Raw genomic sequence first — 115,343 nt, 5'->3', positions numbered from 1 at the left:
GAGTGTCTTTGCCCTCATCGTCGCGCTCATGCTCGTGGTGGGTGGCAGGTTCATCCCCAACGAGCCTCTGCACGTAATGGAGCAGTTCTGGCTGCCCGCCTATGCCATCGCCGCGTTACTCTGCGGATTGATCCTTAGGCGCGCAGCCGCACGTTAACTTCTAACGGTTCTCGCTGCCCACTGCTTCGGAGATGTTTCGGAAGCCGTTCTCGCGCAGCTTTTCCGCGATTCCGAGGTGGATATCCCGGATCCAATCCGGACCTCCGTAGATGAACGGAGTGTAGCCCTGCAGCAGGGTTGCGCCAGCGCAGATGCGTTCCCATGCGTCCTCCGGCGTCACAATGCCGCCAACGGAAATCAGGACGATCTTGTCTCCGACGCGGGTGTAGAGGCGACGCAGGACCTCCAGCGAACGCTCATTGAGAGGTGCGCCCGAAATTCCGCCCGCACCAAGCTTCTCGACGTCGGAGAGTGGCGTCGTGAGGCCCTCGCGAGAAATCGTGGTGTTAGTGGCTACGATGCCCGCCAAACCCAATTCGACGGCAAGATCTGCGACTGCGTCGATATCCTCATCCAACAAGTCCGGAGCAATCTTGACCAGTACTGGGGAGGAGGTCGACTCGAGCACAGCGCTCAAGATTGGACGCAGTGATTCCACAGCCTGTAGATCGCGCAGGCCAGGAGTATTTGGCGAAGACACATTCACAACAAGAAAGTCGGCCAAGTCCCCAAGGAGGGAGGCAGAGGCTCGATAATCGGACACTGCGTCCTCGGCTGGCACGACCTTGGTCTTGCCGATATTGATGCCAACGATATCCGTGGACTTGCGACGTCGCAGCTGCTCAGCAGCGAAAGCAGCGCCCTTGTTGTTAAAGCCCATTCGGTTCAAGATGGCCTTATCCGCAGGCAAGCGGAACAGACGCGGAGTTGGGTTTCCTGGCTGCGCCTGTGCAGTGACCGTGCCGAGCTCGGCATAGCCAAAACCTAGTGGTGCCCAGGCATCGGCACAGGTGGCATTCTTGTCAAAGCCAGCGGCCAGGCCTAGTGGACGCGGGAACTTAACCCCGAACACAGTCTGTTCGAGAATTGGATCGTGAACCGCTAGCACTTTTTCCATGCCACGGTTGATTGGAGTGGCGCCATGCAGAACTTGCAGCGCCTGCACCATCAGGATGTGGATACGCTCTGGCTTGAGCCGAAACATGGTGTGCAGGGCAAGCTCGTAGGCTTTTGTGCGCAGCGGGTGTGGTTTCACGATAGTTCCTTAATCGAGTTTGAGATCCTGCGACTTGATTACCTGCAGGCCATCTCCGGAATCGGAAAGAGCATAGATGGTGCCATCAGCGTCAATGGTCATGCTTCGCACATTGGCAACGGAAGACACTGAGCCTTGCAGCTCAGGAACGCCCGAGCTAAGGCGGAAAGCTTGAATGCGGTTGGTTTCGTTGGATGCAATCCACGCTAGCTTGCGGTGCGGATCCCACGCCACTGCCCACGGTGACTTCTCGGTGGCGATTGTTTGGTGAAGCATCAAGATATCGTCATCGGTGTATACCCCGAGCTGATGGCCTAGCGCATCGGCGGCGAGGAACAGCCCATTCTCACCTGCCGCAATCGACCCAACTCCAACACCCATGCGTAGCGCGCCACCTGGGCGGTTCTCTTTAAAGTCCACGCCCTGGATAACGGTCTTTTCCCGGTCGATGAAGACCACTCCGTCCCGAGTGCCGTCCACAGCACTCGCCACGATTTGGTGTGCCTTGCGGGAGGTTGCGATCTTCTTCACATTCGAGGAGTCCGTTCCACGGAACACATGAACGTCCGGCTGCTCTGAACTGCCACCGATTACTTCTCCAGTGGAGGTAAGTGCCGCCGAGGTAAACGGAACATCGGCGCGACGAGTGTTGTCGAGCTTCGGGTTCTTCGCGTCAATGAGATAAATGACGCCACCACCAGCGCCACCCAAAATCGGAACAGGACATGGCAGCACAAAGGTGTCGCCGGTGACAGTCAGATCGCCGCAGCGGGAATTGATCTCGATGTGTTCGGCGGAATTGGTACGGAACTTGTCGACGGTGCCAATGGCCAGCGTATCCCCACTGCGCACAGCAAGCACGTCGCCGGCCAATTCCACATCTTTGGCCTTGGAGAGAGGGCCCTCGAGCTTCAAAACTTCGCCCGCCGGGTTATCAGCTGCTGGGGAAGCTGCTGGAGTGGCATTGCCAAGTGCCCCAGAGACCGTCTGGCCCGATCCAGCTTGCTGTTCCGCCTGCTTCTGCGGATCTTGCACGTTTGGGGGAGTACAGGATGCCAGCGCACAGGTGCTGGCCGCCAGCAGGGCTACGACGGAACGACGGAGGGAATTCTTCACGGCTCCTAAGGTTACCAGAGGGTTACAGCGCTGAGATGTCGTCGAGGGCTGCGACAATGGCCGCTGGCAGGCTGCTCGTTGCGGCTGGCAAAATGTCTGCAAGTTGGCCGGGTTCGGTAATGCTCACCAGAGCTGAGCTGACCCCCGGACGCGCCTGCGTCCACGCGAGGGCTGCTGTGGCTGGAGATATTCCCAGACCCGCGGCCGCGGTGCCCAAGGCGTCGACAATGCGCGCGCTTCTCTCGTCCAACCTGGTGTGGATGGCAGCGTCCACGGGTGCCGATCCATCACGGTATTTGCCAGTGAGGATCCCTTGTGCCAACGAAGAACTGGCGATAAAACCAACTCCGAGGTGCTGCGATGCCGGAAGCAATTCCTGCTCGGCTGTGCGATCAAGCAAGTTGTACTCGGACTGCGCAACGCTCACCCACGGGCTGTAAGAGACGGCCAGTTGCCAACCCGAATAGTCCCGGACTCCCGCATAGTGGGCCTTTCCAGAACGCACGATCAGGTCAAGCGTGTCCTTCACCTCTTCAGGAGGGGTGTGTTCATCCCAATATTCGACACTGAAAATATCCAGGCAGTCAGTGCTGAGTTCCTGCAAGGTTCGGTCGATCGCTGCGATGAGCGACTTGCGAGAGCAATCAACTCGGGCACCTAGTGGCGCCTCAGGGCGAACTCCAGCTGAAGCAGACAGCACAATCTCATCGCGAGGGAAGTCGGAAAGCACGGCGCCAAGTAAGCGCACGGCGGCTCCTGAATTGGTGGACAGGGAAGCGTCGATAAGCGTGCCACCCGCCCCGAGGAAGCCCGCGACGATGTCACGCACCGTTTCCACTGACATGTGCTGATCCCACGCCCGCGTGCCGAGGCCGATGTTGGATACTTTTAGACCGCTGCGTCCAAGTTGTCGCCTGATCATAGCCATCAACGATACGTATCCGCGGTGTCAAAGGAGAAAAGGCGCTGCTTGGGGACTACAGTTGTCCGGGTGAATACAGAAGCTATGTCGTGGTCACAGACTATCGTTTTGTCCATTGTGCAAGGCCTGACCGAATTTTTGCCGGTCAGTTCCTCCGGCCATTTGCGCATCATTTCAACATTGTTCTGGGGTCAAGACGCCGGAGCGTCCTTCACTGCGGTAATTCAGCTCGGCACCGAAGCGGCAGTGCTCGTGTACTTCGCGCGCGATATTTTCAACATCGCCAAGGGATGGCTGCAAGGCCTGTTTGATAAGTCCAAGCGCGGCTTCGACTACCGCATGGGCTGGATGGTCATTGTTGGTACGCTGCCGGTCGCGATCCTCGGATACCTGGGCAAGGACTTGATCCGCGACAATCTGCGCAACATGTGGATCACCGCAACCGTGCTGGTGCTGTTCTCATTTGTCTTCATCGCAGCTGAAAGACTGGGCTCCAAGAAGCGTTCCTTCGAGGAACTGACCATGAAAGACGCCATCATCATGGGCTTGGCACAATGTCTCGCACTGATCCCAGGCGTTTCTCGCTCGGGTGGCACCGTCGCCGCCGGTTTGTTCACCGGCCTGAACCGTGAAGTTGCAGCGCGATTTTCCTTCCTGCTCGCCATCCCGGCAGTGCTCGCCTCAGGTCTCTTCTCGCTTCCCGACGCCTTCGCCCCAGAAGCCGGCCAGGCAGCCTCCGGCGCACAACTGCTGGTGGGCACACTTATTGCATTTGGCCTCGGCTATGCCTCGATTGCGTGGTTGCTGAAGTTCGTGTCCCATCACTCCTTCTCTTGGTTCGCGGCTTACCGTATTCCAGCTGGTCTCGCAGTGATGGCGTTGCTTGCTCTTGGGGTATTGCAGCCCTAATTTTCGCGGTGCCTGAGCCTAAGCAGCTAAGGTTGAATCATGCATTCGTGGTCATGTCCAGAAGTTCCTCGCCTTGATTCATCCTTGGGAAAGCCCGTACCGCTCGTGCTTTTCGATACCGCTGACCAGGACTACGTTCCGGTCAACGCCCGCGATGGCAAGGTCGGGATGTATGTCTGTGGCATCACCCCTTACGACGCAACGCATCTTGGCCACGCAGCAACCTATCTCGCGTTTGACCTCGCGTACCGTCAGTTGCTTGATAACGGTCACGAGGTCACCTACGTACAGAACATCACGGATGTAGATGACCCGTTGTTCGAGCGTGCTGAGCGCGATGGGGTTGATTGGAAAGAGCTCGGAACCAGTCAGATTGATCTGTTCCGCTCCGACATGGCCGAGCTCGAGGTCCTACCACCGCAGCACTATGTGGGCGTTATGGATGCCGTGGACGAGGTAATCCAGATGGTGCAGGGGCTGCTGGACAACGGCAGCGCTTACCAAATCGAAGGCGACGAATACCCAGACATCTACGCGTCCATCGAAGCCACCGAGAGCTTCGGCTACGAGTCGAACTATGACCGACAGACCATGGACAAGTTCTTTGCTGAGCGCGGCGGCGATCCACAGCGCCCAGGGAAGAAAGATCCCCTTGACGCCTTGATTTGGCGGGCAGCTAGGGAAGGGGAGCCGTCGTGGGAAGCCCCGTTCGGCCGGGGACGCCCGGGCTGGCATATTGAGTGTTCCGCCATCGCAACCAACAGACTCGGACCCCATTTCGCGATCCAGGGTGGCGGTAGTGACCTGATCTTCCCGCATCACGAGTTCTCTGCTGCCCACGCGGAGGCCTTGCATGGGGAACCACGCATGGCCGACATTTACGCTCACACCGGCATGATTTCCCTTGATGGCGTGAAGATGTCCAAGTCTCTGGGCAACTTGGTCTTCGTTTCCAAGCTCACCGCGGCAGGCCATGATCCGAGCGCCATTCGTCTCGGTGTTTTCGCAGGCCATTACCGCAGTGATCGTGACTGGTCAGATGCCGTTCTCACCACTGCTGAAATGCGATTGGAGCATTGGCGCACCGCGATTCGTAGTGCACGAAACGTCGAGACGGCTAAGGCGCTCGTTGCCGAGCTGCGCAGCGCTTTGGCGGATGATCTTGACACGCCACGCGCCCTCGCAGCTGTTGATTCTTGGGCTGTCAGCGTCTCCGATGAGGACAGCGGAGAGGTATCCGAAGCTGGCGACATCGTGCGAACTGCGGTTCATGCTCTGCTTGGAATTCGGCTGTAATCCAGCACACGCGCCCGTTTTAGGGAACAATGAAAGTCATGAGCATTCGCGCAGATTTTCAGCCAGAAGTTGACGAGTTCCTTTCCAATCTCGAAGAGTTTGCTACCGGTTCCTACCTGCGTGAGGACGAACGCGAATTCTGGGATCAGCCTTTTGATCCTGCAGTACTGCCAGAGCTTCGCACCATCTTGGAAGCGTTCCTGGACGAACTGGATGCCCTGCCAGCTGAACCAGATGCAGACGCTGTGACCGCACTGGTAGGCGCCACTGTCTCTGCCATTGACGCTTTCAACGCAAAACATGAAGACGCAGTGGTTGAGCCGGAGGAACGCGAGGAACTGAACGCCATGTTCCGCAAGGCCGTCGCGGCATCTCCTGCAGATGCTGACGCGATTTCTTCACTTCCAGAACTGGAATAGTCTAAGCTGTCTAGTTTATGAAGACTAGTACAGCTTTCCTCGACGCCCTGTCCACACGAATTCTCGTTGGCGACGGTGCCATGGGCACCCAGCTACAGGCCTTCGATATGTCTGTCCACCAGGACTTTCTCGACTTGGAAGGCTGTAACGAGATCCTCAACGTCACGCGACCAGACGTTGTGGCCTCAATCCACCGCGCCTATTTCCAGGCTGGCGCCGATTTCGTAGAAACCAACACCTTCGGGTGTAACCTGCCAAACCTCGCTGACTATGGCATCGCCGACCGCTGCGAGGAGCTTGCTCGCGAAGGCGCACGCATCGCCCGCGAGGTCGCTGACGAGTTTGACGAAAAATTCGTCGTGGGTGCACTCGGCCCGGGCACCAAGCTCCCATCGCTGGGACACGCGCTTTTCGACGAGCTGTCGCACCACTACTTTTTGGCTGCAAAAGGTCTCATCCACGGGGGTGCTGACGCAATTCTCATCGAGACCGCCCAGGACTTGCTGCAGGTAAAGTGCGCTGTTTTGGCTTGTCAGCGAGCCTTTTCAGAATTGGACACCCAGCTTCCGATCATGGTGCACGTGACAGTGGAAACCACCGGCACCATGCTTTTGGGTTCCGAGATCGGAGCCGCTCTCACCGCACTTGAACGACTCGGCATCGCCTCCATTGGCCTCAACTGCGCCACCGGCCCCGCCGAAATGAGCGAACACCTGCGCTACTTGTCCCAGCATGCTTCTATCCCGGTGACTGTCATGCCTAACGCTGGTCTTCCAGTTCTGGGCAAAGACGGGGCTGTGTACCCGCTCACTGCGCCGGAGCTTGCTGAAGCCCTCAGCGGGTTCATTGATGAATTCGGCATCCGCGCTGTAGGCGGATGTTGTGGCACGACTCCGGAGCACATCCGGATGCTAGCTGAGGCCGTCGATAAGCAGGCCACGAAATCCCCGGCAGTGGCTGCGCCCGAGGATCAGGTGTCGTCGCTGTACCATTCGGTGCCGCTTACACAGGACACCGGCATCACGATCATCGGCGAGCGCACCAATGCAAACGGTTCCAAGGCATTCCGAGAGGCCATGCTGGCGGGGGATTGGGAGAAGTGCATCGACATCGCGAAAGGGCAGACCCGAGACGGTGCACACCTGCTAGATGTCTGTGTGGACTATGTGGGACGGGACGGCAGACAAGATATGCACGAGCTTGCTTCTAGGCTGGCGACTTCCACCACGTTGCCAATCATGCTCGATTCCACGGAGCCAGCAGTGCTCGAGGCAGGCCTCAAGGCCCTGGGTGGTCGCTGTGCTCTTAATTCGGTGAATTTTGAGGACGGCGACGGGCCTAACTCCCGCTACCAGCGCATTATGAGGCTCGCTAAGGAGCATGGCGCCGCCGTAGTCGCGCTGACCATCGACGAGGAAGGCCAGGCGCGCACTGCCGACCGTAAGGTGGCCGTTGCGGAACGGCTCATCACCGACATCACGAATACCTGGGGACTGCGCGAGGAAGACATCATCGTCGACTGCCTGACCTTCCCGATCTCGACCGGACAGGAAGAGACGCGACGGGATGGCATCGAAACCATTGAAGCGATCCGCAGGCTGAAACAAAAGTACCCGAAAGTCCACACCACGCTCGGCCTGTCAAACATCTCCTTCGGCCTCAATCCCGCCGCCCGCCAGGTGCTTAACTCCGTTTTCCTCAACGAGTGCATCGAGGCCGGCCTAGACACTGCGATTGCGCACAGCTCCAAGCTCATTCCAATGAACCGCATCGACGAACGCCAACGCGAGGTTGCCCTCGATATGGTCTACGATCGTCGCACGCCGGACTATGACCCACTGCAGGTCTTCATGGAGCTTTTCGACGGCGTCGACGCCACCTCCGCGAAGGATGCCCGCGCCGAGGCCCTAGCAGCAATGCCACTGTTCGAGCGCCTCGCGCAACGCATTATTGACGGCGAAAAGCAAGGCATCGAACTTGACCTTGACCTTGCTTTGAAGGAGAAGGGCCCCATCGAGATCATTAATCAGGATCTCTTGGCCGGCATGAAGACAGTGGGCGAGTTGTTTGGCTCTGGACAGATGCAGCTCCCGTTCGTGCTGCAGTCCGCGGAGACGATGAAGACCGCCGTGGCGTATCTGGAGCAGTTCATGGAGGCATCCGATTCCTCCGGGTCCAAGGGCAAACTGGTGATCGCAACCGTGAAGGGCGATGTGCATGACATCGGCAAGAACTTGGTGGACATCATTTTGTCCAACAACGGTTATGAGGTGGTCAATCTCGGCATTAAGCAGCCAATTCGTGACATCGCTGCCGCCGCTGAGGAGCATGGCGCCGATGTCATCGGCATGTCCGGTCTGCTGGTGAAATCCACCGTGGTGATGAAGGAAAACCTGGAGGAGCTCAACTCCTTGGGCCTTGCTGGTTACCCGGTGCTCCTGGGTGGCGCAGCCCTGACCCGCACCTACGTTGAAAACGACTTGGACGAGGTGTACGACGGTGACGTGTACTATGCCCGCGATGCTTTCGAAGGCCTAACGCTCATGGACAACGTCATGGCTCTCAAGCGTGGCAACGTGAGCCCTGAGCAGCACGAAGCTGCCCGCGTTGCTGAGGCGAAGAAGGCCGAACGCAAAGCCCGACGCGAGCGATCCCTGCGTATCGCTGCGGAGAGAAAGGCCAACGCCCCTGAGGTGCACCTGCCGGAACGCTCCGACGTGGCACTGGATGTCCCACGGGCCACGCCACCGTTTTGGGGAACCCGCATTTTGAAGGGCATCACCCTGGCGGACTTCTTGCCGATGCTGGACGAGCGCGCCCTGTTCCTCGGCCAGTGGGGTCTCAAACCGGCCAAGGGTTCAGACGAAACCTACGAGGAGCTGGTGGAACGGGAGGGGCGCCCGCGCCTGCGGATGTGGCTGGACCGCCTCAAGTCCGAAGGCATCCTGGATCATGCCGCCGCCGTGTACGGCTTCTTCCCAGCGCATGCAGATGGGCAGGAGATCTTGGTTCACGCCGAACCGTCACTGGATTCTCCGGTGATCGAGCGGTTTGCGTTCCCGCGCCAGAAGCGAGGCAGGTTCCTGTCCATCCCTGACTACGTGGCACCGGACCGCATCGACGTCCTTCCGTTCCAACTAGTGACCATGGGACAGCCGATCGCAGACTTCGCCAACGAACTCTTCGCTGCCAACAACTACCGTGATTACCTGGAAGTTCATGGCCTCGGCGTGCAACTGACCGAAGCGATGGCTGAATGGCTGCACAGTAGGATTCGCGCAGAGCTCACTTTGCCGGACGGTACGAGCGTGGGTGACAGTGATGCGAATGATCCACGACGTTTCTTTGATTTGGATTATTCCGGCGCTCGTTATTCCTTCGGATACGGGTCTTGCCCAGACTTGGAATCACGCCGTGGCCTGGTAGAACTGCTAGAGCCGGAACGCATTGGCGTGACGCTTTCAGAAGAGCTGCAGTTGCATCCTGAGCAGTCCACTGACGCTTTCGTGCTGTACCACCCTGAAGCGAAGTACTTCAACGTTTAAGCTTGGGAGCTGTGTATAAAGCAATCCTGTGGGACATGGACGGTACTCTTGTCGATTCCGAGCCACTGTGGGGCATCGCCACATATGAAATGAGCGAAGCCGTCGGGCGCCGGCTCACACCAGAGCTGCGCGCCCGCACCGTCGGCGGTACGTTCACCAACACCCTCAACATCTGTGCGCAGCATGCAGGTGTCTCGCTCACCGAAGAACAGGCAGCCGGACATAAGAAACAGCTGTTCAGCCGGATGCATGAACTCTTCGCCACGAAGTTGGAGCTTCGGCCTGGTGTCAAGGAACTTTTAACCACCTTGAAGGCAGCTGGCACGCCGATGATGCTTGTCACGAATACGAATAGGGAACTGGCGGACCCCGCCATCGACACCATTGGCCGTGATTTCTTCGTCGGCACGCTGTGCGGCAACGAAGTAGGAAAAGGCAAGCCGGATCCGGAGATTTATGTGACTGCTGCTTCGCGCCTTGAAGTCGAGCCACAAGAATGCCTCGTGTTTGAGGACTCCAATGCAGGCATGGCCTCCGCTACCGCTGCCGGCTGCCGAGTTATTGGTCTGCCCGAACACGGAGGGGTACCGGAAGCTGCCAAAGACATGCGCCAGCTTCATGGAAGTACCTCCTTTCTAGGGGTAACTCCTGAGCTTCTTGCCTCGTGGTACGCAACTTTTAACAGCTAGCTCTGCCCCTCTGTGAAACAATGGGCGGGTGAAGAATTTTGACTCGCTCTTTGAAGAACTTCTGTCCCGCGCCGAAACTCGCCCTGAGGGCTCCGGCACTGTTGCTGCGTTAGATAAGGGCGTGCATCATCTGGGCAAGAAGATCATTGAAGAAGCGGGCGAGGTATGGATTGCAGCCGAATACCAGTCCGATGAGGAACTAGCCGAAGAAATGTCACAGTTGCTGTACTGGACCCAGGTCATGATGGTGGCCAGGGGACTGAAGCCAGAAGACATCTACAAGTACCTTTAAGGACTCACCATGCTCAAAGTTGCCGTACCTAATAAGGGCTCACTCTCGGAACGCGCAGTAGAGATTCTGCGGGAGGCTGGCTACGAGGGGCGCCATGATCCGAAGGCGCTGACCGTTCTCGACCAAACCAACAACGTCGAGTTCTTCTTCCTTCGCCCCAAGGATATCGCCATTTACGTGGCCAAAGGCCACCTTGACCTGGGTATCACCGGTCGCGACCTGGCTGCCGACTCCATGGCAAAGGTACGAGAGGTGATGCCACTGGGCTTCGGAGCATCGACCTTCCGCTATGCCGGTCCACGAAATGCTGAACTGACCGTTAAGTCGCTCGCTGGTTTGCGTATCGCCACCTCTTATCCAAACCTCGTGCGCGAGGATTTGAAGCAACGCGGCATTGAAGCGGAAGTCATCCGACTCGACGGCGCAGTAGAAATTTCGATCAAGCTCGGAGTCGCCGACGCCATCGCCGACGTCGTTTCAACCGGTCGGACGCTCCGGAAGCAGGGACTGGTCCCGTTCGGTCCGGTCATTTGTGACTCTGAAGCTGTGGTCGTCGCGCGTGAGGGCATCGAGCTACTCGACGCGCATAAGGTGTTCCTTCGACGCGTGGAGGGCATCCTCCACGCCCAGAATTTCCTCATGCTTGACTACAACATCAATAAGGACTTGCTGGCAGAAGCTACCAAGATCACCCCTGGCCTTTCTGGTCCGACGGTGTCGCCACTGGCCCATGAGAATTGGGTTGCGGTTCGTGCAATGGTGCCAACGAAGGATGCCAACAACATCATGGACCAGCTTTCTGTCCTTGGAGCTAAGGCTATCTTGGCCTCCGAGATTCGAATTGCGCGTATGTAGTTGCCTGAGCCCGATTTACCTCAAGACCCAGTCCGATTGATGGCTGGGTCTTTTTGCTTTTGGAATAGATTTTTTGAATATGTGGGTTTTGTTGGAAATAGGTACCCCCACAAAAGTTGATCAAGGCACAATCAACCAACCCCATATTTGCGCCGGTGACACACCCCCAAGTTAGGGCGAACGAAAAGAAGTACAGGATTGTCATGATTTCCATTAGGTAAATGTTGCCTGGTTAACAAACCCTTCAAAGCGCTCCGACCTGCAGTGTTGAACATTTTCACTTATGGTTCCTTAAGGATTGGGTAGGGGGTGGAAGTTCCCACCGAAATACGTGTGGAATCCCACATCTTGATCCGTCAAAAATGTCTGTTTCACCTTGGTTTCCTCACATAAGCTCGCTACTATTAGTTATCGAGGCCATTGGCCAGAACAATTGTGTTATAGCTCTCATTTTTATCCAGTCACTCGACAAGGAGATCATCACCGTGACCGAAGTAAACTTCTCGGAAGGCACTCGCATTGAGGAAGACCTGCTGGGAACCAAAGAGGTATCCAACGAGTTCTACTACGGCGTTCACACCCTGCGCGCAGTAGAGAACTTTGTCATCTCTGGCAAAACCCACAATGAGGTACCTGACTTCATCCGAGGCATGGTCCAGGTGAAGAAGGCAACCGCAATGGCAAACCGCGCCTGCAAGACGCTGCCTAAGGACAAGTACGAAGCAATCGTTTGGGCTTGCGACCAGATCCTCGAAGAGGGTCGTTGCATGGATCAGTTCCCAACCGATGCCTTCCAGGGCGGCGCCGGCACTTCGATGAACATGAACACCAACGAGGTCGTTGCAAACCTGGCCCTTGAGCATATGGGCAAGCCAAAGGGCTCCTACCATGACCTGAATCCAAACGACGACGTCAACATGGCACAGTCCACCAATGACGCCTACCCAACCGGCCTGAAGCTCGGCATCTTCCACGCAGCCACCACCTACGTCGCAGAGCTGCGCAACCTCGCTGAAGCATTCAAGGCAAAGGGCGAGGAATTCAAGAACGTCCTCAAGATGGGCCGCACCCAGCTGCAGGACGCAGTCCCAATGACCCTTGGTGGCGAGTTCTACGCATTCGGCCACGGCCTGTCCGAAGAAGCAGACTTCATTGAGAACGCCATCAAGATTCTGCTGACCACCAACCTCGGCGCAACCGCTATCGGCACCGGCCTGAACACCCCAGACGGCTTCCAGGACGCAATCGTCAAGGCACTTGCAGAGGTCACCGGCCTCGAGATCAAGGGCGCACCAGATCTCCTCGTCGCAACCTACGACAACTCCTGCTACATGCATGCACACTCTGCAATCAAGCAGTCTGCAATGAACCTGTCCAAGATCTGCAACGACCTCCGCCTCCTGGCTTCCGGTCCGCGCGCAGGCCTCAAGGAAATCAACCTCCCTGAGATGCAGGCAGGCTCCTCGATCATGCCAGCAAAGGTCAACCCAGTTATCCCTGAGGTCGTCAACCAGGTTTGCTTCAAGGTCTTCGGTAACGACACCTGCGTCCTGATGTCCGCAGAGGCTGGCCAGCTCCAGCTCAACGTCATGGAGCCAGCACTGGCTCAGGCAATCTTCGAGTCCATCGAGCTGCTGACCAACGCCGTAATCACCCTGCGCGAAAAGTGCGTCGTTGGCATCACCGCCAACGAAGACATCTGCCGCGCATTCGTGGACAACTCCATCGGCATCATCACCTACCTGAACCCATTCATCGGTCACCTCAATGGCGACAAGATTGGTAAGGAAGCTGCTGAAACCGGTCGTTCCGTCCGCGATCTGGTCCTCGAGAAGGGCCTGATGGACGAGGAAAAGCTCAACGAAGTTCTTTCTGTTGAGAACCTCATGAACCCGGTTTACCGCGGAAAGCTGTACGAAGACTAGATCTTCGTACTCGGGGCATGCTCGCTACTTGCCCCGCCTTGGGTAGTCCCTCCCAGTGAGAGCGATTGCTGGGAGGGGCAGCCCAAAAACTTGAACGTGACAACTCAATATCTGTGAAGCCTATCTACCACAAGGAGCTTCACACGCGTGATGCCTACTGCATTGTGACATCGCCCCACGTGCGAAGCTTCTTCCTCACCCAAGGGAAAGAACAGTGTTACTCGCACTACAAATCATCATCGTCCTGGGCGCCATTTTCCTCGGCGCGCGCCTCGGATCTATTGCCATCGGTATGGCCGGTGGCGCTGGCGTCCTGTTGCTGGGCCTGACTGGTGTTCCAGTCACCATCAAGGACATTCCATTCGACGTCATCGGCATCATCATGTGTGTTATCGCAGCTATCGCTGCGATGCAGAAGGCCGGCGGCCTCGATTACCTCGTCTACCTCGCAGAGAAGGCTCTGCGTAAGAACCCTAAGCAGATCACCATCTGGGCCCCAATCGTGACCTGGCTGATGACGGTCTTCTGCGGTACCGGCCACACGGCGTTCTCCACGCTGCCAGTTATCGCCGAGGTTGCTAAGGAGGGTGGCGTTCGCCCATCCCGTCCGCTGTCCATCGCAGTTGTTGCATCCCAGATGGCTATTACGGCATCCCCAATTTCTGCAGCCGTGGTCTTCATGGCCTCGATTATGGAGCCTCTCGGCGTTGGCTACGTTTCCATGCTGGGTGTCTTCTTGCTTTCGACCTTCATCGCCTGTGTCGCAGCTGCATTCATCACGAACTTCCTCGGCAAGGATCTCGCCGATGATCCTGTATACAAGGAGCGCCTGGCAAACGGCACCTGTAAGCCACCTAGTGGCACCCACGACTACACCCCAGTTAAGGGTGCTAAGGCTTCTGTGATGATCTTCCTGATCGCCATCATCCTGGTCATGCTCTACGCCACCGCCATCTCGGATCAGGTCGGCTTGATCAAGGAACCTTCCATCCCACGTAACGAAGCCATCATGGCCATCATGCTCGGCGCCGCAACCGTGATCACGATGGTCTGCAAGATCCCTGCCGACACGATTCTGCAGTCCTCCGTATTCCGTTCCGGTATGTCTGCCTGCATCTGTGTGCTCGGTGTTGCATGGCTCGGTACCACGCTGATCAACCACTACATCGAGGACATTAAGCGCCTGTCCGGCACCATCCTGCAGGACAAGCCATGGATGCTCGCAGTGGTTCTCTTCTTCGCCGCAGCTCTGCTGTACTCCCAGGCAGCTACCGCGAAGGCTCTGCTCCCAGCAGCTCTCGCCGTCGGCGTCAGCCCACTGGTTGCAGTTGCTTCCTTCGCTGCAGTTTCCGCACTGTTTATCCTGCCTACCTACCCAACGCTGCTGGCAGCAGTGGAGATGGACGACACTGGTTCCACGAAGATCGGCAAGTTCGTCTTCAACCACTCCTTCATCATCCCAGGCACCTTGGCGATTATCTTCGCAGTCGCCCTCGGCTTCCTGTTCGGTAGCTTCATGCTGTAACTCCTCCTGAAGGAAAATGGGCCCCACAGCGGGCCCATTTTTCATTAGATTTAAGGTTATGACCACTCTTACTGACGCAGATATCGCACGTGCTCACACGTTGCTTCCCATTGAAGAAATCGCAGGTCGCGCCGGTCTCGATACCGCGCACGTTGTCGGATACGGACGTGGCAAGGCCAAGATCGACGTAGCCTCCCTGCCACAGAAGCCGCGCAGAGGAAAGCTAATCCTTGTCACCGCGATGTCCCCAACACCAGCCGGCGAGGGCAAGTCCACGGTGCTCATCGGCCTCTCCGACGCCGTGCGTGCCACAGGTGCTAACACGATCGTCGCCATCCGCGAACCATCCCTCGGCCCGGTATTCGGTATCAAGGGCGGCGCAGCTGGTGGCGGTTACGCTCAAATCGTGCCGATGGAGGATATCAACCTCCATTTCACGGGCGACCTCCACGCCATCGCAGCCGCAAACAACACCCTCGCTGCCATGATCGACAGCCACATCCACCATGGCAACGAGCTCGGCATCGATCCTCGCCGAGTTACCTGGCGACGCTGCCTTGATGTCAACGACCGTTCACTGCGCAACATCATCACCGGCCTCGGCGGACCAGCTCAAGGCACGCCGGCTGAATCCGGTTTCGACATCACCGCTGCCTCCGAAATCATGGCTGTACTGTGCTTGTCGCGCGATCTCAAGGACCTCAAGGAACGGCTCGGCCGCATCGTCATCGGCCAAACCTACGACCGCACCCCGGTCACCGTCGCAGATATTGGCGCTCAGGGTGCACTCACCGCCTTGCTTCGCGACGCCATCAACCCGAACCTCGTACAGACCCTTGGAGGCACGCCAGCCTTTGTTCACGGCGGACCTTTTGGCAATATCGCGCACGGTTGCAACTCAGTCATTGCCACCGACACCGCACTTCGCCACGCCGACATTGTCCTGACCGAAGCGGGATTCGGCTCGGATCTTGGTGCCGAAAAGTTCTTTGACATCAAGTCTCGCACCGGTGAGCTCGATATTGCCGCAGTCGTCGTCGTCGCCACGATTCGCTCCCTAAAGTTCAACGGTGGGGTAGCAAAGGACGAACTGGGTACCGAGAACCTTGAGGCTCTGGAAGCTGGTTTGGTCAACCTTGAGCGCCACTGCGCCAACGTGCAGAAGTTTGGCCTCACCCCAACCATTGCCTTAAACCACTTCGTACAAGACTCCGATGCGGAGGTCGAGCTTGTCCAGAAGTGGGCCGAGAAACGAGGCCTTAAGGCAGTAGTAACCAAGGTCTGGGCAGAAGGTGGCGCAGGAGCGAAGGAACTGGCTGACGTGGTGCTGGCTTCGCTCGTCGAAAAGCGCAGCGCACCGTTGTACGATCCTGCCGCGGGCACGATGGAGTCGCTGCGTACTGTGGCTCGGGAAATTTATGGCGCTGCGGACGTGGAGCTGAGCGCTGCGGCCCAAAAGGATCTTGAGTACATCAAGACCAACGGCTGGGACAAGCTTCCGGTCTGTATTTCGAAGACACAGTACTCGTTCTCTGATGATCCTCGTCAGCTGGGCGCACCGAGTGGGCACACCCTGCGAGTGAGGTCACTGGTACCACGCATCGGCGCCGGCTTCATCGTCGCTATGACTGGCGATGTGATGACTCTACCGGGCCTGGGGAAGAAGCCTGCTGCGCTCGGTATCGACGTGACAGAAAACGGCGAAATTACTGGCCTGTTTTAGCATCGGCCGTACTGCCCGGCCAGCCAGGGTACTCAGGGGGAGTACCTCCAAAGGCCGGGCACAGGTGCTGGTGGTTGCACCAGCCACACAGCTTGGAGGTCTTGGGGCGGAACGTTCCTTCTTTACCGTCCCCCTCAATCTTGGCCCACAGCTCACCCAAATCCCGCTCGAAGAACTCCAGCTCTTCTCGTGAAGGGGTGAGGATCAGCGAGTCCATGACCTTCAGGTACATGAGCCTTAGCTGCGTTGGAATTTGGTCAAATAGTCGCCAATAGACCAGGGCGTAGAAGCGCATCTGGAACTGCGCATCCTGCGAATACTGGGGGAGCGGCTTCTTGCCGGTCTTGTAGTCGACCACACGCACCTCACCAGTAGGGGCAATGTCGACACGGTCAATGAAACCGCGGACCGGGACTCCATTAGGAAGTACCTCGTCGACGTACATTTCGCAGTCGTGCGCGTCGAAGCCCTGTGGGTTTTCCATCTCAAAGTAGCCACGCAGCAACGTGCGACATTCAACGAGGAAATCGTAGAGCTCGTGCTCCGGAACAAGCTCCTCGAGTTGATCATCACTCGCGCACATCTGCGCCCAATTCGGCTTCAGTCGCTTCACCGCCGCCGGATAAGTGCGCTGCTCCCGAGGCAATTTGTGCATCTCCTCGAGCACAGCGTGGACGAGGGTGCCCTTCACCTGAGCAACCGTGCTCGGCTCCGGGAGCTTATCGATGGCCCGGAACCGGTAAAGCAGCGGGCACTGCTTGTAATCGGAGGCGCGGGAAGGGGAAAGGGCGAGAAGCTTCTTAGACGGCATAGTTCCTCCAGTGTAGCTTTTCACCCCTGGTTTCTATCCGCCGGCAGCACGGACCGCAGCGATAATCTCGCTTGCGACCACACGAGGGAGCTCAGACCACTTCACGAACTCCCAATCCCTCGAAATTGTGCCAGGATGCTTGCCAGGTACATGACCATAATCGAGTTCAACAGCGTCCTTTTTCCCAGCCACCAGATAGACACCTTCAATACTGACCTGATCATCCATGTAGTCGAAGTCGATTGAAAGATAATCGAATTGGAAAACTGCGGTCACGTTCGCGTTGTCGAAATAGCGGTAGTAGAGGGAGTAACCGCCAGCGTCCAGCACGGCACCTCTATCCCAGCCACTTCGCTTGAGGGAACCAACCATCCTGCGAGAATCGACAAGTCCCTGCTCCACGCCTTGCAGGACAAGATGATCCCCTTGATCCGCTGGTAGCTCATGAATCTGGCGCGAGAGCTGCGGGAACGCCTCCTGCAGCTCAAAGTCAGCCTGCACCTCGCCCCACTCGGCCTTCTCCATGTCGCTGAGATCGCCCGGGTGAATGATTCCTACGGTTGAATCTGATACGTCTATTGGCTCGTCACCGGCGTCAATAAGCTCGCCAGATTCATCGAGGCGACCGAGGCCGACGCGAGCGTCGTCGCGATAAATTCCCCACACGATGCCCGCCAACAACGAGCGCACCAGGGGATTCGAAGCAAAGAAGTTTGCAAACTCTTCGCCGGTCCAGCGACGACCCGAAATCATTGCTTGCTCAAATCTGATGGCTTGGAGCTTCGCCGCAGACGTCAGCCCCTTCTTGAGCAGGGAGTATTCCTTCTTGGAAGCCGCGGCAAGCTCTTGGTCATCTGACTTGTTTGGCGCGGGGAGCGAGGCCTTCGGCTTTCCAGTCGGACGCCCATCCTCATCCAGCAGGCGGGCGACCACCTTGCACTCCGGAGTCAGCGTGGCAACGAAAGAACGCGGGCCATAGGAAAACACGCGCCTTCCAGTGGAATCGAGGCCGCCATCAGGGATAATGCGGTCCTCAAGCTCATCTCGGGTGAGCCCCTTGGTCTCAGCAATCTCGTCCATCGCCTCGGCTGCGCGTTTCTTGATTCCGGCAAACTTGACCTTGGAGGCGATGCCAGAGATCTGCTGCAGCGCGAGATCACTGCCCACGTTACGCAGCGCATCAAGGCCATGTGTCGCGCGCTTGTGCTGCGACTGTCCCGGCCATTCCCGAATCATCGGGGTCAGCTGAAGCACAAAGCCATCGCCACCGATGCAGCCCGAACCTGTCATGAGCCACTTGTCCTTCGCCGGAGCACCATTGTCTAGCCAGCATTCGAGAAGCTCGGTGGCAAACGCATCCAAGGTGGTTGGTTGCACGTTGTCCCGCAGCGCCCGGAGAATCGGCAGATCCCGGTCTTCCGTCTGCAACGCAGCCAGCAGCATTTTCACCTCGGGTTCCATTAAGCGGGCACCTCCGACAACCAGCGGAGGCAACGCTGAAGGCTGCGCATAGACAGGCAGCTTCTTGCCCTTGCCCTTATATACGGCATCCGCCCACCATGAGGTCGACGGATCAAAGGCCGGGAGCTCAGCTTCCGCCACGATGTCGTCGATGAGGGCAGCCAGCGTGGAACATACAGTGTCGCGGTATTCCCGCAGCTTTTCGACGTCCATCGACCGCAAGATCGGCTGAACAGTCTTGGCTTCCTCATGATTGAGATCGGCATTCAGAATCAGCTCCGTATTCTTACGGAGCCAGTCCATCGCGCCCAGTGCGTGTTTCGTGGTCGCGATCTTGGCGAAGAGTGGGACGGCGCCCGGACCTTTCAGTCGTGCGCCGATGGTCTCGATGATTGGCTTGGCTTCGTCCTTGCTTCGCTCGCTCAGCTGCTGGACGAACGCGTCGAAGCCGACGGAACCTGTGTTGGCGAGCCACAGCATGGCGTATTCAGGCCTTGTCACGATGTCGATGATGTTCGCTAGCTTGGCGCGATCTTCCGGGGTGGGAGCAAAGTAAGCTGTCCAAGGTGCGTGCAGGGATGATGGCTCACCAGCATCCGCTTCTTTTAATGCTTGGTTAATGTGCGGAACTGTTTCTGAGGCATCTCCGGTGAAAATGGCTCGCAGATAAGCAGCCTGAATAATGTTTCCATTACCCAGGTGTTCAGTCCTGTCGGCCGCTCGGGTTAAGTCGTAGAGCTTGTAGCGTTGATCAGCAGTAAGCCGATCCCACACCAATCGCCAGCCGAGCGAGATCACGACGTCCGTCCTGTTGTAACGCTTCACTCGGAACTGGCCGTTGCAATAGTCCTCAACAAACCCCTCCGGGTCCGCCGCGTAGCGGAGCAGCACCATCAACGGTTTAGGTGGATCGGTCACATGCCACCAATCAGACGCCGATGGATCCCTGTGCGAGCGATCTGCAAGATAATCCAACCAAAATTGCGCTTCCTCTTGCGAAGGGAAACCGTTGACAGGAGGCTCACTGAAATTCCAGCCGAGCAGCTGACGAGAGTTGGAAAGGTGCTTTGCGATCTTGTCGGCCCTTGCTCGGGCAGTGGCCGGATCAAAACCAGTGGACTCCGGAACCTCTACCTTTCGGCTTAGATCCCACACCTTTTCGTACCAGCGCAGTTCAAGCCCCAGTTGATCAACAATATTGGTTTGATTCATGCGCCCTATAGTAACCAAGGTCACTGACGTTGGCAGCCGATGTTAACTACGGTTTTCAAGATAGGGCAACAGCCCACAGCAGCTTCCTGATCGAGGCTGGGCTGTGCTCGTCGACAAGCTCGCCCAGCCATGTTGCACCAGAATTCCGCAGCTTGGCTGCCCGGGTGGGGAAGAAGTGAGGGTCGCGTTCGAGACGTTCAGTTCCTGCGACCAGAATGTGCTGGAGTGTTTCCTCGGTGATTTGCCGGACCCGGAATAAGGCATCTGCATCCTTATCGAACCCGTCAGCGGACAGTGCAACGCCAGCCGACGCCCCTCGCGCAAGGTGGGGCTGAATGATGGCATGTTCGCCAACGAGCAGCATCGGATTGAGCACTTGTCGTCCATGCTCACTGTGCCACCTGCCGGAGAGTTGCACCTGCTTTCCACTATGTTGCGCACAGAATTCCTCCAGTTGCTTGTGCCCCGCAAACGTGCGCGAATTCGGAACGAAGGCCAATGTTGCGCTATCTCCGGCTTCATCCGTCAGCTCAGCAACAAAGGCCCGCGTGATGGGATCGATCCGCCAGTTAGATATGGTCACCCCAGTTACAGCGCACATTCCGTGTCCTGCTCCTCGAATCCCCAACGCCGCAGGCACGTCATCGTCGAAGAGCTCGGCAAATCCACTGGCCACCCACGGCGCGAACAGTTCGGTTAAGGCTGGGGAGGGGAACGCCTGGCTTTTGTACCTCGTTGTGTCGAGCCGACCACGAGCGTCGCGACGGCCGCCGCTGACCATCACTTGGCCGCTGCCCCACTGTGACAGCATCATTCCGCCGAAGGTTCTGTTCCCGATATCGGCGACATCACCGTCAATGACAGTGTGCACTGTAACTGGGGAGCCACTTCTGGCGTCTACAAGGTGTGCCACAACCTCGCAGCCGTCGGGTAGGTCGAGCACCTCTGTCCCTAGCCCGATGAATGTGGACCTGGACAGTTTGACCGGTTCCGCTTCCACGCCCGCCACGAGTCTGTGGGGAGTCGCAGGCTCAACGCGCTGCAAGCTGGCCAGACGTGTCGCGAGTTCCGCGACCAACGAAAGCAATCGTTGCGGGTCAAAAGAGCAATCGCGTGCAGCTCGTCGCTCCTGCAGCGCGATGATGGTGTCTGCGATGTCAGCTAAGTGAGGAATACCGTTGTCTAGGCACCGCTGTCGCACTCGGATCCAACCGGATTTCAATTGCTCATGGCTTGATTCGATACCCACTGCGCACAAGAGGTCAAGGTGCTTTTCGACGTCACTAAGCACGTCCGGATCAGGGTGCCATTCATCATCTCCCACTGCACGGATGGGATGTTCAGGTGCGCGCAACAAAGCTAAGGCTGGCGCTACGTGCCGACAAGGGTCCGGGTTCGCACAAGTGCACCGCGCATAATCCAGGTTTGTGCCTTGCAGAAAGCGCACAGTCACCGGTTCTGGGTACACCATGCGCACGATGTGGATGCCGTTCCGCTCGAACACCGTTCCCAGTGCTGGATCAGTAGTTTCTGGCTCATTTGAAGCAGCTGACTCGGCGATCGGCTCCGAATCCAGATGAGCATTTTGATAGGCGAGCACTGCTGCGACGATATGGTGGCAGCTCGTCGCTTTGGTGCATGTGCACGTCCAATCTGGGAAAGGCCGACCCACAGTGAGATCACAGGTGTGCTCGCCGACGTGTACCTGGACATGGCCACTTTCGTCTTCGAGCCAGGTCACTTCAGTAGCCGATAGCTGTTTGTGTGCGCGCCTGAGTGTGCCTCGGTTGGTGAGGTCTTCCAGCACCAGCTCGCTGAGTCCAATGATGTCTACCCGTGTCATGCCATTACCTCCGCTACCCAGTCAGCAAGCTGAAGCGGAGTCATCACTCCGACATGTGCGCCCAGACGCGCCAGTGTTTTGCCGCTAAAGACGTCGTAGCTGCCCGCACCCTGCTGATCCAAGGCACCAAGGATGAGGACCTTTACTCCGGAGTTCACCAGCCTGCGTACTGCCGACTCCATCCGGCCAAACCGGCTGCCTTCGTAGAGGTCCGAAATAAGAACCACCATGGTGCGACTCGGTGTGTCCACGAGCTGTTCAGCGTACTCGAGAGCCCGATAGATGGCGGTACCGCCGCCCAGCTGCACTTTCATCAGAGCTTCCACGGGATCGATGACATCTTGGCTGAGGTCAACGACTTCTGTATCGAAGGCAATGAGCCTGGTGTCCAATGACGGCAACTCAGCAAAGATCGCCGCGCTGACCGCAGCATGGATCACCGAATCAACCATCGAACCGGATTGGTCAACAGCAACGATGATGCGCCATTTCTCCCAGTGCCTGCGAGATCGAGAAGAGAACAGCGGATCGCTAATGACTAGCTGGTTTCGCTCAGGCGAGTAGTTCTTCAGGTTTGCCCTGATCGTTGCCTTTGCGTCGAAGTTGACGGCAATCTGGCGTCGGCTCCTACGATGCGGGTCTTTGCGCCCGCTGAGCGATTCGCGGATTTCGCTGCGGATCTTCTCCATCATCTCCTTGACCACAACGTGCACTATCTCACGGGCAAGATCCAGCACCTCGTCCTGCATGAGATGTTTGGTCTGCAAGATGGCCCGCAACAGCGCTGCCGACGGCTCAATTGAGCGAAGCACCTCTGCATCCGTGACGAGTTCTGCCAACCCATATCGCTCAAAAGCGTCGCTTTCGATCCGTTCACACACCTCTTTGGGGAAAAGATCGCGAATCGCATTGATCCACGTAGGTACATTGAGCGTCGAGGGCCCAACGCCGCCAGACATGCCGACTGTTTCTCTGGAGTAGAGAAAATCTAGGGCTTCAACACGCTGCTCATCGGCGCCGTCTAGTTCACCGAGAACCTCGGCGCCTTCACCGAGAATTAGACGCCAACGGGCCATCCTTTGATCAGTCATTTTCAGCTCCTAGGAAGGTACGTATCCGCGCGCGCAGGTTCTCCTCCCACGCCATCACCTGAGCTGCTTCCTCGACGGTTGCATCGAATGCTTGCATCGCTGTTGAGGCTTGTTCACCAAGAACTTGAACAGCGATTCCGGCTCGTTCTCGAGGTGGATACGCTGAAAAAGCGAGTCTTAGACCCGGTAGAGCTGCCAGGAAGTCTTCTTGGCCCATGTCAGTGATCGCAGCATCCAATGCAGCAACAAACTCGGGTTTTCGCACCACAAGTTCCCGAGCCACTCGTAGGAGCCCATAGACAAAATCGCCTACGTTTGCGGGATCGGAAATTTCCTTCAGTGCTGTTGTGATGGATTCGCATGACTCATCGTTGCTCATCACCCACAGCGCGCCCGTCGCGGCGCCACGCACCGCGGTCGGTTGAGATGGATTCTTTGTGGTGGCTTCCATGGCGCTGCGCCACAGTGCAATGGATAGCGATACATCGGCGCAGCGCTCGAGAACTGCCACGGAACTCAAGATTGCATCTATCACTGGTTTCGAGGCGTCGGGAGCTGCGGGTGGCAGAGCTAGCAGCAATTCGCTAAAACGTCGATGCCCAACTCCAATCAGATCGCCGACCGCCGGCGACTCGACAAAGGCGAAGTTACGGAAACGATGGACGTCAACCAATGTTTCTAGTGCCTTCGCCAACGCAGGCAATTCTGTTGAAGTAGCAATCAACTCTTCACAGCGTGATCGGACCTTCTGGATGAGGGATACGACGCCACAACGCACCGCTGCAAGCAGCAGTTCAGCCACACGTTCCGGATCGTCCTCCACCTTCGCCAAGGACTCGAGCACTCTTGTGGTCACGGCTTCTTCCCGGCTTCCGCCATAACGCGACGCCTCGACCAGAGTTGACTCGAATTGCGGGCTCCACTCGATTCGCCACAGCTCAGCACCGGTGAGATCTGGGTCAGTGTCCAGCACAAACCCGACAACTCCCAGTGTTCCCAAACTATGGAGTAACTGCGACTGGGCGGGAGAATCACGGACGTTTAGCTGCAAAACTCGCGCTTCAACCTGTGGCATGAGTCCAAAACGCTGCAGTTCTTCCAACACACCAATGACGAACGGGGGCCTGGTGCTGCCGGCTGCCAAGGCACCGACTTCGTTGCCCCGCAACAACTCTTCAATGTGTGCAACGAGAGGGTGCTGCTGGCCACGATCGTCTTTCACTAAGCACATGGTCATCGCATCTAATAGGTCCGTGCGCCACACCTCCGGATGCCCACGCAGTGCCGCGAGGCCCTTAGCAGATGTGAGCACCGCGATGGCGTCAGCTACGGAAACGCGCTGGTTGCGGTTCCGCAAATCCGAGATGAGTGTCCTGAGTAGTCGCTCAGCGGTGTGGTGGATGCCGTGGCTGCGGTCGTCGAAAAGCGCGGCGTAGAAGCCTGGGTTCGGTTGGCCGGCGCGGTAGCCACGGAGCGCGTCGAGAGCAGCGTAGGAGGTTGGCGTGAGAGCGCATCCATAACGGGGATCCGTGGGCGGATGCCAGGGGGAGGGCTCGGTGTGCCGCGCTAGTTCGGTGCGTAGTCCCTCGATATGGGCGGCGCCACAGATGACGAGGATGGTGCCGTTGGTTTCCGCCATGGTCTCCCTGATGCGATCGGCCATGAAGCGCTCGCGGGAAAGGGTTGCCTCGTCGGTTGAGCGGAGCATCGCCCCGAAGGTTTCCATTCGGGTGCAGTATTCCGCGTAGCTGAGGTCGGCTTGGATATCGATGAGTTCATCGATCGCCGCGTCAATATCGTCCACGCCGAGACGTCGCAGCAGGTCATCGGGGATCTTTGCGCTGCTTTCAGCATTGCGTGACTTCAGATAAAAAGGCGCGTCAATGAAGCGGACGGGAATGTTTCGCTCCGCGGCCGTGCGAATCGCTTGCCACTCGGGTGAGTAGGAGCTCAGCGGATAGTAAACTCCTCGGCGTCCCTCGCCATCCGGCGCCCACGAATAGATCATGATGGGCAACGTGTGATCGAGTGCGAGCTCGGGCATGTGCTCATTGAACTCGGTTGGTCCCTCGATGAGCACCGCAGCCGGCGGACGGGTCCTGATCCGCTCCGCGACCAGAAGCGCGCCGGTGGGCGAGTGGTGCCTCACCCCGAAAAAGTCAATGTTGCGCATGGCTAACGAGCAGCGGGCTTATCGACGCCGCCAAGCTGCAAATACTGGTAGGCCTCCTGCCGCAGTGGTTCCTGCGATAACTTGAGGTGCCTTTCGGCGTATGCCCGTAACTTGGCTTTGTCCTCCTGATCGTCTTTGAGTGCTGTTCCGATCAGGGAGGCTGCCAGCTCTTTTCCACCTGGATTTCCGGTGCCGAACCAAGCGGATTCTAGCCCTGCGGCGACGCCCGTGGCCACTGCTTCCGCAGTCGACATGGCTGACCCAAGACGTTCGACGCCCTTATTTCCAGCACCGCCGTGGCGAAGCTCACGGAAGATCTCCACCAGAATCTTGGTGAATTCCGGTGGCAGACCATGAGGAATACCAGCCCGCTGCAGCGCATAGTCAGTTTCACGCTGTACAAGGAGGGTTTCTGTCCTCGCGTCCGAGATTGCGCCGATGGTCTCGAAGTTGAATCGTCGCTTGAGAGCAGCAGACATTTCATTGACGCCACGGTCCCGTGTGTTGGCAGTAGCGATGACACCGAAACCTTCAATCGCGTGCACACTGCGGTGTGCGCTGTCGAATTCGGGGACAGTAAGGACGCGGTCGGACAGAATTGAGAGCATTGCGTCTTGCACCTCTGGAGCGCATCGGGTGATCTCCTCAAAGCGCACCACTGAGCCCGTGGTCATCCCTTGGTACATCGGCGCAGGAACCAATGCCTTCTCGCTTGGCCCTTCCGCAAGGAGAAGTGCGTAGTTCCAGGAGTATTTGATTGCGTCTTCGGTTGTGGCGGCCGACCCCTGAATGGTGAGCGAACTGTCACCTGAAATCGCGGCTGCCAGCAGCTCTGAGAGTAGCGACTTTGCAGTGCCAGGCTCACCGATCAGCATCAAACCACGGTTCGTCGCCAAGGTGACCACACAGCGTTGAATCTGGGAAAGCGGTCCGATGAACTTTTGTTCAATGTAGTCCGCTTGCCCAGGCCTGCCAGTTCCCACAATGAACTCGACCACGGCGGGCGCAGACAATGCCCATCCCTTTGGCCTCATCCGACCGAGCTGGCGGTCACGCTCCTTGAGGATGCGAAGGTCCGCTGCGTATCGAACCTCTGCCGGTGGGCGCTGGAGTTGCTGGGCCATCGCTGCTTGTCTTCTCCGTATTAGGTAGCTTTGGGATATTGCCGTCCATTATTGCCATGGAAAGTAGCAATCGTGGCAAGCTAGATGGTATGTCGCTTGTATCCTTTATCGAATCTTCACCTAGCTCGTATCACGCCGCATCAGTAGTAGCAGCTATGTTGCGTGACGCTGGTTTTACTGAGCAATCAGAGTCGGCGTTATGGTCAGGTGCCCCTGGTGGTCATTTCATGGTTCGCGACGGAGCTGTCATGGCGTGGAAGATTCCTTCTGGTGAGCCTCGAGGATTCCGCATCGTAGGCTCCCACACCGATTCCCCAGGCTTTAAGTTGAAGCCACGCGCAGACCTTTCGGCTGCGGGGTTCCAGCAAGCTGGCGTTGAGGTCTACGGTGGACCAATCATCGCATCATGGCTGGATCGTGAGCTGCGTTTTGCCGGTCGCATTGTGCTTGCCGACGGAACGTCGCGGTTGGTTGCGACCGATGCCGACTTCCGCATTCCGCACCTTGCTATCCATCTGGACCGGAGTGTCAATGATTCGTTGACTTTGGACCGCCAGGCCCACACCCAGCCGATTTATGCGGTGGGTGCTACAGAGACTTCGGTGCTTGATCTGGTCGCAGCGGCAGCGGGCGTTTCCGTTAGCGACATCGTGGCGCACGATCTGATCACCGTAGATGGTCAGCCGGGTGCCTTGTTCGGCTTGGACGACAAGTTCATTGCGGCCGGTCGCATGGACAACCTTTCTTCTGTGTGGGCATCCCTGCAGGCTTTTCTGCGTGCATCGGCGAGTGACGATGTTCTCGTTTTTGCCGCCTTCGACCATGAGGAGATTGGCTCCGCGACAACGACGGGCGCAGCCGGTCCGATCCTGGAGACCGTGCTGACCCGCACCGCTGCAGCATTGGGCTGTGGCTACGAGGAAACTCAGCAGATGTTTGCCCGTTCTACCTGCGTTTCTGCTGACGCTGCGCACTCAATTCACCCGAACTACGCTTCCCGCCATGATCCGGTGAATTACCCGGTTCTTGGCGCCGGCCCGGTGGTGAAGGTGAACGCAAACCAGCGCTACGCTTCCAACGCAGTGACGGTGGGGATGTGGGAGCGTGCCTGCAGGGTCGCTGGCGTGCCGTCTCAGGTCTTTGCCGGAAACAACAACAGCCCGTGCGGCTCGACGATCGGCCCGATCACGGCAACTCGACTCGGCATCGAAACGGTCGACGTGGGAATTCCGCTGCTCTCCATGCACTCCGCACGTGAGTTGGCTCATGTGGACGACATGGCGTGGTTCGAGGAAGCGCTGTTTTCCTACTTGACCCTGGCCGATTAGACTACAGCGCATGGCAAATACGGGACCTTTCCAGGTGGGCGACCGCGTCCAACTCACGGACGCGAAGCGTCGTCACTTCACGATCATTTTGGAGCCTGGGGGAGAGCTACACACCCACAAGGGCATCATCGAACACGACAAGATCATCGGCGCCTCGGAAGGTACTGTCGTGGAGTCTGCGATGGGTGGCCAGTGGTTGTGCTTCCGCCACCTCCTCGTCGACCACATCCTCTCCATGCCACGTGGCGCCGCGGTCATCTACCCAAAGGACACCGCGCAGATCCTGGTGGAGGGCGACATCTTCCCAGGTGCCCGCGTGCTGGAAGCAGGCGCAGGTTCTGGCGCTCTTTCCATGGCGCTGCTCCGTGCGATCGGACCGACCGGCGAGTTGATTTCCTACGAGATCCGCGACGACCACTTGGAGTACGCGGAGTCTAACGTCGATGGCTGGTTCGGTGGTAGGCCTGATACGTGGTCACCACGCCTTGGCGACCTGCGTGACGTCACCCTCGACGACCTCGGGGGCAAGCCCGTCGACCGCATCATCCTCGACATGCTCGAGCCATGGGAATGCCTCGACGTCTGCTCCAAGATTCTCGTCCCCGGCGGCGTCTTCATGACCTACGTCGCCACCGTCCCACAGCTCATGAAGGTGATGGAAGGCCTCCGCGAGCTCAAATGCTTCACCGAACCAAAGGCCTGGGAATCCCTCGTCCGCGAATGGAAGGTCGAGGGCCTAGCCACCCGCCCTGAGCACCGCATGAACGCCCACACCGCGTTCCTGATCTGGGCACGCAGGCTTGCCGACGGCACCGTCGCCCCACGCCCACAGCGCCGCGGGCGCCGCTAGGTACTTTTTGAATTGGCCCCTTTGGGGGTCATTTCTTTTGACGTCCGTGAGTTCGCCGACCTGTTCTATTGTTTCGTTTGTTGCCATTGTTGTTACAGGTGTGTTAGTGGCCTAAGTTATTTTGATTAGATCTTGTATTCTAATTTCTTTTCGGTAAAATGGAGGTCATAAAAAGGGGGTGTCATGATGAAGCAGGCCATCGCATTACTGGAGCGCGCGCTTCAGTCTCCGCCGGACCTCGAACTTTTCGGGGACGTGATGAAATTGAAGGAAGTCGTCGCAAAGCTAGAAACACGCCTTGCTGCCGGACACTCCCGCCGCGACCTGGAACGCGCCGGTGCCAGCACCTCGGAGTCGTATCGCATTGAACGTCGCGCCAACAACTGGTGGAACCCAGGAGTTCACGTCGAACATCAAGATCTCATCCTGGGCGCCATGGAAAAGCTGTCTCCATCATCAGAGCGACACACCGAGATCTACCAGTTGGCTGCCGACGCTGCCTTGAAGTCCACCCCACGCCAGACTCATGAATACACAAAGAAGCTGGTCCGGGAAGAAAACGAGCGCCTGGCGAAAGACCCTTTCGAGGCCTACCGTCAACGTCGATTCTCCTTGGGAACTCAGGACGAACATGGTGGCTGCAAATTCAGCGGATATGCGCCAGCCGCGACCGCCGCATTATTTAAGTCCCTGCTGGACCAGGCGTTTCGCGCCGATCAAGCAAAGCAGTCAGAGGACGATGTTCGCACCATCACCCAACGCGAGGCCGATGCATTCGAGCAGGTCCTACGCTGGGCGTCCAGCGACCGTCGCTCCCACACCGGACACTGCTCCCTGGTGGTCAGCGTCACCGAAAACGACGAGTTCGATTGGCGCGCCAAGTTCGGCACCAACGCAGGCATCGACCTGAACCTTTTCGACATTGACTACCTCGGTGGCGACAACATCATCGACTACATCCTGGTCCACGACCACAACGGTGCCGTAAAAAGCCTGGTCACTGGCAACAGATCGGCGAGCTTCTACCAACGAATATCCCTGTTCGGTCGGGACGGAGTCTGTCAGCATCCGGGCTGCGACGAATCGGCAAGCAGATGCGATGCACACCACGCCGTTCCATGGGTGAGGGGCGGGCCAACCTCAATAGACAACTTGATACTCCTGTGCCCGAAGCACCACCGGCTTGTCGACGACAGCTGGCTCGAAGACCACTTCGAGCTAGAGCTCGGCCGTGCCATCATGGTCAAAGCAGACGGAACAAGAACTCGCAATGAGTCACCAGCCGCCCAACAAGCCGGGAGCTGGCAAGTCGTGGACGGCAAAACACGCCGAATAGCCTTCACGCTATCGTAGATACATGACCATCCCAACGCCCGAAGAAGCGCAGCACGCAGCCGAAGTGCGTCGCCTCAAAGGCCAACTCCGCGAGCTCGCAGACCGCAATACCAAACTCGCCGAGCTGCTGAAGGCATCCCGCGACAAACTCGCCCTTCTCTACGAAGAAATCGAAGGCCTCAAGACCCCACCTTCCACCTACGGAGTATTCCTCGACTACGCAGAACGCGGGCGCGCAGCAGAAGTCTTCACCGGAAACAGGCAGATGCGCCTGATGATCGACCCAGCGTTGGAACCCGAATCCCTCCAACCCGGCATGAAAATCCGCCTCGGCGAAGGATCCATCGTGGTCGAGGCCTGCGGATACACCGAAGAAGGCACCCTCGCCACACTCACCGAGCGCCTCGGGACCGACCGCGCCCTCATCGCCAACCAGGCAGGGGAGGAACAGGTCATCCGCCTCGCCAGCGCACTACTCAAGCAGGACCGCAAGCCCCGCCCCGGAGACACCCTCCTCGTCGATCTCAAGGCCGGTTACGCCTTCGAGGTCATCCCGAAGACCGAAGTCAGCCGCCTCGCACTGGAAGACGTTCCCGACGTCACCTACGCCGACGTCGGTGGCCTCGACGAACAAATCGAGCAGATCAAAGACGCCGTCGAGCTCCCGTTCGCGCACCCGGAGCTCTTCAAAAACTACGATCTACACCCGCCTAAAGGTGTCCTGCTGTACGGCCCGCCGGGCTGCGGCAAAACAATGATCGCGAAGGCAGTAGCACACTCACTGGCCGAAAGACTCGGCGTCACGGGCGGATCCTACTTCCTCAACGTCAAAGGCCCAGAGCTGCTCAACAAGTACGTCGGCGAAACCGAACGACAGATCCGCCTCATCTTCGAGCGGGCCCGCGAGCTAGCTGCCGAAGGTCGCCCAGTCATCGTCTTCTTCGACGAGATGGAATCAATCTTCCGCACCCGCGGGTCCGGCGTCAGCTCAGACGTCGAAACCACCGTGGTGCCGCAGCTGCTCGCAGAATTGGACGGCGTCGAGTCGCTCTCCAACGTGATCGTCATCGGCGCCACCAACCGTGAAGAGCTCATCGACCCCGCCATCCTGCGCCCCGGTCGCCTAGACGTGAAAATCCGCGTCCAACGCCCCGGAAAAGCGCAGGCCCAGGACATCTTCACCAGGTACCTCACCGGCAACATTCCGCTCTCCACCCGCCCCGAGGTACTCATCCAGGAAGCCACGGACTACCTCTACGAGGACAAACCCTTCGTCGAGCTCACCCTGCAAGATGGCACCACGGAAACGCTCCACTACCGCGACTTCGTTTCGGGAGCGATGATCGCCAACATCGTCGGCCGCGCCAAAAAGTTCGCCATCAAGGACGAGCTCGACGGTAAGGCTTCAGGCATCAGCCAAGAGCACCTGATCAGGGCGATCGACACCGAAAACAAAGAGAACGAGGATCTGCCGAACACTTCCAATCCAGACGAGTGGGCGCGCATCACCGGTCGCCACGGCGGCAAAGTCATCCAAGCGAAGATTGTGGGGTAGCACATGCCAAGATTCATGGGAACCGAAACTGAATACGGCATCGCCACCCCAAGCGATCCGCTGCTCAGCCCGATCATCACCTCGACTCACACGGTCGTGGGCTACGCGGCGTCGATAAGCGCGCGACGAGCCCGCTGGGACTTCGAGGGCGAACACCCGCTGCGTGACCTGCGAGGATTCGACCTCAAGCGCTACCACACGGTCCCGGTCATCGACCCGAACGCAGTGGGTGTGGCGAACGTCGTGCTCGGCAATGGTGCGCGCTTTTACGTTGACCACGCGCACCCGGAATATTCCGCGCCTGAGACCACGAACGCGTGGGACGCCATGCTTTACGACGCCGCCGGCGACGTCATCCTGCGCGAGGCCGTAGCGGCCGTTGCGGCACTTTCCAGACAGGGTTTGTCGGCGCTGGATGGGCATGAGCCGTGCCCGGAGCTGAAGATCTACAAGCACAACGTGGACGGCAAGGGCGCGTCCTACGGCAGTCACGAGAACTACCTGTACTCAAGGAATACGGACTTTGATGAGCTGGCAGCAGCGCTGATTCCCTTCTTTGTCACGCGGCAGGTGATTATCGGTGCTGGTCGCGTCGGGATTGGTGCCAGGGGAGAGCAGCCAGGCTTTCAGATTTCGCAGCGCGCTGACTACATCGAAACGGAAATCTCGCTGGAAACCACGCTGAACCGCGGCATCATCAACACGCGCGACGAACCGCACGCCGACGAAGAACGCTTCGGTCGCCTGCACGTCATCATCGGCGATGCGAATATGTCGCAGACCTCGAACTTCCTCAAGATGGGCATGACGGCGTTGGTGCTCGATGCAATCGAACAGGGTGTCTCGTTCGCTGATTTGGCGTTGAAGGAGCCGGTCGCGGAGGTTTCCAAGGTGTCCCGAGATCTGACGCTGACGCACAAGCTGGAACTGAAGGACGGCCGTTTCCTCACCGCGTTGGAGATTCTGGGCGTATACCACGCACGGGTTGCTGCAGGCTCTCGCGAGCATCAACTCTGGGGTTCCGTCATGGAACTTCTGGCAGACGATCCGCTGGGGACCAGCCACCTCCTGGACTGGACCGCGAAGCTGGCGCTGATGCAAGGGTTCATCGACCGCGGCCTGACTTGGGACAACCCCAAGATGCAGCTCATTGACCTGCAATACTGCGACATCGACCCAGCGAAATCCCTGTATCACGCGCTGGTACGCAAGGGGCGCATGCGTACTTTGGTGAGCGAGGAAGAGATCGCCTACGCCGCGAAGAATCCGCCACTGGATACTCGCGCCTACCTGCGAGGCACCCTCATGCGTGACCACAGCGAACGCGTCAGCGCCGCTAGTTGGGACAGCATGGTCGTCGATGAGCAGCGCATCAGCATGCCCGAGGTCGATTCCTACACCGCCAACGACCCCCGCGCCCTAGACTTGATCCAAGGAAAGGACTAACAATGACGCAAAGCTACGCATCCGGCCCCAGCAAGAAAGACGAAGACATCCTCGGCGAAGCCGGTCAAGTTCAGCTGAACACCCAAGGCACCGACGACCTGCTCGATGAAATCGACGGTCTGCTGGAGAACAACGCAGAGGAATTCGTCCGCTCCTACGTGCAAAAGGGCGGCCAGTGACCGCTTTGACCCGCAGGATCAAGGGAGTCGAGACCGAGTACGGAATCATGGTCCGCCTACCTGGCGACGTCGCGCCGATGACACCTGATGACATCGCCAGGTACATGTTCCGCCCCATAGTGGAAAAATACTCGAGCTCGAACATCTTCATCCCCAACGCATCGCGGCTGTACCTGGATGTTGGCTCTCACCCCGAGTACGCCACCGCCGAATGTGACTCGATCACCCAGCTTTTGACCTATGAAAAAGCCGGTGACCGCATCGTTTCCCAACTCGCAGAACAAGCCGAATCAGCCCTCGCAGCAGAGGGGAAGAATGCCCAGGTTTACCTGTTCAAGAACAACGTTGACAGCCAAGGCAATTCCTATGGCTGCCACGAGAACTACTTGGTCGGACGCAGCGCGGTACTCAAAGTGCTGGGCAAGAAGCTCATCCCGTTCCTGGTGACCCGCCAGCTCATCGCCGGCGCCGGCCTCATTTATCGACCTTTCCTCGGAAGCGCAAGCTCCCACTTTGGCCCAGGATGGTGCGTGTCCCAACGCGCAGATCACGTGTGGGAAGGCGTCTCTTCTGCAACCACCCGCAGCCGACCAATGATCAACACCCGCGACGAACCTCACGCCGACTCCTCCCAATACCGACGCCTGCACGTCATCGTCGGCGACTCAAACCTCGCAGAGCCCACGATCGCACTCAAGATCGGCGCCACGGAGCTCGTGCTCGAAATGATCGAGGCTGGCAAAGAACTCCCGGACTTCGAACTTGCCGACGACATCGCTACCATCCGCGAGATCGCACGCGACACCACAGGCGGCACAGTGATCGAGCTCAAGAATGGCACCACCGTCACTGCATTGGACATCCAGCGCGCCTACTTCGAAGCAGCGCGCACGTGGTATGAGCAGCGGGAGCATTCCGCCGAACTCGACCAAGTCTTGGACTTGTGGGGACGCATGCTGCGCGCGCTCGAGACGCAAGATTTCTCGCAGGTAGACACAGAGATCGATTGGGTAATCAAGAAGAAACTCATCGACCGCTATCAAGACAAGCTTGATGTGCCGATCGAGCATCCAAAGCTCGCGCAGATCGATCTGATGTACCACGACATCCGGCCAAGACGCGGCATTTTCCCAGTTCTGGAAGCTAAGGGGCTCATCAAGCGCTGGGTCACCAACGAAGCAATAACCCACGCCATGGATCATGCACCAGAGACAACCCGCGCCCATCTACGCGGAAAGTTTCTCTCCACTGCGCTCGAACGAGAAGCGTCGGTGACCGTAGACTGGATGCGATTGAAGGTCAATCAACCGGAGCCACACATGGTGGAACTTGGTGACCCTTTTGCCAATGCTGATGCTCGAGTGGAAGAACTCATCCAAAAGCTATGACAGACAAAGACCCCGGTCTGGAACGCCTGACCAACCTCACCTTCGCGTTTCTTAACGCTAAGGAGCTGGGTAGGCAGTTTCTCACCTCCGCATGGGTACGGAAGAACGTAGCCGGCTACACGGGCAGCGAAAAGCTCTTTCTCCGCGACCGCGCCGTCCTACAAAAGGTCGGCGTTCCCATCGAGGAAGTCGCCGACGCTGTAGTTGAAAACGGGGTCCGAGTCACCGGTTATCGCTTGCAAGAGGATGACTACTCGCTGCCAGAAATCAGCTTCACTCCCGAGGAAGCAACAGTCCTGGGCTTGGCAGGGGAGCGAGGCATGACCGGCGAGCTTTCCGCTTTCGCCCGCTCCGGCTGGACCAAAATCGCAGCAGCTGGGGCAACCCGCACCCTGGGCACTGCAGGAAGCTTGGGCACTAGCAGCGACCTCAATTCCATCAAGGCCAAGACCTTGGACCAGGTCATCGGCGCGTGCACCAAAGGTCAAGCTCTCAGCTTCAATTATCAAGTCCACAGCCAGGCTTCTGTTCAGCAGCGACACCTGGACCCCTGGGGTCTTGTTCCCTTGCGAGGGCGCATGTACCTCGTCGGTTTCGACACCGACCGGGGCGCCGTCCGCTCTTTCCGCATCACCCGCGTAGACAACATCACCGTGGGCGGAAAACTGCAGCATCCTCGCCCGGAAGGCGTCGACCTGCAGGACATCGTTGAAGAAGCTTTGCGACGCGGCCAGGAACTCATCTCCGCCACCGTGCGCATTCCACTTGGCGCCCATCCTGAATTGGAGGCCCAAGGAATTCGTGAGGGAGACGTTGTGCGCTTCAGTGACGTCGACAAGCACTGGCTCTTGCGTGAATGCATAGCGGGCGCCCCAGAGATTGTGGTGCTTGAGCCAGCCGAGCTGCGCGGCAATGTTGTTGCTGGTCTTCGACGAGCACAGGAGGTGCACTGATGGCCCGCGGAACCGAACGCTTGGCAGACTTGGTGCGGATGCTGAACCTCCTGCCATATTTCGAGGCGCACCCGGAACGCAGCGTCATGGAAGCAGCCCAGGATCTTGGCCGAGAGCCAGAGCAGATCATGGACGATCTCAATCGCCTGTGGTGCTGTGGCCTGCCCGGGCTCATGCCTGGTGATCTCGTCGATATGCAGCACGATTATAGACGCGTGCGCGTCACCAACGCCCAAGGGATGAACAAGCCACTGCGCCTAACGACGACTGAGGCAACGGCACTACTGTTGGCCCTCGAGAATCTGGAGGCGATGCCTGGGCTCGTCGACAAGTCGGCAGTCAACAGCGCAGCAGCTAAGCTTCGTGATCTTATGGGCCCGCAGGTGTCGTTTATTGTCGACCCAGATCAGGAGGCCGTGGACTCACCGGACGTGGAGCTAATTCGACGCGCGATGGAAGAAAAACGGCAGATCACGTTCACCTACTTTTCCCAAACCACGTTTACTTCAGCCACCCGCACCGTCTCGGCAGCCCACATCTTCAGCAACGACGGACACACCTACCTAAGGGCCTGGGACCACGACGTACGTAAACACCGCACATTCCGGGTGGATCGGATGAGCGACGTCACCGTCCTCGAGCAGCCGTCAGAGTCGCACTCCGCGCAGCTTAAGTTTTCAGAGAAGGACCCCTTTGCTTTTGGACGAGACAACGCCGAAATCGAGGTCCGGGAAGACTACGCCTGGGTGAGTGACTACGTACCTATCACCCTCACAAGTCAGCCAGAAAACGGCTGGATAACAGGCACAATGCCCATTGGCTCGCAGGAGTGGCTCGTCCGTTTCGTTCTCGCGGCTGAAGGCAAGATGCGGATCACTGCTCCGACACACTTAGCTAAAGCCGTAGCGGAACGAGCAACCCGTGCGCTGCAGGCGTATGATGAACCCTCGAACTAGTTTTCACTCACTATAAGGACTACACATGCCGAATCTTGGCCCAACCGAACTCATCATCCTCGTAGTTGTACTCGTCTTGCTGTTCGGTGCAAAGAAGCTCCCGGATGCTGCACGCTCCCTCGGCCGTTCCATGCGCATCTTCAAGTCTGAAGTGAAGGAAATGCAGAACGACGGCCAGCCACAGGCCATCGAGCAGCAGCCAATCCAGGCTCAGCCAATTCAGCCACAGCCTATCCAGCAGCCTCAGCCTGTGCAGCAGCCAACTCAGAACCAGACGCAGTACCCTCAGCAGGGTCAGCAGTAATCTGCGCGTAGTGTAGTGGCACCTAAGAAAGCACAGACGAAGCGACGCAATGACGACGGCTCAATGTCGCTCGTTGAGCACATTCAGGAACTTCGCCGTCGCATCCTCATTTCCATCGCGGCCCTGGCCGTTGGTACCGTCGTCGGTTTCATCTGGTACCAGCATTCCTTCTTTGGGATCATCTCACTAGGTGAAATCCTCCGCGGCCCGTATTGCAAGCTTGACCCGACGATACGCGCCGACTTCACGGCCGATGGCACCTGTCGTTTGCTCGCAACAGCACCGTTCGAAATGTTCATGCTGCGCCTGAAAGTGGGCGCCCTGGCGGGTTCGGTGCTGGCTTCGCCGGTATGGCTTGCCCAGATTTGGGGCTTTGTCACCCCAGGCCTGATGAAGAACGAGCGCAAGTGGACCTTCACGTTCGTTTCCATCGCGGTCCTGCTGTTCGTGGCAGGCGCCGGACTGGCGTATTTCGTCATGGCCTATGGCCTGGAGGTGCTGCTGCAAATTGGTGACAACACCCAGATCACGGCCCTTAGTGGTGAGCGTTACTACAGCTTCTTCCTTGCGCTGTTGCTCGTGTTCGGTGTCAGTTTCGAGGTTCCACTGCTCATCATCATGCTCAACATCATTGGGCTGTTGGAATACGAAACACTCAAGGACAAGCGCCGACTCATCATTCTTGCGCTGTTCATCTTTGCGGCGTTCATGACCCCGGGCCAGGATCCAATGTCCATGCTGGCGCTGTCCATCGCGCTGTGCATCCTCGTCGAATTCGCATTGCAGTTCTGTCGCCTCAACGACAAGCGTCGCGACCGCGCACGCCCTGATTGGCTTGATGGGGACGACGACTCTGCTTCCTCATTGGATCTCACACCGGGTGGCGTCGATGGGCCAAGCCCCGTCGCCCCAGCTTCTCCCGTGCAGGCCACACCGCAGTCCATGATTCGCTCCAACGAGCAGCTTGGCGATTTGTCGCAGCGTCCAGGGTCAGCATTCGACGACGTGCTCTAATCTGGAATACATGACACACCTTGCTGAATTCTCTGCTCGCCTGAAATTCCCCCTCGATGATTTCCAAATCGAGGGCTGCCAGGCAGTAGAGGATGGGCATGGTGTGTTGGTGTGTGCGCCTACCGGCGCAGGCAAGACGATCGTCGGCGAATTCGCAGTTTCCCTAGCTTTGAGCAGGGGAGTCAAGTGTTTTTACACCACACCGATCAAGGCCCTCAGCAATCAAAAATTCCATGACCTGCAAAAGGTGCACGGCGAGGACGCCGTAGGCCTCCTAACAGGTGATGTTTCCATCAACGGTGACGCCGATATTGTCGTGATGACCACCGAGGTCTTGCGCAACATGATCTACGCGGAGAACCGTCAGCTTGATCGCCTCGCCTACGTGGTCATGGACGAAATTCACTTCCTCGCCGACCAGTCCCGTGGCGCTGTGTGGGAAGAAGTGATCCTGAACCTCGATGAATCAGTGCAGATCATTGGACTGTCTGCAACGGTGTCGAACTACGAAGAGTTCGGTAACTGGCTCTCAACGGTCCGTGGCGACACCAAGGTTGTGGTGACCGAAAAGCGTCCAGTGCCACTGGATCAATACATGCTCGTCGGCCGGAAAATCTTTCCCCTGTTTGAAAACAGCGAAGGAAAAGTAAACCGCGAGCTCGAACACTACATTGAGCGACTCGAACGCGGAGAAGCGCAAAAAAGCTACAACTCTTCGGCAGGGTTTAGGTCCCGCAGCAAGCGCGGTGAAGTGCGAGAACGCATTACGAAGCCTTCCCGGCCACAGCAATATCGCCCACTTGGCAGGCCAGAGGTACTGCAGATTCTGCGGAACCAGAAGATGCTCCCGGCCATCACTTTCATCTTCTCCCGCGCGGGCTGCGACGGCGCCCTCTACCAATGCATGCGTTCGCAGCTAACCCTCACCACCCAGGAAGAGGCGGATCTGATCGCTGAGATCGTGGATAAGGGCGTTGAAGGCATCCCCGAGGAGGATCTTAAGGTCCTCGATTTCCGGCGGTGGAAGCAAGCCCTCATGCGCGGTTTCGCAGCCCACCACGCAGGCATGCTTCCAGCTTTCCGACACATCGTGGAGGAACTCTTTGTTAAGGGCCTCGTGCGGGCAGTCTTCGCGACGGAGACTCTCGCGATGGGCATCAACATGCCTGCGAGGTCGGTCGTGCTGGAGAAGCTGGTGAAATTTAACGGCGAGGCCCACGTCGATCTCACTCCGGGCCAGTACACCCAGCTCACTGGACGCGCCGGCAGGCGAGGCATCGATGTCCTCGGTAACGCCGTTGTCCAGTGGGCCCCAGCCATGGACGCTCGAGCCGTCGCCGGACTTGCTTCAACCCGCACGTACCCGCTCATTTCCACCTTTGCGCCCGGCTACAACATGAGCGTGAACCTGCTCAAGACCATCGGCTACGAGCCAGCGCACCGACTGCTGGAGAAGTCCTTCGCCCAGTACCAGGCCGACGGCTCAGTGGTGGATGAGGTCCGCGAGCTGGAGCGCGCTGAGGTCAAGGTTGCGGACTTGAAGCGCGAACTGCGCACGCTTATCGACGCCTCAAACCCGCCAGCCACCAGCGATGACCCAATCGCTGAGTTCATGGACTACATGAACATCAGGCGCGATCTAAAGGAGGCTGAGCGGAAGGCAAAGCGTCACGGTATCGAAGAACGCGTGCAGGAAGTAACCCGCGTGCTGGCCAAGCTCCAGAACGGCCAAGTCATCGCCATGCCTGGCAAGCGTCAGCCACTCTTGGCTGTGGTGGTGTCCGCCGCGAACAATTCCCGCGACCCTAAGCCGTGGATCATCATGGAATCTGGCTGGTCCGGCAGGGTAGACGTGGAGAGCTTTGCTATCCCGCCGATCGTCATTGGTCAGATGCGCCTATCCAAGGATGTCACGCACCATCCGAAGCGCCACTCGCGCTATGTGGTCGAGCAATTTAAACGTAATCACTACCCGCGCCCGAAGAAGATGCGGATGGAGCCCCGTCATCGTGGCAGCGCAGAGGTCTTGGAGCTTCGCGATAAGCTCCGGCAGCACCCTGTTCACGGTTGGGCCGATTTGGAGCCAATGGCCCGGATCGGAGAGCGGCTGACCCGCAGGCAGCGGGACCTGAATCGTCTCCAGTCACAAGTATCAGAAGCAACCGATACCCTCGGACGCACCTTTGACCGCATCCTCAGCTTGCTTGAGGAAATGACTTACGTCGAATTCGACTACACCGACGACGGCGCCAAGATTCCGATCATCACCGATGAGGGCGAACGTCTCGCGATGATCCACGGCGAGGCAGACCTCCTCGTGGCTCAGTGCCTGCGTCGCGGGGTGTGGAATGAGCTCGATCCCGCTGAGCTCGCCGGTGTAGTGTCCATGTGCATCTTTGAAAACCGCAAGGAAACCCAAGGCGAGGCCGAGGCTGCCACCGACGCCATGGCCACCGCCATGAACGCGACCTACAGCATCTGGACCGAGTTGGAGGCAGATGAGCGTCGCCACCGGCTCCCCGTCACCAAGATGCCGGAACCAGGATTCGCCCTGGCCATCCACCAGTGGGCAGCCGGCGCGCCTTTGGACTACTGCATGCAGGCAGCTGCTGCTTCCGGCGCGGAGCTAACCCCTGGTGACTTCGTACGCTGGTGCCGTCAGGTGATCGACGCCCTGGAGCAGGTGAAGAAGACCGGCTACACCGATGAGATTCAACGCAACGCCAGGAAGGCTGTTGACGCGATTAGGCGCGGCGTCGTCGCTATTGGTTCATAGCTGATCGGATTGCTGGTAGGTGTGGCCCGAGGAGGTTGATGGCGGCAAAACCGAGGGGCAGGCCCATGGGGACAGACACCATCGATTGGATGCCTGCCAGTTGGCCGTCGCGAAGCACAGGACCGCCCGAGTCACCGCGCCTTGACCATTGCAAACCTGTGGGGAGCAGGAGCGCTCCGTGGCGGGCGCGCGTCTTGAAGTCGTAGGTGACAATCCAGGGGAGGCCGGTGACCACGAGGCTGGAGACGTAGCGAGGGACGAGCCCGGATGGGGCAACTCGGTATTGGTCGCTGAAACCCAGCGACACCAGCTTTTGCCCAGGCTTTACCGTGCTTCCGGCAATCGGAAGCAGCTGGCAAGCCGGTGCTGGTGTGCGCAGTCGGCCAACCGCGATGTCGGTGCCCGGGATACATTCAAAGCTATCGGCGACACCGTCGAAGGTGGCATTAGCTACCCGCGCCTGCTGGATGTCCTTGGCGAAGTGCGCCGCGGTAATGACGTGGGTGGCGCGATCTCGAACCGGATCACACCTTTGCTGCTGGAAGTGGGCGGAGAGGGAGGCGTCGATAAGCTGCGCGTTGGTGAGCACACCACTGGCCAGTAAGTTGCGCGCGGTGAGCCTAACTGCGCTGTGCATGGCCGAACTCCTAGACTTGACGATATGCAAGGTTTTTCTCGTTCAGTCTATGCCAACCGCATCGAGCAGGCGCAGGAAAAGATGGGCTCATTGGGTGGCCTTGTCTTTGGTCCAAGCGCTGAGCTTGCTTATCTCACCGGTGCGTGGAATGCGACGCACGAGCGTTTTTCAGGCCTGGTCATTCCACGTGACGGGGAGGCCAAGTACATTGCTCCGGCAGTCGACGCTGGCAATGTGGATGTCCCCGTGGACGTCATTGGCTGGGAAGATGGGGAAGCACCCTACGAGATCGTTCGTGGTGTCCTTGGCGATGTCGACACTTTTGGTGTTGGGTCTCAGCTGGAAGCGTCTCACCTGATCGGACTGCAGGATTGCCTCGGGGCACGGGCAGAGCTCGCAACCCCGGTGCTCAGCGAATTGTTCATGCGCAAATCCGAAGAGGAAGTCGAGCAATTGCGGCAGGCTGGGCAGGCCATCGACCGGGTGCACGAACGGGTGCCTGAGTTGCTCCGACCAGGCCGAACGGAAGCAGAAGTTGCCGCAGAACTGCATGAGCTCATTCTGGAAATGGGTCACAGTAGCGTTGACTTCGTGATTGTTGGCTCCGGGCCGAACGGCGCGAACCCACATCATTCCTATTCGTCTCGCGTGATTGAGCCGGATGACATCGTGGTTGTCGACATCGGAGGCACCTGGGGCGCCGGTTATCACTCCGATTGCACCCGCACGTATCTGCTTGGCAGCATCCCAGAGTGGTATGAAGTGCTCCGCGAGGCGCAGTCGAAGGCCGTAGCGGAGGTTCGCCCCGGTGTCACCGCAGCGCATATCGACGCCATCGCCCGCGACCACATTTCCGCTGCCGGATACGGGGAGTATTTCATCCACCGCACTGGCCACGGCATTGGGCTTTCCCTGCACGAGGAGCCGTTCATTGTCGCAGGTAACGAACTGGTGTTAGAGCCGGGAATGGCGTTTTCGATTGAGCCCGGGATCTACTTGCCGGGGGAGTATGGGGCACGCATCGAGGACATCGTTGTGGTGACTGCGGATGGGTGTGAGAGGTTGAATCGCGCGCCTATTGCGTAAAGGTAGTTGACATGACATACTTGCTGACATGTCAACAATTAACGCACTTTTCGTAGGCCACGGCTCACCAATGAACGCCGTGGAAACCAACAACTTTACCCACGGCTGGAGCGATCTCGGAGCCGAGATCTTAAGGCAGCGCAAGCCCCGAGCCATCGTGGCAGTATCAGCACACTGGTACACCCGGGGCACCGCAGTTACTGCAATGCAGACTCCGCAGACCATTCACGATTTTTACGGTTTCCCGCAAGAGCTTTTTGACGTTCAATACCCAGCCCCAGGCGACCCCGAAATTGCTTCACTGGTGCAAGACATTGCCAAGCCAACCTTGGTGGCCAAGGATTACGAGTGGGGCATCGACCACGGCACCTGGTCCGTGCTCACCCATATGTTTCCCAAGGCCGACATCCCGGTGCTTCAGGTGAGCATCGACGCTACCCAGCCGCTTGCGCACCACATGGAGATGGGCCGCAAGCTCGCAAGTCTTAGCCAATCACACAACGTCCTCCTCGTCGGCTCCGGCAACGTCGTGCACAACCTCCGTGTGATCGACTGGCAGGCGGGGGACAAGGGCTTCGACTGGGCCGACCGATTCGACAACGCGACAATGGAGCTTATGCTCGACGATCCTTCCCGCATCGCATCACTCACCGATCACCAGGACTTTGCCAAAGCCGTCCCGACCCCGGATCACTTCTTGCCGTTGGCATACCTAGCCGGTGCAGCCATGGCCGGCGGTAAGGTCGGCACCTTTAACGAAATGCGCAGCCTTGGCTCACTGTCCATAACGGGATATACCCTGTCTGCATGACAGTTTTAATTCTGGGAGCAACCAGCGACATCGGCGGCGAGATCGCACGACGACTCTGCAAGAACCAAACAGTGGTGCTGTGCGCACGTCGCCCCGAGGCCATCCCAGAACTCCCCGAAGCAAAAGAGGTCCACGTCCTCCCATTCGAGGCCACCGACCTGCGTTCACACCGTTTCGTCGTACAGGAAGCACTGAATTTCGGGCCGATCACCCATGCCGTCGTCTGCTTCGGCATCCTCGGCGACCAGGAACGCGCGCTTCACGACGAATCCCACGCCACCGACATCGCCACGATCGACTACACCGCGCAGGTCAGCATGCTTACGGTGCTTGCCGACGTCATGCGCACGCAATCCGAACCAAGCTTCATTTACGCGTTCTCGTCCATCGCCGGCTGGCGAGCCCGCAAGGCGAATTACGTGTACGGTTCCACCAAAGCTGGCCTGGACGCATTCTGCCAGGGCCTCATGGATGAACTTCACGGCACGGGCGTATCGCTCGTATTGGCCCGGCCAGGATTCGTCATTGGTTCCATGACCGAGGGAATGAAGCCAGCGCCAATGTCTGTTCGACCGGAAGACGTGGCGGAAGCCGTCGTTAAGCAGCGGCGATCGACAACGGTGTGGATCCCAGGTCGACTGCGGGTGCTGGCGTGGGTGATGAAGCTCGTGCCGCGCCCCATCTGGCGGCATATGCCACGCTAAAGTACTAGTTATGACCAGCCCGGTGCCCGTTCCTAGTGAAGAGCCGACTCGGCCGACGCTGTCCGCCGTCGACCCAGACTTTTCGGTGAGAATTCCCTATTCGGGAGTGACCGTTGTGGGCATCAACCCTGGTGGCTTTGATGACCTGTCGGGGTCCGCCCAGCGCGCGATTTTGGAAGCCGGGTTGATTATTGGTTCGGCGAGGCAACTAGATCTGCTGCCCGTGGGACTTACCGCAGTGCTCAAGGCTTGGCCATCGCCACTTGTTCCGGCAATTCCGACGCTGCTAGCCAGCTGGCGCTACCAGAACATTGTTGTGCTGGGTAGCGGTGACCCGATGTTCTTTGGCATTGGTTCTACATTGCAGCGGGAGTTTGAGGGGGAGTTCCGGGTTATTCCGGCACCGTCATCGATTTCGCTCGCGTGTGCCGAGCTCAAGTGGCCAATGCAAAGCACCGAGGTGGTGTCGCTGGTGACAGCGGACGTCACCAGCATTATTCCCACTTTGGACAAGGGGCTGCCGTTCTTAGTGTTGGGGCGCGACCGGTCCACGCCGGGACAAGTTGGACAATTGCTCATTGAGCTCGGCCACGCAGATGCTGTGGTGTCGATTCTGAGTGACCTCGGGTCGGCGGACTGCACAATCGTGCACAGCTTTGCCTCTGAGGTGTCCGCGCCGGAAAGCTCACTGAACATCATCGCGATTACCCCCGCAAAGTCTCGTTCTTTGGTGCCCGGACTGCCGGACGAAGCCTATGAGACGGACGGGCAGCTGACGAAGAAGGATATCCGCGCACTGACCGTCGCAGCCCTGGAGCCGCGCCCTGGCCAGCTGCTGTGGGATGTCGGAGGCGGTTCAGGCTCAATTTCCATCGAATTTCTCCGTTCCACCCCCGGCACGCATGCCATCTGCTTTGAACAGTCGGAGCTGCGCCAAGCACGCATCAAGAACAACGCTTTCCGACTCGGCGTGCCTCACCTGGTCGTTGCAGGAGCGTTCCCTACAAAGGCCCCGGAGCCCAATGTCGTGTTCATCGGTGGCGGTCTCACGGCACCGGGGGTGTTCGAAGGGTGCTGGAACGCGCTGAAGGCCGGTGGCGTCCTCGTTGCGAACGCGGTGACCTTAGAATCATGTTCACTGCTTTATGATCTCCACGCGCAATACGGTGGCACTTTGACACAGTTGTCAGTCGCGCATTCTTCCATGGTCGGTTCCTTCAGGACCATGAAATCTGCGTTACCCGTCCTGCAGTGGAAGGTTGTCAAGGGGCTATAGTTGCTTCCATGACGGTTTACTTCATTGGCGCAGGCCCAGGTGCAGCTGACCTGCTCACATTGCGGGCTGATCGACTCATCCGATCCTGTCCGGTGTGCTTGTACGCTGGCTCGATCGTGCCACCAGAGGTGCTCGCGAATGTCCCTGATGATGCGGTTGTAGTTAACACTGCGCGCATGCCACTGGATGAGATCACCGCAGTGATTGCCGATGCGGACAGCCGCGGGCTCGACGTGGCCCGCCTGCAATCCGGTGACCCGTCCGTGTACTCGGCACTTGCGGAGCAGGCCCGTCGCCTCGTTGAATTGGGAATTGATTACGAAATCGTCCCTGGTGTGCCGTCTTTCGCAGCATCAGCGGCAGCTCTTGGACACGAGCTAACTGTTCCAACCGTGGGCCAGACGGTCATCTTGACCCGTGTTTCCGGGCGCGCGTCCGCTATGCCGGAAGGGGAGGACCTGGCAACACTGGGTGCTTCCAAGGCCACACTCTGTATTCACCTCGCAGCTCACGACATCGACCGAGTCGTTGATGAGCTAATTCCGAACTACGGTTCCGATTGCCCGGTGGCAGTTGTCGCTTTCGCTTCCCGGCCTGAGGAGCAGATCTTGCGGGGCACGCTTTCTGATATCGCCGCCCAAGTGCATGAATCTGGCATCACGCGTACCGCAATGATCATCGTCGGCCAGGTGCTTGGCGCGTCTGGCTTCCCAGATTCTTACCTGTACTCAGATGATCGCCCTCGCGACGCACACGGCAGGACCATCCCATGCGCGCCTTAATCCTTGGCGGTACCGGCGAAGCCCGCGAACTCGCCCGCCTCATGATGGGCCAGGGCTGGTGGGTCACCTCGTCCCTCGCCGGTCGCGTCTCGAATCCACACCTGCCGGTCGGTGAAGTGCGCATCGGTGGCTTCGGCGGTCCTGCAGGTATGGCTCGGTGGATCTTTGAGAACGGCATTGAGGTCATCATCGACGCCACCCACCCTTTTGCCGAACGCATATCGACGTCCGCCGCTGAGGCAGCTCGGGCGACAGGCCTGCCGCTCATCTGCCTGCATCGCCCAGCCTGGCAAGCAACTTCAGGAGATCGATGGATTCCGGTTCAGTCGATGGAGGAAGCTGCCACCGTAGTCGCCCGCGACTACCATCACATCTTCCTGACCATTGGCCGGCAACAGTTGGAGCCTTTCGCCGCTGACCCGCACAATTTGTACGTGATCAGGTGCGTCGAGAAGCCTTCAGTGCCACTTCCAGCGCGCCACCGACTTATCCTTTCGCGTGGCCCATTTGATGTGGCAGGCGAGAAGGAACTGATGGTCGGCAACCAGATTGACGTGCTGGTAACCAAGAACTCCGGAGGATCACTCACCGAGGCAAAGCTCGAAGCTGCGCGATCACTCGGAGTGCCGGTAGTGATGGTTCAGCGACCGCCACTGCCAGCGGGATCTCGCGCAATCGTGACACACACTCCAGTTGAAGTGCTCAGGGTCTTGCGGGAGATCTAATCTGGGCGGATTTGGTTTCGGTTTGTAGCGGCCAGTTACGCTGAATGGTCCAGCTCAGTTAAAGTAAGGGCAATCGTTCAGCCTGCCCCGTTTCTTTGAAATGGGAGCGGGCTGGATCTCTTTCGCCATTAGTTAGGGGGGTATTGATGGCAACCTCGAGATCTTTCAAGCTCGGAACACCAATTACCGAGCAAATTGAGTTGTTGAAAACCCGAGGTATGACGGTCGACGACGAATTGGCCATACAGTGGCAGCAAAATGTTTCATATTATCGTGGCCTGTGACATGTCATTGCTCCTTCGGAAGCACAGATGCGCGAGTGAGAATGCGGGACATCTTGTCAAAAACGTGCATGGTGGTGGCGACTTCAGCGTCGTTAAGCCCTGTCGTGCCCGGATGAGCTTTGCGGTGTGTTGGTGGCTCGTGCCGATCGTGGCGGCGATGTCTGCGGCCGTGGGATCGCTTGAGTTTGTGATGACGGCTAGGCAGAGCCAATAGTTGCTTTTCCCTTGAAGCGCTGTGACGTGGGTTGTCTACCGAAACTTAGTGCGCTTCGGGAAAGCTTGTGCTTAGCAAGCCAAAACCAATAAGTTGTGAGAAGCTTCTTATTACTTAATTCGATTATCCATAGGTAATAAGAATTGCAGGTGACCGTATGTTCGCACCCAAGCCACCACACCCAGGCGAAGTATTTCTCGCTGAATTCCTCAACAAAGTCGGGATCAACGTCACTGAAGCAGCACGACGACTCGGCATCTCACGCGTCGCACTCCACAGAGTTATCCAAGGCCAAGCATCCATGACACCGCGCCTCGCCATCAAGCTCGAAACTGCCGGCGCTGGCACCGCACAACAATGGCTCGAAATGCAGAACAGCCACGACCTAGCGATCCTTCGGCAAGGAGAGAAACCGAAAGTAGAGCGGATCATCTAGTCACAGCAGTCACAACTTTTGACTGCGACCAGCACTTAAGAAAAATCTTCAAAACCAATGGAACCTTTTGGGCCACTTCTTCCGTCTAAACCTAATGAGGGCATCTGCATTTATGATGCGAAATGATGACGCCCGTCACACCAAGACTTCAATCGGGGGGACCATGCGCCAGCACACAGCACCACAAACGCCGACGCTCTCACAAGCCATCGCCATCACACTCTTCACACTCAGCCTCACCGCCTGCACCACAACAGGTGCGGACACTGCGCCACACAGGGGGGACGAGCCCACAACGGGCAGCGCAGACACCGCACCCATCGACGTCCACGCACCAGCAACCTTCGACCCCAAAGACCCCAACTTCAAACTCTTCGACCCATGCACCGAGCTCAGCGAAGAAACCTTCCGACAGGCAGGGTTGGGGAAGAGGTCGCGGATTGGAAGCAATGCGAACGATCCGTACTTCCTGTGTGGATTTCAAACTGCACCAGAGGCACCGTTCTTTGGGTCAGTTTCAGTCGTTATGAACAAGGTCAATTTGGAGACTGTGGAAAGGAATCGGTATGTCATCAGCAAGGATGTAGACAGCAAGATTCCCGGGGTGTACCAGTATCGGTTTGATGAAACGAAGATCCATGATTGCTCGTCTGTCGCGCAAACTACGAATGGACAGTTGGAAGTCATGATCGGAGACCTCGACAAGATTGCTACGCCGAACGAAGTGTGCGATGCGTCGTTGGAGATTCTCGAAAAGCTCTATCCAGAAGTGGAGAAGAAGATCAATGACGGAATACGTAGACATTGACAGCGCTATATTGTCACGACAAATTAGCGACTTTGATTCGTTGGCCTCTGATGCCACTGGTCTTTCCCAGTTGCATGAACAAGGTACCCTCTCCGCCGCCTATTCTTCGGTGTCCGGCTTGGACCAGATGGGCGCGTCTCACGGTTTGGTGTTGACTGGCGGGGTTGGGTCTGCGGTGGTGACGCTGCAGAAGTACGCGGAGCAGGTGTCGTGGCTTCGCGATGGATTGCGTGCGACGGAGCGTTCGCTGACCAGCCAGGAGGAATTTGCTTCACATGCGCTTGGGATCGCCGATGAGGGCGGTCAGGTTGGGGCCGAGGCGATTGCGTTTCCTGCGCGTCCTGACCAGGTGTTTGAGGACTTCGATTTTCCTTCGCCTGTGGTGACGATTCCTGGGAGCGTCGCCGAGCTGAGCGCTGCTTTTGCAGCGACGGACGGTGGCGCTGTGGCATCGTCCGCGCAGGCCTGGGAATCGATGGGCAAGAATGCGGCGCAGCTGGCGGAGAGCATCCGGATGACTGCCTGGGATATTGCGGAGATCAATAAGGCGGACAGCATTAATGTGGCCGTCGATAAGGCGCTGGAGGTTGCGGATGCGGCGGATGTGTTCGCGAAGAATGCGGGGCTGATGTCGACCACGGTGACGTACATGGGGCAGGTCGCGGAGGCGGGTGCGCTCCAGGTGCAGATGGCCGAGCTGGCGCTTGCGTTCATCACCGACCCCGTCGAACGCGAGGCGGCTGAGCAGGCGTTTTTGCAGTCGTTTATGGGTGCGGAGTTTCCGGCGGCGGTGGAAAGCGCGATGCCGGTAATCCGCAACCTGATGTCGCTGGAGATGGGGGACTCTGCGGGTGGCACACTGCAGGCATCGATGGGGCTTGTCGACGGCCACGGCAAACCAGGCCCGGTCGCACGCCTAAATTCTGGGGCGCAGGCTTTCGAATCAATGATTGCCGAACCAGGTTCAATCGGCGCTGGCTCTTTCGCAGAGGTAGCTCGCAACGCGGACGGCCTCGCAGGAATTGGTGGTGGCGCTGGCGCACCGATTGGGCAGCTAGCCACGGGAGCCCAAAGCCTGTCTGCGCCTGACTTCGGCGGTGTCAGCCCGGTCGGGGGAATGTCACCGAGCACACCTGGCTCAGGCTATTCACCAGCAGTAGGCGTTGGCACGCTGCCAACTGGAGGCAAGCATTCTGCGCAGGCTACTCCATTGGGCATCGGTGGCCCTAGCAGCCAATTTGCCGGCCTACGAGACTTTGGCAGCCGGACCACGTCCGCAGCGAGCATTGGAGCTCCAGCACTGAGTATGGCTGCTGGTGGCGGGATCGCACCGGTCGGAGCACCAGTCGGAGCCACACCGAAGGGACAAAAGTCACCTGGCGTATTGGCACCGGGTTTCCAATCTGGCACTGCCACTACCGGAGCGTCAACGCCAGGCGGCACATCCGCTCAGCACTTTGGGCGGGGCATGATGCCGATGGGCGGCATGCCAATGGGCGGCGCAGCCAGCGAAAACAAGAAGGGCAAAATCAAGTCCGTCACCACGGCGGTTGAAGAAGAAAACAACCTGCATGGGCTACTGGGTGATCTGCCACCCGTAGTCCCAGGCCCCATCGGGGCGTGGGCTAGGGGGTAGGTAGGCCTGTGGCCGTCGAGAAGCGCGTTCTTGACGGCCTTAAGCCTCGTACCTGCGTGAGGTGAAGACGCGGGTGCCGTCCACGCCCTCATAAACAGAGGTGGTGGACGCCCCGATGATGACCATGGTGCGCATGTCGACGATCTCAGGATCGAAGTTCTTGATGGTTGTGACCACTACGTTTTCCACGTCAGACCCCACGGCGCGAGCCACGATGACCGGGGTCTCGGGCGCCTGGTACTCGGCGACGATGTCGCGGAGCAAGGCGACCTGTTCGCGTCGAGTTTTCGATGCCGGGTTGTACACAGCGAAAGCCATATCGGCGCTGGCCAGGGCACGAATGCGTGTTTCGATGATCGGCCATGGCTTGAGTCGATCCGAAAGCGAAATCATGCCGAAATCGTGTCCAAGTGGCGCTCCGACGCGGGAAGCCACAGCCTGAGCTGCCGTCATGCCGGGAACGATGCGGACAGGGACGTCTCGCCAGAGATCATCATCTGCGGTCTCGAGCACCGCAGCCGCCATGGCAAACACGCCCGGATCGCCGGAAGAAACGACTGCGACGCGAGCACCACGCTTAGCCATATCCAGAGCCATCGCAGCGCGCTCCGCCTCGACCTTGTTATCGGACAGGTGCCGGTTCTGGCCCTCGCGAACCGGGACGCGATTGACGTAGGTGGAGTAGCCAACAATGTCCGTGGCTTGCGCCAACTCGGCGGCCACCTCCGGAGTGGTCCAACGGTCTGCGCCTGGGCCAAGGCCGACCACGACGACTTCGCCCTGTGGTTTAGTCAAAGGTGCCACCACCTTGGACGGAACAACCACGCAAGCGAAGTACGGCACCTCAGTCGCCTCAAGAACAGGCACTACCTGTTGCCCGGACATCGTGGCGCGGATGACCACATAAGCGCGATCAGCGAGACCAGCGGTGACCAGAGCCCGCTTGACCTTCTCAAACGTTCGGCCGAGTTTCATGATCACCGCGGTATCAGTCAACGCAAGGCGTCGCACCAAGTCCTGCTCCGGGAGGGTACCGGGAAGAATGGTAATCACTTCTTCATCCTCGGCCAGCGGCATCTCCAGGGTGTCTGCGACCGCAGTAATCGACGGGATGCCAGGGATGACCTGGGTTTGCGTGGCAAACTCGGAGAGCGTCCGGTGCAGGTGCTGATACGAGGAATAGAGCATCGGGTCGCCGAGTGAGAGGATCGCGACGGACTTGCCTTCTTGCAAGTGGCATGCGAGCCGCTCAGTAGCGTCAGCGTAGAAGTCTGCGAGCGCGCCCGCGTAGCCACCAGGGTGATTAGTGGAACCGGTGGTCACCGGGTATTCCAACAGCTCATGGATGTGGTTGTCTTTGAGATATGGGGCAGCGATCTGCGCCGCCGTAGAAGGCTTCCCAGGGGCTGCGTGATAGGCGACCACGTCGGCACTTTCGATGGCGCGGACAGCTTTCAGCGTCAGTAGCTCCGGGTCGCCGGGGCCGACTCCCACTCCATACAGCGTGCTCATGGCAGGATCTCCTGGTGCGTTGCGAGGGCATTGATAGCAGCGCAGGTGATCGCGGAACCGCCACGGCGACCGTGGACGGTGAGGAACTCTACGCCCAGATCAGCGGCAGCATTAGCAAGGTCAGCCTTCGACTCCGCAGCGCCAACGAAGCCGACCGGAATTCCGAGGATGGCGGCCGGGCGTGGCCTCGATGGATCCTCCGCCAGCCACTTCATTAGATGCACTAGAGCGGTCGGCGCGTTGCCGATGGCAACAACAGCGCCCTCGAGCACCGGCTCCCACAGCTCAACCGCAGCGGCAGAGCGAGTGGTTCCGAACTTTTCCGCCAGCTCAGGTACTCGCGGGTCACGCAGGAAGCACAGCACCTCATTATCGGCCGGCAAGCGCTTGCGAGTCACACCAGAGGCAACCATGTTCACGTCAGTGATAATCGGCTTACCTGCCTCCAACGCCTTGCGGGCAGCCGGGACAACACCCGCGGAAAACTCAATGTCATCCGCCAAATCAGTCTGACCAGCAGCGTGGATCATGCGCACCGCGACCTGCGCCTGCAGCTCGTCGAACGCTGACAAGTCCGATTCTTCGCGGATCATGGCAAACGACTGGCGGTAGATCTCGTTACCGTCGGTGATGTACTCGTGCATGCTGTCTAGATTAGCGAGTCGACACCTCATATTTGCCGTCACCCAACGCCAGATAGTCGGTGTATTCCACCCGGGGGTGACCACATCGACGCTCACAACCGGAGAAGTGCGTGCGCTCGGTCGCGCCGGAGGCCATCAATTGGAGGGCGTCCCGGCGGACGTCGTCACGCGACTTCGCACAACCCGGCAGCCCCGTGCACGCAGTGACCAGCAGCTTAGGGGAGTGGGCGTCGAAAATGAGCCCCATCGGTGCGAGCACCTTCGCGACTGCCTCCGCTTCACCTTCATCGAGGTCGTGGACGAGGACGCTGTGCCAAGGGGTGACCTGCACAGGTTTTTCGACGGCGCACAGCAACTCAGCCACCTTGGCTGTGATGATGCCAAATGGCAGGCCTGCACCCAGGGACACGGTGCCGTCCTCGCGGTCGAACCAACCGATGTGGGTAGGTTCTTGGGCCTCGAATTCCGCAGTGTCGTAGGTATTGAACGACGGATCTTCTGCGACGCGCCACTTTTCACCGCGGGCGCGCTGCCATTTGAGCGCATGTTCTGCGAGCTCAGCTGCGGGGTTATTCAAGACATGTGTGGTGAGCTGGCCACCAAGGATGAGCTGTTTCGAAGGTCCATAGACGCCAAAGTCGGGCTGCTGCGCCAAGATCGCGCCGTCGCCCTTGTCGATGCCAAACAGGGTGCGGCCGGAGAGTCCAGCAAGTTCATCGTTGGCGAGGAGGGCCTGGTCGAGCTCAGCTACAAGTTCCTCCAAGTCAGACAGTGGAGAGACGATGATGTTTCGGATCTTGTCATGCGGGATGCTGGGGACGAAGCCGGCATCAAGGACGGCCCGAGTGAAGGCCGCTTCGTCGGAAATGCCACGGATCTGCACGTTGCCTCGGGTCGTGAGGTGGATGTCGCCATCGCCCAACTCCGCGGATACTTTCGCAAACTGAGTAAACTGAGTCACGCTCATGGAGCCGCCAGGGAAGCGAACGCGTCCGACGGCGCCGTCCTCAGCATGGTGGAACGTTAACGCTCCAGGGCAGCCATCCGCTCGGCTGCGATCACCAAGCCCCAGGTCGCAGGCTACTTTTTCGGCGGAGGCATGGTTTGGCAAAGTCATGGCCACCATTCTAGGACTCGGCAAACCGCTACTGTGGGAAACATGAGGGAGACAACACGTGGCTACAAATGGTCTGACGCCACGTTGCTCGCGCAGATCTCCGCACCGCTGCGCAAAGACTTCCTCCGGCGACTCTTGCATCGAGAGCACGTCGAGCGCGACATCATCACCAACATCACAGTTCCCAATTTCGGCGGTTCGGAGCGCGTGTTCGGCATGGAGCCCGGCGCGATTACCGACGTCGGCCCACTTCATTTCCTGGGTGCAGGCAAGAATCCGCACAGCGCAAAGCGTTTTGAATATGTCACCACTGATTCCCACGGCCACCAGCTCACTGCCACCGGCGCTGTCATCCGCTCATCTTTCCCGTGGGAGCACGGAGAACGCCCGGTCATCGGTTTTGCGCCGTCTACCCAGGGCGTCGCACAGCATTGCGATCCTTCCCACAGCTCCGCCATCGGTTTCAAACTCTTCCTGGATCAGCCACGTGACGCGATCATGGCATATGAGCTGCCTGTCATGCTCGCCTTCCTCCGTCAAGGCTGCGATGTCGTCTTCATCGACTACCCGCGCGACCCGGACGCGGGCGTGCAGTACTACGTTGATCACATCGCAGCAGGCCAGTCCCTGTACGACGCACTCCGTGCTGCGCGTCAACTCGGAATTTCCCAGGAACAGCCAATAGGCTTGTGGGGCTTCTCCCAAGGTGGCGGGGCAGTGGGTTGGTGCGTCGAAAACCCGGACCTTCCTGCACAAGCGGCCGTCGTTGGTGCGCCACCGAGCACGCTTCTCGACGTCATGGGCCACGTCGACGGTTCCCTCGTGACTGGCACCCTGGCTTATTCCTTTATGGGACTCATGGCCGAAACTCCCGACCTATGGGAAGTGTTGTGGCCACTATTGAACGAACATGGCCGCAAGCAGGTACTCGCCAACATTGGCACCTGTGCCGGCGGGACGGTATTGGTTAGCGGGTGGGAACACACTCGTGATTGGACCGTGGATGGCAGATCCTTTTCCGAGGTGGTTAGTGAAATTCCGCTGGTACGGGCGGCGTTGGAGCGGCAGGAGCTGGGACATTCAGCTCCGGCTACGCCAGTTCGATTGTGGGGTTCGCGAAATGACGACGTGATTCCAGTTGGGCAGGTGCGCACCCTTCGGGATCGGTGGCTTGCCCTAGGCGGCACTGTTTCATATACAGAATCGCGATTGGTTCGCCTGCCTGGCAGGACCTCTCTCAACCATTTCTTACCGTACTACCTGTCGGTACCGCAGCAGATGGAGTGGCTTCTGGATCACTTGCGATAGATTCGGAAGGATTCTGCCGAGAATGTCCGAACGACACGACACTGAGGCCGAAGCAATCGGCAACGAAATTCGCGACATGCGCAAGCACTACATGCTCACTCAGCAGCAGCTTGCGGAAATGGCTGGAATTTCGGACCGCACCCTGCGAGACATCGAAAAGGGTACCGGTACACCAAGTCTCGGCACTGTGCTCACGGTCCTAGAGACTCTCGGACTCCGAGCCGAGGTACATCGGTGATCAATCTTGAAAAACTCCGGTTCGTCACCGATGCAGACGTGTACAAAACGGAGTCTTAGCAGGCAACCTCCACCGATCGAATACAGGGGAGGTCACGTTTAGATATCTGCCCGAATACACTGGCCCCGACATCTCAATGGGTCATTCACGAGACAATGCTCCGTTCAAAAACGCTGGTGGCGGGCTACCACCATTCTTTGCGGGGCTGCTTCCCGAAGGCCATTGGTGGAGATGTTCCCGGAGATGTTCAGATCACACCGCACGGCGAAGCGATTACATCACCGAATCCATTAATCAGCGAACCCCTAGAGACCCTTGACTTCCGAGAACTGACGAATCATGTGGATAGCTTCGGGCTGCCCGGAGTTCAAGCAAAAGCCTCTGCATCGATGATCAACATGCCGATCTCCGATACAAACGAGCAAGCCATCTTAAAAATTGATCCGCCAGAGCACCCCAACCTCGTTCTTAACGAACACTTGCATTTGGATCATGCACGACAGCTCAAAATCCCAGTAGCTCAGCATAAGGTTGCCTGGTTTGTGGGTAACTAGGTTTGATCGCGCCAACGGACAACGTTTTGCTTTAGAAGACGCAACCCAAGTGATCGGCATTCTGCCATCCCAAAAGTATTCCGTCCCCGCCGAAGAGGTAGTAACTGCTTTGGCAACTAAATGCGCTGCTGTTCCGCTCGCCCAAAGGAACCTCTACCTTCAGTTCCTAATTGCCTGGCTGACGGGAAACGGAGATCTTCATGCCAAGAACGTTTCTATCCTCAAGCAAGAAGGCCGTTGGGACGTCGCACCGATTCATGACCTGCTTTGTACTGCGCTCTACAGGGTTTTCACGTTGGCGCTACCACTAAACGCAAAGACGAAGAACTTAAAGCGCCAAGATTGGCTTGACTTCGCTGCTTCAATCGGCCTCCCGAAAACTGTGGCGGAGTCGTCGAAAAGGCAAGTGCTCACGGTTGTAGCGCGCATCAATCTCTCCCAGCTACCGGTTTCGGGCTCCACCTTAACTGGGGCAGAACGTGAGCTTCGCCACCGCCGATACCAAATCGAGGCCTAGCCATCACGTACGATGAGGGGAACGCCACACGCATTGGCCGTGGGGATTTCTTGAATCCGGTGTAAGTCCGGGCGGTCGCGCCACTGTCACAGTCAGACCTTGAATCCCAGTTTTCGCGGCGCAGCGACCAGGGCGCGTAACCCCGTCAACTGCACAGAAAGGTACGCAGACGTGATCGCACTGCTGTCCACCTCAGATACTGACCTGCTTTCGGCAAAGGCTGCCAATTCCGCACCCGATGTCGAATTCAAGTTCGCTAACCCCATGTCTCTCAAGGCCGAGCAGGTCGGAGAGTGGCTGGAAGGCTGCGACATTGCCGTCGTTAGGCTCCTTGGTGGCAAACGGGCCTGGGAGGACGGATTAAAATCCGTCCTGGGCAAAGGAATCCCGACCGTCGTCGTCTCAGGCGAGCTGGCCGTCGACGCCGAGCTCACCGAACTGTCCACCGTCCCAGCGGGCGTAACGACGACCGCACACACCTACCTGGCTGAAGGCTCAGCCAAGAACCTCGAGCACCTGTACCGCTTCCTCTCGGACACGGTTCTCCTTACCGGCTACGGCTTCGACCAACCGGAACACATGCCGATGTGGGGCCATTTGTCTCGCGACGAGTGGGCTGCAGGTGAGGCCCCACGAGGTCCCCGCATCGCTGTGCTGTACTACCGCGCCCAGCACCTGGCAGGTAACACCGAATACATCAGTGCCCTTAGTCGGGCACTGGAAAGGCAAGGTGCAACCGCTGTCCCGATGTTCACCGCTTCGCTACGCCAGGCAGCTCCTGAGCTGCTCCAGGAGCTCGCCACCATGGACGCCGCGATCACCACGGTTCTCGCAGCTGGTGGCACCAAACCAGCAACCGCGCAGGCCGGTGGCGATGACGAGGCTTGGGACGTCGCAGAGCTCGCTGCTCTTAATATCCCGATCATTCAGGGCCTGGCGCTCACCACACCGCGCAGTGCCTGGGACGAGAACGACGATGGCCTCACACCTCTGGACGTCGCAACGCAGGTCGCCGTGCCGGAGTTCGACGGACGCATTATCACCGTCCCGTTCTCCTTCAAGGAGTACGACTCCGACGGCCTCATCGCCTACGTCCCGGACCAGGAGCGTTGCGAGCGCCTGGCGGGCATTGCAGTCAAGCACGCGCGGCTGCGGTCTTTGGAGAACAAGGACAAGAAAATCGCCGTCATGCTCTCGGCGTACCCAACCAAGCACGCCCGCATCGGCAATGCGGTGGGCCTGGATACCCCAGCTTCTACGCTGCGCGTCCTGCGAGCTATGTCCGAAGCGGGCTACGACCTCGGCTCAGTGGCGGACATCCCTGGCTACGCGGACATGGACGGCGACGCCTTCATGCACGCCATCATCGAGGCAGGTGGCCACGACCCAGAATGGCTCACCGAAGACGTGCTGGCCAATAATCCTTTGAAGCTGTCTCGTGAGGAGTACCTGGAGTACTTCCTGACCTTGCCTTCGGCGGTACAAGAGGAGATGACTGAGCACTGGGGCGCGGCCCCTGGCACGCACTACGTGAATCCGACTACGGGCGAGATTTACATCGCCGGCCTGCAATTCGGCAATGTCGTGGTGATGGTCCAGCCACCACGTGGCTTCGGCGAAAACCCAGTCGGCATCTACCACGACCCGGACCTGCCAGCGAACCACCACTACCTGGGCACTTACCACTGGCTGCGCAGCGTATTCGGAGCTGACGCGATCGTCCACATGGGCAAGCACGGCAACATGGAATGGCTGCCGGGCAAGACCGTTGGCATGTCCGCCGAGTGCTACACCGACCAGGCCATCGCGGACATCCCGCTTATCTACCCGTTCCTGGTCAACGATCCTGGTGAGGGCACCCAAGCCAAGCGTCGCGCGCACGCAGTCTTGGTCGACCACATGATCCCGCCGATGTCCCGCGCCGAATCCTACGGCGATATCACCCGCCTTGAGCAACTCCTGGACGAGCACCAGAACATCTCCGCCATGGACCCATCCAAGCTCCCGGCAATCCGCCAGGAGATCTGGACGCTGCTCACCGCAGCGAAAATGGACCAGGACCTCGGCTGGGGGGAGCGTCCGGACGAAGAAGTCTTCGACGACATGCTCATGCATATCGACGGCTGGCTCTGCGAAATCAAGGACGTCGCCATCCGCGGCGGCCTGCACATCCTGGGCGAACCGATCGAAGAAGAGATGCTCATCGACCTCGTCCTCGCCATGCTCCGCGCCCGTCAGCTCTGGGGTGGCGAACGCTCCGTCGCCGGCCTGCGCGAAGCCTTTGGACTGTCAGAAGCGGGGGATGAGTCCCGCGCACGTGTCGACGAGGTGGAAGCGCAGGCAAAGGAGTTGCTGACGCAACTCAGCCAGAAGGGTTGGGATGTAGGGGCCGTCGATAAGCTCGATGCCCCTGAGGCCGCGCGGGAGATCCTGCGTTTCGCCTGCGCCGAGATGGTGCCGCGCCTGCGCCAGACCCCGCGCGAGATCACTCAGATCCTGCGCGCACTGAACGGCGAATTCATCGAGGCCGGCCCGTCCGGCTCGCCGATGCGTGGCCTGCTCAACGTGCTGCCGACCGGCCGCAACTTCTACTCCGTGGACCCGAAGTCCATCCCTTCGCGCTTGGCCTGGGAGACGGGCACGCTGCTTGCCGACTCGCTCATCGAGCGCTACCTGGCAGAACACGGGAAGTACCCAGCTTCGGTGGGCCTGTCCGTCTGGGGTACCTCCGCGATGCGCACCTCAGGCGACGATATCGCCGAAGTATTCGCGCTGCTCGGCATGCGCCCGATCTGGGACGAAGCCTCCCGCCGTGTCATCGATCTGTCCGTGATTCCTTTGGAAGAGCTCGGCCGCCCGCGCATCGACGTCACCGTCCGCATCTCCGGCTTCTTCCGTGACGCTTTCCCGCACGTAGTCGCCCTGCTTGACGACGCCGTCCAGCTGGTCGCGGGCCTCGATGAGCCTGCTGACCAGAACTTTGTCCGCGCCCACGCTGAAGCTGGTAAGCCGGTCCGTCGCATATTTGGTTCCAAGCCAGGAACCTATGGTGCCGGCCTGCTGCAGCTCATCGAATCCGGCAACTGGCGCGATGACCAGGACCTGGCGGAGGTCTACACCACCTGGGGTGGCTACGCCTATGGTCGTGGCGTGGATGGCGTGGAGGCGAAGGAGGAAATGCGAGAGGCCTACCAGCGCATTTCGGTGGCTGCGAAGAACGTCGACTCGCAGGAGCACGACATCGCAGACTCCGATGACTACTTCCAATTCCACGGTGGCATGGTCGCAACGGTTCGCGCGCTAACCGGCAAGGATCCAGAGGCGTACATCGGTGATTCCACTCGTCAGGAAACCGTCAAGACCCGCACGCTGCACGAAGAATCCCGGCGCGTATTCCGAGCCCGCGTGGTCAATCCGCGCTGGCTGGAGGCTATGCGCAACCACGGTTACAAGGGTGCCTTCGAGATGAGCGCCACCGTGGATTACCTCTTCGGCTACGATGCCACCACCGGACTCATGGACGACTGGATGTACTCGACGCTGACGCAGGAATACGTCCGCGATGAGACGATGCGCGAATTCTTCGAAAAGTCCAACCCATGGGCGCTGCGCGACATCTCCGAACGCTTGCTAGAAGCAGCTGACCGTGGCATGTGGTCTGAGCCTTCCGCCGAGGATCTCGATACACTACGCCAGGCCTTCCTGGACATGGAAGGAAACCTGGAAGACAAGTAGTTCAAAAATCCCCCGTGAACGTGTCAATTTCTGGACGGTTTTGACATGTTGGCGGGGGATTTTTCGCTCCCGGCCATCTACAGTGGTGGGGTGCCACTCATCATTGCAATTCCGTATTTCCTCTTTGAGGCGCTGGCCTTCTGGGGCGTTTCCCAATTGATCGGCGTCGGTTGGGCCCTCGTCGCCCTCTTCCTTTGTTTCTTCGGCGGTCTTTTCCTCGCTGCATTCGAGATGAAGCGCATCGGCAGCGTCGCGTTGCATCAGCAGAACGTCAATCCAGGACGCCTTGCAGGCGACTACGGGCTACTAGCTGCCGGGGCAATCCTGGTGGCCTTGCCTGGTTTTGTCACCTCGTTTCTCGGCCTCCTGCTGATTCTTTCGCCGACCCGTGCGCTGGTCAGGGGAGTGTTGGCCAAGAAGCTCCGCGTGAAGGTCGAGAACTTGGGCATGAGGGGTTTTGAGCAGGCTAATCGCTACCGTCAGCAGGCCAGCTACGGCTCGTTCAAGGACCCAAATAAGCCAGTGATCGACGAAGAAGAGCTCCATAATTGGTCTGAAAACGTCAAGCCAGAGGACTTCAAGTGAGTCTGCTGTTTCGGTTCCTCCTGGCAGCCGCGGGTGGTGCTGCTTGTTATGCCTCTTTCGAGCCCGTGGGCTGGTGGTTTGCGGGAATCGTCGGCCTCGCGATGTTTGCAGCCTCTGTTGCCCCTTGGGGTAAGGATCAGCCACGCAAGCGCACCGGTGCCACGCTAGGTTTCATATTTGGCCTGGCGCTTTACCTGCCGTTGTTGCCGTGGGTGGGGGAGTTCGTCGGCACGCTGCCGTGGGTAGCGTTGGCGGTCACCGAGTCGCTGTATCTCATCGTGTTCGGCGCCATCGCGGTTCCCATCATGAGATGGAAAAACTTCGGCCCAATCGCTTTCGCGCTGTGGTTTGTGACCATGGAGTTCGTGCGTTCCAACTGGCCTTTTGGGGGCTTCGCCTGGGGGCGCCTCGCATGGGGGCAAATCGAGGGGCCGGTAGCGCAGTGGGCGTCGATAGGCGGGCCCGCGCTGGTCACCTTCGTTGCTGTGCTGGCGGGAGCGTTGCTGGCTTCTCGACGCGCCATTCCCGCCATCGCCTCGGTCCTTGTCGTGGCTTCTGGGCTACTCATCCCGGTCCTGACACCTGATTCTCCGAATGTGGGGGAGATGAAGGTCGCGGCGATTCAGGGCAATGTGCCACGCGCAGGCCTTGATTTCAACGCTCAGCAGCGTGCGGTCCTGGGCAACCATGCCCGCGTAACTTCAGAGGTAGATCAGCAAGTTGACCTGGCGATTTGGCCGGAGAATTCTTCGGACGTGAATCCATTTTCTGACGAGAAGGCCAGGGAGCTGATCACTTCCGCGGTGGCGGACATCAATGCCCCGACGTTGGTTGGCACGATCACTGTCGACGATGTTGGCCCACGAAACACGATGGTGGTGTTCAATCCAGACGGATCGACAGGGGAGTACCACTACAAGAAGTTTCTGCAGCCTTTTGGTGAGTACATGCCGTACCGGGATTTCTTCCGTAAGTTCTCCTCCTTCGTGGACATGGCGGGCAACTTCCAGCCGGGCACTGGCAACGGAGTTGTCACCATGAACGACGTAAAAATCGGCGTGGCCACCTGCTACGAGGTTGCCTTTGATGCGGCGGCGCGCACAGCCGTCGATAATGGCGCTCAGATGCTCACCACACCCACCAACAACGCAACCTTCGGCTACACCGACATGACCTACCAGCAGATGGCCATGAGCCGGCTGCGCGCGATCGAAACCGACAGAGCAGTGGTCATTGCTGCGACGTCGGGTTCTTCGGCGTTGATTCGACCCGATGGCTCGGTCATTGCGAAGACGCACCTGTTCGAGCCAGCCGTCTTGATCGACACGATGCCGCTTCGTGACACCCGAACCATCGCATTACGATTCGGTCACATCATCGAGTGGGGCATAGTCTTGGCGGGACTAGCACTTGCGATACTGGCTATCCTGGTCTCACGTCGGGACAGGTAGACTGTCACTAAACCAACAAAATAACTTTCAACCTCAGGGGAGTACTGCACAATCATGGGCAATCCAAGCGATCTCACGCTCGTTATCATTCCTACGTACAACGAGCTGGAGAACCTGCCTCTCATCACCTCTCGCGTGCGCAAGGCGACGCCGGAGGTCGACATCCTCATCGTCGATGACAACTCCCCAGACGGCACTGGCGAAGCAGCCGACAAGCTGGCAGCAGAGGACTCTCACATCAAGGTCCTGCACCGCGAAGGCAAGGGCGGCCTGCTGGGCGCCTACCTCGCAGGCTTCGAATGGGGCCTCGAGCAGGGCTACACCGTGCTCTGTGAAATGGATGCTGACGGTTCCCACGCCCCAGAGCAGCTCCACCTGCTCCTCGAAGCAGTCGACAACGGCGCTGACCTCGCCATCGGTTCCCGCTACGTGCCAGGCGGCAAGGTGGTGAACTGGCCGAAGAAGCGCTACATCCTGTCCAAGGGTGGCAACCTCTACATCGGCCTGATGCTCGGCTCCGGCCTCACGGACATGACCGCCGGCTACCGCGCTTTCCGACGCGAACTGCTGGAAGCCCTCGACTTTGAAGAGCTCTCCGCAGCCGGCTACATCTTCCAGGTCGACGTTGCCCGCCGCGCAGTAGCAGCTGGCTTCGACGTGGTCGAAGTTCCAATCACCTTCACCGAGCGTGAGATCGGCGAGTCCAAGCTTGACGGTTCCTTTGTCAAGGACTCCCTGCTTGAGGTCACCAAGTGGGGCCTGGCACACCGTGGCGAGCAGGCCCGCGAACTGGCTAAGGAAATGTACGGCCTGGTCAAGTACGAAATCGAGAACAAGCGCAAGAAGGCGCAGTTCTAGCAAATATAGAAATGGCCCCCAATTGGGGGCCATTTTTTGGTTACTGTTGAGCGGCAGCTTCTTCTTGCTGCTGCTTCAGCAAGCGTGCCGCATTGCGACGGCGCTTGCGCAGCAATTCAATACGCTCTTCGAGGAGCACATCCAGCTCCTCGATGCTGCGGCGCTCGCGAAGCATATCCCAGTGGGTACGTGGAGGCTTGACTTCCTTTGCCTCCTGGCCTTCGCCTTCCATCAGGACGCCAATTTGGCCGTTCTTGCACAGCCAGGTGCTTGGGATCTCGGCGTCGTCAGCGAAAGGAACCTCGTAAACTTCGCCAGTGTCAGTCTTGTACTTGACTAGCTGACGTGGCGCGAGGTCGTGGTCACGGTCAGTTTCATAGGAAACAGCGCCCATGCGGCTGCCACGAAGTACGCGATCTGCCATGTTTTCATCGTCCTTAAGATAGTGTGTCGTACACCCACGAATAGGTGACTTGGGGACAGTATTTCGCCATTATAGCCGTTTTGCGGAATTGGTTTAGGACGTAGCCTCAAACTTGGGATATGGTTTACGACGTGAAACCGTATTCTGCAGCGGAGTCGGAGCTTTCGGCAAGCCGCCAGCCTGCTACGTGTGCTTGGTGTGGCAAGCCCATCGATGCTGGTGGCAGGGGACGACCAAAGAAATACTGCGGTCATTCCTGTAGGCAGCGAGCCTACGAGCAGCGCAATGGTGTCGCCGGAACCGCGATTCCTGCAGAAGCCGTGATTTTGCGACCTGAAAAAGTCTCCAGACTGAAAGATTCACTTTTTGAGCTGCGGTGCGCCGCCGAAGACGTCGCAACTGCAGCGTCAGAGGGAGCGTCTGCCGAAGAGATGCGCCAGCTGTGTGATGATTTGGTTGAATTGGCGCGTGACATTGAAAAACTACGTTAGGTGAGCTACCCGGATGAATCAGACCTACAACAAGAAGCTTGTCATTGGACTGGTAATCGCGATCATCGCAATTGCGCTGGTCAGCGTCGCACCGGTAGCGTACAAGGCCTACATGACGCCAGGAGTGAAAACTGACGGCATTCAGACTGCCGGTGCGAAGAAGGCGAGTACTGATATCAACGGTGAGTGGTCGGTAATAAAGGCCGCTCCGGGCAACCCAACGTCGGTCGGCTACACATTCTGGGAGATTTTGCCTGGTGAGCGCCGTGCTACGTCGGGAAGCACTGAGCATGTCGACGGCAATGTCAGCATCAAGAACGGGAAGCTGACGGGAGCCACCCTGACAGTTGATATGTCAACCATTAAGACCGATCGCGAAAAGCGAGATATCAACGTGCGCATGAAGCTGCTCGAAACCGATACCTATCCTGAGGCCAAGTTCACCGCCGACGACAGTGTATCCGTAGACGTTTCCCACATTCCTGACAACGGCAGCCTCGGCAAAGTTACCGTGCCTGGCACGTTGACTATCCATGGCGTCGGCAAGCACATTGACGCTGAACTTGATGTGCTGCGCACGGGCGACAACATTGTGGTTGGCGCCAACATTCCAATCAACCGACACGACTTCGGCGTGGAGACGCCAGACTTCGTGGCCGCCAAGATTGACGCCGAAGGACATCTGAACATCCGAATCGCACTGGAGAAGTAGATGGCCGAGCGAGCGATCCCATTTCTTTGGTTCCGACTGTTCGCCGTTCTTGGCTTCTTCGTCTTTGTCATGTTCAAGGGGATGCCGATTGTCGCGCTCATCTCGATTGGACTGTTTGTTCTGACGGCAGTCCAACTTCGGGGCGCATATCGATCAAAATCGCCCCAAGAGCAACAGTAGAATACACCTGCAACTTACGTCACTGTGACAATAAAAGTAAAAGGTGGCAGTAAAAGCAAAAGTACTTAGTGTCCGATAATGTACATTATGTCAAATTGGATTTACCGGACATGCCCTAGCACTTACACATAGAGCTACCCCGCATCACTGAGCGGCTCAAGCTTCACCGCCCCCGTACCCACGTGACGCATCCGATCCTCTGGGTTGTACAGCGCGCAGCTTTCCAGGCTCAGGCAGCCGCAGCCGATGCAGCCGTCAAGATTGTCACGCAGGCGCTTGAGACGTTCAATCTGAAGGTCTAGGCGTGGACGCCACGCACCACTGAGGCGCTGCCAGTCTTCTTTGGTGGGCACTGCTTCGCCGTGTGGCAATTCATCCAGCGCCTCCGCGATGTCATCGAGGCTCAGTCCCACATTCTGCGCGACCTTGATGAACGCAACTCGTCGCAGAACGCTTCGGTCGAAGCGTCGCTGATTACCGGCATTGCGATGGCTCGTAATAAGTCCTTTTGATTCATAGAACCGAACCGCCGAGGGCGCAACTCCCGCACGGGAGGCAACTTCACCAACAGAAAGTTCCATCAGACCCCCTTCGATCGCTTGACTTAAAGTTAACTTTAACTTGTAGTTTTGAGTTATGTCAAACGAAACCCTCCACTACCTGCACGAATCTACCGATCCAGCAATCGAGCTATGGCACCAACTACACGGCCTTCGCTAGCGACGCCGCCACTGTCATGATTATCTCTTCACCATTCGACGGCCCAATCAGCTGCACACCGATCGGCAACCCATCTCGCCCCTTCCCCGTCGTGACGTGGGCGGCAGGCTGGCCGGCAATATTCAAAAAGCCCGTGTACCCAACCGACGACGCGGAGGTCAGCATCGCACCGATCATCCCCTTCCCACGCAGCGCAGGCACACGCGCGGGCCGCTTCTTGAGGGTTGGCGAAAGCAGCAGGTCATAGTCGTTAAACACCTCGTCTACAGCTACTCCAATAGCTGCGGAGCGACGCTTCGCCCACTCGACCAGACTGTTAGTAATCAATTTGCCAATGCGCACCACCGCTTTGCTGCGAGATTCCAGCAAGGCGGGCTCTTCCAGCAAGTCATACTCTGCCAGTGGCCCCGCGAAAAATTGGATCAGGAATGGCAAAGTCGGGTTCGGGAATTTGACCTCCACGGCTGTTACACGGTGGCCCTGCGACTCCAATAAGCGAGCAATTCGCTCCATCTCGACCCGGTGCTCCTTGCAGGCCTTCGTGCCGTCTGAGAATGATCCTTCAACCACTCCGATACGCAGGCCAGAGACCTCGCGCGAGCAGGCATCGACCAAGGAGCCGATGGGCTTCGCATGCCAGGCATCGGTGTCGGCCGTGCCGCTGATGACGTCGTAAAGCAAAGCAGAATCTCTCACGGTGCGCGTGAGAGGCCCGACGGTGCCGAGCGCATGCCACAGATCGCTAAACGGCGCGATAGAGACGCGCCCGCGCTGGGGCTTGAGACCAAACAGCCCGCATTGAGCTGCTGGAATGCGGATAGATCCGCCACCGTCACCGCCCATGCCTGCGGGTACCATTCCGGAGGCGACGGCCGCAGCAGTCCCGCCGGAGGAACCACCAGTTGTGCGCGTAATGTCGTGCGGGTTGCGGGTGATGCCTTTGGATTCGGTCTCGGTGAATGCCCAGCAGCCAAATTCAGGCATGCGCGTCTTCCCGACGATGATCGCGCCCGCCTCCAGCAGCCGCTCCACCGCCCACGCGTTACCCAACTCCGGTGTCTTGGTTGCCGTTCCGAAGGTGGTCGGCACCCCTGCGACCGGCATTTCATCTTTAATCACTAGTGGCACGCCATGCAGCACGCCACGCTTCTCGACGGGCACAGCGTCCAATTCCCTTGCCCTAGCCATCGCTTCGTCCCTCAGGACGTAGGACAAGGCGTTGAGGCTCGGATTGAGCTGGTCAATTCGCTGCAGGCACGCTTGAACGCCAGCAACGGCACTCGTTTCCGCCACGCGTTCGCGCCATTCATGTACGTCCAGTTCATGCCATTGCTTATGTTGCATGCGCTCAATTGTAATTGGTTTTTCTCGTTGAACAATTCCCACCTAGTGAACCAAATTGACCACTCTGCGGGATTGGTGTGCTACTGTTCATCTCACATTGTTCAAACAACGATCTGAATGTAGGTGGTGTTCATGACCCAAACCGTGACAACGGCCCAGGCCCAAGTGCCGGGCGCGCGCGTAGACAAGCAGACCAAGAGGCGGATTATCCTCGCTTCCACCGTGGGCACCACAATTGAGTTCTACGATTTCTATGCCTATGCCACGGCAGCGGTAGCCGTCTTCCCGTTTCTGTTCTTCCCAAAAAATCAGGACCCCACAGTCGGCCTGCTGGCCTCTTTCGCTACCTTCGGCCTAGCTTTCGTTGCTCGCCCTCTGGGATCGGTCCTGTTTGGACACTTCGGCGATCGCATCGGCCGTAAGGCTACTCTGGTCGGCTCCCTGTTGACGATGGGCATCGCCACCTTCATCATCGGTCTGCTGCCTACCTACGCACAGGCTGGCCTGTGGGCACCTGCACTGCTGGCATTGATGCGTTTTGGTCAAGGTCTTGGCCTGGGCGGCGAATGGTCCGGTGCCGCACTGCTGGCCACCGAGACTGCAGAAAAGGGCAAACGCGCGTGGGCTGCCATGTGGCCCCAGCTGGGCGCACCATTCGGATTCCTGGCAGCCAACGGTTTGTTCCTCATCTTGGTGTCCTGGTTGGGGCATACAAACGGCGACATTGAAGGCGCCTTCATGTCCTGGGGCTGGCGCATCCCGTTCTTGCTGTCCATCGTGATGGTCGCAGTTGGCTTGTATGTCCGCTTCAAGCTGGAAGAAACCCCTGTTTTCCAGGACGCTCTGAACAAGGGCAAGAAAGTGAAGGCTCCGCTGGGTGAGGTCTTCAAGTCCTCCTGGAAGGCCCTGATCATCGGCACCTTCGTCATGGTCAGCTGCTACACCTTGTTCTACCTGGTCACCACCTGGATCCTGTCCTACGGCATCGGTAAGAAGGACGCCGGCATTGGCCTGGGAATCCCATACACCCACTTCCTGAAGCTGCAGCTGATCTCCATCTTTGCGTTCATCGCGGGCATTCCGCTAGCGGGCTGGCTTGCCGACGTCTGGGGTCGTCGCCGCACCCTCATCGCAGTGTCTGTCCTCATGGTCGGCTTCGGTTTCACTTTCCCGGTCTTCCTGGCACCAAGCAGCGCCACCGAAGCTACGGTCTTGGCCTTCCTGACCATCGGTATGTTCCTCATGGGACTGATCTTCGGTCCGATGTCCGCAGTTCTCCCCGAGCTCTACCCCACCAACGTGCGCTACACCGGCTCCGGAATCGCCTACAACGTCTCCTCAATTCTGGGTGCTGCCATCGCACCGTTTGTGGCAACGTGGCTGGTCAAGCACCACGGTGTCGCCGCCGTCGGTGTTTACCTGATCGTGGTCACAATGATCTCGCTCATTGCCATGTTCGCTATGCAGGAAACGAAGGAAGCCGACCTGACGCAGATCTAGTACTGCGCCCCCTGACTCGTGGCCATAGACTTAGTCGTCATGACCACGCCAACTTCCAAGGGCAGCCCGTGGGAGGTGCTCAGAGTCTTTAGCGGACTGGGTTTCACCTCCTTCGGCGGCCCTACTGCTCATTTGGGCTACTTCAAAACGGCTTTCGTAGACAAGCGCAAGTGGCTCAGCGAATCCGATTACGCCAACACCGTGGCATTGTGCCAGTTCCTGCCAGGGCCCGCTTCTTCCCAGGTCGGCATGGTCATCGGGTTCCGTCGCGCCGGCTACCTCGGCATGCTCATGGCTTGGCTAGCTTTCACTCTGCCCTCGGCAGCCGCACTCACCGCCTTCGCCTTGCTCATCAAGCAATCCCACCTGGTAGATCCCAACGCGGGTTGGCTCAAGGGATTGCTTGCTGCCGCCGTCGCCGTCGTATTCCATGCGGTGGCAGGCATGGCAAAGAACCTAGCAAACACGAAGATCACGGCAACGATTACAGTGATCTCAGGCCTCACGGTTCTCGCCGTTCCGAGCCCCTGGACTCACGTTGCAGTCATTGCGGTTGCTGCGCTGCTCGGCGCTTTCCTGTGCGAGGCTACCTCTCCGAGCAACGCTGATGATGGCCGATCGGTGCCACAATCAGTTGCTCTCGGAGCCCTCGGGCTATTCATCGCAGCCCTAGTTGCGCTACCACTTCTTGCCCAGGCCACTGGGAACCACATCCTAGAGATGTTCTCGGCCTATTTCTCCGCCGGCGCACTCGTGTTCGGCGGCGGGCACGTGGTCATGCCTCTTCTTGAGCAACACACCGTTGCTCCAGGCTGAGTGAACCAAACGGAATTCCTAGCCGGCTACTCGGCTGCTCAGGCAGTCCCCGGCCCGCTGTTTACCTTCGCGTCATTCCTGGGTGGTGCGGACGCTGGAATCCTCGGCGCCACGATCGCCACCATCGCGATCTTCGCGCCCTCCGCCCTCCTCGTCCTCTTTGGCCTCCACTATTGGGATCGACTCTCCCACTCGCTGCGAACCCGCAAAGCATTCGCCGGCGCCAACGCAGCCGTCGTCGGACTTCTTGCAGCAGCTCTCTACAACCCCGTGTTCACGCACGGCATCAACGGCGTAGCTTCCCTCGGCATTGCAGCCGTCTGCTGGCTTGGCATGGCGAAATGGAATGTCCCGGCCTGGGCCATTGCACTTGGAGCTGCGCTTGCAGGTTGGGCCCTGCTGTAGCCGAAATCTTTCCCCTATTTGAACCAGAATTTTGACAAAACCCCAGGACAGCGTGCCCAAATACGGGAAAGATTTCTAAAGTTAGCGCCTTATCGACGCCCTGCCCTGTTCCTCGTGGTCAGCGTGAGCTGCACGGCGTCCAATGCTCCCACCCAAAACAGGGCCTCAAGCAGCGCGAAATGATAGATCCACATGCGTCGGAACACTGCGTCGTAACCTGCAGCGGCAGCTTCTCGGAGGTGGCTTTCGAACAGCTCGCGCTGAATCCGCAGGCTCTCGCGGTAGTGATCGCCGTAGTGTTTCTCCGCGATGATGCGCATTCCAGTTTCTTTATCAACTAGCTGATGGAGCTGCGTGGTCGTCGCAAAGCTTAAGGCAGGCCAGACGTACGCCCGCAGCATGCCCAAGGCCTCGCGGTTTACTCGGCTCAGCGGAGCTGCGGCCACGACGGTAGTCATTCCGATGAAACCGCCCATCGTCAGCATTCTGTCCAGAGACTTGAAATAAGACTGACGGCCCTGTTTGCCTAGATATTCCAACTTTTCCGCGGACAGAATGCAGTCATACCTGCCGCGCCAATCTTCTCGGGAAGGAAATGGCGCAGGCAGAGTGTACGGACGAACGTGGTGGGAAGCACCGTTGAGCGTAATAAATTCATCGAGCGCGATGCGGTGCTCGGCATCCGAGGTGAGCACATCGACGGTGGCTCCGCGAGCTGAAGCCAGCAAGGCCAGCGCGCCACCAGAGCTTGGGAACTCCAACACATCCGCGCCTTGATCAACAACCGCGGCGTCAAGCAGGCTTTCGAGAGCGCGCTGCTGGGCCGCCTCAAAGTCAGCTTTCTCGACGTCAATCGGGGCGGAGTATTCAGTGACATCAACGAAGTGGCTGGCAGGTTCACTTCCCCGCCCGGCACCGGAGACAAAACTCTTCATCGACTCGCGCACAGTCGTTGGCACACCAGAGGCGAACAATCCGCCACAGATCGTCGCACCATCTTCCGAAAACAGCTGCACGAGGTCTGCAGGAAGCTCCTGACCTTCGCTACGAGACTGTGCCTTCACGGTGTTGAGGGAACGGCGCCCCTGGGGTTTATAGCCTCCAGCCAGCAATTTTGCCAAGGTTCCTACTAGGTCCCGGGCTGTCCACTCGCCAGCCATATAGGACTCCGCGAGCCCCAACCAGCCAGACTCAGCCAGTCGTACAAAAAGCTCTTCGTGCACAACCGAAATATCCGGATTATCGCCATCCAGGACGATTCCGACCCGATTGCACACCTTTGCAAAGCGCTGCTCAGCCTTACGACTCCTGAAGCTCACCAAAGGACCAGGTTCGCTTACTTCGACGAGGGCTGGCCAACTTTCGGCGTCGACATGCGCGAGATGCTCGGGAGTATAGGTCGCCATCACTTCCCCACCTTCCGGGCGTCTCGTCCTCAAACAACCACAGCTTAATGCGACCGACCCCCGCCCGACCGATGCGACACGACCCCACGATGTGACCAGGATCAAACCACCGTCTAGAATGGGAGCCCTAACCCCATTACATACCCCCATTTATCAGGAGCTTAGATCCTTATGACTGAGAAGCCATTTCGCCCTTCTGAAGGACGCCACCACGTCGTCGTAATCGGCTCCGGCTTCGGCGGCCTGTTTGCCACCCAGCGTCTGAAGAAGGCGGATGTCGACGTCACCCTCATCGACCGCACCAACCACCACCTCTTCCAGCCACTGCTGTACCAGGTAGCAACCGGCCTGCTGGCCTCCGGCGAAATTGCACCAGCAACCCGTCAGATCCTGGCAGACCAGGACAACGCTTACGTCGTGAAGGCACGCGTCACCGGCATCGACATCAAGGCACAGACCGTCACCACCCAGCTGGGCAACAACACCAAGGTCTTTGCTTACGACTCCCTCATCGTCGCTGCAGGTGCAGGCCAGTCCTACTTCGGCAACGATCACTTCGCAGAGTTCGCGCCGGGCATGAAGGACATCGACGATGCTCTCGAGATCCGCGCCCGCATCATGGAAGCTTTCGAACGCGCCGACATGACCCAGGATCCAGTTAAGCGCGAGCGCTACATGACCTTCACCATCGTTGGTGCTGGCCCAACCGGTGTTGAGCTCGCCGGCCAGGTCGCCGAGATGGCAAACCGCACGCTGAAGAGCCAGTACCGCAACATCGATCCTTCCGACGCCAAGATCCTGCTCCTCGACGGCGCCCCACAGGTCCTGCCTCCATTTGGCAAGCGCCTCGGCCGCAATGCGCAGCGTCGCCTCGAAAAGCTTGGCGTCAAGGTCATGCTGAACTCCATCGTCACCGATGTGAACGAGGAAGCAGTCACTGTTAAGAACATGAAGGATGACTCCGTCACCTCCATCCCATCGTTCTGCAAGATCTGGTCCGCAGGCGTTTCTGCTTCCCCACTGGCGAAGATGATCGCCGACCAGGCTGGAACTGAGGTCGACCGTGCAGGACGCGCCATCGTGGGCGATGACCTCACTGTTGGCGAGTACAAGAACGTCTTCCTCGTCGGCGATATGGCCAACTACGAGAACCTCCCGGGCGTTGCTCAGGTGGCAATGCAGGGTGGCGAATACGCTGCTGAGCAGATCATTCACGAACTCGCCGGTCGCCCAAACACCGAGCGTCCAAAGTTCGAGTACTTCGACAAGGGCTCCATGGCTACCGTTTCTCGCTACTCCGCAGTAGTGAAGATGGGCAAGCTCGAGTTCACCGGTCTGATCGGTTGGATCATGTGGCTCGCAGTCCACATCATGTTCCTGGTTGGCTACCGCAACCGCTGGACCGCTGCATGGGCTTGGGGCCTGAACGTGCTGTCCCCTAAGCGTTGGCAGATGACGGTCACCGACCAGCAGCGTAAGGCACGCAACATGCTGGAAGGCTAATCGGCCAGTATTTAAGCCAGTGTTGTCCACTTCGGGCAATGCTGGCTTTTTTCGTATGAAAGTGGCCTAACCTTGAGGCATGATCACACCACGCCCCATTCCCCGAGTCCTTTCCATCGCTGGCACCGACCCAACCGGAGGCGCCGGACTCCACGCCGACCTGAAATCCATTTTGGCTGCTGGAGGCTACGGCATGGGCGTCATCACCGCCCTCGTCGCCCAAAACACCCACGGCGTACGGAGCGTGCACATCCCACCAATCGAATTCCTCACCGAACAACTCAAGGCTGTCTCCGACGACGTCCAGATCGATGCCATCAAAATCGGCATGCTAGGCAATTCAGACATCATCGAGGCCGTCGCCACCTGGCTCGCCAACATCGACGCCCCCGTCATCCTGGACCCCGTGATGATCGCTAGTTCTGGCGACCGCCTCCTTGATAGCGCCGCAGAAAACTCCCTCCGAAACCTCGCGCAGCGGGCCGACATCATTACCCCAAATCGGCCCGAACTCGCGGTACTCACCGGCTCCGAGATTCCCGATGCCGACGCCGCCCTCACAGCAGCTCAAAAGTTTGCTGGCGAACATGACACCATGGTCGTGGTCAAGGGCGGGCACTTGTCCGGCGCGGAAGCGGGCAACTGGCTTGTCGACGCCTCCGGAATCCTCTCCCATACCTCAACCCCACGCCTAGACACGAAGAACACGCACGGCACCGGGTGTTCCCTCAGCGCCGCGCTCGCAACTCGATTTGCAAAGTCCGGAGAGCCCGCTGCGGCTTTGGAATGGGCGACGCTCTGGCTACACGACGCCCTGCGCTCAGCCGATCAGCTTGAAGTTGGATCCGGGCACGGACCCGTCGACCACGGTGTCTGGCTTCGCGCGCTCAAGGATCGCGACGATGAAGCCTGACTTAGCGGTAAACGGCTTCATATCCCAGGTGGACAGGAGCAGGCTTTCTTGCAGTCCCGCTTCCTGGCAGTCACTGAGGAATTGGCGGTAGTGGTAGCCGCGGTCGGTGCCAAAACCGATGACGAGGCGTCCGCCGTCGGCAAGCTCGCGGGCAAAGGCTTGGAGTGCAGGGAGACGGCCCGCTGGTGCTAGGAAGGTCATGACGTTTCCGGCGGAGAAAATGACGTCGTAGGGCCCTTCGGGAAGTTCACCTGCTGCTAGGTCGCCAACCTTCCACGTGCATCCTGGGTAGTCGGCCTGGGCGTGGCTGATCAGCGTGTCATCAATATCCACGCCAGTGACCACATGGCCACGTTCAGCGAGCACTCCGCCCACACGACCGGTACCGCAGCCTGCGTCGAGAATCCGGGCATTTCGGGGCGCTAACGCATCAATGAAACGGGCCTCGCCGTTGATGTCCTTACCTTCGGCGACAAAGTTCTTCCAGCGCTGCGCGTAGTTTTCGGAGTGATCCGGGTTGGCAGCAACAATCTCTTTCCAGGTTCGCATAGCCACAGCTTACGCTGCGAGCACCATCGTCCTTAAGACGGTGGTCGAGAGCAGTTTGTCCCGGTGGTAGCAACGAATTTCAAAGGCCTGCGTGCTGCGCCCAGCATGAATGGTGGTCGCCTCCGCTTCAATCACTCCGGAGCCACAGGACGCCAGGAAGTTGGTGCTGTTGGACAGCCCGACAACCGGAGCCCCCGCGGACGCACACATCCCGGCGACAGATCCCAGAGTTTCCGCAATTGCGCAGTACACGCCACCGTTGACCAGCCCCGACACTTGCAGCAACTCCTGCGTCACTGGAATTTCAGCGCGTACTTTCTTGGCGCTTACCTGAGTAAAACGTAGACCAATGTGATTGGAAAAACCGCGATCCGCGGCGTTGAGTTCGGCGAGTTCGTCATCGGTGAGGAAGCGGTCCTTGGCTGCGATAAAAAGGGGCAGGATCTCCATGACATCTCATTTTAGACTCCGTGACTGAAGTTGCAGCGCGGGAAGCAGGTACGATGTGAACCATGACTGAGAACAATGCCCTCGCACACATCGGTGTTGTCGGTTTGGCCGTAATGGGCTCTAACTTGGCACGTAACTTTGCTTCCCGTGGCCACACGGTTGCGGTGTTCAACCGCACCTACGAAAAGACCGCCGTTCTCATGCACGAACACGGCACGGACGGAAACTTCATTCCTGCGAAGACCATGGAAGAGTTTGTCGCTTCTCTGGAGCGCCCACGTCGCGCGATCATCATGGTTCAGGCAGGTCCCGCAACCGACGCTGTGATTAATCAGCTTGCTGATTTGATGGAGCCAGGCGACATCATCATCGACGGTGGCAACGCGCTGTACACCGACACTGTTCGTCGCGAGAAGGAAATCTCTGCCAAGGGCCTTCACTTTGTGGGCGCTGGCATCTCCGGTGGCGAAGAAGGCGCGCTCAACGGACCTGCGATCATGCCTGGTGGCCCAAAGGAGTCCTACGAATCCCTCGGCCCACTGCTCGAATCCATCGCTGCTGTGGTTGATGGCACCCCTTGCTGCACCCACATCGGCTCAGATGGCGCCGGCCACTTTGTCAAGATGGTCCACAACGGCATCGAATACGCCGACATGCAGGTCATCGGCGAGGCCTACCACCTCCTGCGCTACGCAGCTGGCATGGAACCTGCTGAGATCGCAGAGGTGTTCAAGGAATGGAACACCGGCGACCTGGACTCCTACCTCGTGGAGATCACCGCGGAAGTTCTGTCTCAGGTTGATGCGGAAACGGGCAAGCCACTCATCGACGTCATCGTTGACGCCGCTGGACAGAAGGGCACTGGCCGCTGGACCGTCAAGGCTGCGCTTGACCTCGGCATTGCCACCACCGGCATCGGCGAAGCTGTTTTCGCCCGCGCACTGTCTGGCGCTCGTTCTCAGCGCGCAGCCACCATCGGCAATCTTCCAACCGGCGAGCTGACCACCCTCGATGCACTCGGCGTGGACAAGACCCAGTTCGTTGAGGATGTTCGACGCGCACTGTACGCCTCCAAGCTGGTTGCCTACGCCCAGGGCTTCGATGAGATCAAGGCGGGCTCCCAAGAAAACGGCTGGGATGTTGATCCTCGCGACCTCGCCACCATCTGGCGTGGCGGCTGCATCATCCGCGCCCAGTTCCTCAACCGCATCAAGGAAGCCTACGACACGAACCCTGATGTCGAATCCTTGCTGCTCGACCCATACTTCAATGGTGAGATGGCAAAGCTGGTCGATTCTTGGCGTCGCATCGTCGTGCTGGCTACCCAGCTCGGCCTGCCGATCCCAGTGTTCTCCTCTTCCCTGTCTTACTACGATTCCCTTCGTGCGGAACGCCTGCCAGCTGCCTTGATCCAGGGCCAGCGCGACTTCTTCGGTGCACACACCTATGAGCGCACCGACAAGCCAGGCAAGTTCCACACCCAGTGGAGCGCCGATCGCACCGAAATCGAGGCCTAGGACTTCTTGAGTACCTTTTCTGACCTGGGACTTCCCGTCTCCGTAGTCCACGAGCTCACCCGCCAAGGCATCACCGAGCCGTTTCCGATCCAGGAAGCTGCCATCCCCGATGCCCTGTCCGGTCGGGATGTCCTGGGTCGCGGCCCAACAGGCTCTGGCAAGACCTTCACCTTCGGCTTGCCCATGATCGATCGGCTCACCAAGGATGGGGCGTCCACGCCGAAGCATCCACGTGGGCTCATTCTGGCGCCCACCCGCGAGCTGGCCGCGCAGATCAGGCAGCGGCTCGAACCACTGTGCACGGCTGCTGGCCTGCGCATTATCGACGTCGTAGGCGGCGTCGCAATCAGTCGAAACATCCAGGCGTTGGTGCGTCCGGTGGACATTCTCGTCGCAACCCCAGGCCGCGCCCAGGACCTGGTCAACCAAAAGCAGCTCTTCCTCGACGATGTCCGCATCACCGCGATCGACGAAGCTGACCACATGGCCGACATGGGCTTTCTCCCACAAGTGCGAAAGCTCCTGGACCTGACTCCAAACGACGGCCAGCGCCTGCTGTTCTCGGCAACGCTTGATGGGGACGTCGATAAGCTTGTGCAGCGGTACATGCACGACCCAGTGACGCACTCGACGGCGCCAGTTGAGGCATCCGTTGACACCATGACGCACTACCGCTTGCTGTGTGGCGACCGTGACCAGCGCAATGACATCGTGCTGAAGATTGCGGCTCGTGAAGGTAAGACCATCATGTTCATGCGCACGAAGCACGGTGTGGATCGTCAGGTGAAGAAGCTACGTCGTGTCGGCATCAATGCGTTGGGCATTCACGGCGACAAGGGACAAACCACTCGCACCACCGCCATTGACGGCTTTACCTCCGGCGACGTGCCGGTGTTGGTGGCAACCGATATCGCTGCGCGTGGCATTGACATTTCCGGAGTGTCGCTCGTGGTTCATATCGATCCCCCTGCCGAGCACAAGGCTTATCTGCATCGTTCCGGGCGTACGGCACGCGCGGGAACTTCTGGCGCCGTCGTGACGTTGGTTATGCAGGACCAACGGGAGGAAGTGGAGAAGCTGTGTCATAAGGCTGGCGTCGACGCACCGGAGATCGACGTGCTCGCCCGACCAGGTGAACTCACCCGCATCACTGGTGCCCGCAAGCCAAAGGGCACCCCACTTCCTGCTCCAGGCCAACCACAGGCTAAGAAGGCTGCGCCGGCAACTGGTGGCCGTCGGCGCACCAAGAAGTCCGAACCTATTGCCCGACCACGGGGTTCCCGAACCAACTCCAGACGAAGAAAACAGAGCTAACTGCCCACACCCCTCATGGACATACTCATAAGCATCGCTTCCCTCCTAGGTTTTATCGCTCTCACCGCAGCAACCGGATTGTTCGTGGCCATTGAATTCGCACTCAGTGGCCTAGAGAAATCAACGGTTGAAGAACACGTTCGTGAAAAGGGCGATTCCCGCGCCCGCGCAGTGCAACGCGATCACAACCAACTCTCCTTTGTCCTCTCCGGCGCCCAGCTTGGCATCACGATCACTACCCTGGCCACGGGTTTTCTCGCTGAACCGATCCTGGCCGGATACTTCACGCCTGTGCTCAAAATGGTGGGGCTCAGCGAATCAGCTTCCACGGCAACTGCGCTGATCATCGCCATGATCGTGGCCACGTTGCTGTCGATGGTCTACGGCGAACTCGTTCCCAAAAACTACGCCATCACCCGACCACTCAGCGCAGCGCGCTTTGCCACCAGACCAGTGCACGCCTTCAACATGGTGTTCAAGTGGTTCATCATCGGCCTGAACTCCTCAGCAAATGCCGTGCTACGCAAGTTTGGTATTGAGCCCGCGGACGAACTGGCCTCCGCACGCTCCGCAGAGGAACTTCAGTCTCTCGTGCGCACCTCCGCAGAACACGGCGAATTCGACGACGCCAAAGCTCGGTTGGTCACGAATTCCCTCGAATTCGGCGAATCCAGCGCGGAAGACTTCATGACGCCACGCTCAACAATTGAGGCCCTCAGCGTCGACGATTCCGTCTCTGATTTGCTCGAACTCGCTCGGGAAACAGGCCATTCCCGCTTCCCGATCATCGACGGCGACCTGGACAACACCATCGGCGTTGTCCACGTGAAGAATGCTTTTGCTGTGCCCGTCGAGAAGCGAGCATCGGTATCGCTGCGTGCTATTGCCCGCCCCATCCCCGTGATCCCCGCCAGCCTCGACGGTGACGCAGTCCTGGAGGCCGTGCGCTCGGCAGGCTCCCAGGTGGTGCTCGTCGCGGATGAATACGGTGGCACCGCGGGTCTGGTGACGATCGAGGATGTTGTTGAGGAGATCCTCGGCGAAGTGTACGACGAATACGACGATGCTGACGCAGAGCGTGACTTTATTCGTGACGGCGCGGCCTGGACTGTCGCTGGCCTTGCCCGCGTTGATGACCTGCCGGAAACGATCGGCTACTACCCTCCGGAAGGTTCCTACGAAACGCTCGGCGGTCTCATCATGGCGGTGCTGGGACGAATCCCCGAAGAAGGAGACCTCCTTGTGTTGCCTGACGCAGAAAATGACTCCTTCAATGAGTTTGAATCGGGTATTCGTGGTCGCTGGACCGCGTTGGTCACCGCAATGGATGGTCGCCGTGTGGATCGCGTGACGCTACAGCCCGTGAGTAATGAGCAGGCAGAGGAGTTGCAGCAATGAGTTTTGGATCTGCCATCGCGCTGACCATAGGTTTGTTGGCGCTCAATGCTTTCTTCGTCGGCGCAGAGTTTTCGTTGATCACGTCCCGCAGGGATCGCCTCGAGGCGCTCGTCGCGCAGGGCAAGTCACGCGCCCGCCAGGTGCTCGCCGCCTCAGAAGATCTTTCGATGATGCTCGCTGGAGCCCAATTCGGCATCACCGTTGCCTCGCTGATCTTGGGCAAGGTCGGTGAGCCCGCCATCGCGCACCTGATTGAGGTGCCATTCCACGCCGCCGGACTTCCCGACGGTCTGCTCCACCCAGTATCCTTCGCCATCTCCCTGGCCATTGTGACCATTCTCCACATCCTTTTCGGCGAGATGGTGCCGAAGAACATCGCCATCGCAGGCCCGGAATCAGTGGCAATGATGCTCGTGCCAGCGCATATGCTGTTTGTGAAGATCACCAGGCCGTTGCTGCTCGGCATGAACGAGATGGCTCGCCTGACTCTGCGGATGTTCGGCATTGAGCAGCGGGACGAACTCGATTCCACGGTCAATCAGCAGCAGCTGGCCTCTATGATTCGGGAGTCTCGCTCCGAAGGCCTTCTGGATGCGGAGGAATCCGCCCGTCTGTCAAAGGCTTTGCGATCCGATGCACGCAACATCAAGGAAGTCGTCATCCCGATGGACGCCGCCAAGTGCCTGCAGTTTGGCACTACAGGCCCGTCCCTCGGCGCGCTGATGGATGCAGTGAACACCACCGGCTTCTCCCGTTTCCCAGTCTTGGCAAAGGGCGGGAACCCCGTCGGATACATCCACATCAAGGACATCCTCGATCGCCTCGGTGATGAAGCCGGCGAACGCGAACAGATTGTTCCGCGTTCCAGCTTGCGCCCACTCACCACTCTCGAAGCGGGAGCGACCCTCGACCAAGCCATGGCCACCATGCGCAAACGCAGGGCACACATGGCCCAGGTCCGAGAAAACGGCCAGCTCATTGGCCTGATCACGCTGGAGGACTTGATCGAGGAATACGTCGGAACAGTCAGGGACTGGACGCACAAGAATGCTTGAAATTCTCCGTCCTGAGCAGTGGCTACCTCTTCAGCACGCCCACGAGGAGCGCGCCAACGATCTTACGAGTGAGCACCTTTGGCGTCGCAAAGCAGGCAAAACGCACCCGGTCTGGGACTTTTTGTTCAACTACTACCCCGTCAAGCCAGCGATCCTGGCGCGCTGGCACCCGGGCGTCGGAAAGGCGCTGCTTTTCGACGACCAAGCCCCACCTCACCTTCAGTGGCGAGACTACGTCGTCATTGACACCCCAGAGGGGCCAGCAGTCACGCTCGACGGGCAGGGCCTTGCGCAGCGACGCGGCGAGGCGCTGGACTACGTCCTTGAGCTGCTCACCCGCACTGAGAGGAATCCTGCGCATTTTGATTGCTTTGGCCTGCACGAATGGGCCATGGTGTACCGCACCGACCAACCCCGACACGAGCTCCCGTTGCGATTGGGGCCGGAGGGAACCGCAAAGGTGGTTGAGAGCCATCACATCCGGTGCACGCATTTCGATGCGTTTCGATTCTTCACCGAACCTGCTCGGCCACTCAATTTCCGGGTCTTGACCAGGGATGACCAGTTGACGTGTGATCAACGTGGTTGTCTCCACGCAGGAATGGACCTGTACAAGTGGGCCTACAAGCTCGGTCCACTCATTCCTGGCACGGTGTGGCTCGACACGTTCGAGCTCGCCCGTGACATTCGGCAGCTCGATATGGAAGCCTCCGCCTATGACTGCACTAGCCTCGGATTGGGGATTGTTGCGGTCGAAACCCCTGAGGGGAAAGCAGAATATGTGTCTCGACAGCGAGTCTTTGCCGACCGGGGCAGCGTTTTAAGGCAAGATTTGATTCAAGCCTTGAGGACTTTCAACACAGAATTCAGGAGTTAGGAACTATGGGTCGCCATCGTGCCGAGCGCAGCAATTCCGGAATAGCCAAGGAACTGATCTACGCGGTGATCGCTGCCGTCGTTGTCCTTGCGTTGCTCGTTGGTTGGCTGATGCTCCGCGATCGCAATTCCGAGTCTCACACAACGGCAGGCAACTGCCCTGCCGGCACGATCACAGTCCCTACTGCTTTGATCGGCGGCGCTGGCTCACTGAAGTCTTTGCAGGAAGAGTACCTACAGACCAAGCCCGTGATTAAGGACTACTGCGTAAGTGAGTTCACCGACGCTGACGTGAAGAAGGCTGCCTTGGTGTACACGGAAAGTGGCGACCAAGCTACCAAGAAGGCGCTGCAAGGAGCCAAGAAATCGGCGGCAACCTCGCAGTGGCCGATTGTGGGGTTGAGCGAAATCGGTATCGCTGTTCCGCAGGAGAAGAACCCTGCTGACTTTGGTGACTGGGCCACCGTTTCCGACGTCGCTTTCATCAACGACGACGCGCTGTCTGGGACAATCGCGAAGCAGGCAATGAACACGAGCCCTGCCACCACCATTCCGCGGGACAAGGCTGTCGCTGAGAAGAAGGCGTTTGTCACCGCCTCCAGCGAAGTGCCCAATGGGTACACCTTCGTCGTTCCGCAGCAGCCTTCACTTCTGCAACTGCCTACCCGCGCAATGGCCATTGCTACGTCTGAAGGCGTGTCCGAGGAACAATCCCGAGCTGCCGCAGCTTTCCTCGAATTCGCAGCTTCCAAGACAACCAAGTTGGAGGGCCCCGCAGCTCAGGCCGTCGACCAAGCAGTCAAGGCAGCTCCACTCCCGGCTGCGGAGGCGCAGGCACCGCAGGCAGCACCGAAAAAGAGCGACACGCTGGTCGTGCTCGATACTTCTGATCAGATGGCTCCGCAGTACCCTGCTGTTTCTGCCAGCCTGGCGGAACGGATCACTCGCCTCGGCGCAGCAAACTTCACTGTTGGCCTGTGGAACTACTCCTCCCCGCTCAGTGCGGGAGTTGCTTCGGGGTGGAGACCAAATGTGCCACTAACTGATGCGTCCAATGGGGCGAACGCAGCGACTGCAGTGACCCGCTTCGGAACTGGAGGCAGTCCATACACGCACGAAGCAGTCGTCGCAGCGCTCAACCACGCACAAGAAGTCGCCGCTTCGAACAATAAGCCTGTGAAGGTTGTGCTGGTGACTGCTGGCACCGCAGATGCCGGTAGCCAGGGCAAGCTCGCTGCAGCTTTGCAGGGCGTTGACCGGTCCAAGGTCAGTCTCCACATCGTTAACCTGGGCGTTGACGATGCCGAGCTGTCCGAGTGGGCGAAGAATAATGGCGGAAGCGTTCGTTCGGCGAAGACCGATGCTGAGCTCGACACCGCAATCGATAAAGCTCTGGGACTCTAAGACAAAAAACGCCCTGCTGCTACCGGGGAGAAGTCGATAGCAGCAGGGCGTTTATTTAAGTGGCCTAGCCTACGATGCGACGACGGCGACGAGCCGCAAGTTCATCAGCGACAATCTCGTTGTCCTCGTCGATGCGCTCAGATGGGAATGCGGAAATCGTACCCGTCAGCTCACGCATAATGCCTGGAACTGCAATGCCGAACACGCCCTGGCCGCCGGCAAGGAGGTCGATTACTTCTTCGCTGGAACGGCACTCGTACACGGTGGTGCCATCGGAAACGAGGGTGATATTGGCGAGGTCGTCCACACCCAGATCACGCAGCTTATCGACGGCTAAGCGGATATTCTGCAGGGAAATGCCGGTATCAAGGAGCCCCTTCACGATCTTGAGCACCAGGATGTCCTTGAAGGAGTACAGTCGCTGCGAGCCGGAACCGTGTGCATTACGAATCGATGGGGTGACCAGCTTGGTACGAGCCCAGTAGTCCAGCTGTCGGTAGGTAATGCCCGCTACCTGGCAGGCGATAGGCACGCGGTAGCCGACTTCTTGATCTGGCCCTACATCGAACAGTGAGCCTTGTACGCCACGGTCTTCCATGTCGTCGCTGTGGTAGTTCACGTAATTTCTCCCTTGTAATTTTTGGCAAGGCGCGGATACCCCTTATCTTCAAGCAAGGTTAATCCATCGTCAAGTGTTCACCACGCGACACGCCCTAAACTTCAACCTCAAGTTTAGAGTTTAGGCTTAATGCGTCACTTTGTCACCTTTAGTCACACGCGTGTCATTAAAATACTTTAGTCACGACCGCGCAGGTCGTCCTCGGAGACGCCGAGACTGCGCATCAATTCTTCGAAATCAGCATCCGCCTGATCATCGCCCGATGCTGATTCTGACTGCTCAGGGATATCATCGACGACAATGTCGAAGTACCGTGCAAGATCGGGCGCGGAGACAAAAAGAGTGCTCTCATTGAGAATGTCTTCATCAACGAGGATCGGGATGTCGGCAATGCGCGCGATGATCATCGCGTCGCTAGCGCGGGCATCGACTTCTTCCCCGCTTCCAAGCACGAGCGAGGCAATGAATACGCCACGATAATGGCTGACGATTCGAATTTCTTGGACCCCACCAAGACCTTCGTACGCGGACACCAACAGATCATGGGACGTTGGTCGTCGTGGGGTGAGGCCGGCATCGCGGACATCCAGTTCATCTGCGGATGATGCAGTGACCCAAATCGGCAGGACCCGACCGCGTTCCGCCCAGCGCAGCAACACACAAGGGAACATCTCGGGCCCAATTGGTGTTACCCCGTAGTAGTCAACTGCAACGAAACCCATAGTGCTAGCCCAGCTGATCGCGAAGTGCAGACTTGACCAACGAGGCGTGGAGAGAGACCACCAAAGCCGTCATCTGCTGCGACATTTCGGTAGCTCGCTCGCGTGCGGTGTCGCTCTTCGACTTCGCCACAGGCCCCGCAACCTGCGCAATCAAATCAGCCTGGCGCAGCGCCGTATTACGCAGCGAACGCAGCTGGCGAATATCGAAACCGAATTCCTCAAGCGCAACACAGGTAGAGACGACGCGAACGTCGTCGGCAGTGAAGAAACCGGAGCGGTCGGAATGGATCAATCCAGCCGAGGCGAGGAGAGCAACGGTCTCCTCTGCCACGCCCGCTGCCTCGGCGACATCCATGCTGGTGAGACGAGTAGCGCTAGGTGCACGGAAATTTTCCGGGCTGATGATTGGGCTTGCTTCTTTTGCAGACAGCAAGGTCGTAACAGCACCGGAATCCATGGCCTCAAGCTGCTCACGAATCACCTTCAGTGGCAGGTAGTTATCCCGCTGCGTGATGAGAATGTAACGGAGCCGCTCAACGTCGGCTTCCGTGAAACGACGATAGCCAGAGGCGGTACGCTGTGGCGACACCAGGCCTTCGGACTCGAGGAATCGAATCTTGGAAACGGTGATGTCATCGAATTCCTGCTGCAACCGATCCAACACCACGCCAATAGACATGGTCTTTGGGGCCTTCTGCTTTTTCGGCGCAGAAATACGAGGGGCCTTAGCAGCAGAGGATGGTACCGCGCTCACGCTTCACTTCACTTTGTGGTCGTTTCGGACAGGGAAAAATAGCGCTTAGGCGCACCGATCTGTGTCAGGTGCGCCTAAGAGCCAAACAAGGCTTAGGCCTTTGGGCCAGCCAAGAATACCAGGCGGAACTTGCCGATCTGAACCTCGTCGCCAGTGGAGAGGATCTGGGAGTTCTTTGGCTCGCGGTTAACGTAGGTGCCGTTGAGGGATCCGACGTCAACGACCTCAAATTCGCCGTCGTTCATGCGGAACTCTGCGTGGCGACGAGAAACGGTGACATCGTCCAGGAAGATGTCAGACTCTGGGTGACGGCCCGCGGTGGTGGTCTCCTGGTCCAGCAAGAAGCGGGAGCCAGCGTTTGGGCCACGCTTGACTACCAGGAGGCCAGCACCGGCAGGCAGGTTGTCATTGCCCGCAACCTGAGAAGTGGAGCCAGCGCCGGATTCCATTTCCTTCAGCAGGTCAGCACGGAATACAGAGGTGGTCTCGACTTGTGCGTCAGGAATACCGGTGTTATCACTCATTGTTTCTAAACCTCCAGGTTGCGAAGTACACCTTGTAAGTAATGGCTCCATCATAGCGCCTACTGCTACACCGGGTGCAGGTGTTGGTGTCTGTTTTGCTTAACGAATCGAATAATTCCTGCTTATCGGAACATTGCGCCGATGCCATTGATCAACGAATTGCCTGACTCCGCAAGCGGATTGTCTCCCACCATGTACGTCCAGGTAGCCGATGGTCGGGCAAGTCCCGCATCCTCGAGATGCGCGCCCTGCTCGTCGATAAGCACGGAGTCAAAAGTGGTGACTGCCTGGTCAACCGCCTCTTGGGCCAGGGTTTTGAATTCGGTGACGGCGATCCGATGGAACTCGTCGATTGGGGTTTCGCGGGCGATGGCGCGCAGGTGGATGGATTCGCGGACGTCGTCGAGCAACGCGAGGTGGTCACTCCAGCCGCGGTCTAGGTGGAAAAGCATAATGTCGCGGGCAGCTTGCTCAAGGACGTGCTGAGGGAGGTGTTGCAGCGTTTCGGCACGCTCGGGGCTGCGTTGGCTCAGTTCTTCCCAGGCGCGAGGGGTGTCGAGGAGAGTGCTGCGACGTTCGTCGATGATCACGCGCTGATCGGAAATGAGCTTGTTGTATTTCCAGGTTTGGGCGTGAATTTCGAGCAACTGCCCCTCGGTTACGCGCTGGCAATGATCAATGAATTGCTGGGCGCGTTTGGAATCAATGAGGCCGGTGCTATCCGGAGTGAAAGTGTGATTCTCCCCTTCCCCTCCCGAGGTCACCACGTCGTCCTCAAGGGAGACGAAGAATACCGAGGTGCCAGGATCTCCCTGTCGTCCGGCACGGCCACGCAGCTGATTATCCAGGCGGGATGACTTGTGGCGTCCCGTGCCGATGACGGCCAAACCGCCCAAGGAAACCACCTGATCGCGGTCTTTTTCATCTGCGCCGCCGAGGCGAATATCGGTGCCTCGACCTGCCATCTGCGTCGAGACGGTCACTCGGCCGATGTCACCGGCTTCGGCGATGATCTTGGCCTCTTCGGCGTCATTCTTGGCGTTAAGCACACTGGTGACAATGCCCAAATCATCCAACGCCTCGGCGAGGGCTTCAGATTCCGCTACGTCATGCGTTCCCACGAGCACCGGGCGGCCCGTTTGATGCAATGCAGCAATCTCGGCAACAATTGCCTGCTGCTTGTCCTGAACGGTGGCAAAAATCCGGTCAGCTTCGTCGAAACGCTGCAGTTCACGGTTGCGTTCGATCACGGAGACACGCAGGTTGTAGAACTGACGCAGCTGATCGGTGGCCTCGACGGCAGTACCCGTCATGCCACACACCAGTGGGTAGCGACCCATAAGTGCCTGCAGCGTGATCGAATCAAGAATGCGACCGCCATCCGTGACCGCGAGGCCTTCCTTAGCCTCAACAGCAGCCTGAATACCGTCGGGCCAACGCTGCAGGTCCGCGACACGGCCCTTCGAAGCATCGATGAGCTGCACTTTTCCATCGCGCACGATGTAGTGGACATCGCGAATCAGCAGCGCACGGGCATGCAGCGCAAGGTTGACCTGCACAAGAGTGGTACCGACATGCTCGTCATCAAAGAGCGAATCAATTCCGAGCGCCTTTTCCACCCGACGCGCACCTTCATCAGTGAGGAAGGCATTCCGACCATCGGCATCGATGGTGAAGTCCCGCTTTTCTTCCAGCGTGCGCACAACCTGCGTGATGTGTCCCGTAGGCGCACTTCCCGGCTCCGCGCCCGCCAAGACGAGTGGCACCAACGCTTCGTCGACAAGCACGGAGTCCGCCTCGTCAACGATCGCGACGTCCGCACCGTGTTGCACGGCCTGGTCACGGGAGGTGATGAGCTGGTCGCGCAGGACGTCGAAGCCGATTTCGTTCACCGGGCCGTAAACAATGTCGCACGCATATGCTTCACGACGCGCAGCAGCGTCCATCGGCTCCGTGATGCTGGCGACCGTCAGACCGAAGAACTCAACAAGTGGGCGGTTCCATTCCGCATCGCGGTGCGCGAGGTAGTCATTCACGGTGATGGCGTGCACTCGCTTGCCCATGAGTGCGAAACCGGTTGCAGCCATGGCGCCGACCAGGGTTTTTCCTTCGCCGGTGGCCATGTGGACCACGTCGCCTTCGAGCAGGCGGAGCGTCGCCTGGGACTGCACGGCAAAGGGCTCAATCCCGAGGGTTCGTTTCGTAGCGATTCCTAAGATCGCGAGGAATTCGGCATGGTTTTTCAGCTCGCCACCAGCGGTGATATCACGAGCACGTTGCGCGAGTTCTGCGTCACTGAGCTGCTCAAGTTCCGTTGACGCGGCCTGTGCCTGATCGACGATCGCCTGACTACGCTTCTGGTTCCGCCCAGACTTTCCGCCAAGTGCTTTCCACAACCAATCCATGGGATGTCCTTCTTTCCTGCTGCCTATTCCTCCCACTTTAACGTCCTGAATGAACATTGATTAGGATTGCTGTCATTGCCCCCATTTACCCCCACAACGAGGAAGATAATTAGTGCACTCCATCAGTGTTACTTTCCCAAGCAGTGCCGGCTACCAGCTGGCGGGAACAATCGACATGCCAGAGACGGAGCCACGCGCGTGGGCGCTGTTTTCTCACTGCTTCGCCGGTAGCCGATTTACGCCAGCTGCTGCCCGAACCTGCAAGTGGCTCGCTGAGCACGGAATCGCATGCCTGCGATTCGACTACCCGGGCTTGGGCCAGTCCGAGGGCGACTTCGCTCACTCCTCCTTCAGCATGAACGTCGCTGACCTGCAGGGCGCCGCGACCTGGCTCGCTGAGAATTACGAGGCCCCTTCCCTGCTCATCGGCCATTCGCTAGGTGGCGCAGTGGCGATCCGTGCTGCAAAGGACATGCCGTCTATCAAGGCTGTCGCAACGATGGGCGCCCCGTTCGACCCCGCTCACTCTGTGCTGCACTTTGCGGACAAGATCGGTGAAGTCGACGAAACCGGCGCCGTGCCCGTCACCCTCGGTGGCCGCGAGCTCACCATTTCCCGCGACTACCTGGAAGACCTGGCCGAGATCAACCCTGAGGCTTACATCGGTCTGCTTCGCAAGCCACTGCTGATCCTGCATTCCCCAATTGACCAGACGGTGGGGATCGATTCGGCGCAGAAGATCTACCTTGTCGCCCGCTACCCGAAGTCCCTCGTCTCGCTGGACAAGGTCGATCACCTCATGACTCGCGAAGGCGCAGCCCAGTACGCCGCCAGCGTCATCTACTCCTGGTTCGAGAAGTACCTGCCTGCGGTTACCGCGAATGAGGTGCCAGAAAACCAGGCTGAAGCCCGGTCGACCCAGTCCACCAAGATGAGCGCCGTCGTCCGTTCCGGCGGACGCGAAATGTTCACCGACCTGCCTCGCTCCGGCGGTGGCAAAGACATGGACATCTCCCCGTTGTCGCTCATGCTGTCCGCACTCGCAGCAGACACCAACACTGCCGTTCGCGCCACAGCCAACGAGCAGCGCATTCGCACGCTTGACGACGTCCACGTCACCGTCACCCTCGACGGCGACGCCATCACCCGCACTGTGGCTCTCATTGGCGATCTTTCCGACGAGGAGCGTCGTACCCTCGCTGCTGCGGTGACCGGCGGTGGCGTCGAGAAGCTGTTGGGCGCGCAGATCACGGACGAGATCAAGTGATCACTGACGATTCCCGCTGTCCCTGTGGCACCGGTTTGACCTACGGAGAGTGCTGCGCCCGCTACCACCGTGGCCAGCCGGCGCCTACGGCCGAGACGCTGATGCGTTCGCGCTACAGCGCTTTCGTGACGCACGACGAGGCCTACTTGCTGGACACTTGGCACCCAGACACTCGCCCGACCCAGCTGGGTTTCGACATTCCGCTCGAGTTTTACCGGCTGGAGGTCATCTCCACGAGTGGCGGTGGACCGCTCGACAGCACGGGAAAGGTCGACTTTGAGGCGTTCTACCGGATCGACGGCCAGCGCGGTAGCCAGCGCGAACATTCTAGTTTCGTCCGCATCGATGGGAAGTGGGTTTACCATGCAGAACATTAATGTTTCCGCCGTCGTGCTTCGCGACGCCATTGGGCAAGTCCTCACTGTCCGCAAGCGGGGCACCTCCCTGTTCATGTTCCCCGGTGGCAAACCTGAACCTGGCGAGTCCTTCGCAGACGCAGCCATCCGCGAAGTGCAAGAAGAGCTGGGAATTCACCTGTCTGCAGTGACTTCTTTCGGCAACTTCACCGCAGCCGCAGCCAACGAGGCCGGCGCCAGTGTGACCGCTGAAGTATTCACAGGTGTCACTTTGGAAACACCAGTTCCGGCTGCGGAAATCGAGGAAATCGCCTGGGTTTCCCCACAAAACCCGTCCGTCCCGCTGGCACCACTGCTGGCTGAACAAGTCTTCCCTCAGCTGCCAGCTCCAATTTCAGCAGTGACTGTGTTCTGCGGCTCAGCTTTGGGCAACTCCCCAGCCTTCGCCAGCGCCGCCACCGCACTCGGAACGGAACTTGCAGCAAACGGTATCAAGCTCGCCTACGGCGGCGGAAAAGTCGGCCTCATGGGCACCATCGCCGATGCTGTGTTGGCGCATGGTGGCGAGGTCTCCGGGATTATCCCGCAAGGCCTCGCCGACAAAGAACTCGCCCATCCAGGAGTCCAGCACCTCGAGGTCGTCTCCACCATGCACGAGCGTAAGGCCCGTATGGCAGAGCTTGGCGACGCCTTCGTCGCACTCCCCGGTGGCGCGGGCACCCTCGAGGAACTGTTTGAGGCGTGGGTATGGCAAATGCTCGCCATCCACCACAAGCCAGTTGCCCTCTACGGGCGGGATTTCTGGGCGCCACTGATAGAGATGCTGAACCGGATGAGTGAACAAGGGTTCATTTCTTCGACTTTTGTGGATTCACTCATCGTCGCAGAAAACCCAACAGAGCTGCTTGTTTCCCTGCAGAACTGGGTGCCACCGCGCCCTAAGTGGGACTGATTACTTTCTCCTTAGTGACAGTGATGTAATCTGCTTGATGTTCCGTTGCCTTGACGGAGCAAAACGGGCTGTGGCGCAGTTTGGTAGCGCACTTGACTGGGGGTCAAGGGGTCGTCGGTTCAAATCCGGTCAGCCCGACATCTGGGCGCACTGCTCACCCACCCCGCTATGTTCCGTATTGGAACGGCGGGGTTTTGGTTTCTCGATACATTCCGAATTTCAGCATTTGACCAGGCGTAAACCACAGGGCTGGATTGAAATTGGCCCGGGGTCTTCGCTCTGGATCCATTTGTTTGGGTGGTTTCCACAGCATGTGTCCGGTTCTGGTGCAATACGTCCAGTATTTGTCCGGATCTTCGTGATCATCATCGAACAGTCCGTGATTTTTCGGAGATACGAGCGCAAGGTTAAAGCCGGTTGTTCGTCCCCCATATTTCCAGGGCAGCACGTGGTGCAATTCGCACCAGGCAGCTGGGATGTCAGATCCAGGGGTCATATCTCCGCCTTGCGCTGCTACCGCTCCCAGGTAGGCAAATAGGTCGCCACATCGCTTTGTTTTGCCAAGTTCAATCAGGTTTCCGGTGTCTTTGTCCAAGATTGCGAGGAAGGCATTGCGGGTTGCTCCCAACCGTAGGAGGTCGCGGATCGGCAGCAAAGTACCGACGTCCGTAGTCACAGCGCCCGCAGCTTGTTGCAGCTGTTCCAGGGGCATCGTCGCAACCACGGTCGCGCATCCTCGCGTTGGTTGCATTCCCCCGCCCTCCCCCATGGCTGTCTTGAGAGCTGCTACGAGCGCATCGTGGCGTCGCTGCGCTGCTCCCCGACGATCGCCTGCCTTCTCTTCTTCCGGAAGCAGGTCTCCAGGGCCGGCATAGTCCGCAAACAATCTGGACAGCAAAGCGTGCAGTTCCGGTGTGACGCTTCCGGTGAGGGTTGCCATGAGGTCTTCACCTTGGTTGCTCAGCCTGATTCCACGGCGGCGTTGCCTGTCTGCGTCTGTCGGAGCAGACTCAGCGTTGAGGCCTTGGAGGATCTTTCGTCCGGCCAGCTTCAAGTCATCCGGACCAAGTACCTGCGAGAGTTCCGCAAGTGTGCGTTCGGCGTAATCCCGCGCCTCCTTAGGCGCATCCATTGGAATTTGCTCCAGAATGCGGGAAATGACAACAGCAGCATCGATCCCACAATGTCCTTCTTCCATAGCCGCAGCGACCTGTGACATCCGAGGAGGTCGTCCCTCGGGGCATTCCAAGCCAGGAGCTGTTGGAGTGGTCTCTGCAGCGACTTTGAGTGAGTCATGCAGGTACTTCCTACTGACGCGCATTTCGTGGGCGAGCTGTGTCTTGGCAGTTCGCCCCTCCAGCGGTTCCACCATCGCTGTGGCCCGGACTGTTGCCACCTCGACAAGTCGACTAAGGTCCGCCAATTGCTTTAGAATCCCGCGGGCTTCCGTGTCGGACAATAGAGCTCCGTCCAGCGAACGCAAAACGGCCCGTTGGGCAGCAACAACCTGCTCAAGCTCCAATTCAATGCGTTCACGTGTGCTCATGACCGGAACAATAGAACACCACACAGACACCTCACCCACCACATTCGAACAGTGCTGGTAGAAGGAATTTACAGCTACCCCCATCTGTTCGAACCCCCTAAAAGATGACTATGCTCGTTGGTATGAAGAAGGAGAATGGTATCGCCATCGGCACCGCGGTTGGCATGATGCTCGGCGTTACCGTGGGCTTCGTAACCGACGACCTTGCCCTGTGGCTGAGTATTGGACTTGCTCTCGGCATCAGTATTGGCACTGCCTTCGAAGCGAAGAAATGACCTCGACGCCACCCACTTCTAACCGCGATAACCCAAAGTTCGCATCTACACAAAGCCGACTACATTCGGCAAATGCCTTCCAACAAGGGGCGAACACCTACGCCGACATTCGCCCTGGCTACCCCGACGCAGTGCTTGATCTCTTGGAAAAACGCCCCAAAGGCCCCATCCTTGACGTTGGTGCAGGCACCGGGAAGCTCACTGAATTACTTCCCGGCGAAAAGTTAGCGCTGGATCCAAGCCAGGACATGTTGTCTCAGCTTCGCTCGTCGATAAGCGTGCCCGCGTGGCAAGCAACGGCAGAAGCCACAGCCCTGCCTGAAAACTCAGTGGCAGCGGTCGCAAGCGCGCAGACGTGGCATTGGGTGGATCCTGCGCTGGCCAGCGCGGAGATGGCTCGAATCACCAAGCCAGGTGGCCCACTGATGCTGGTGTGGAACACGCTCGATGTCCGTGAGCCATGGGTGCATCGTCTGACTCGAATTATGCACGCGGGTGACGTGCAGAAGCCGGGGTTCTACCCGGAAGTGGCTGCGCCTTGGAAGCTGACGAAGGAGCTGAGACTCGATTGGGAGCAGGAACTGCAGGCTAAGGACCTGTTCCGACTTATGGCCACGCGCGCGTACTGGCTCCGAAATGGCGAAAAGGTCAGGCAGAAGATGACTTCTAACCTGACCTGGTATCTCTACGAACACCTTGGGTTCGAACCGGAACAGCTCATCAAGCTGCCGTACCGGACCGACGCTTTTCGTTACGAGCGTTAGCCCGCCGGGTAGTAAGCGATGCGGGAGAACTGCGTGTCGTAGGCGAAGATGCCATGGGCGGCGCTCTTCAGGTCGCGAGGCTGCTGCGCTCCAGCAACGATGCCGTGCTCGGAAACGGTGTGGCCATCGGCGAGGGAAATCGTACGAATCACGTTCGTCCCGTCAGCCTCATCACCGGCAACGAAGGTGAGGTTCTTGCCGTCAGTCGCGGTGCCCTCAGAAACCACACGGGATGGAATGCTCCACGTGCCAGAACTGATGCGGTCATCGACAGAGTTATCGACACGTACGTCACCAATGGTCTGGGCGATGTCGATGATCTTCGAGCCATCCTCAGGAGAGGCGAGTGTAGCCTCAGCTGCAAGTGGCACGCCAGCCTTCGTGAGCTCGATTTCAGCGGCCCCCATGACGACGCGAACAGTATCCGCAACGGTGATGCGAGCGCCCTGCCCCGGAACCATAGCTTCGGTAGCGCGTGGCACGGCAATAGTCCACAGCTTTGCAGGCTCGGCGACGGTTCCAGCTGCCACCTCAATCATGCCCGCGCCGTTCGTGCGTGCGGAGTACAGCACGCCGCCGGCAAAACCAAAGGCCTCAGGAGCGAACCCTGGGTTGATCGCCTCACCGAAAGCGGCAGCTGCTGGGTTGAACGGTGCCCACTGGCCGGAGTTCTGACGGCAAGGCAAGGCGCCGCCAAGGTCAACTGCCTGACATTCCAGGGATGGGTCCTGCCACAGCAAGGAACCGTCCTGCATGGAAAAGGCGGCGGTGCCCGCACGATTGAGCACGGAGCTACGAAGACCGACGATCATGGTGTTGCCGACCTGGAGTGGCTGCGCTTCCTCGGAACCGAACAACGGGCCAAGCCGCTTGCCCTCGATGCTCTCACCCAAGGTCAGGGACCAAGCCGCGTCCCGGCTCAGGCGAGAAAGGTCGCCGGACACAACGCCGTCGACGCTCGCTTGAGCGGTGACATCCATGACCTGTGCGGAAGTCGTAGATGGGAAAGCCGAGGTGACATCAGAGGTGGTGACGCCGGCCAGAGAGCTGAAGATAGATGGTGTGGAACGGTGCTGGCTTGGAGTGAGGGTGTCGGCGTAGCTCACAGCGCAGCCGGCAGCGGTCACGGATACAGCAACGAGACCAAGTGCGCCAAAGGCGCGCTTCATTACAGAAGTGCCTCGTGCCGAGTTCGTGGAAACTGCGTTCATTCTTACCTGTCTTCATAGTCTTGCTTCATGCGGGATTGTTCAACTCCCGCGCTACTTACATCTATTGAATCGATGAGGTTACGAAATCGTTAACAATTCACCGAAATTTCTTTATGTTTCCGTGATCTTTGACCCAAACCAAAGAGAGTCAATGCCGTAGCCTTGACCACCCAAAACCCGCTCTCACCAGGCGTTTCACGTGAAACATTGAAAACTTCAGCAACTTTGGACAATCCTAGCCCCAAAAAGATCGAAAGTCTCAAATTGATCACGCATGCACGCAAAATCCAGGAAAAACACTTGACTTTGAATGAAAACAAATCGCCCCCAAGTCCCCTTTTGCAATGGACAAACTATTCATAGGCAGATAACTTTTAAGGGCTATCAAAGTCATTCAAAAGAAAAGGGAATGAATTGTTCAAGAAAGTCGCAATGGCAAGCGTCATCACCGTTTCAGCCCTCTCCCTCACCGCTTGTGGCTCCGGAAAAATCGACGGCAAGTGGGAAGTCACGGATTCCGAGCAGATGAAGGAAGCCAAGATGAAGGAGTTCACCCTCGAGGTGAAGAAGGACTCCTGTGTCATCTCCATGACGGCTGAGACCTCGAAGGGGCGCACCGACAGCTCCACTGTTGACTGCACTGTCGACCGCAAGGCGAAGACGATCAGCTTTGCTGATGAGACCTTCCCTTACAGCTTCGACAACAAGAAGACCCTCCGCATCAAGGATCCTGATATCAAGGATGACCTTGTGATGAAGAGGGCCAAGAAGTAAGCGAAGTTACTTTCGCACTCGCTTTTCACGCACGCGCACGGCAATTTTCACCGGCGAGCCTTCGAATCCGAAGGACTCACGGAATTTGCGCTCGAGGTAGCGGCGGTAGCCGGCATCGAGGAAGCCCGTCGTGAACAGCACGATCACCGGCGGGCGTGTCGACGCCTGCGTCGCAAACAGCACGCGAGGCAGTCGGCCACCCTGCATCGGTGGTGGATTCTGAGCAATCACTGCGCGCAGCCAGTTGTTGAGCTGGCCAGTGGTGATGCGCTTATCCCATGCTTCCAGTGCCTCGATCATCGCCGGCTCAAGCTTTTGCAGCGCGCGACCCGTGGCAGCAGAAATATTGACTCGCTTAACCCACGGGATGTGGGCCAGCTGCAGTTCGATTTCTCGATCAAGCAGCTCACGGCGATCCTCGTCCACCAAGTCCCACTTGTTGAACGCGATAACCAGCGCGCGGCCGGATTCGATAATCATGCCGAGGACGCGCTGATCCTGCTCGGAAATTGGCTCGCTGGCGTCGATAAGCATGATGCATACTTCCGCTGCGTCGATAACGCTGCGGGTGCGCAGAGATGCGTAGTACTCGTGCCCCTGGGCCGTCTTTACTTTCTTACGCAGGCCAGCGGTGTCGATGAACTTCCACAGTTTCTGGTCCAGCTGCACGAGCGAGTCGACAGGATCAACGGTGGTACCGGCGACGTTGTCGACCACGGAGCGCTCTTCGCCCGAGATTTTGTTGAGCAGAGAGGACTTGCCAACGTTAGGTTTGCCGACCAGTGCCACACGACGTGGTCCCTGAACGATCGATGGGTGGCGTGGCTCCTCTGGGAAAAGGTCGAGTACGCGGTCGAGGACGTCAGCGCCGCCACGGCCGTGCTGAGCGGACACTGGGTATGGCTCCCCCAGGCCGAGCGCCCAGAATTCAGCCACATCGGCGAGCATGGCGTCGGAGTCACACTTGTTGGCTACGAGCACCACTGGCACTTCGGAGCGCTGCAGGTTGCGGGCCATAACCGAGTCAGTTTCGGTGATGCCCACCTTGGAGTCAACGACCATGATGATCACATCAGCGGTCGCCATTGCGGTCTCCGCCTGGCGCGCAATCGCAGCGTGGATGCCCTTCGCGTCTGGATCCCAGCCACCGGTGTCCTGAACCCAGAATCGACGCCCGTTCCAGTCGGCGAGGTAGGAGATGCGGTCGCGGGTCACGCCCGGGTGGTCCTCCACCACTGCTTCACGACGGCTCAAGAAGCGATTCGTCAGCGAGGACTTACCGACGTTTGGCCGACCAACGATAGCAACGGTGCACAGATTTTCCTCTTCAAAGGTTGGGCCCACACCGAACTCACGCTCGATGGCTTCCCAGTCCTCTTCGGATTCAGCATCATAGTCTTCGCCGAAGTCGGCGTCACCGAATTCGGAGTCGTCAAAGTCATCGTTGCCGAAGTCAAAGTTGAAGTCAGAGGCATCGAAGTCGGAGGAGGCGTAGCCGCCACCCGGTGCTACTTCGAGGTCGTCAGAGTAGGCGCGATCGGCGTTGATCTCGCCGCCCTGGGTGTGGAAAACAAAGGTGGTTTCCTGCTCTTCGTGTGCGTCACGTTCTTTGGAGCTCAACTTATGCCCCTTTCTTTGCGGCTTCGGCGGAGACTCGAGCAAGCTCAATGAGGGAGTCAACCACCTGGTCAAAAGTCATGTCAGAGGTGTCGACGATGGTGGCATCGTCTGCGGGGCGCAGTGGCGAGACCGCACGGTTGGAATCGAGTTCGTCGCGGCGCTGGACGTCGGCAAGGACGGCTTCGAACTCCACGGAGCGACCGGCAGCAATGTCCTGGTTGTAGCGACGACGCGCGCGGACCTCGGCGGAGGCGGTGAGGAAGATCTTCACCGGAGCGTTCACCAAAACGGTGGTACCGATGTCACGGCCATCCACGATGCAGCGGTGTGCCTCGGAGGCGAGGACACGCTGCAGAGCGACTAGGTTTTCGCGCACCTGCGGGTACGCCGAAACCTGGGAGACGTTCTTGGTTACCTCAGGGCCACGAATCTCACGGGAGACGTCTTCACCAGCAAGCAGCACCTCGGTGGACGCAGGATCGTCGTTGACCTGCATCGGCAGCGACGCGGTCGCTTCGACCACAGCCTGCTCATCAGCCGGGTCGATGCCCTTGCGCAGCACGTGCAGCGTAGCCACACGGTACATTGCGCCAGTATCCAGGTACTTCGCGTCCAGCTGATTAGCCACAGCGCGACATGCGGTGGACTTTCCGGCTCCGGAAGGACCGTCGACGGCGATGATGAGGCCGTCATTAGGCATGTTGGAGATCATCACATTTCCACCGCCTTGTACAGGGAAGCCAATTCGGCGTCATTGAGTGCGCGAACAGCGCCTGGGGTTTGCTCGCCGAGCTGGACGGTATGGATCTTGGTGCGAACCAGGCGCTCGACTGGGAAACCAGCGGCCTTGAGCAGACGACGAACGATGTGTTTGCGGCCTTCGTGCAGGTCAACACGCACGATAGTCTTTCCCTGCCACACTTCGATGATCTGGGCATTGTCGGCCTTAGCTGGGCCGTCGTCAAGCTCGATGCCGTTTTTGAGCGCGCGGATGTCCGCAGGCTTCATCTCGCCCACGACGGTGGCCAGGTAGGTCTTGTTGACCTCGTAGGACGGGTGCATGAGGCGGTTGGCCAGCTCGCCGTCGTTGGTGAGCAGGATGAGGCCTTCGGTGTTGGCGTCGAGGCGACCAACGTGGAAGAGGCGCTGACCAGCGTCGAGCTTTTCTCCGACGATGTCGCCGATGCATGGTCGGCCCATGTCATCGTGCATGGTGGACTGCACGCCGAATGGCTTGTTCAGCGCGAAGTACTGCAGGTCCTCGTTGATGCGGATGCGCACGCCGTCGACGCGCACGATGGCGGTGTCGGGGTTGATGCGCATGCCCTGCGTCATGACGATCTTGCCGTTAACCTCGACGCGACCTTGGTCGATCAGCTTTTCCGCCATGCGGCGCGATGCTACGCCAGCCTGAGCGAGCACCTTCTGCAGGCGGATGCCGTCGCCCTCTTCATGAGGTTCAAAGGTGTGAGTTGGGGCCACGTGCTGGTGGCGGGCAGGCTTTGCCTTGGAGACATAGATGCTGGCAGCGGTCTCACGGGTTTGGTTTTCGCCACGGCGCGGGCGAGATGAACTAGTGCCCTTTCGGGGCTGCCTTTTCTTGTCCGGTGTGCCGTCTCGGCGAGCGGGTTTGGTCACGAATCGTGTCCTATCTATGCGGTTATGAATATCGTCACCGAGCCTAGCTGACACGCAGCTGATTTGTCACCTTTGGAGCAGCTCGGGCAGCATCAGCTCAGAGGCAACCTGAGGGAGCCGATTAAGGCAGCCTTCGGGCAGAGATCCCAGATAAGGGACGCCCGTGACCTCCGGAAATTCCGTCAGATTCAACTGGGTTGCCAAATCCGGCGTTACCGGGAGCCGACCGCCGATCAAACCGAGTACCTCCAGCCCTCGGCGCTGAGCTGCCTCAACGGTGAGCTCCGCTGAATTGAGCGATCCCAGTCCCGTTGAGGTGACGACGATCAGCGGGGCTCGTAATTCCAGCGCCAGGTCAGCGAGCGTCCAGTCGTCGGCAAGGCGAACAAGCAAACCACCCGCGCCTTCCACCAGCACGACGCGGCCGGGCGCATCAAACTGGCGCACCCACGCGGCGACCTCGCTTTTCGACGCCTGCGGCAGCCCAGCCCGCTTGGCCGCCAGATTCGGGGCGAGCGGTTCCGGATACCGCGCGAACTCGAAAGTATCGAGACCCGTGAGAGCTTTCACTGTCAAAGCATCGCCCTGGCCTGGGGCTTCGCCCGTTTGCAGGGGCTTCGTCGGAATAACCTCCCAGCCTGCTTCCTTCAGTCGCAGCGAGAGCGCTGCCGTGGCGATGGTCTTTCCGACGTCAGTATTCGTGCCAGTGACGCAGATAATCATGGATTACTCCTCGTTTGCTTCGACGGATGCGCGGACGGCGCGACAAATCTGGGCGACGTTCTCGCTGGTAGATATGAACGGCGGCATGCAGTAGATGAGCTTGCCGAAGGGGCGCAGCCACACGCCTCCAGCAACAGCCGCATCGGTAGTGGCCTTCATATCGACAGGTCGCTTCATTTCCACGACGCCGATCGCGCCGAGAACTCGCACGTCTTGGACCCGAGGGTCCTCCGTGAGCGGCTTTAGGCCGGCCTTAAGTTCGGTTTCGATCCGCGGTACCTGCTCTCGCCACTGCCCTTCTTCAATCAGGCTGACTGCAGCGGACGCCACCGCGCAGGCCAGCGGGTTTCCCATGAAGGTGGGGCCGTGCATGAGTGCGCCACCACCGGCCGGTGAGCTGATCGCCTCTGCCACGGCATCGGTGGTGAGAGTAGCTGCGAACGTCATGAATCCGCCGGTCAGCGCCTTGCCTAGACACATGATGTCCGGATTCACTCCTGCGGTCTCGCAAGCGAACAGCGCGCCAGTGCGCCCAAAACCGGTGGCGATTTCGTCGGCAATGAAAAGAATCCCGTATTTGGTACACAGGCGACGCACCTCCGCCACCAACGCCGGCGAATGAAAGCGCATGCCTCCGGCACCCTGAACCATGGGCTCGATGATGATCGCGGCAATTGAGTCATCAATAGCCGCCTCCAGTTCAGCGACAAAGTCTCCGAAATCCGAGCCACTCGGCGGTGCGGACACAAACTTCTGCTCGGCAATCACTCCCCGCCACAGGCTGTGCATTCCGCCCTCCGGGTCGCATACCGACATCGGCGCAAAGGTGTCGCCATGATAGCCACCTCGCCAGGTCAGCAACTTGTTTCGCTCCGGGTGACCGATTCCCCGCTGATACTGCAGCGCCATTTTCACCGCCACCTCGACAGCCACGGATCCGGAATCCGAGTAAAAGACCTTGTCCAATCCCGTCAGTCTCGTGAGAGTTTCGGCTAGCCGCACGGCAGGCTCATGAGTAAGACCGCCGAACATGACGTGGCTCATGGCATCGATCTGCTGCTTGGCGGCAGCCACGATCTTTGGATGTGAATGGCCATGGGCGGCGGCCCACCAGGAGCTCATGCCGTCGATAAGCGTGCGGCCGTCGTGAAGCTGCAGGTACACCCCGCTTGTCGACGCCACCGGCAGGTTCGACATCGCACCGGGGGCGGGGCTGTAGGGGTGCCAGATCAGGCGAGAATCGAGGTCTTGGAGCTCGTCAACGCGGGAATTAAACACCGTTCAAGTATAGCTGCCATAATTATCGACATGACAATAATTGAACAACGTTCAACAGTGCCGGTTCAGGGACACCCCACGGGGCTAGTGTCTCTCGTGGGCATCGAGTTGTGGGAGCGCTTCAGTTTCTACGGTATGCAGGCCATCCTGGTGTTTTACCTGTACGCCGAAGACGGTCTAGGCCTAGCCAAGCAAGAAGCCACTGCGTTGATCGGCGCGTATGGCGCCTTCGTGTATCTTGCGACGATCGCGGGTGGCTGGCTCAGCGACCATTTCGCTGGCCCCGAGCGCACGCTGCTCGGCGGCGCGATATCCGTCATGGCCGGACACATTGTACTGAGTCTGATCCCGGGAACCACCGGAGCCATCATGGGGCTGCTCGCCATCGGCGCAGGGTCAGGCCTGCTCAAGACCTGCGCGATCACTACCCTGGGTTTGCTGTACTCAGACAGGCCGACCTTCCAAAAGAGCCAGGGCTTTCAGCTGTTTTACCTCGGCATTCAGCTGGGAGCGATGTTCGGCCCGATCATCACTGGTTACCTCGCGCACCGCTATTCCTGGCATGTGGGTTTCGGCGCCGCGGCCGTTCTCATGGCGGTCGGGCTGGCCAGCTACGCCACCCTGCGCCCGCGGATGTACCGGCAACTACCTAGCAACATCGTGGCCCGCATCTCGACGCCCACCAGTCCCCTTTCCCCACGCAACCGGCGAAAAGCGCTCGGAGGTTTCGTTATTGGCATCGCTTGTTTAGCGACTGGATCCCGCTGGCTCACCCCTTCTCGCTTGAGCTCAATTCTGCTCATCGTTGTCCTGTGCGCAGTCATCATTATTTTTGCTGGTCTGCTGCGCTCTTCACAGGTCACAGCCGTTGAACGGGTCAAACTCAGGGCATTCATCCCCCTGTTTCTCGCAGGAGCGGCTTTTTGGAGTGTTTCCTACCAAAACTTCGGTGTTTTCGCGGTGTACTCCGACGTTCAGCTCAACCGCATGATCGGCACATTTGAGATTCCTGCTGCCTGGGTCCAGACGCTCAATCCGATTCTGGTGATGGCCCTTGCCTACCCGGTCGCCCGCTTCTGGACGGTTCGCCCCAATGCCCCACTACCGGGCACAACGATGTCCATCGGGCTTTTCCTCGGAGGCGCAGCGTTCCTGCTGTTTCTCCCATTTGTTGGAGATGCGCCAGGAACCACCCCGCTCCTCGCAATGGTGGCAATCGCCCCGATCATCGCCATTGGCGAGCTGCTCATCGGCCCAATTTGCATGGCTGCCACTGCAGACTTTGCGCCGGAAGCCCACCGCACCACCTTCTCGGCCCTGTATTTCCTCACCTTCGCCGTAGGCATGGCCGCTTCTGGCAAGTTGTCGGAATTCTACATACCAGGCAGCCCGAAAGCGGAAACCACATATTTCCTCGGCACCGCGGTCACCACTATCGCACTGGCAGGCGCATTGTGGCTGTGGACTAAGCGAAGAGGTGCCTAGAATTCCTCGTCGATCGAATCAACATCAGGCAGCAGCGGGGCGAGGTCCGGCAGCCGGTGCAGCCCATCAATTCCCATCAGTTCCAGGAACAACTCAGTCGTCTCGTACTGGTGCGCGAGCCCCTCGGATGCCACCTCACGAATAAGCCCCCGCAACTCCAGCGTGCGCATCACACCATCCACGTTCACACCGCGCACCGCTGCGACCTGCGCGCGCGTCACGGGCTGCCGATACGCCACCACCGCGAGGGTTTCCAGGGCCGCCCGCGACAGCTTCGTCTGATTGCCGTCAAGCACAAGCTTTTCGACGACGCCAGCGTTGTCCTTCCTTGTGTAAAGACGCCACCCCTCAGCACTTTCCCGCAGGTCGATGCCACTGCCACGCTCGTCAAGCTCACTTTGCCACTGTTGGAGCACAGTTTCTACTGTGGCATCGTCGACCTCAAGCACCCGCGCGATTGTCGCGCTGGCGATTGGCGAATCGACGACCAGCAGCATCGACTCGATCTGGGAGCGCAGCGGAGAAATGAACGGAAGGGTCATGGGTAGAAAGCTTAGTCATCTCTTGTCTGATCGAAACTCAACCACAGAAAGCTTGAATGATTCGCGATGCAAAACTATTAACCCTCACCTATGATCACCATACGACAATGAAACCTCTATGCCACTGCCAGTTCTTAAGAAAGACGCAGCAATGACATACAGACTAAAAAAACTCGGGGCCACACTAACTGTGCTCGCTACAGTCTGCTTTAACCCGATCCCCGCAATCGCACAGGAAACCGACCTTCAGCCTTCCGAGGAAGCGATCGCTAGCAATATTTCGGAATTGCGTGCCCCTGGTGAGCGGGACATCTACGATGTCGACACCTCCGACTGGGACTTCAACGAGCCCGGCATGAACAAAAACAACATCGACAACCACTACTACGAACAGTTATTGCCTACAGATCTCGGTGAACCACAACCCGACATCATCGACGGAGCAATGCGCTCCGACCGCATCGACCTGCCCGACACCGTCACCAAACAAGAAGCTGACAAAGCCGAAGTCCTAGAAGCCAAGCAACGCGGCATCACGAAACCAGGCGACGAGCCTCTCATGCAGCCCATGGCAGCAGAGAACTGTCGTACCTACTGGCCCAGCTCCCACCAGGTTTGCGGCGCCATCCGGGAAAAATACGAATCCATGGCCGTCACCTGGGCCGGACAAACACCCATCAGCTTCCTGGGACTGCCAAAATCAGGAGAACTGACCAACCCCGACGGGGTCGGCAAACGCACCGAATTCGATAACGGGTTCATCTACTGGCACCCAGACACCGGAGCATGGTCAGTAACAACACATAACTCCATTGTCTGGGCACGAAACGGCTGGGAACAAGGACGCCTCGGCTACCCCACATCCGATGAAATCGGCACCGGCGACAACGTCGGCCGCAAGCAATCATTCCAACGCGGCCGAATCTACGGCTCCCTCTCCGGCGTTGTCTCCATCGAAGGCAAGATCCTGGAGAAATGGATCGAAACCGGGGAAGAAAAAGGCCCACTCGGATACCCAGCCACCGACGAAGAAGGCACCCCAGACGGAGTAGGACGCTTCAACCGCTTCGCCCTCGGCATGATCTACTGGCACCCACAACACGGAGCACACCCAGTCACGGGCGCAATCTCCGCAGTTTGGTCACATCAAGGATTTGAGAGAAGTGAATATGGATATCCGACGTCTGATGCAATAACGAATTCCGAAGGTGACATTTCACAAGCCTTTGAAAAATCGACGATTAATTTAGGAGAGATTTTTCGCAACAGTGGTTCGATCACTATCAATGGCAAAGAAATTGACCAGGGATTATATGAGTTTGCAAAGGTAGTTCTCGGTGTCGATCTTGCAAACAATATCCATGAGAATGATCCGTCTTCACCTGTAAACACAGCGCTCCAAGCTACAAGCCAAAGCCGATCGTACTTCCCCCCTCAGAATGCTGAATACCACCGAACTATCCCATCTGGCAATTATCGAATGGTTTCTCCAATTACCATACCGATCAATTACAGCTACAACCTAGCAGATCCAAGACGGAAGCTACATGATTTCTGTAGTCGCGGTGTTGATTTCTTTTCCGAAGAGCCCGAACTGGCAATTGTAAACGTTGCCGATTTTCGAGGCCCGTGTGCAACTCACGATCAATGCTATGAGAGCTTTCCAGACAAGGATTTCCGGGTTAGAAACTGCGACCCTTTGCTGAGGCAGCAGCTAAACTACGCTTGCAATCAAACGTCAGCTCGGACCGATGGCATTTTCCGTAGACCTCGGGCCTGCACAGGTCTGGCAGAAGCATACTATCAAGTCGCAAAGGAGTTATCGTAAATTGGGAAGCCCGGTCCATGGTAATCAAACCTCAAACATTTGGCGGTTTCCAGCACCTGAGCTAATCATTTTCCTTACACTCATCGTTTCATTTTTCTTGCCCTTGCAACTTTCCAAAGGCTGGATTTTCCTATCAGCTGGCGCAGTTGCAATTGCATTCCTCTGCTCAATTGGATTGGGGATGACCCGTTCATCCTGCTGGCTTCCATCTGTCATCTTACTCATCCTTGGGCTTATGCTCTTGTATGGAATGCGCTCATCTCCAAGCGGTGATCCGGATTTCGGAAAGGGTTGGCTGTTTGTTATGGGAGGCGGATTAACCTTTTCGGGCACCTCCGATCTGATACGCCGCCGGCTGGCAATTTTCAAAAAATTGCACCTTGATACCTAATTGAACGCTTTGCCTGTGCAACTATTCGAAATCCGACTTGGTATTCGATCACGAACACAAGCACGCGTTTTGAAGCTATTGTTTGATCAATGTGGCTTCTCCAGCTTTGTAGTTTAAAAGGGCGGCAATAATATCCCTTTTGGTAGGTTCAAGTGTGATCAATATCGTTACTATTCAGAAACCTGCGCATACCCCCAAACGATTGACGATCACTTATGACGGCTAAGCAATTCATTTCCATTTCTCCCAATTGGCGATCATTTTGCGAAAAGAATAGTCTACGGAATGTTTGCCAAGATGTACCTTTTGTAGAATCAGGCACTTTGAGCTGTCTAACTTCGATACCCCGCGAATCATGGTATCGATACGCCGTCACATTTTCGCAGCAAGGAAATGCTCCCCGGGTTTTCGACGTTGACTATTTTCCACAACTTGATGCTTGGCTATCTTTTGAAGCAGGGGTTCCCTATGAAAGGAGATGGCCTTTCGACAGTAAGGGAAATTTCAAACTGATGCGCCGGTCCCTTAGCGGGTCTACTTGGCCTTCCCTAGTATTCAAGTATCGGAATTTGTCAATTTGGGGCAATCCAACAACTTGCAAAAGAAACGAAGATTACCCGCAATACGCCTCCATTGCAGACGATCGGTACATTTATGTTGTTTCCAAAATTGGCAAGTTGGATATCGAAAGTGGAAATTTTTCTGAAATCATAATTGATACGCGCCATGGAGTTTGTACTCTGTTTGCAATTTGGTTTAACGGTGAAGAATTTCGGAAATGGGAACTAAATTCTCTAAGGATTGTGCCCAACACAGAGTTTCCAGATTTTCTGATGCGACACAACCTGTCTATCGGCAGTCCAATCAACTGAAGGCATACCTATTCCAACCGAATCACATTCGCCATTTTGCATTGCACGGAATACGATGCCTCGAATTCGTGCACATATATGTCACAATTTCGGGTAGCGAAACTTTAAGTTGATTTTCGGCTCATATTTCCATATATGCAATGCGCACAAGTTCGAGGACATGTTTGTTTTCGAAATTAATTGGAAAGTATTCGTTTTTGTTGATATCAATCATTTATGGGTGTTCGCTCACGAGCAACGACAGGTGAGGCTGAACCCTAGTTCCAATTCGCCGCTGCTACCACGGCGGGGTCGACATCGATGCCGGTCCAGGCGACGCGTAGCTCACCCAGCGATTCCTCCTGAGACACCCCAATCGCACGTGCCTTGTACAGCTCGAGCAGGGCGAGAAATCGGCCGATCTTTTCCATGGTGAGGGTGCAGTCGCGGGTGAGCGTGGCGAAGGTGAGCCAGGTGTCCTTGCCCGCAAGTCTCAGGGTATCCAGCACTTTTCCGGCCTGCTCAGGCACCGACACCGCAACCTGGTGGATATGGTCGGTGCCCACCAACTCGGGAGCTTTGGGGCGGAAGGCACCTGCAGCGATCTCGGCGAACTGGGCCAGTGACTTTCCGATGGTCACCGGTGGCAGCAGGTCCACAAACTGGGGCTCCAGCGAGACTTCGCGCGGGTAGCGTCGTTGCGCGCGGCGCTGCCATTCCGCCAACATGTCCGCCACCTGCTTGTACGCCTTGTATTGCAGCAGGCGGGCAAAAAGCAGGTCTCGAGTTTCCAGCAGCGCTAGGTCCTCGGCGTCCTCGACCTCGCCACGCGGAATGAGCCGAGCGGCCTTCAAATCCAGCAGCGTGGATGCAACCAGCAAGAACTCCGTGACTTCGTCTAGGTCAGCCGTCTCGCCGAGGGCGCGCGTGTAAGCGATGAACTCGTCGGTCACCTGGGACAGCGCCACCTCGGTCACATCAAGTTTCTTCGCCGAAATTAGCTGCAGGAGCAGGTCAAAAGGACCCTCGAAGTTCTTCAGGGCAACCTGAAAGCCTGTGATTTCTGGTTGCTCCGCTGCGCCGTCGGGAAGCGGAGGCGAAAGCCTAGGCCGTACGCTCAATGACTTCGCGGGCTAGGTTGCGGTACTGCTCAGCGCCTTGAGACTTCGGTGCCCAAGAAATGATTGGCTCGCCCGCCACAGAGGTTTCGGGGAAACGCACGGTGCGGGTGATGACGGTGTCAAAGACCTGGTCACCAAAGACTTCCACCACGCGGCTCATGACTTCGCGGGCGTGAGAGGTTCGACGGTCAAACATCGTCACCAGGATGCCGAGCACCTCGAGGTTGAAGTTGAGGCGATCGCGCACCTTCTCCACGGTATCCGTGAGCAGGGCAAGTCCGCGGAGGGAGAAGTATTCGCATTCCATCGGGATGACCACACCGTGGGCACAAGCGAGCGCGTTGACGGTGAGCAAGCCGAGGGATGGCTGGCAGTCCAGGATGATGTAGTCATAGTCCTTCATCACCGGACGTAGTACGCGGGCGAGGGTCTGCTCGCGGCCGACCTCGTTGACCAACTGGATCTCTGCTGCGGAAAGGTCAATGTTGGCTGGCACGAGCTCCAGGCCCGGCACGTTAGTCTTGTGGATCGCGTGGAAGATCGAGGTGTGCTGGTCTACGAGCAGGTTGTAGATGGTCAGGTCGAGCTCGTCATGACGAACGCCGAGGCCCGCGGACAGCGCGCCCTGCGGGTCGAGGTCAACCAGCAGCACCTTGCGCCCGGCCTCTGCTAGGCAGGCACCCAGGTTGATGGTGGACGTGGTTTTGCCCACGCCACCCTTTTGGTTACACATCGCAATGATGGTGGCAGGGCCATGCTTGTCCAGCGGCGCAGGTTCTGGAAGCTCACGAACCGGACGCCCCGTCAGGCCCAGCTCAGGTGCTGAAGCCTCGAACAGTGCGGACGATCCACCCTGATCCGAGTTCGCCATGGATCAACCCTTCTTCCTTGACTTTCGCGAAAATTCTCGGCATTGCAGCGCCGAATAACACATGTGTGATTCCCAGGATACAGGGCAGAAGCCCATTGTGGGTACTCTGCGTGCGCGTCGCGCCGAGTATAGCACCCAGACTTGACCAAGCTGGATCTTTACGCCCTAGGGTGTGCAGAGTTCCACACCTGGCGCAGATTCGCGGCGGTGACATGCGTATAGATCTGGGTGGTGGTCACAGAGGAATGTCCCAGCAGTTCCTGCACCACGCGAATGTCAGCCCCGCCTTCCAGCAAATGAGTGGCGAAGGAGTGCCGCAGGGTGTGGGGCGAAATATCCTTATCGATCCCCGCCCGCTGCGCAGCATCCTTGATGATCCCCCACGCACTTTGGCGCGACAACGCCCCTCCCCGCTTGTTGAGCAGCGCCGCATGACTCTTGCCTTTAGAAAGCGCGGGACGCCCTCGCACGAAATAATCCTCCACGGCTTGTCGCGCCATACTTCCCAGTGGCACGAGACGCTGCTTGTTGCCTTTACCGGTCACCCGCAGCATGGCATCTTCAGTGTGGAGGTCGTCCACAGTCAAGGCAGTGACCTCCGAGATTCGGGCACCAGTGCCATATAGCAGTTCGAGCAATGCTCGGTCGCGTAGGCCAATGGGAGTTTCGGGGCTGGTGGCGTCGATAAGCCTGCTTACTTCGGCAACGGACAGGGTATCTGGCAGGTGCTGCGCGGCGGCCGGCGGCGACACCGCAGCAGCGACGTCCACGTTCAACGCGCCCTCCGCCACGGCAAACTTGTGTAGTCCGCGCGCAACCACCAAGGCCCTAGCACTCGAGGAGGCTGCCAACGGTTTCCGCCCCTGCGCCGGGTTCCCGCGTCGCATTTCGGCGACATAGGTTTCCAGGTGTCCCGAGGTGACATCATTGAGGTCCGTGATCCCGGCCTCTTCGAGCCAGCCCACGTACCTATCCAGATCGCGCTTGTAGTTGCTCAGCGTGTTGGGTGACGCTCCCCGCTCGACCGCCAGGTGGCTCAGCCATTCCTGAGCAATCCCCCGCGGTGAGGTCATATCCGCTTCATGTCCGCGTGCAAGCCCGCAGCTTTGCGACGCTCTGCCATTGCGGTTGGTCGCAGCGCGAATGGCTCGTCGGTGGAACGGCCGTTGAGACCTTTTTCAATCAGTCGCGCACCGGTCATGATCGCAGCGATAGCAATGCCATTGACGATCTCCCCGCGCAGCACCATGTTCACGGCTTCGTCCACGGTGAACCATTCGAGCTGCATGTCGGCTTCTTCGTCTTCCGGCTCAGGTTGTTCAATCTCGCTGAGCTCCGTGGCGAGGAAAACGCGGATGGATTCCTCGCAAAAGCCCGGGCTGCTCACCAAGTCCACGATGAGCGACCAGTTTTGAGCCGCAAGACCCGTCTCTTCCTGCAGCTCACGTCGCGCACACTCCAGCGGATCTTCATCGGCCACATCGAGGATGCCGGCAGGAAGTTCCCACAGTCGTTGCTTCACGCAGTGGCGGTACTGGCGCACCATCGGGATCTTCTCCCCATCGAACGCCAAGATCGCGACCGCTCCGAAGTGCTCCACGATCTCCCGGTTTGCTACACCGCCACCAGGCATAACAACGCCATCACGACGCACCGCAATGATCGGCGAATCAAGGAGCAGTTCTGATGAAACGACCTCAAAGTTGTGCATCAGAGCTATCCCTTAGGCTTAGCCGGCGATACAGCATCCACACCATCGGCAGTGCCGTAAGCGCCCTGCTTGTTGTCCAACTGCTCGCGGGCTGCCAGAATCGTGGCGATCTGCCCGAAAGCACGATCCACGGAATCCACAGTGGATACGCCGGAGGCGGAATCCTTACGCAGCTGTCCGATCACACCGTTGTCGGAGGCAGTCTTAACGCGACCTGCCACGACAACGCCGTTTGCCTTCTTATCCAGTGCCTTGGCAAAGGTTGCCTGGTGAACAGCGGCGAAGTTCTTCTCGCCAACGCCATCAGAATCACCGGTGACAATCAGGATGATTTGGGCAGGCAGAATGGTTCCATCTGGGTAATTGATGAAGCCGCCGTCGCGCAATGCCTTCAGCAGCAGCGCACGATCTTCAGTCTTAGCCAGTGGCTCACCATTGTCCTTGTTGAGCAGCAGCGCAGCTCCCAACGCCTCACCGCCGTGCGTTCCAGGGTCAAGTTGAGTAGTTGACAGCTGAGCCCCAGCAGGAAGCGTATTGGCGACGATGGACTTGAGCGGATCCGCGCCATCAGCGGAGAAGAACTTCTCCGTCAAGGTAATCGTTCCGGCGTCCTTCGCACCCGACTTGTTGCGCAGCTCAGTGACGGCCTTCACGTCAGCCTCATCGGCGTCCGCAGTGCGGAAGATCAGAACAGGGCGGTCCTTGAGCACGTCAGCAACTGTTTCATTTGCCGTAGCTGCGATGTAGGAGTCAGCAGCCTTAGCCTGCGCTCCATTGATCGCAGCTTCGGATTTTGCTGACGCCAGCTCCTGGACTGCCTGCTGGCTTTCCTCGTTTGCGCCACCCGGCAGGTTTGGTGAGAGCACGTAGGTGCCGAAAGCGGTGCCGATTGCAACACCAAAGGCAAGGCCCGCGACGGCAATTCCGGTAGGTCGTTTCCTCTTAGCCATGTGTCTTAGGTCCCCTGATTACTTGAACAGCCCTTGGAACGCCAATGCGATGTTGTTCCACGTGTCAATTAGGTTGTCTACGAATGCGCCGTCACCGCTGAGGCCCGCGATCGCCACGATTACTGCAATTGCTGCCAGGATGCCGAGGATCGCCCAGATCCAGCCGCTGCCACCGGAGCGCTGGACGGTGTAGAGATCGGCGACCGTATTGCCGTCGATAAGCTTGCCGCCAAGCTTGGTGCGGGTGAGCAGCGCGGATGGCGTCGCGTAGGACGCTCCCGCGAAGATTTCAGACAGGTCCAGCTTGGAGCCGGCTGCCACGATCGTGCTGGCCTGGTGGTAGTCGGCGAGCAGGAGCGCCAAATCGGTCGCGGAGTCAGATGCAGCCGGGAAGGTCATCGCGCCAATGCCGAGATCCTGAATGCGCTCGAGGCCTGGAGCGTGACCGTCTGGTCCCGCAGGAAGCACGACCTTTGCGCCGGAGCGCAGCGCATCATTGCCGATGTTCGATGGGTCACCAACGATCAGGTCCGGGGTGTAACCAGACTCGACGAGCGTATCCGCTGCGCCGTCCACACCGATCAGGACTGGCTCGTATTCGCGAATGAAGTTTCGCAAGCGCTTCAGCTGCTCGCGGTGTCCCTGCCCTGGGCTCAGCACGAGAGCCTTCCTGCCCTCAAAATTAATGCCGGTGTCTGGGATACCGAGGCCGTCGATAAGCAGCGGAGATTCGGAGTGCAGGAACTCGATGGTGTTGCCGAAGAAGGCTTCCATGTGGTCGACGAGGGTGCGCTGCGCCTCGCTGAACTGTGCCTCAGCCTTGGCCGCGGTGAGGACCTCACCGGAAGCGATGGAGCGCTCGCCGACGAACAATTGTCCGTCATCCGTCAGGCGTACCTTCTTGCCGTCCTTCACGCCATCGCGAATGCTTTCGCCCACGCCCTCAACCAGGGTGATTCCGGCGTCAAGCAGGATCTGCGGCCCCACGTTCGGCATCGCGCCCGTGGTGAACTGCGCCATGTTGATGATCGCCGCTGGCGACGCATCCGCCAAGCGCTGGGCGTGCGCGCGCCCAAGATCTGGCTCATTGATCAGCGCGATGTCGCCGGAGTTGAGCTTTTTGGTTCGCTTGGTTTCCAGCGACAGATCGCGCAGCGTGGCGGTAAGTCCTGGCAGGTCGGAGTTGCGAGAGAACAGACTCATGGCAACCATTGTTGCGCCTGTGACGGCAATGCTGGGCTAGGCGCGCGGTGAAGGGACGATATTTTTAGACCATTGATTCCCTGTCGGCGCGGGCTCGCTCCAGCAGTTCTTGGGCATGGGCGCGACCGGTGTCTGATTCTTCAAGACCTGCCAGCATGCGCGCCAACTCCTCAATCCGGCGCTCCTGATTAAGCTTCTCGACGCCCGAGCGTTGCGTGGCGTCGGTGACCTCCTTGGACACGTGCAGGTGAGTGTCCGCATAAGCAGCTACCTGCGGCAAGTGGGTGACCACGATGACTTGGCAATGCTGCGACAGTCGCGCCAGACGCCGACCAATCTCCACTGCTGCCCTGCCACCGACACCGGCATCAACCTCGTCGAAGACGAGCGTGCCACCGATGGAATCGGCCGACAGGATCACTTCCAAGGCCAGCATGACTCGGGAAAGCTCGCCACCGGAAGCAGATGTGGCCAGTGGCCGTGCTTCGAGTTCGGGTGCGCCAGCCAGGCGGAACTCCACCTCATCCATGCCGGTTGGCGAGGGCTTCGCAGGCTCAAGAGCCACCTCAAATCGAGCCTTGGGCATGGCAAGCCCCTGGATTTCCGTGGTTACGCGCTTGGCAAGACTCTGAGCTGCGGCCGCGCGCTTCTTCGTGAGCGCTGCACCAGCCTGCAGCATCACCGTCTTTGCCTTGTCCACCTCTTCCTTCAGTTTGTCCAAAGCATCTGCAGAGACATCAATGCTGCGCAACTTGGATTCTGCCTTGTCGCGCCAGGCGATGACACCATCAATGTCCGGCGCGTACTTTCGTGTCAGGCTCTTGAGCTCCTGTTGCCGCTGCAAGCTGGATTCCAGCGCGTCCGGATCGGCTGGAAGATCCTCCAAGTACCGTCCCAACTCGCGAGACAATTCACTGAGCTCGCTGGTCAACGCGCTGATGCGCTCACCAAATTCAGCGAGCTCAGGATCGTCAGACCCCACCAAACCCGAGGTCACCCCACCGAGTAAGTCGGCAGCTCCAGGGGTGTCGCCGTCGTCGACACCGTCGATGGCAATCAGCGCAGCGCTTGCTTGTTCGCGTAGCGTATCGACGTCTTGCAGTCGCCGAATAAGCGCGAGGAGCTCCGTATCTTCCCCGGGCTGCGGATTGATCGAGGTAATGTCGTCGATGGCGAACTTGAGGCGATCAACTTCCTGCGCCAACTCTCGGCGACTCTCAGTGCGAGCCTTGAGATCCTTTGCCAAGGCTCGCCACTGGCTAAATGCAGCAGCGTACTTTTCCCGAAGCTTTGGCAGGGCAGAATCCGAGCGATCAAGTGCCTCTAACTGCGCTGCAGGGCTGAGCAGGCGCAGCTGATCGTTCTGCCCGTGAATAGTGAGGACTTCGGTGGCGAAGTCGCTGAGCGTGGCCGCCGGTGTGGCTCGGCCACCCAAGTGTGCCTTCGAACGTCCGGTTGAGTTCACTACTCTGGTTGCGATAATCTCGCCGGATTCGTCGGGCCGGGCACCGGTTTCGTTTAGTAGTTCTTTGACTGCGGTTTGCGCGTTCTGATCGAGATCGTCAAGGAAGAACCGTCCCTCGACCACAGCTTGATCAGCTCCCGTGCGCACCCGCGAAGCATCCGCACGCGCACCACTCAGGAGACGCAGACCAGTCACGACCATCGTCTTACCTGCGCCTGTTTCGCCGGTAAGGACCGTGAGGCCAGGGGAAAAATCCAGCGACGAGGACGCGATAACGCCCAAGTTCTCAATCGCAATGTCTCCGAGCATAATCCCCTACTTTAACAACTGTTTCTACGCGGCCGGCCCGCGCCAGCCGTCGACAGGCAAGCGGAACTTGCGCACGAGGCGGTCGGTGAAAGGCAGGTCGTCGAGGCGGACCCAGCGGACCGACCGCTCCCCGCGGACGACCTCAACGCGGGCGCCTGGTGGCATCTCAAAGGTGCGGAAGCCATCCATGATCGCGATGGCTGGTGCATTGCGGGATTCCACAGCCACGCGGGAATGAGGACTCACGACCAATGGCTTCGCGAACAATGCGTGCGCATTGTTCGGCACTACCAAAATCGCGTCGAGCTCCGGCCACAGCACGGGGCCACCAGCGGAGAACGCGTAGGCAGTGGAGCCCGTTGGAGTGGAGATGAGGACGCCGTCGCAGCCGAAGCTGCTCACTGGGCGCGAGTCGACTTCCAGGGTTGCGTCCAGTACGCCACGTCGATTGGTGTTTTCCACGCTCACTTCGTTAAGCGCCCACCCCTTGGCGAGTACTTCGCGGTTTTCGTCGCGGATGACCACGGACAGCGTCATGCGGTCTTCCACTCGGTAGTCCTTCGCGATGACCCTGGAAATGGCTTCCTCCATGGAGTCAGCCTCCCATTCCGCGAGGAATCCAATGTGCCCAAGGTTGATGCCGAGCACCGGAAGATCCGCAGCATGCGCCAGGTCCGCGGCGCGCAGAAACGTGCCATCGCCACCAAGAACGAGGACTAATTCCACGCCATCTGTCGCGGCTTCCACGTGTCCGAACATCGGATACTGGCCGAGTACCGGGTGGTGCTTGATAACTTCCTCATTGGCGCCGCCGATGAGTCGAACGCCAATGCCTGCGTCGCTGAGTTTTTGGGCCGCAATGGCAGCCGATGCCAGGTTAACCTCTCGCCCCGTATGCGGGACGAGCAGTACTTCACGAGTCACTACTGTGGTCCCTCCGATACAGCCTTTTCCACCATTTGTTCAATGTCGTCCACACCCAACGCGGATGCCCCGCCATCTTTTTTGAGCCACAGGAAATATTCCACATTGCCCGAAGGCCCCGGCAGTGGCGATGCCACGCATCCCTTTAGGCTCAAGCCGAGCTTTTGCGCAGCGACAGCGACGTCTCGAGTAACTTCTGCCCGCAGCTCCGGGCTCTTGACTACGCCACCGTTACCCAAGCGATCTTTGCCAACCTCGAATTGAGGCTTGACCATAGGAAGTAGGTCTGCGCCGTCGTCAAGCGCCGCGACGATGGCAGGCAACACCAGCTCCAATGAGATGAAGGACAGGTCGCCGACCATCGCGTCGCAGGGACCGTCCGTGTGTTCGAGGGTGAGGTGTCGGATATTGGTGCGGTCGACTACTCGCACGCGGTCGTCATTTTGGAGTCGCCAAATGAGCTGGCCATACCCCACATCAACCGACACGACCTCACGCGCGCCGCGGCGCAGGCACACATCCGTGAAGCCGCCGGTGGAGGCTCCGGCATCGAGGACCTTTTTGCCACTGAGGCTGAGGCCCTGCGGCTCAAATGCTTCCAGCGCGCCTAGGAGCTTGTGCGCGCCTCTCGACGCCCAATCGTCCTGCGCCGACTCATCCACGCGGATGGACACGTCAGGCTCAACTACGGTAGCGGGTTTGAGTGCGAGCATCCCCGCAACGTACACGTGCCGGCCCCGGATGAGCTCGGTTGCGTGTTCCCTCGAGCGCGCAATTTTGCGTCGCACGAGCTCGGCGTCCAGTCGTCTTCTACTAACCATGTTTCCTCTATTGCAGCGCGCTGTGGACGATGTCGTGGGCTCGGGCCAAGACAGTGGCCTCTTCAGTCAAATTCTCCACGGGCTCCGACAACACCGCTGCGACGGCCTCATCTAACTGTTCGGGAGTGACTTTGGGTTTGCGGGGATCATGCGGAATCGGCGCACCTACCGCCATGTCGCCACCGCCCGCTGAGCATGCTCGGAAACGCCTTCAATATGGGCAATGTGTGGTTCTTCCTTCGTCCATGCGACAGCCAGCGCAGTGCGGAACGCCTGGACGCTTGTGGAGTCAGCGCTACCGCCGTCGATAAGCAACGTGTCGCCTTCAATGCGCGCACTGAACCCACCTTGAGCGCCAGGAAGCAGTTCATCCCGCTCTTGAGACAGTCCGCGCATATCCTCCGCGATGAGCGTGGCGCGCTGGGTTACAGGCGCGTTGAGGATATCCATGTGACCGCTCACGCCGGTGAGTACTTGCAGCGTATCCATGCGCGCAGCTACGCCGCCCGCGATGTCGGTGTCCAGCCGGTCTCCGACTGCCAACGGACGCGCTGCCTGCAGCTTCTCCGCCGCGAGCAGGAACATCTCTGGTTCAGGCTTTCCAGCCGAGCGCGGACGAACCCCCGTTGCACTCACGACGGCAGCGACCATTGATCCGTTGCCCACGTGCAACCCGCGCTCCATCGGCAGCGTGGTATCAAGGTTGGAGGCCAGGTATTGCGCACCCTGTCGAATGGAGAGGGCGGCCTCAGAAAGCTGGGCCCATCCGGTGGCTGGGTTGTGACCGTGGAGAACGGCTGCCGGATGCTCGTCAGCAGAGTCGACAACGACGAAACCAGCCTCGCGAGCTAGTTCTTTGAAGGAATCTGTACCCAATACGAGCACGCGAGCGCCGGATTCGCAGACCTCTTGGGCCATGAGTACAGCGGCTTGAGCAGAAGTCATGACCTTATCAGGGGTCGTCATCAGCCCCATTCCGCCAAGCTGCTCTACTACCACCGCGGGTGCCTTTGAGGCATTGTTGGTGACGTACATGGCTGGAAGTCCACTAGCCACCACCTCTTCTACGGCGTTGGGGATGGCGCGACCGCCTTCCCACATTGTGCCGTCGAGGTCGAGGAGGAGGGCATCGTACGCGGTGGATACAATCATGCCCCCAACTTTACCGCGCCTACTTGGAGTTCAATTCCTTGAGTCGATCTTCGGTGTCGAGGAATCCGTCGACGTCCGCGCGCTGCGAGCTTTCGAACCACTCACGAGCCTCGTCGGTACGGCCGACAGCGAGCAAAGCGTCTGCATAGGCGTACATCAAGCGGGAAGCGCTGACACCGTCGGCGTTTCGGTTTGGATTGGCCTTGCCAAGTTCGACCAACGCAGCGTCATGCTGCCCAAGATCGTGGCGGGCACCAGCGACAACGATAACGAACTCGGTACGTGCTTCTTCATCAAGTTCAGCTAAGTCAATCTCACGTGCCAGCTCGATGGCCTTCTCTGGACGTCCCAACGCACGCTCACAGTCAGCCATCACTGCAATCAGACCGGGACCACCGCTCATACGGCGGGCGGCGCGGAGCTCAGCCAATGCTTCCTTCCACTCGCCTGCGTGGTACGCGGCAATGCCTGCGGTTTCACGGACAACGGACACACGTCCACCACGGTCTTTGGCGGCGCGAGCGTGGCGGAGGGCGAGCTTAGGATCATCAGCCATCAGGGTTGCGGCCATGATCATGTGCTTTGCGACGGCATCAGCATTGTCCTTCGACAGGCTTCGCAGATCCTGGAGGACGGAACGATCTAGATCCTTTACGTCGATGTCGTTCGGGAGATCAGGTTCGTTTTGACGCTTTGCGATGCGTTCTTCACGGAAGTTTGCGCGGTTTGGGCCTGCGTGGAACTTGCCTTCGTTTCGTCCGCTGCCTCCGCGTTGTGCGTGGCGACGTTCACCGCCGCGCTTTGGGCGGCCTTCGTTGGGGCCCCGTCCGCCCCCGCGGCGTGGGCCTTCACCACGGGATGAGTTGCTGTTGCGGGATGTGTATTCACCCATGTTGTGCGAAGACCCTTCTTTGGCTGAGAACTAATTTGTCTATGTAGCACTCTAGCGTAGTGCCGAAATGCAGAAAGAGGGGCCTGGTATCGGCCCCTCTTTCTGTTTTTATAAAGTTTTTGGTCGGCGGTGTCCTACTCTCCCACACCCTCCCAGGTGCAGTACCATCGGCGCAGTAAGGCTTAGCTTCCGGGTTCGGAATGGGACCGGGCGTTTCCCTTACGCTATCAACCA

At 58.6% G+C, this 115,343-nt stretch carries 104 protein-coding genes, 1 tRNA gene, 1 rRNA gene and 2 pseudogenes (1 of these 108 running past the window's edge); 61 read left to right on the top strand and 47 right to left on the bottom strand.

Annotation, left to right across the window (positions count from 1 at the left end; translation table 11 throughout):
• A protein-coding gene (locus WG939_RS00540) for a hypothetical protein (RefSeq protein ID WP_339981532.1) crosses the window boundary here: on the top strand, positions 1 to 157 show its 3' end. The gene continues 224 nt to the left of window position 1, outside the view; only the last 157 of its 381 coding nucleotides appear in the window; its start codon lies off the left edge, out of view; its stop codon occupies positions 155 to 157.
• A gap of 3 nt (positions 158 to 160) precedes the next feature.
• Here the strand turns inward: WG939_RS00540 and WG939_RS00535 are convergent, their stop codons facing one another.
• Genes WG939_RS00535 through WG939_RS00525 form a run of 3 tightly spaced genes read right to left on the bottom strand, consistent with a single transcriptional unit; the run spans position 161 to position 3,293 of the window.
• Positions 161 to 1,255: a quinone-dependent dihydroorotate dehydrogenase gene (locus WG939_RS00535; RefSeq protein WP_339981530.1), complete on the bottom strand. Its 1,095-nt coding sequence runs from the start codon at positions 1,253 to 1,255 to the stop codon at positions 161 to 163.
• A gap of 9 nt (positions 1,256 to 1,264) precedes the next feature.
• Positions 1,265 to 2,371, bottom strand: coding sequence for a YncE family protein (locus WG939_RS00530; RefSeq protein WP_339981529.1), 1,107 nt, complete (start codon positions 2,369 to 2,371; stop codon positions 1,265 to 1,267).
• 22 nt (positions 2,372 to 2,393) lie between these two features.
• Positions 2,394 to 3,293 (bottom strand): aldo/keto reductase, encoded by a 900-nt coding sequence (locus WG939_RS00525; protein ID WP_339981528.1) that lies wholly within the window; start codon positions 3,291 to 3,293, stop codon positions 2,394 to 2,396.
• Between the two features lie 84 nt (positions 3,294 to 3,377).
• Here WG939_RS00525 and WG939_RS00520 point away from each other — a divergent pair, with 84 nt between their 5' ends.
• From WG939_RS00520 to WG939_RS00475, 10 genes are all read left to right on the top strand, one after another.
• The gene (locus tag WG939_RS00520) at positions 3,378 to 4,202 is read left to right on the top strand and encodes an undecaprenyl-diphosphate phosphatase (protein ID WP_339982578.1); all 825 of its coding nucleotides are present in this window, start codon (positions 3,378 to 3,380) and stop codon (positions 4,200 to 4,202) included.
• A gap of 39 nt (positions 4,203 to 4,241) precedes the next feature.
• The gene (gene mshC / locus WG939_RS00515; RefSeq protein ID WP_339981526.1) at positions 4,242 to 5,498 is read left to right on the top strand and encodes a cysteine--1-D-myo-inosityl 2-amino-2-deoxy-alpha-D-glucopyranoside ligase; all 1,257 of its coding nucleotides are present in this window, start codon (positions 4,242 to 4,244) and stop codon (positions 5,496 to 5,498) included.
• Between the two features lie 38 nt (positions 5,499 to 5,536).
• On the top strand, positions 5,537 to 5,917 hold the full coding sequence (locus tag WG939_RS00510; RefSeq protein ID WP_339981525.1) for a hypothetical protein: 381 nt from the start codon (positions 5,537 to 5,539) through the stop codon (positions 5,915 to 5,917).
• A 17-nt stretch (positions 5,918 to 5,934) separates the two neighbouring features.
• Entirely contained in the window at positions 5,935 to 9,462 is a 3,528-nt protein-coding gene (metH, locus tag WG939_RS00505; protein WP_339981524.1) for a methionine synthase, read from the top strand.
• An 11-nt stretch (positions 9,463 to 9,473) separates the two neighbouring features.
• Complete coding sequence (locus WG939_RS00500; RefSeq protein WP_339981523.1) at positions 9,474 to 10,151, top strand: HAD family hydrolase; 678 nt, start codon at positions 9,474 to 9,476, stop codon at positions 10,149 to 10,151.
• A 28-nt stretch (positions 10,152 to 10,179) separates the two neighbouring features.
• A complete protein-coding gene (locus WG939_RS00495) occupies positions 10,180 to 10,443 on the top strand; it encodes a phosphoribosyl-ATP diphosphatase (RefSeq protein WP_339981521.1) in 264 nt (87 codons plus the stop codon).
• A 9-nt stretch (positions 10,444 to 10,452) separates the two neighbouring features.
• Positions 10,453 to 11,298 (top strand): ATP phosphoribosyltransferase, encoded by an 846-nt coding sequence (hisG, locus tag WG939_RS00490; protein ID WP_339981520.1) that lies wholly within the window; start codon positions 10,453 to 10,455, stop codon positions 11,296 to 11,298.
• Positions 11,299 to 11,783: 485 nt separating this feature from the next.
• On the top strand, positions 11,784 to 13,223 hold the full coding sequence (aspA, locus tag WG939_RS00485) for an aspartate ammonia-lyase (protein ID WP_445227841.1): 1,440 nt from the start codon (positions 11,784 to 11,786) through the stop codon (positions 13,221 to 13,223).
• A 214-nt stretch (positions 13,224 to 13,437) separates the two neighbouring features.
• Complete coding sequence (locus WG939_RS00480; protein ID WP_339981518.1) at positions 13,438 to 14,748, top strand: anaerobic C4-dicarboxylate transporter; 1,311 nt, start codon at positions 13,438 to 13,440, stop codon at positions 14,746 to 14,748.
• 58 nt (positions 14,749 to 14,806) lie between these two features.
• Positions 14,807 to 16,471 carry a formate--tetrahydrofolate ligase gene (locus WG939_RS00475; RefSeq protein ID WP_339981517.1) on the top strand — a complete coding sequence of 555 codons (1,665 nt, stop codon included), beginning with the start codon at positions 14,807 to 14,809 and terminating at the stop codon, positions 16,469 to 16,471.
• Here WG939_RS00475 and WG939_RS00470 read toward each other — a convergent pair.
• Genes WG939_RS00470 through WG939_RS00445 form a run of 6 tightly spaced genes read right to left on the bottom strand, consistent with a single transcriptional unit; the run spans position 16,455 to position 26,186 of the window.
• Positions 16,455 to 17,282: a RecB family exonuclease gene (locus tag WG939_RS00470; protein ID WP_339981516.1), complete on the bottom strand. Its 828-nt coding sequence runs from the start codon at positions 17,280 to 17,282 to the stop codon at positions 16,455 to 16,457. The genes WG939_RS00475 and WG939_RS00470 overlap by 17 nt on opposite strands.
• Positions 17,283 to 17,315: 33 nt before the next feature.
• A complete protein-coding gene (locus WG939_RS00465) occupies positions 17,316 to 19,955 on the bottom strand; it encodes a DUF4132 domain-containing protein (RefSeq protein ID WP_339981515.1) in 2,640 nt (879 codons plus the stop codon).
• A 55-nt stretch (positions 19,956 to 20,010) separates the two neighbouring features.
• Positions 20,011 to 21,798: an SWIM zinc finger family protein gene (locus WG939_RS00460; protein ID WP_339981514.1), complete on the bottom strand. Its 1,788-nt coding sequence runs from the start codon at positions 21,796 to 21,798 to the stop codon at positions 20,011 to 20,013.
• Complete coding sequence (locus tag WG939_RS00455) at positions 21,795 to 22,889, bottom strand: VWA domain-containing protein (RefSeq protein WP_339981513.1); 1,095 nt, start codon at positions 22,887 to 22,889, stop codon at positions 21,795 to 21,797. Before WG939_RS00455 ends, WG939_RS00460 begins: the two co-directional genes overlap by 4 nt.
• On the bottom strand, positions 22,882 to 25,062 hold the full coding sequence (locus tag WG939_RS00450; RefSeq protein WP_339981512.1) for a DUF5682 family protein: 2,181 nt from the start codon (positions 25,060 to 25,062) through the stop codon (positions 22,882 to 22,884). Before WG939_RS00450 ends, WG939_RS00455 begins: the two co-directional genes overlap by 8 nt.
• Positions 25,063 to 25,064: 2 nt before the next feature.
• Positions 25,065 to 26,186 carry an ATP-binding protein gene (locus WG939_RS00445; protein WP_339981510.1) on the bottom strand — a complete coding sequence of 374 codons (1,122 nt, stop codon included), beginning with the start codon at positions 26,184 to 26,186 and terminating at the stop codon, positions 25,065 to 25,067.
• Between the two features lie 56 nt (positions 26,187 to 26,242).
• On the opposite strand from WG939_RS00445, the gene WG939_RS00440 reads away from it, so the two are divergent.
• The 12 genes from WG939_RS00440 (at position 26,243) to WG939_RS00385 (ending at position 40,270) form a co-directional block, all read left to right on the top strand.
• Positions 26,243 to 27,514 carry a M18 family aminopeptidase gene (locus WG939_RS00440; RefSeq protein ID WP_339981508.1) on the top strand — a complete coding sequence of 424 codons (1,272 nt, stop codon included), beginning with the start codon at positions 26,243 to 26,245 and terminating at the stop codon, positions 27,512 to 27,514.
• A gap of 10 nt (positions 27,515 to 27,524) precedes the next feature.
• A complete protein-coding gene (locus WG939_RS00435; protein ID WP_339981507.1) occupies positions 27,525 to 28,364 on the top strand; it encodes a tRNA (adenine-N1)-methyltransferase in 840 nt (279 codons plus the stop codon).
• Positions 28,365 to 28,547: 183 nt separating this feature from the next.
• Positions 28,548 to 29,717, top strand: coding sequence for an HNH endonuclease signature motif containing protein (locus WG939_RS00430; protein ID WP_339981505.1), 1,170 nt, complete (start codon positions 28,548 to 28,550; stop codon positions 29,715 to 29,717).
• A 4-nt stretch (positions 29,718 to 29,721) separates the two neighbouring features.
• Positions 29,722 to 31,254, top strand: a complete 1,533-nt coding sequence (gene arc / locus WG939_RS00425; protein ID WP_339981504.1) for a proteasome ATPase — start codon at positions 29,722 to 29,724, stop codon at positions 31,252 to 31,254.
• Between the two features lie 3 nt (positions 31,255 to 31,257).
• A complete protein-coding gene (dop, locus tag WG939_RS00420; protein WP_339981503.1) occupies positions 31,258 to 32,700 on the top strand; it encodes a depupylase/deamidase Dop in 1,443 nt (480 codons plus the stop codon).
• 2 nt (positions 32,701 to 32,702) lie between these two features.
• On the top strand, positions 32,703 to 32,879 hold the full coding sequence (locus tag WG939_RS00415; RefSeq protein WP_339981502.1) for a ubiquitin-like protein Pup: 177 nt from the start codon (positions 32,703 to 32,705) through the stop codon (positions 32,877 to 32,879).
• Positions 32,843 to 34,267, top strand: coding sequence for a Pup--protein ligase (gene pafA / locus WG939_RS00410; protein ID WP_445227861.1), 1,425 nt, complete (start codon positions 32,843 to 32,845; stop codon positions 34,265 to 34,267). Before WG939_RS00415 ends, pafA begins: the two co-directional genes overlap by 37 nt.
• Positions 34,264 to 35,220 carry a helix-turn-helix transcriptional regulator gene (locus WG939_RS00405; protein WP_339981499.1) on the top strand — a complete coding sequence of 319 codons (957 nt, stop codon included), beginning with the start codon at positions 34,264 to 34,266 and terminating at the stop codon, positions 35,218 to 35,220. The genes pafA and WG939_RS00405 overlap by 4 nt, the downstream gene beginning before the upstream one ends.
• The gene (locus tag WG939_RS00400) at positions 35,220 to 36,176 is read left to right on the top strand and encodes a helix-turn-helix transcriptional regulator (RefSeq protein ID WP_339981498.1); all 957 of its coding nucleotides are present in this window, start codon (positions 35,220 to 35,222) and stop codon (positions 36,174 to 36,176) included. Before WG939_RS00405 ends, WG939_RS00400 begins: the two co-directional genes overlap by 1 nt.
• A 25-nt stretch (positions 36,177 to 36,201) precedes the next feature.
• On the top strand, positions 36,202 to 36,480 hold the full coding sequence (gene tatA / locus WG939_RS00395) for a Sec-independent protein translocase subunit TatA (protein ID WP_339981497.1): 279 nt from the start codon (positions 36,202 to 36,204) through the stop codon (positions 36,478 to 36,480).
• A 63-nt stretch (positions 36,481 to 36,543) separates the two neighbouring features.
• A complete protein-coding gene (gene tatC / locus WG939_RS00390; protein ID WP_339982572.1) occupies positions 36,544 to 37,494 on the top strand; it encodes a twin-arginine translocase subunit TatC in 951 nt (316 codons plus the stop codon).
• A 10-nt stretch (positions 37,495 to 37,504) separates the two neighbouring features.
• Positions 37,505 to 40,270 (top strand): DEAD/DEAH box helicase, encoded by a 2,766-nt coding sequence (locus tag WG939_RS00385; protein WP_339981496.1) that lies wholly within the window; start codon positions 37,505 to 37,507, stop codon positions 40,268 to 40,270.
• Here the strand turns inward: WG939_RS00385 and WG939_RS00380 are convergent.
• Positions 40,257 to 40,907, bottom strand: a complete 651-nt coding sequence (locus WG939_RS00380) for a trypsin-like peptidase domain-containing protein (RefSeq protein ID WP_339981495.1) — start codon at positions 40,905 to 40,907, stop codon at positions 40,257 to 40,259. The two genes, WG939_RS00385 and WG939_RS00380, sit on opposite strands and share 14 nt — an antisense overlap.
• A 24-nt stretch (positions 40,908 to 40,931) precedes the next feature.
• Here WG939_RS00380 and WG939_RS00375 point away from each other — a divergent pair, with 24 nt between their 5' ends.
• The 6 genes from WG939_RS00375 to WG939_RS00350 are packed head-to-tail and all read left to right on the top strand — an operon-like array spanning position 40,932 to position 46,291.
• Entirely contained in the window at positions 40,932 to 41,993 is a 1,062-nt protein-coding gene (locus WG939_RS00375) for a M24 family metallopeptidase (RefSeq protein WP_339981494.1), read from the top strand.
• A gap of 28 nt (positions 41,994 to 42,021) precedes the next feature.
• Positions 42,022 to 42,804 carry a 4,5-DOPA dioxygenase extradiol gene (gene ygiD / locus WG939_RS00370; RefSeq protein ID WP_339981493.1) on the top strand — a complete coding sequence of 261 codons (783 nt, stop codon included), beginning with the start codon at positions 42,022 to 42,024 and terminating at the stop codon, positions 42,802 to 42,804.
• The gene (locus WG939_RS00365) at positions 42,801 to 43,508 is read left to right on the top strand and encodes an SDR family oxidoreductase (protein ID WP_339981492.1); all 708 of its coding nucleotides are present in this window, start codon (positions 42,801 to 42,803) and stop codon (positions 43,506 to 43,508) included. The genes ygiD and WG939_RS00365 overlap by 4 nt, the downstream gene beginning before the upstream one ends.
• A 10-nt stretch (positions 43,509 to 43,518) precedes the next feature.
• The gene (gene cbiE / locus WG939_RS00360; RefSeq protein ID WP_339981491.1) at positions 43,519 to 44,784 is read left to right on the top strand and encodes a precorrin-6y C5,15-methyltransferase (decarboxylating) subunit CbiE; all 1,266 of its coding nucleotides are present in this window, start codon (positions 43,519 to 43,521) and stop codon (positions 44,782 to 44,784) included.
• An 8-nt stretch (positions 44,785 to 44,792) separates the two neighbouring features.
• Complete coding sequence (gene cobM, locus WG939_RS00355) at positions 44,793 to 45,566, top strand: precorrin-4 C(11)-methyltransferase (RefSeq protein WP_339981490.1); 774 nt, start codon at positions 44,793 to 44,795, stop codon at positions 45,564 to 45,566.
• Positions 45,554 to 46,291: a cobalt-precorrin-6A reductase gene (locus WG939_RS00350; RefSeq protein WP_339981488.1), complete on the top strand. Its 738-nt coding sequence runs from the start codon at positions 45,554 to 45,556 to the stop codon at positions 46,289 to 46,291. The genes cobM and WG939_RS00350 overlap by 13 nt, the downstream gene beginning before the upstream one ends.
• A gap of 288 nt (positions 46,292 to 46,579) precedes the next feature.
• Here WG939_RS00350 and WG939_RS00345 read toward each other — a convergent pair whose 3' ends face one another.
• Complete coding sequence (locus tag WG939_RS00345; RefSeq protein ID WP_339981487.1) at positions 46,580 to 46,786, bottom strand: hypothetical protein; 207 nt, start codon at positions 46,784 to 46,786, stop codon at positions 46,580 to 46,582.
• 160 nt (positions 46,787 to 46,946) lie between these two features.
• Between WG939_RS00345 and WG939_RS00340 the strand changes: the two genes are divergently transcribed.
• The 3 genes from WG939_RS00340 to WG939_RS00330 all read left to right on the top strand — a co-directional run bounded on the left by WG939_RS00340 (position 46,947) and on the right by WG939_RS00330 (position 49,669).
• Complete coding sequence (locus WG939_RS00340; protein WP_339981485.1) at positions 46,947 to 47,225, top strand: HigA family addiction module antitoxin; 279 nt, start codon at positions 46,947 to 46,949, stop codon at positions 47,223 to 47,225.
• Positions 47,226 to 47,388: 163 nt separating this feature from the next.
• Positions 47,389 to 48,033, top strand: a complete 645-nt coding sequence (locus WG939_RS00335; protein ID WP_339981484.1) for a DUF3558 domain-containing protein — start codon at positions 47,389 to 47,391, stop codon at positions 48,031 to 48,033.
• Positions 48,011 to 49,669, top strand: a complete 1,659-nt coding sequence (locus WG939_RS00330; protein WP_339981483.1) for a hypothetical protein — start codon at positions 48,011 to 48,013, stop codon at positions 49,667 to 49,669. The genes WG939_RS00335 and WG939_RS00330 overlap by 23 nt, the downstream gene beginning before the upstream one ends.
• A gap of 39 nt (positions 49,670 to 49,708) precedes the next feature.
• Here WG939_RS00330 and cobJ read toward each other — a convergent pair whose 3' ends face one another.
• Genes cobJ through WG939_RS00315 form a run of 3 tightly spaced genes read right to left on the bottom strand, consistent with a single transcriptional unit; the run spans position 49,709 to position 52,951 of the window.
• Positions 49,709 to 51,181, bottom strand: a complete 1,473-nt coding sequence (gene cobJ / locus WG939_RS00325; protein WP_339981482.1) for a precorrin-3B C(17)-methyltransferase — start codon at positions 51,179 to 51,181, stop codon at positions 49,709 to 49,711.
• Positions 51,178 to 51,825, bottom strand: coding sequence for a precorrin-8X methylmutase (locus WG939_RS00320; RefSeq protein WP_339981480.1), 648 nt, complete (start codon positions 51,823 to 51,825; stop codon positions 51,178 to 51,180). The genes cobJ and WG939_RS00320 overlap by 4 nt, the downstream gene beginning before the upstream one ends.
• A gap of 10 nt (positions 51,826 to 51,835) precedes the next feature.
• Positions 51,836 to 52,951: a precorrin-3B synthase gene (locus WG939_RS00315; RefSeq protein ID WP_445227860.1), complete on the bottom strand. Its 1,116-nt coding sequence runs from the start codon at positions 52,949 to 52,951 to the stop codon at positions 51,836 to 51,838.
• A 33-nt stretch (positions 52,952 to 52,984) separates the two neighbouring features.
• Between WG939_RS00315 and WG939_RS00310 the strand changes: the two genes are divergently transcribed.
• The 8 genes from WG939_RS00310 (at position 52,985) to WG939_RS00275 (ending at position 62,188) form a co-directional block, all read left to right on the top strand.
• Complete coding sequence (locus tag WG939_RS00310; protein ID WP_339981478.1) at positions 52,985 to 54,250, top strand: lipase family protein; 1,266 nt, start codon at positions 52,985 to 52,987, stop codon at positions 54,248 to 54,250.
• 22 nt (positions 54,251 to 54,272) lie between these two features.
• Positions 54,273 to 54,488, top strand: a complete 216-nt coding sequence (locus WG939_RS00305; RefSeq protein WP_339981477.1) for a type II toxin-antitoxin system Y4mF family antitoxin — start codon at positions 54,273 to 54,275, stop codon at positions 54,486 to 54,488.
• Positions 54,489 to 54,594: 106 nt separating this feature from the next.
• Positions 54,595 to 54,807, top strand: a complete 213-nt coding sequence (locus tag WG939_RS12030; protein ID WP_445227859.1) for a hypothetical protein — start codon at positions 54,595 to 54,597, stop codon at positions 54,805 to 54,807.
• A gap of 221 nt (positions 54,808 to 55,028) precedes the next feature.
• Positions 55,029 to 55,559 carry a HipA domain-containing protein gene (locus tag WG939_RS00295; protein WP_339981475.1) on the top strand — a complete coding sequence of 177 codons (531 nt, stop codon included), beginning with the start codon at positions 55,029 to 55,031 and terminating at the stop codon, positions 55,557 to 55,559.
• A gap of 171 nt (positions 55,560 to 55,730) precedes the next feature.
• Positions 55,731 to 59,294, top strand: a complete 3,564-nt coding sequence (gene cobN, locus WG939_RS00290; protein WP_445227840.1) for a cobaltochelatase subunit CobN — start codon at positions 55,731 to 55,733, stop codon at positions 59,292 to 59,294.
• 90 nt (positions 59,295 to 59,384) lie between these two features.
• Positions 59,385 to 59,879: an FxsA family protein gene (locus WG939_RS00285; RefSeq protein ID WP_339981473.1), complete on the top strand. Its 495-nt coding sequence runs from the start codon at positions 59,385 to 59,387 to the stop codon at positions 59,877 to 59,879.
• Positions 59,876 to 61,330, top strand: a complete 1,455-nt coding sequence (gene lnt / locus WG939_RS00280; protein WP_339981471.1) for an apolipoprotein N-acyltransferase — start codon at positions 59,876 to 59,878, stop codon at positions 61,328 to 61,330. Before WG939_RS00285 ends, lnt begins: the two co-directional genes overlap by 4 nt.
• A gap of 54 nt (positions 61,331 to 61,384) precedes the next feature.
• Positions 61,385 to 62,188 (top strand): polyprenol monophosphomannose synthase, encoded by an 804-nt coding sequence (locus WG939_RS00275; RefSeq protein WP_339981470.1) that lies wholly within the window; start codon positions 61,385 to 61,387, stop codon positions 62,186 to 62,188.
• A gap of 40 nt (positions 62,189 to 62,228) precedes the next feature.
• On the opposite strand, the gene WG939_RS00270 is transcribed toward WG939_RS00275, so the two are convergent.
• A complete protein-coding gene (locus tag WG939_RS00270) occupies positions 62,229 to 62,612 on the bottom strand; it encodes an RNA polymerase-binding protein RbpA (protein ID WP_339981469.1) in 384 nt (127 codons plus the stop codon).
• A gap of 131 nt (positions 62,613 to 62,743) precedes the next feature.
• Between WG939_RS00270 and WG939_RS00265 the strand changes: the two genes are divergently transcribed.
• Together WG939_RS00265 and WG939_RS00260 are read left to right on the top strand one after the other, a co-directional pair.
• On the top strand, positions 62,744 to 63,103 hold the full coding sequence (locus tag WG939_RS00265; protein WP_339981468.1) for a hypothetical protein: 360 nt from the start codon (positions 62,744 to 62,746) through the stop codon (positions 63,101 to 63,103).
• Between the two features lie 13 nt (positions 63,104 to 63,116).
• The gene (locus WG939_RS00260; protein ID WP_339981466.1) at positions 63,117 to 63,815 is read left to right on the top strand and encodes a YceI family protein; all 699 of its coding nucleotides are present in this window, start codon (positions 63,117 to 63,119) and stop codon (positions 63,813 to 63,815) included.
• A 314-nt stretch (positions 63,816 to 64,129) separates the two neighbouring features.
• On the opposite strand, the gene soxR is transcribed toward WG939_RS00260, so the two are convergent.
• Complete coding sequence (gene soxR / locus WG939_RS00255) at positions 64,130 to 64,576, bottom strand: redox-sensitive transcriptional activator SoxR (protein WP_339981464.1); 447 nt, start codon at positions 64,574 to 64,576, stop codon at positions 64,130 to 64,132.
• A gap of 121 nt (positions 64,577 to 64,697) precedes the next feature.
• On the bottom strand, positions 64,698 to 66,059 hold the full coding sequence (locus tag WG939_RS00250) for an amidase (RefSeq protein WP_339981462.1): 1,362 nt from the start codon (positions 66,057 to 66,059) through the stop codon (positions 64,698 to 64,700).
• Positions 66,060 to 66,191: 132 nt separating this feature from the next.
• Here WG939_RS00250 and WG939_RS00245 point away from each other — a divergent pair, with 132 nt between their 5' ends.
• Both WG939_RS00245 and chrA read left to right on the top strand, forming a co-directional pair.
• On the top strand, positions 66,192 to 67,559 hold the full coding sequence (locus tag WG939_RS00245; RefSeq protein WP_339981461.1) for an MFS transporter: 1,368 nt from the start codon (positions 66,192 to 66,194) through the stop codon (positions 67,557 to 67,559).
• Positions 67,560 to 67,598: 39 nt separating this feature from the next.
• Positions 67,599 to 68,780: pseudogene (chrA, locus tag WG939_RS00240) on the top strand (chromate efflux transporter).
• 89 nt (positions 68,781 to 68,869) lie between these two features.
• Here the strand turns inward: chrA and WG939_RS00235 are convergent.
• Complete coding sequence (locus WG939_RS00235; protein WP_339981460.1) at positions 68,870 to 70,186, bottom strand: class I SAM-dependent methyltransferase; 1,317 nt, start codon at positions 70,184 to 70,186, stop codon at positions 68,870 to 68,872.
• A gap of 171 nt (positions 70,187 to 70,357) precedes the next feature.
• Here WG939_RS00235 and WG939_RS00230 point away from each other — a divergent pair, with 171 nt between their 5' ends.
• Positions 70,358 to 71,689 (top strand): NAD(P)/FAD-dependent oxidoreductase, encoded by a 1,332-nt coding sequence (locus WG939_RS00230; protein ID WP_339981459.1) that lies wholly within the window; start codon positions 70,358 to 70,360, stop codon positions 71,687 to 71,689.
• 79 nt (positions 71,690 to 71,768) lie between these two features.
• Positions 71,769 to 72,560: pseudogene (gene thiD, locus WG939_RS00225) on the top strand (bifunctional hydroxymethylpyrimidine kinase/phosphomethylpyrimidine kinase); the annotation flags it as partial.
• Here the strand turns inward: thiD and WG939_RS00220 are convergent.
• Together WG939_RS00220 and WG939_RS00215 are read right to left on the bottom strand one after the other, a co-directional pair.
• Positions 72,510 to 73,151: a class I SAM-dependent methyltransferase gene (locus WG939_RS00220; RefSeq protein ID WP_339981458.1), complete on the bottom strand. Its 642-nt coding sequence runs from the start codon at positions 73,149 to 73,151 to the stop codon at positions 72,510 to 72,512. The pseudogene thiD and the gene WG939_RS00220 sit on opposite strands and share 51 nt — an antisense overlap.
• Before the next feature lie 9 nt (positions 73,152 to 73,160).
• Positions 73,161 to 73,601 carry a PaaI family thioesterase gene (locus WG939_RS00215; RefSeq protein ID WP_339981457.1) on the bottom strand — a complete coding sequence of 147 codons (441 nt, stop codon included), beginning with the start codon at positions 73,599 to 73,601 and terminating at the stop codon, positions 73,161 to 73,163.
• Between the two features lie 62 nt (positions 73,602 to 73,663).
• On the opposite strand from WG939_RS00215, the gene gndA reads away from it, so the two are divergent.
• The 6 genes from gndA to WG939_RS00185 are packed head-to-tail and all read left to right on the top strand — an operon-like array spanning position 73,664 to position 81,165.
• Positions 73,664 to 75,118, top strand: coding sequence for an NADP-dependent phosphogluconate dehydrogenase (gndA, locus tag WG939_RS00210; protein ID WP_339981456.1), 1,455 nt, complete (start codon positions 73,664 to 73,666; stop codon positions 75,116 to 75,118).
• A gap of 6 nt (positions 75,119 to 75,124) precedes the next feature.
• Complete coding sequence (locus WG939_RS00205) at positions 75,125 to 76,432, top strand: DEAD/DEAH box helicase (RefSeq protein ID WP_339981455.1); 1,308 nt, start codon at positions 75,125 to 75,127, stop codon at positions 76,430 to 76,432.
• A gap of 15 nt (positions 76,433 to 76,447) precedes the next feature.
• The gene (locus WG939_RS00200; protein WP_339981454.1) at positions 76,448 to 77,830 is read left to right on the top strand and encodes a hemolysin family protein; all 1,383 of its coding nucleotides are present in this window, start codon (positions 76,448 to 76,450) and stop codon (positions 77,828 to 77,830) included.
• The gene (locus WG939_RS00195) at positions 77,827 to 78,885 is read left to right on the top strand and encodes a hemolysin family protein (protein ID WP_339981453.1); all 1,059 of its coding nucleotides are present in this window, start codon (positions 77,827 to 77,829) and stop codon (positions 78,883 to 78,885) included. Before WG939_RS00200 ends, WG939_RS00195 begins: the two co-directional genes overlap by 4 nt.
• Positions 78,878 to 79,762 (top strand): 3-methyladenine DNA glycosylase, encoded by an 885-nt coding sequence (locus WG939_RS00190; protein ID WP_339981452.1) that lies wholly within the window; start codon positions 78,878 to 78,880, stop codon positions 79,760 to 79,762. The genes WG939_RS00195 and WG939_RS00190 overlap by 8 nt, the downstream gene beginning before the upstream one ends.
• Positions 79,763 to 79,767: 5 nt before the next feature.
• Positions 79,768 to 81,165 carry a vWA domain-containing protein gene (locus WG939_RS00185; RefSeq protein WP_339981450.1) on the top strand — a complete coding sequence of 466 codons (1,398 nt, stop codon included), beginning with the start codon at positions 79,768 to 79,770 and terminating at the stop codon, positions 81,163 to 81,165.
• Positions 81,166 to 81,229: 64 nt separating this feature from the next.
• Here the strand turns inward: WG939_RS00185 and WG939_RS00180 are convergent, their stop codons facing one another.
• From WG939_RS00180 to secA2, 5 genes are all read right to left on the bottom strand, one after another.
• Complete coding sequence (locus tag WG939_RS00180; protein WP_339982570.1) at positions 81,230 to 81,763, bottom strand: MerR family transcriptional regulator; 534 nt, start codon at positions 81,761 to 81,763, stop codon at positions 81,230 to 81,232.
• A 197-nt stretch (positions 81,764 to 81,960) separates the two neighbouring features.
• A complete protein-coding gene (locus WG939_RS00175) occupies positions 81,961 to 82,506 on the bottom strand; it encodes a bifunctional nuclease family protein (protein ID WP_339981449.1) in 546 nt (181 codons plus the stop codon).
• Between the two features lie 4 nt (positions 82,507 to 82,510).
• Complete coding sequence (gene ftsR / locus WG939_RS00170) at positions 82,511 to 83,260, bottom strand: transcriptional regulator FtsR (RefSeq protein ID WP_445227839.1); 750 nt, start codon at positions 83,258 to 83,260, stop codon at positions 82,511 to 82,513.
• A 92-nt stretch (positions 83,261 to 83,352) separates the two neighbouring features.
• Positions 83,353 to 83,784: an oxoglutarate dehydrogenase inhibitor Odhl gene (gene odhI, locus WG939_RS00165; protein WP_339981447.1), complete on the bottom strand. Its 432-nt coding sequence runs from the start codon at positions 83,782 to 83,784 to the stop codon at positions 83,353 to 83,355.
• Between the two features lie 122 nt (positions 83,785 to 83,906).
• Positions 83,907 to 86,189, bottom strand: a complete 2,283-nt coding sequence (gene secA2 / locus WG939_RS00160) for an accessory Sec system translocase SecA2 (RefSeq protein ID WP_339981446.1) — start codon at positions 86,187 to 86,189, stop codon at positions 83,907 to 83,909.
• 112 nt (positions 86,190 to 86,301) lie between these two features.
• Between secA2 and WG939_RS00155 the strand changes: the two genes are divergently transcribed.
• The 4 genes from WG939_RS00155 to WG939_RS00140 all read left to right on the top strand — a co-directional run bounded on the left by WG939_RS00155 (position 86,302) and on the right by WG939_RS00140 (position 88,902).
• Entirely contained in the window at positions 86,302 to 87,456 is a 1,155-nt protein-coding gene (locus WG939_RS00155; RefSeq protein WP_339981444.1) for a bifunctional alpha/beta hydrolase/OsmC family protein, read from the top strand.
• Entirely contained in the window at positions 87,453 to 87,833 is a 381-nt protein-coding gene (locus WG939_RS00150; protein WP_339981442.1) for a YchJ family protein, read from the top strand. The genes WG939_RS00155 and WG939_RS00150 overlap by 4 nt, the downstream gene beginning before the upstream one ends.
• Positions 87,820 to 88,764 carry a TIGR00730 family Rossman fold protein gene (locus WG939_RS00145; protein ID WP_339981440.1) on the top strand — a complete coding sequence of 315 codons (945 nt, stop codon included), beginning with the start codon at positions 87,820 to 87,822 and terminating at the stop codon, positions 88,762 to 88,764. The genes WG939_RS00150 and WG939_RS00145 overlap by 14 nt, the downstream gene beginning before the upstream one ends.
• A gap of 64 nt (positions 88,765 to 88,828) precedes the next feature.
• A tRNA-Pro gene (locus WG939_RS00140) sits at positions 88,829 to 88,902 on the top strand.
• 28 nt (positions 88,903 to 88,930) lie between these two features.
• On the opposite strand, the gene WG939_RS00135 is transcribed toward WG939_RS00140, so the two are convergent.
• Entirely contained in the window at positions 88,931 to 90,310 is a 1,380-nt protein-coding gene (locus tag WG939_RS00135; RefSeq protein WP_339981439.1) for an HNH endonuclease signature motif containing protein, read from the bottom strand.
• Positions 90,311 to 90,432: 122 nt separating this feature from the next.
• Between WG939_RS00135 and WG939_RS00130 the strand changes: the two genes are divergently transcribed.
• Positions 90,433 to 90,585: a hypothetical protein gene (locus tag WG939_RS00130; RefSeq protein WP_339981437.1), complete on the top strand. Its 153-nt coding sequence runs from the start codon at positions 90,433 to 90,435 to the stop codon at positions 90,583 to 90,585.
• The gene (locus WG939_RS00125; protein ID WP_339981435.1) at positions 90,582 to 91,349 is read left to right on the top strand and encodes a class I SAM-dependent methyltransferase; all 768 of its coding nucleotides are present in this window, start codon (positions 90,582 to 90,584) and stop codon (positions 91,347 to 91,349) included. Before WG939_RS00130 ends, WG939_RS00125 begins: the two co-directional genes overlap by 4 nt.
• Here the strand turns inward: WG939_RS00125 and WG939_RS00120 are convergent.
• Positions 91,346 to 92,518: a hypothetical protein gene (locus WG939_RS00120; protein ID WP_339981434.1), complete on the bottom strand. Its 1,173-nt coding sequence runs from the start codon at positions 92,516 to 92,518 to the stop codon at positions 91,346 to 91,348. The two genes, WG939_RS00125 and WG939_RS00120, sit on opposite strands and share 4 nt — an antisense overlap.
• A 456-nt stretch (positions 92,519 to 92,974) precedes the next feature.
• Between WG939_RS00120 and WG939_RS00115 the strand changes: the two genes are divergently transcribed.
• Positions 92,975 to 93,334, top strand: a complete 360-nt coding sequence (locus WG939_RS00115) for a hypothetical protein (protein WP_339981432.1) — start codon at positions 92,975 to 92,977, stop codon at positions 93,332 to 93,334.
• Positions 93,335 to 93,340: 6 nt separating this feature from the next.
• Here the strand turns inward: WG939_RS00115 and der are convergent, their stop codons facing one another.
• The 5 genes from der to WG939_RS00090 all read right to left on the bottom strand — a co-directional run bounded on the left by der (position 93,341) and on the right by WG939_RS00090 (position 98,593).
• Positions 93,341 to 94,954 (bottom strand): ribosome biogenesis GTPase Der, encoded by a 1,614-nt coding sequence (gene der, locus WG939_RS00110; protein ID WP_339981430.1) that lies wholly within the window; start codon positions 94,952 to 94,954, stop codon positions 93,341 to 93,343.
• A 1-nt stretch (position 94,955) separates the two neighbouring features.
• Positions 94,956 to 95,666, bottom strand: coding sequence for a (d)CMP kinase (gene cmk / locus WG939_RS00105; RefSeq protein ID WP_339982564.1), 711 nt, complete (start codon positions 95,664 to 95,666; stop codon positions 94,956 to 94,958).
• A complete protein-coding gene (locus tag WG939_RS00100) occupies positions 95,666 to 96,475 on the bottom strand; it encodes a pseudouridine synthase (protein ID WP_445227858.1) in 810 nt (269 codons plus the stop codon). Before WG939_RS00100 ends, cmk begins: the two co-directional genes overlap by 1 nt.
• Before the next feature lie 183 nt (positions 96,476 to 96,658).
• Positions 96,659 to 97,315 (bottom strand): dethiobiotin synthase, encoded by a 657-nt coding sequence (bioD, locus tag WG939_RS00095; protein ID WP_339981427.1) that lies wholly within the window; start codon positions 97,313 to 97,315, stop codon positions 96,659 to 96,661.
• 3 nt (positions 97,316 to 97,318) lie between these two features.
• Positions 97,319 to 98,593 (bottom strand): adenosylmethionine--8-amino-7-oxononanoate transaminase, encoded by a 1,275-nt coding sequence (locus WG939_RS00090; RefSeq protein ID WP_339981426.1) that lies wholly within the window; start codon positions 98,591 to 98,593, stop codon positions 97,319 to 97,321.
• Between the two features lie 30 nt (positions 98,594 to 98,623).
• Here WG939_RS00090 and WG939_RS00085 point away from each other — a divergent pair, with 30 nt between their 5' ends.
• Positions 98,624 to 100,078: a peptide MFS transporter gene (locus tag WG939_RS00085; RefSeq protein WP_339981424.1), complete on the top strand. Its 1,455-nt coding sequence runs from the start codon at positions 98,624 to 98,626 to the stop codon at positions 100,076 to 100,078.
• Here the strand turns inward: WG939_RS00085 and scpB are convergent.
• Positions 100,075 to 100,620 (bottom strand): SMC-Scp complex subunit ScpB, encoded by a 546-nt coding sequence (scpB, locus tag WG939_RS00080; RefSeq protein ID WP_339981423.1) that lies wholly within the window; start codon positions 100,618 to 100,620, stop codon positions 100,075 to 100,077. The genes WG939_RS00085 and scpB overlap by 4 nt on opposite strands.
• 118 nt (positions 100,621 to 100,738) lie before the next feature.
• On the opposite strand from scpB, the gene WG939_RS00075 reads away from it, so the two are divergent.
• Complete coding sequence (locus tag WG939_RS00075) at positions 100,739 to 102,448, top strand: LGFP repeat-containing protein (protein ID WP_339981421.1); 1,710 nt, start codon at positions 100,739 to 100,741, stop codon at positions 102,446 to 102,448.
• A 24-nt stretch (positions 102,449 to 102,472) separates the two neighbouring features.
• On the opposite strand, the gene WG939_RS00070 is transcribed toward WG939_RS00075, so the two are convergent.
• The 14 genes from WG939_RS00070 to rrf all read right to left on the bottom strand — a co-directional run.
• Complete coding sequence (locus tag WG939_RS00070) at positions 102,473 to 102,664, bottom strand: hypothetical protein (protein WP_339981420.1); 192 nt, start codon at positions 102,662 to 102,664, stop codon at positions 102,473 to 102,475.
• 1,304 nt (positions 102,665 to 103,968) lie between these two features.
• A complete protein-coding gene (locus WG939_RS00065; RefSeq protein ID WP_445227838.1) occupies positions 103,969 to 104,811 on the bottom strand; it encodes a segregation and condensation protein A in 843 nt (280 codons plus the stop codon).
• Positions 104,795 to 105,682, bottom strand: coding sequence for a ParA family protein (locus tag WG939_RS00060; RefSeq protein ID WP_339981418.1), 888 nt, complete (start codon positions 105,680 to 105,682; stop codon positions 104,795 to 104,797). Before WG939_RS00060 ends, WG939_RS00065 begins: the two co-directional genes overlap by 17 nt.
• A gap of 158 nt (positions 105,683 to 105,840) precedes the next feature.
• The gene (gene xerD, locus WG939_RS00055; RefSeq protein ID WP_339981417.1) at positions 105,841 to 106,755 is read right to left on the bottom strand and encodes a site-specific tyrosine recombinase XerD; all 915 of its coding nucleotides are present in this window, start codon (positions 106,753 to 106,755) and stop codon (positions 105,841 to 105,843) included.
• Positions 106,752 to 107,396, bottom strand: a complete 645-nt coding sequence (locus WG939_RS00050; RefSeq protein ID WP_445227857.1) for an NUDIX domain-containing protein — start codon at positions 107,394 to 107,396, stop codon at positions 106,752 to 106,754. Before WG939_RS00050 ends, xerD begins: the two co-directional genes overlap by 4 nt.
• A gap of 2 nt (positions 107,397 to 107,398) precedes the next feature.
• Positions 107,399 to 108,343, bottom strand: a complete 945-nt coding sequence (locus WG939_RS00045; RefSeq protein WP_339981415.1) for a copper transporter — start codon at positions 108,341 to 108,343, stop codon at positions 107,399 to 107,401.
• Between the two features lie 18 nt (positions 108,344 to 108,361).
• Positions 108,362 to 109,555 carry a putative cytokinetic ring protein SteA gene (gene steA / locus WG939_RS00040; RefSeq protein WP_339981414.1) on the bottom strand — a complete coding sequence of 398 codons (1,194 nt, stop codon included), beginning with the start codon at positions 109,553 to 109,555 and terminating at the stop codon, positions 108,362 to 108,364.
• Between the two features lie 55 nt (positions 109,556 to 109,610).
• Positions 109,611 to 111,320, bottom strand: coding sequence for a DNA repair protein RecN (recN, locus tag WG939_RS00035; RefSeq protein WP_339981413.1), 1,710 nt, complete (start codon positions 111,318 to 111,320; stop codon positions 109,611 to 109,613).
• A gap of 24 nt (positions 111,321 to 111,344) precedes the next feature.
• Complete coding sequence (locus tag WG939_RS00030; RefSeq protein WP_339982558.1) at positions 111,345 to 112,262, bottom strand: NAD kinase; 918 nt, start codon at positions 112,260 to 112,262, stop codon at positions 111,345 to 111,347.
• The gene (locus tag WG939_RS00025; RefSeq protein ID WP_339981412.1) at positions 112,244 to 113,065 is read right to left on the bottom strand and encodes a TlyA family RNA methyltransferase; all 822 of its coding nucleotides are present in this window, start codon (positions 113,063 to 113,065) and stop codon (positions 112,244 to 112,246) included. The genes WG939_RS00030 and WG939_RS00025 overlap by 19 nt, the downstream gene beginning before the upstream one ends.
• 7 nt (positions 113,066 to 113,072) lie before the next feature.
• The gene (locus tag WG939_RS00020; RefSeq protein ID WP_339981410.1) at positions 113,073 to 113,240 is read right to left on the bottom strand and encodes a hypothetical protein; all 168 of its coding nucleotides are present in this window, start codon (positions 113,238 to 113,240) and stop codon (positions 113,073 to 113,075) included.
• A complete protein-coding gene (locus WG939_RS00015; protein WP_339981409.1) occupies positions 113,231 to 114,217 on the bottom strand; it encodes an HAD-IIA family hydrolase in 987 nt (328 codons plus the stop codon). Before WG939_RS00015 ends, WG939_RS00020 begins: the two co-directional genes overlap by 10 nt.
• Positions 114,218 to 114,236: 19 nt before the next feature.
• On the bottom strand, positions 114,237 to 115,109 hold the full coding sequence (locus tag WG939_RS00010) for a hypothetical protein (protein ID WP_445227837.1): 873 nt from the start codon (positions 115,107 to 115,109) through the stop codon (positions 114,237 to 114,239).
• A 121-nt stretch (positions 115,110 to 115,230) separates the two neighbouring features.
• A 5S ribosomal RNA gene (rrf, locus tag WG939_RS00005) occupies positions 115,231 to 115,343 on the bottom strand; the annotation flags it as partial.

Origin of the sequence: Corynebacterium sp. H130 (genome assembly GCF_037572395.1) — a bacterium.
Taxonomy (GTDB): Bacteria; Actinomycetota; Actinomycetes; order Mycobacteriales; family Mycobacteriaceae; genus Corynebacterium.
This window is presented reverse-complemented; position numbering and strand designations above follow the sequence as displayed.

What these genes read in the sequence shown, in the direction of transcription:
- WG939_RS00130 (WP_339981437.1), top strand. Translation starts at nt 90,433, where the DNA reads ATGAAGAAGGAGAATGGTATCGCCATCGGCACCGCGGTTGGCATGATG.
- WG939_RS00435 (WP_339981507.1), top strand. Translation starts at nt 27,525, where the DNA reads ATGGCAAATACGGGACCTTTCCAGGTGGGCGACCGCGTCCAACTCACG.
- odhI (WP_339981447.1), bottom strand. Translation starts at nt 83,784, where the DNA reads ATGAGTGATAACACCGGTATTCCTGACGCACAAGTCGAGACCACCTCT.
- WG939_RS00380 (WP_339981495.1), bottom strand. Translation starts at nt 40,907, where the DNA reads ATGCACAGCGCAGTTAGGCTCACCGCGCGCAACTTACTGGCCAGTGGT.
- WG939_RS00385 (WP_339981496.1), top strand. Translation starts at nt 37,505, where the DNA reads ATGACACACCTTGCTGAATTCTCTGCTCGCCTGAAATTCCCCCTCGAT.
- WG939_RS00440 (WP_339981508.1), top strand. Translation starts at nt 26,243, where the DNA reads ATGGAAAGTAGCAATCGTGGCAAGCTAGATGGTATGTCGCTTGTATCC.
- tatC (WP_339982572.1), top strand. Translation starts at nt 36,544, where the DNA reads ATGTCGCTCGTTGAGCACATTCAGGAACTTCGCCGTCGCATCCTCATT.
- WG939_RS00460 (WP_339981514.1), bottom strand. Translation starts at nt 21,798, where the DNA reads ATGACACGGGTAGACATCATTGGACTCAGCGAGCTGGTGCTGGAAGAC.
- WG939_RS00330 (WP_339981483.1), top strand. Translation starts at nt 48,011, where the DNA reads ATGACGGAATACGTAGACATTGACAGCGCTATATTGTCACGACAAATT.
- WG939_RS00085 (WP_339981424.1), top strand. Translation starts at nt 98,624, where the DNA reads ATGACAATAATTGAACAACGTTCAACAGTGCCGGTTCAGGGACACCCC.
- WG939_RS00075 (WP_339981421.1), top strand. Translation starts at nt 100,739, where the DNA reads ATGCCACTGCCAGTTCTTAAGAAAGACGCAGCAATGACATACAGACTA.
- xerD (WP_339981417.1), bottom strand. Translation starts at nt 106,755, where the DNA reads ATGACCTCACCGCGGGGGATTGCTCAGGAATGGCTGAGCCACCTGGCG.
- WG939_RS00190 (WP_339981452.1), top strand. Translation starts at nt 78,878, where the DNA reads ATGCTTGAAATTCTCCGTCCTGAGCAGTGGCTACCTCTTCAGCACGCC.
- WG939_RS00060 (WP_339981418.1), bottom strand. Translation starts at nt 105,682, where the DNA reads ATGGCGAACTCGGATCAGGGTGGATCGTCCGCACTGTTCGAGGCTTCA.
- hisG (WP_339981520.1), top strand. Translation starts at nt 10,453, where the DNA reads ATGCTCAAAGTTGCCGTACCTAATAAGGGCTCACTCTCGGAACGCGCA.
- WG939_RS00275 (WP_339981470.1), top strand. Translation starts at nt 61,385, where the DNA reads ATGGGCAATCCAAGCGATCTCACGCTCGTTATCATTCCTACGTACAAC.
- WG939_RS00245 (WP_339981461.1), top strand. Translation starts at nt 66,192, where the DNA reads ATGACCCAAACCGTGACAACGGCCCAGGCCCAAGTGCCGGGCGCGCGC.
- WG939_RS00120 (WP_339981434.1), bottom strand. Translation starts at nt 92,518, where the DNA reads ATGAAGCGCGCCTTTGGCGCACTTGGTCTCGTTGCTGTATCCGTGACC.
- WG939_RS00045 (WP_339981415.1), bottom strand. Translation starts at nt 108,343, where the DNA reads ATGGCTAAGAGGAAACGACCTACCGGAATTGCCGTCGCGGGCCTTGCC.
- WG939_RS00415 (WP_339981502.1), top strand. Translation starts at nt 32,703, where the DNA reads ATGACGCAAAGCTACGCATCCGGCCCCAGCAAGAAAGACGAAGACATC.
- WG939_RS00260 (WP_339981466.1), top strand. Translation starts at nt 63,117, where the DNA reads ATGAATCAGACCTACAACAAGAAGCTTGTCATTGGACTGGTAATCGCG.
- WG939_RS00235 (WP_339981460.1), bottom strand. Translation starts at nt 70,186, where the DNA reads ATGGCGACCTATACTCCCGAGCATCTCGCGCATGTCGACGCCGAAAGT.
- WG939_RS00465 (WP_339981515.1), bottom strand. Translation starts at nt 19,955, where the DNA reads ATGAATCAAACCAATATTGTTGATCAACTGGGGCTTGAACTGCGCTGG.
- arc (WP_339981504.1), top strand. Translation starts at nt 29,722, where the DNA reads ATGACCATCCCAACGCCCGAAGAAGCGCAGCACGCAGCCGAAGTGCGT.
- WG939_RS00430 (WP_339981505.1), top strand. Translation starts at nt 28,548, where the DNA reads ATGATGAAGCAGGCCATCGCATTACTGGAGCGCGCGCTTCAGTCTCCG.
- soxR (WP_339981464.1), bottom strand. Translation starts at nt 64,576, where the DNA reads ATGGAACTTTCTGTTGGTGAAGTTGCCTCCCGTGCGGGAGTTGCGCCC.
- WG939_RS00070 (WP_339981420.1), bottom strand. Translation starts at nt 102,664, where the DNA reads ATGACAGATGGAAGCCAGCAGGATGAACGGGTCATCCCCAATCCAATT.
- WG939_RS00270 (WP_339981469.1), bottom strand. Translation starts at nt 62,612, where the DNA reads ATGGCAGATCGCGTACTTCGTGGCAGCCGCATGGGCGCTGTTTCCTAT.
- ygiD (WP_339981493.1), top strand. Translation starts at nt 42,022, where the DNA reads ATGTCAACAATTAACGCACTTTTCGTAGGCCACGGCTCACCAATGAAC.
- mshC (WP_339981526.1), top strand. Translation starts at nt 4,242, where the DNA reads ATGCATTCGTGGTCATGTCCAGAAGTTCCTCGCCTTGATTCATCCTTG.
- WG939_RS00230 (WP_339981459.1), top strand. Translation starts at nt 70,358, where the DNA reads ATGACTGAGAAGCCATTTCGCCCTTCTGAAGGACGCCACCACGTCGTC.
- WG939_RS00525 (WP_339981528.1), bottom strand. Translation starts at nt 3,293, where the DNA reads ATGATCAGGCGACAACTTGGACGCAGCGGTCTAAAAGTATCCAACATC.
- WG939_RS00195 (WP_339981453.1), top strand. Translation starts at nt 77,827, where the DNA reads ATGAGTTTTGGATCTGCCATCGCGCTGACCATAGGTTTGTTGGCGCTC.
- recN (WP_339981413.1), bottom strand. Translation starts at nt 111,320, where the DNA reads ATGCTCGGAGACATTGCGATTGAGAACTTGGGCGTTATCGCGTCCTCG.
- WG939_RS00175 (WP_339981449.1), bottom strand. Translation starts at nt 82,506, where the DNA reads ATGGGTTTCGTTGCAGTTGACTACTACGGGGTAACACCAATTGGGCCC.
- WG939_RS00510 (WP_339981525.1), top strand. Translation starts at nt 5,537, where the DNA reads ATGAGCATTCGCGCAGATTTTCAGCCAGAAGTTGACGAGTTCCTTTCC.
- cobJ (WP_339981482.1), bottom strand. Translation starts at nt 51,181, where the DNA reads ATGAGCACGCTGTATGGAGTGGGAGTCGGCCCCGGCGACCCGGAGCTA.
- metH (WP_339981524.1), top strand. Translation starts at nt 5,935, where the DNA reads ATGAAGACTAGTACAGCTTTCCTCGACGCCCTGTCCACACGAATTCTC.
- WG939_RS00400 (WP_339981498.1), top strand. Translation starts at nt 35,220, where the DNA reads ATGGCCCGCGGAACCGAACGCTTGGCAGACTTGGTGCGGATGCTGAAC.
- WG939_RS00185 (WP_339981450.1), top strand. Translation starts at nt 79,768, where the DNA reads ATGGGTCGCCATCGTGCCGAGCGCAGCAATTCCGGAATAGCCAAGGAA.
- cbiE (WP_339981491.1), top strand. Translation starts at nt 43,519, where the DNA reads ATGACCAGCCCGGTGCCCGTTCCTAGTGAAGAGCCGACTCGGCCGACG.
- WG939_RS00520 (WP_339982578.1), top strand. Translation starts at nt 3,378, where the DNA reads ATGTCGTGGTCACAGACTATCGTTTTGTCCATTGTGCAAGGCCTGACC.
- WG939_RS00200 (WP_339981454.1), top strand. Translation starts at nt 76,448, where the DNA reads ATGGACATACTCATAAGCATCGCTTCCCTCCTAGGTTTTATCGCTCTC.
- WG939_RS00340 (WP_339981485.1), top strand. Translation starts at nt 46,947, where the DNA reads ATGTTCGCACCCAAGCCACCACACCCAGGCGAAGTATTTCTCGCTGAA.
- dop (WP_339981503.1), top strand. Translation starts at nt 31,258, where the DNA reads ATGCCAAGATTCATGGGAACCGAAACTGAATACGGCATCGCCACCCCA.
- WG939_RS00450 (WP_339981512.1), bottom strand. Translation starts at nt 25,062, where the DNA reads ATGCGCAACATTGACTTTTTCGGGGTGAGGCACCACTCGCCCACCGGC.
- WG939_RS00405 (WP_339981499.1), top strand. Translation starts at nt 34,264, where the DNA reads ATGACAGACAAAGACCCCGGTCTGGAACGCCTGACCAACCTCACCTTC.
- secA2 (WP_339981446.1), bottom strand. Translation starts at nt 86,189, where the DNA reads ATGGATTGGTTGTGGAAAGCACTTGGCGGAAAGTCTGGGCGGAACCAG.
- cmk (WP_339982564.1), bottom strand. Translation starts at nt 95,666, where the DNA reads ATGATCTCCAACATGCCTAATGACGGCCTCATCATCGCCGTCGACGGT.
- WG939_RS00180 (WP_339982570.1), bottom strand. Translation starts at nt 81,763, where the DNA reads ATGGAAGACCGTGGCGTACAAGGCTCACTGTTCGATGTAGGGCCAGAT.
- tatA (WP_339981497.1), top strand. Translation starts at nt 36,202, where the DNA reads ATGCCGAATCTTGGCCCAACCGAACTCATCATCCTCGTAGTTGTACTC.
- WG939_RS00305 (WP_339981477.1), top strand. Translation starts at nt 54,273, where the DNA reads ATGTCCGAACGACACGACACTGAGGCCGAAGCAATCGGCAACGAAATT.
- bioD (WP_339981427.1), bottom strand. Translation starts at nt 97,315, where the DNA reads ATGATTATCTGCGTCACTGGCACGAATACTGACGTCGGAAAGACCATC.
- WG939_RS00010 (WP_445227837.1), bottom strand. Translation starts at nt 115,109, where the DNA reads ATGGGTGAATACACATCCCGCAACAGCAACTCATCCCGTGGTGAAGGC.
- WG939_RS00350 (WP_339981488.1), top strand. Translation starts at nt 45,554, where the DNA reads ATGCGCGCCTTAATCCTTGGCGGTACCGGCGAAGCCCGCGAACTCGCC.
- WG939_RS00020 (WP_339981410.1), bottom strand. Translation starts at nt 113,240, where the DNA reads ATGGCGGTAGGTGCGCCGATTCCGCATGATCCCCGCAAACCCAAAGTC.
- WG939_RS00475 (WP_339981517.1), top strand. Translation starts at nt 14,807, where the DNA reads ATGACCACTCTTACTGACGCAGATATCGCACGTGCTCACACGTTGCTT.
- steA (WP_339981414.1), bottom strand. Translation starts at nt 109,555, where the DNA reads ATGGTTGCCATGAGTCTGTTCTCTCGCAACTCCGACCTGCCAGGACTT.
- WG939_RS00015 (WP_339981409.1), bottom strand. Translation starts at nt 114,217, where the DNA reads ATGATTGTATCCACCGCGTACGATGCCCTCCTCCTCGACCTCGACGGC.
- WG939_RS00220 (WP_339981458.1), bottom strand. Translation starts at nt 73,151, where the DNA reads ATGCGAACCTGGAAAGAGATTGTTGCTGCCAACCCGGATCACTCCGAA.
- WG939_RS00320 (WP_339981480.1), bottom strand. Translation starts at nt 51,825, where the DNA reads ATGCACGAGTACATCACCGACGGTAACGAGATCTACCGCCAGTCGTTT.
- gndA (WP_339981456.1), top strand. Translation starts at nt 73,664, where the DNA reads ATGACTGAGAACAATGCCCTCGCACACATCGGTGTTGTCGGTTTGGCC.
- WG939_RS00145 (WP_339981440.1), top strand. Translation starts at nt 87,820, where the DNA reads ATGCAGAACATTAATGTTTCCGCCGTCGTGCTTCGCGACGCCATTGGG.
- WG939_RS00365 (WP_339981492.1), top strand. Translation starts at nt 42,801, where the DNA reads ATGACAGTTTTAATTCTGGGAGCAACCAGCGACATCGGCGGCGAGATC.
- WG939_RS00445 (WP_339981510.1), bottom strand. Translation starts at nt 26,186, where the DNA reads ATGGCCCAGCAACTCCAGCGCCCACCGGCAGAGGTTCGATACGCAGCG.
- WG939_RS00335 (WP_339981484.1), top strand. Translation starts at nt 47,389, where the DNA reads ATGCGCCAGCACACAGCACCACAAACGCCGACGCTCTCACAAGCCATC.
- WG939_RS00125 (WP_339981435.1), top strand. Translation starts at nt 90,582, where the DNA reads ATGACCTCGACGCCACCCACTTCTAACCGCGATAACCCAAAGTTCGCA.
- WG939_RS00135 (WP_339981439.1), bottom strand. Translation starts at nt 90,310, where the DNA reads ATGAGCACACGTGAACGCATTGAATTGGAGCTTGAGCAGGTTGTTGCT.
- WG939_RS00375 (WP_339981494.1), top strand. Translation starts at nt 40,932, where the DNA reads ATGCAAGGTTTTTCTCGTTCAGTCTATGCCAACCGCATCGAGCAGGCG.
- WG939_RS00215 (WP_339981457.1), bottom strand. Translation starts at nt 73,601, where the DNA reads ATGGAGATCCTGCCCCTTTTTATCGCAGCCAAGGACCGCTTCCTCACC.
- cobM (WP_339981490.1), top strand. Translation starts at nt 44,793, where the DNA reads ATGACGGTTTACTTCATTGGCGCAGGCCCAGGTGCAGCTGACCTGCTC.
- scpB (WP_339981423.1), bottom strand. Translation starts at nt 100,620, where the DNA reads ATGACCCTTCCGTTCATTTCTCCGCTGCGCTCCCAGATCGAGTCGATG.
- WG939_RS00025 (WP_339981412.1), bottom strand. Translation starts at nt 113,065, where the DNA reads ATGGTTAGTAGAAGACGACTGGACGCCGAGCTCGTGCGACGCAAAATT.
- WG939_RS00470 (WP_339981516.1), bottom strand. Translation starts at nt 17,282, where the DNA reads ATGCCGTCTAAGAAGCTTCTCGCCCTTTCCCCTTCCCGCGCCTCCGAT.
- WG939_RS00250 (WP_339981462.1), bottom strand. Translation starts at nt 66,059, where the DNA reads ATGCAACATAAGCAATGGCATGAACTGGACGTACATGAATGGCGCGAA.
- WG939_RS00310 (WP_339981478.1), top strand. Translation starts at nt 52,985, where the DNA reads ATGAGGGAGACAACACGTGGCTACAAATGGTCTGACGCCACGTTGCTC.
- WG939_RS00455 (WP_339981513.1), bottom strand. Translation starts at nt 22,889, where the DNA reads ATGACTGATCAAAGGATGGCCCGTTGGCGTCTAATTCTCGGTGAAGGC.
- WG939_RS00315 (WP_445227860.1), bottom strand. Translation starts at nt 52,951, where the DNA reads ATGGTGGCCATGACTTTGCCAAACCATGCCTCCGCCGAAAAAGTAGCC.